This is a genomic window from Antribacter sp. NEAU-D49 (assembly GCF_057158775.1).
On sequence record NZ_JBXTSN010000003.1, the window covers coordinates 130,999 to 246,341 of the forward strand.

General features: G+C 73.1%; 105 protein-coding genes (2 of these 105 only partly in view). 30 read left to right on the plus strand and 75 right to left on the minus strand.

What is annotated here, in order from left to right; translation table 11 throughout:
- Together AC060K_RS03955 and AC060K_RS03960 are read left to right on the plus strand one after the other, a co-directional pair.
- Positions 1-4,685 carry the 3' portion of an Lhr family helicase gene (locus AC060K_RS03955; protein ID WP_483764157.1) on the plus strand. Its footprint begins 460 nt before the window's first position, so only the last 4,685 of its 5,145 coding nucleotides appear in the window; its start codon lies off the left edge, out of view; the stop codon is at positions 4,683-4,685.
- A 56-nt stretch (positions 4,686-4,741) separates the two neighbouring features.
- Complete coding sequence (locus AC060K_RS03960; RefSeq protein WP_483764158.1) at positions 4,742-5,542, plus strand: DNA-formamidopyrimidine glycosylase family protein; 801 nt, start codon at positions 4,742-4,744, stop codon at positions 5,540-5,542.
- A 9-nt stretch (positions 5,543-5,551) separates the two neighbouring features.
- Here AC060K_RS03960 and AC060K_RS03965 read toward each other — a convergent pair whose 3' ends face one another.
- From AC060K_RS03965 to pgsA, 4 genes are all read right to left on the minus strand, one after another.
- The gene (locus tag AC060K_RS03965) at positions 5,552-6,367 is read right to left on the minus strand and encodes a DUF998 domain-containing protein (RefSeq protein WP_483764159.1); all 816 of its coding nucleotides are present in this window, start codon (positions 6,365-6,367) and stop codon (positions 5,552-5,554) included.
- Positions 6,368-6,546: 179 nt separating this feature from the next.
- On the minus strand, positions 6,547-6,897 hold the full coding sequence (locus AC060K_RS03970; protein ID WP_125775252.1) for a helix-turn-helix domain-containing protein: 351 nt from the start codon (positions 6,895-6,897) through the stop codon (positions 6,547-6,549).
- 267 nt (positions 6,898-7,164) lie between these two features.
- Complete coding sequence (locus AC060K_RS03975) at positions 7,165-7,647, minus strand: CinA family protein (protein WP_483764160.1); 483 nt, start codon at positions 7,645-7,647, stop codon at positions 7,165-7,167.
- The gene (gene pgsA, locus AC060K_RS03980; RefSeq protein WP_483764161.1) at positions 7,644-8,246 is read right to left on the minus strand and encodes a CDP-diacylglycerol--glycerol-3-phosphate 3-phosphatidyltransferase; all 603 of its coding nucleotides are present in this window, start codon (positions 8,244-8,246) and stop codon (positions 7,644-7,646) included. Before pgsA ends, AC060K_RS03975 begins: the two co-directional genes overlap by 4 nt.
- Positions 8,247-8,637: 391 nt before the next feature.
- On the opposite strand from pgsA, the gene AC060K_RS03985 reads away from it, so the two are divergent.
- Entirely contained in the window at positions 8,638-9,732 is a 1,095-nt protein-coding gene (locus tag AC060K_RS03985) for a CapA family protein (RefSeq protein ID WP_483764162.1), read from the plus strand.
- Here the strand turns inward: AC060K_RS03985 and AC060K_RS03990 are convergent.
- Positions 9,705-12,467, minus strand: coding sequence for an FtsK/SpoIIIE family DNA translocase (locus AC060K_RS03990; RefSeq protein WP_483764163.1), 2,763 nt, complete (start codon positions 12,465-12,467; stop codon positions 9,705-9,707). The genes AC060K_RS03985 and AC060K_RS03990 overlap by 28 nt on opposite strands.
- A gap of 76 nt (positions 12,468-12,543) precedes the next feature.
- On the opposite strand from AC060K_RS03990, the gene AC060K_RS03995 reads away from it, so the two are divergent.
- Positions 12,544-12,891 (plus strand): hypothetical protein, encoded by a 348-nt coding sequence (locus AC060K_RS03995; protein ID WP_483764164.1) that lies wholly within the window; start codon positions 12,544-12,546, stop codon positions 12,889-12,891.
- A 6-nt stretch (positions 12,892-12,897) separates the two neighbouring features.
- On the opposite strand, the gene AC060K_RS04000 is transcribed toward AC060K_RS03995, so the two are convergent.
- Complete coding sequence (locus AC060K_RS04000; RefSeq protein ID WP_483764165.1) at positions 12,898-13,308, minus strand: hypothetical protein; 411 nt, start codon at positions 13,306-13,308, stop codon at positions 12,898-12,900.
- A gap of 96 nt (positions 13,309-13,404) precedes the next feature.
- Between AC060K_RS04000 and AC060K_RS04005 the strand changes: the two genes are divergently transcribed.
- Entirely contained in the window at positions 13,405-14,070 is a 666-nt protein-coding gene (locus AC060K_RS04005) for a TetR/AcrR family transcriptional regulator (protein ID WP_483764166.1), read from the plus strand.
- A gap of 73 nt (positions 14,071-14,143) precedes the next feature.
- Here the strand turns inward: AC060K_RS04005 and AC060K_RS04010 are convergent, their stop codons facing one another.
- The 3 genes from AC060K_RS04010 to dapA form a co-directional block, all read right to left on the minus strand.
- Positions 14,144-15,040: a DUF4328 domain-containing protein gene (locus tag AC060K_RS04010; RefSeq protein ID WP_483764167.1), complete on the minus strand. Its 897-nt coding sequence runs from the start codon at positions 15,038-15,040 to the stop codon at positions 14,144-14,146.
- A 140-nt stretch (positions 15,041-15,180) separates the two neighbouring features.
- Entirely contained in the window at positions 15,181-16,866 is a 1,686-nt protein-coding gene (locus AC060K_RS04015) for a ribonuclease J (protein WP_483764168.1), read from the minus strand.
- A gap of 31 nt (positions 16,867-16,897) precedes the next feature.
- Positions 16,898-17,851: a 4-hydroxy-tetrahydrodipicolinate synthase gene (gene dapA, locus AC060K_RS04020; protein WP_483764169.1), complete on the minus strand. Its 954-nt coding sequence runs from the start codon at positions 17,849-17,851 to the stop codon at positions 16,898-16,900.
- Between the two features lie 108 nt (positions 17,852-17,959).
- Here dapA and AC060K_RS04025 point away from each other — a divergent pair, with 108 nt between their 5' ends.
- Genes AC060K_RS04025 through AC060K_RS04040 form a run of 4 tightly spaced genes read left to right on the plus strand, consistent with a single transcriptional unit; the run spans position 17,960 to position 21,093 of the window.
- Positions 17,960-19,432 carry an NAD-dependent succinate-semialdehyde dehydrogenase gene (locus tag AC060K_RS04025; RefSeq protein WP_483764170.1) on the plus strand — a complete coding sequence of 491 codons (1,473 nt, stop codon included), beginning with the start codon at positions 17,960-17,962 and terminating at the stop codon, positions 19,430-19,432.
- Between the two features lie 29 nt (positions 19,433-19,461).
- A complete protein-coding gene (locus AC060K_RS04030) occupies positions 19,462-20,226 on the plus strand; it encodes an AzlC family ABC transporter permease (protein WP_483764171.1) in 765 nt (254 codons plus the stop codon).
- Positions 20,223-20,543 (plus strand): AzlD domain-containing protein, encoded by a 321-nt coding sequence (locus tag AC060K_RS04035; protein WP_483764172.1) that lies wholly within the window; start codon positions 20,223-20,225, stop codon positions 20,541-20,543. The genes AC060K_RS04030 and AC060K_RS04035 overlap by 4 nt, the downstream gene beginning before the upstream one ends.
- Before the next feature lie 46 nt (positions 20,544-20,589).
- A complete protein-coding gene (locus AC060K_RS04040; protein ID WP_483764173.1) occupies positions 20,590-21,093 on the plus strand; it encodes an N-acetyltransferase family protein in 504 nt (167 codons plus the stop codon).
- A 17-nt stretch (positions 21,094-21,110) separates the two neighbouring features.
- Here the strand turns inward: AC060K_RS04040 and AC060K_RS04045 are convergent, their stop codons facing one another.
- The 10 genes from AC060K_RS04045 to AC060K_RS04090 form a co-directional block, all read right to left on the minus strand.
- Positions 21,111-21,578: a hypothetical protein gene (locus AC060K_RS04045; RefSeq protein ID WP_483764174.1), complete on the minus strand. Its 468-nt coding sequence runs from the start codon at positions 21,576-21,578 to the stop codon at positions 21,111-21,113.
- Positions 21,579-21,685: 107 nt separating this feature from the next.
- Complete coding sequence (locus AC060K_RS04050) at positions 21,686-22,162, minus strand: hypothetical protein (protein WP_483764175.1); 477 nt, start codon at positions 22,160-22,162, stop codon at positions 21,686-21,688.
- Complete coding sequence (gene dapB / locus AC060K_RS04055; RefSeq protein WP_483764176.1) at positions 22,159-22,935, minus strand: 4-hydroxy-tetrahydrodipicolinate reductase; 777 nt, start codon at positions 22,933-22,935, stop codon at positions 22,159-22,161. Before dapB ends, AC060K_RS04050 begins: the two co-directional genes overlap by 4 nt.
- A 15-nt stretch (positions 22,936-22,950) precedes the next feature.
- The gene (locus AC060K_RS04060) at positions 22,951-24,282 is read right to left on the minus strand and encodes a M16 family metallopeptidase (protein ID WP_483764177.1); all 1,332 of its coding nucleotides are present in this window, start codon (positions 24,280-24,282) and stop codon (positions 22,951-22,953) included.
- Between the two features lies 1 nt (position 24,283).
- Entirely contained in the window at positions 24,284-26,542 is a 2,259-nt protein-coding gene (locus AC060K_RS04065; RefSeq protein ID WP_483764178.1) for a polyribonucleotide nucleotidyltransferase, read from the minus strand.
- A 198-nt stretch (positions 26,543-26,740) separates the two neighbouring features.
- Entirely contained in the window at positions 26,741-27,010 is a 270-nt protein-coding gene (rpsO, locus tag AC060K_RS04070; RefSeq protein WP_483764179.1) for a 30S ribosomal protein S15, read from the minus strand.
- 84 nt (positions 27,011-27,094) lie between these two features.
- Positions 27,095-28,708 carry a DUF6297 family protein gene (locus AC060K_RS04075; RefSeq protein WP_483764180.1) on the minus strand — a complete coding sequence of 538 codons (1,614 nt, stop codon included), beginning with the start codon at positions 28,706-28,708 and terminating at the stop codon, positions 27,095-27,097.
- On the minus strand, positions 28,705-29,391 hold the full coding sequence (locus AC060K_RS04080) for an ABC transporter ATP-binding protein (protein WP_483764181.1): 687 nt from the start codon (positions 29,389-29,391) through the stop codon (positions 28,705-28,707). Before AC060K_RS04080 ends, AC060K_RS04075 begins: the two co-directional genes overlap by 4 nt.
- Before the next feature lie 51 nt (positions 29,392-29,442).
- Entirely contained in the window at positions 29,443-30,795 is a 1,353-nt protein-coding gene (locus AC060K_RS04085; RefSeq protein ID WP_483764182.1) for an NAD(P)/FAD-dependent oxidoreductase, read from the minus strand.
- The gene (locus AC060K_RS04090; protein ID WP_483764183.1) at positions 30,792-31,928 is read right to left on the minus strand and encodes a semialdehyde dehydrogenase; all 1,137 of its coding nucleotides are present in this window, start codon (positions 31,926-31,928) and stop codon (positions 30,792-30,794) included. Before AC060K_RS04090 ends, AC060K_RS04085 begins: the two co-directional genes overlap by 4 nt.
- 206 nt (positions 31,929-32,134) lie before the next feature.
- Here AC060K_RS04090 and AC060K_RS04095 point away from each other — a divergent pair, with 206 nt between their 5' ends.
- Positions 32,135-34,030 carry a DUF6345 domain-containing protein gene (locus AC060K_RS04095; RefSeq protein ID WP_483764184.1) on the plus strand — a complete coding sequence of 632 codons (1,896 nt, stop codon included), beginning with the start codon at positions 32,135-32,137 and terminating at the stop codon, positions 34,028-34,030.
- Positions 34,031-34,114: 84 nt separating this feature from the next.
- On the opposite strand, the gene AC060K_RS04100 is transcribed toward AC060K_RS04095, so the two are convergent.
- Together AC060K_RS04100 and AC060K_RS04105 are read right to left on the minus strand one after the other, a co-directional pair.
- A complete protein-coding gene (locus AC060K_RS04100) occupies positions 34,115-35,083 on the minus strand; it encodes a bifunctional riboflavin kinase/FAD synthetase (RefSeq protein WP_483764185.1) in 969 nt (322 codons plus the stop codon).
- Between the two features lie 89 nt (positions 35,084-35,172).
- Entirely contained in the window at positions 35,173-35,763 is a 591-nt protein-coding gene (locus AC060K_RS04105; protein WP_483764186.1) for a TetR/AcrR family transcriptional regulator, read from the minus strand.
- A gap of 101 nt (positions 35,764-35,864) precedes the next feature.
- Here AC060K_RS04105 and AC060K_RS04110 point away from each other — a divergent pair, with 101 nt between their 5' ends.
- Positions 35,865-36,923 (plus strand): hypothetical protein, encoded by a 1,059-nt coding sequence (locus tag AC060K_RS04110; RefSeq protein ID WP_483764187.1) that lies wholly within the window; start codon positions 35,865-35,867, stop codon positions 36,921-36,923.
- A 52-nt stretch (positions 36,924-36,975) separates the two neighbouring features.
- Here the strand turns inward: AC060K_RS04110 and AC060K_RS04115 are convergent, their stop codons facing one another.
- The 7 genes from AC060K_RS04115 to AC060K_RS04145 form a co-directional block, all read right to left on the minus strand.
- On the minus strand, positions 36,976-37,455 hold the full coding sequence (locus AC060K_RS04115; RefSeq protein WP_483764188.1) for a hypothetical protein: 480 nt from the start codon (positions 37,453-37,455) through the stop codon (positions 36,976-36,978).
- A 62-nt stretch (positions 37,456-37,517) separates the two neighbouring features.
- On the minus strand, positions 37,518-38,489 hold the full coding sequence (truB, locus tag AC060K_RS04120; protein ID WP_483764189.1) for a tRNA pseudouridine(55) synthase TruB: 972 nt from the start codon (positions 38,487-38,489) through the stop codon (positions 37,518-37,520).
- An 84-nt stretch (positions 38,490-38,573) separates the two neighbouring features.
- Positions 38,574-39,023, minus strand: a complete 450-nt coding sequence (gene rbfA / locus AC060K_RS04125) for a 30S ribosome-binding factor RbfA (protein ID WP_483764190.1) — start codon at positions 39,021-39,023, stop codon at positions 38,574-38,576.
- A 119-nt stretch (positions 39,024-39,142) separates the two neighbouring features.
- Positions 39,143-42,133, minus strand: coding sequence for a translation initiation factor IF-2 (gene infB, locus AC060K_RS04130; RefSeq protein WP_483764191.1), 2,991 nt, complete (start codon positions 42,131-42,133; stop codon positions 39,143-39,145).
- A gap of 194 nt (positions 42,134-42,327) precedes the next feature.
- Positions 42,328-42,657 (minus strand): YlxR family protein, encoded by a 330-nt coding sequence (locus AC060K_RS04135; RefSeq protein WP_483764192.1) that lies wholly within the window; start codon positions 42,655-42,657, stop codon positions 42,328-42,330.
- A gap of 6 nt (positions 42,658-42,663) precedes the next feature.
- Positions 42,664-43,740, minus strand: coding sequence for a transcription termination factor NusA (nusA, locus tag AC060K_RS04140; RefSeq protein WP_483764193.1), 1,077 nt, complete (start codon positions 43,738-43,740; stop codon positions 42,664-42,666).
- A gap of 3 nt (positions 43,741-43,743) precedes the next feature.
- Positions 43,744-44,385 (minus strand): ribosome maturation factor RimP, encoded by a 642-nt coding sequence (locus AC060K_RS04145; RefSeq protein WP_483764194.1) that lies wholly within the window; start codon positions 44,383-44,385, stop codon positions 43,744-43,746.
- A gap of 267 nt (positions 44,386-44,652) precedes the next feature.
- On the opposite strand from AC060K_RS04145, the gene AC060K_RS04150 reads away from it, so the two are divergent.
- Positions 44,653-45,777, plus strand: coding sequence for a DUF4439 domain-containing protein (locus AC060K_RS04150; RefSeq protein WP_483764195.1), 1,125 nt, complete (start codon positions 44,653-44,655; stop codon positions 45,775-45,777).
- 122 nt (positions 45,778-45,899) lie between these two features.
- Here AC060K_RS04150 and AC060K_RS04155 read toward each other — a convergent pair whose 3' ends face one another.
- On the minus strand, positions 45,900-47,735 hold the full coding sequence (locus AC060K_RS04155; RefSeq protein ID WP_483764196.1) for a proline--tRNA ligase: 1,836 nt from the start codon (positions 47,733-47,735) through the stop codon (positions 45,900-45,902).
- An 88-nt stretch (positions 47,736-47,823) separates the two neighbouring features.
- On the opposite strand from AC060K_RS04155, the gene AC060K_RS04160 reads away from it, so the two are divergent.
- A complete protein-coding gene (locus tag AC060K_RS04160) occupies positions 47,824-48,801 on the plus strand; it encodes an Fpg/Nei family DNA glycosylase (RefSeq protein WP_483764197.1) in 978 nt (325 codons plus the stop codon).
- A 3-nt stretch (positions 48,802-48,804) separates the two neighbouring features.
- Here the strand turns inward: AC060K_RS04160 and AC060K_RS04165 are convergent, their stop codons facing one another.
- The 5 genes from AC060K_RS04165 to AC060K_RS04185 form a co-directional block, all read right to left on the minus strand.
- Entirely contained in the window at positions 48,805-49,728 is a 924-nt protein-coding gene (locus AC060K_RS04165) for a GNAT family N-acetyltransferase (protein ID WP_483764198.1), read from the minus strand.
- Positions 49,729-49,738: 10 nt separating this feature from the next.
- The gene (gene ispG, locus AC060K_RS04170) at positions 49,739-50,881 is read right to left on the minus strand and encodes a flavodoxin-dependent (E)-4-hydroxy-3-methylbut-2-enyl-diphosphate synthase (RefSeq protein ID WP_483764318.1); all 1,143 of its coding nucleotides are present in this window, start codon (positions 50,879-50,881) and stop codon (positions 49,739-49,741) included.
- 139 nt (positions 50,882-51,020) lie between these two features.
- Entirely contained in the window at positions 51,021-52,337 is a 1,317-nt protein-coding gene (locus AC060K_RS04175; protein WP_483764199.1) for a M50 family metallopeptidase, read from the minus strand.
- Between the two features lie 61 nt (positions 52,338-52,398).
- Positions 52,399-53,562: a 1-deoxy-D-xylulose-5-phosphate reductoisomerase gene (gene dxr, locus AC060K_RS04180; RefSeq protein WP_483764200.1), complete on the minus strand. Its 1,164-nt coding sequence runs from the start codon at positions 53,560-53,562 to the stop codon at positions 52,399-52,401.
- A gap of 86 nt (positions 53,563-53,648) precedes the next feature.
- Positions 53,649-54,227, minus strand: coding sequence for a hypothetical protein (locus tag AC060K_RS04185; protein WP_483764201.1), 579 nt, complete (start codon positions 54,225-54,227; stop codon positions 53,649-53,651).
- Between the two features lie 126 nt (positions 54,228-54,353).
- On the opposite strand from AC060K_RS04185, the gene AC060K_RS04190 reads away from it, so the two are divergent.
- The 11 genes from AC060K_RS04190 to AC060K_RS04240 all read left to right on the plus strand — a co-directional run bounded on the left by AC060K_RS04190 (position 54,354) and on the right by AC060K_RS04240 (position 62,581).
- The gene (locus AC060K_RS04190; protein ID WP_483764202.1) at positions 54,354-55,040 is read left to right on the plus strand and encodes an SIMPL domain-containing protein; all 687 of its coding nucleotides are present in this window, start codon (positions 54,354-54,356) and stop codon (positions 55,038-55,040) included.
- Between the two features lie 124 nt (positions 55,041-55,164).
- Entirely contained in the window at positions 55,165-55,587 is a 423-nt protein-coding gene (locus AC060K_RS04195; protein ID WP_483764203.1) for a MarR family winged helix-turn-helix transcriptional regulator, read from the plus strand.
- A 65-nt stretch (positions 55,588-55,652) separates the two neighbouring features.
- Complete coding sequence (locus AC060K_RS04200; RefSeq protein WP_483764204.1) at positions 55,653-56,036, plus strand: hypothetical protein; 384 nt, start codon at positions 55,653-55,655, stop codon at positions 56,034-56,036.
- A gap of 26 nt (positions 56,037-56,062) precedes the next feature.
- The gene (locus AC060K_RS04205) at positions 56,063-56,881 is read left to right on the plus strand and encodes a VWA domain-containing protein (RefSeq protein ID WP_483764205.1); all 819 of its coding nucleotides are present in this window, start codon (positions 56,063-56,065) and stop codon (positions 56,879-56,881) included.
- Between the two features lie 84 nt (positions 56,882-56,965).
- Positions 56,966-57,508 carry a hypothetical protein gene (locus AC060K_RS04210; protein ID WP_483764206.1) on the plus strand — a complete coding sequence of 181 codons (543 nt, stop codon included), beginning with the start codon at positions 56,966-56,968 and terminating at the stop codon, positions 57,506-57,508.
- Positions 57,509-57,522: 14 nt separating this feature from the next.
- The gene (locus AC060K_RS04215; RefSeq protein ID WP_483764207.1) at positions 57,523-57,942 is read left to right on the plus strand and encodes an MmcQ/YjbR family DNA-binding protein; all 420 of its coding nucleotides are present in this window, start codon (positions 57,523-57,525) and stop codon (positions 57,940-57,942) included.
- A gap of 199 nt (positions 57,943-58,141) precedes the next feature.
- Positions 58,142-58,765: an FtsB/FtsL family cell division protein gene (locus AC060K_RS04220; protein ID WP_483764208.1), complete on the plus strand. Its 624-nt coding sequence runs from the start codon at positions 58,142-58,144 to the stop codon at positions 58,763-58,765.
- Positions 58,766-58,866: 101 nt separating this feature from the next.
- Complete coding sequence (locus AC060K_RS04225) at positions 58,867-60,285, plus strand: GH12 family glycosyl hydrolase domain-containing protein (protein WP_483764209.1); 1,419 nt, start codon at positions 58,867-58,869, stop codon at positions 60,283-60,285.
- Between the two features lie 93 nt (positions 60,286-60,378).
- Positions 60,379-61,206 carry an SDR family oxidoreductase gene (locus AC060K_RS04230; RefSeq protein ID WP_483764210.1) on the plus strand — a complete coding sequence of 276 codons (828 nt, stop codon included), beginning with the start codon at positions 60,379-60,381 and terminating at the stop codon, positions 61,204-61,206.
- 118 nt (positions 61,207-61,324) lie between these two features.
- Complete coding sequence (locus tag AC060K_RS04235) at positions 61,325-62,158, plus strand: hypothetical protein (RefSeq protein ID WP_483764211.1); 834 nt, start codon at positions 61,325-61,327, stop codon at positions 62,156-62,158.
- A 57-nt stretch (positions 62,159-62,215) separates the two neighbouring features.
- Entirely contained in the window at positions 62,216-62,581 is a 366-nt protein-coding gene (locus AC060K_RS04240; RefSeq protein WP_483764212.1) for a MerR family transcriptional regulator, read from the plus strand.
- 72 nt (positions 62,582-62,653) lie between these two features.
- Here AC060K_RS04240 and AC060K_RS04245 read toward each other — a convergent pair whose 3' ends face one another.
- The 8 genes from AC060K_RS04245 to AC060K_RS04280 form a co-directional block, all read right to left on the minus strand.
- The gene (locus AC060K_RS04245) at positions 62,654-63,196 is read right to left on the minus strand and encodes a DivIVA domain-containing protein (protein ID WP_125775184.1); all 543 of its coding nucleotides are present in this window, start codon (positions 63,194-63,196) and stop codon (positions 62,654-62,656) included.
- A gap of 5 nt (positions 63,197-63,201) precedes the next feature.
- Positions 63,202-64,299, minus strand: a complete 1,098-nt coding sequence (gene rlmN, locus AC060K_RS04250) for a dual-specificity RNA methyltransferase RlmN (protein WP_483764319.1) — start codon at positions 64,297-64,299, stop codon at positions 63,202-63,204.
- Between the two features lie 57 nt (positions 64,300-64,356).
- A complete protein-coding gene (locus AC060K_RS04255) occupies positions 64,357-65,226 on the minus strand; it encodes a phosphatidate cytidylyltransferase (RefSeq protein ID WP_483764213.1) in 870 nt (289 codons plus the stop codon).
- Between the two features lie 50 nt (positions 65,227-65,276).
- The gene (gene frr / locus AC060K_RS04260) at positions 65,277-65,834 is read right to left on the minus strand and encodes a ribosome recycling factor (RefSeq protein ID WP_483764214.1); all 558 of its coding nucleotides are present in this window, start codon (positions 65,832-65,834) and stop codon (positions 65,277-65,279) included.
- A 64-nt stretch (positions 65,835-65,898) separates the two neighbouring features.
- Positions 65,899-66,660: a UMP kinase gene (gene pyrH / locus AC060K_RS04265; RefSeq protein WP_483764215.1), complete on the minus strand. Its 762-nt coding sequence runs from the start codon at positions 66,658-66,660 to the stop codon at positions 65,899-65,901.
- Positions 66,661-67,014: 354 nt separating this feature from the next.
- Positions 67,015-67,854 carry a translation elongation factor Ts gene (tsf, locus tag AC060K_RS04270; protein ID WP_483764216.1) on the minus strand — a complete coding sequence of 280 codons (840 nt, stop codon included), beginning with the start codon at positions 67,852-67,854 and terminating at the stop codon, positions 67,015-67,017.
- Positions 67,855-67,946: 92 nt separating this feature from the next.
- Complete coding sequence (rpsB, locus tag AC060K_RS04275; RefSeq protein WP_483764217.1) at positions 67,947-68,903, minus strand: 30S ribosomal protein S2; 957 nt, start codon at positions 68,901-68,903, stop codon at positions 67,947-67,949.
- A 300-nt stretch (positions 68,904-69,203) separates the two neighbouring features.
- Positions 69,204-69,893, minus strand: coding sequence for a YoaK family protein (locus AC060K_RS04280; RefSeq protein WP_483764218.1), 690 nt, complete (start codon positions 69,891-69,893; stop codon positions 69,204-69,206).
- A gap of 178 nt (positions 69,894-70,071) precedes the next feature.
- On the opposite strand from AC060K_RS04280, the gene AC060K_RS04285 reads away from it, so the two are divergent.
- Positions 70,072-70,674 (plus strand): M23 family metallopeptidase, encoded by a 603-nt coding sequence (locus AC060K_RS04285; RefSeq protein WP_483764219.1) that lies wholly within the window; start codon positions 70,072-70,074, stop codon positions 70,672-70,674.
- Positions 70,675-70,679: 5 nt separating this feature from the next.
- Here AC060K_RS04285 and AC060K_RS04290 read toward each other — a convergent pair whose 3' ends face one another.
- From AC060K_RS04290 to AC060K_RS04430, 29 genes are all read right to left on the minus strand, one after another.
- Positions 70,680-71,639 carry a tyrosine recombinase XerC gene (locus AC060K_RS04290; RefSeq protein ID WP_483764320.1) on the minus strand — a complete coding sequence of 320 codons (960 nt, stop codon included), beginning with the start codon at positions 71,637-71,639 and terminating at the stop codon, positions 70,680-70,682.
- Positions 71,640-71,693: 54 nt separating this feature from the next.
- Positions 71,694-73,145: a DNA-processing protein DprA gene (gene dprA, locus AC060K_RS04295; protein ID WP_483764220.1), complete on the minus strand. Its 1,452-nt coding sequence runs from the start codon at positions 73,143-73,145 to the stop codon at positions 71,694-71,696.
- On the minus strand, positions 73,138-74,670 hold the full coding sequence (locus AC060K_RS04300) for a YifB family Mg chelatase-like AAA ATPase (RefSeq protein WP_483764221.1): 1,533 nt from the start codon (positions 74,668-74,670) through the stop codon (positions 73,138-73,140). The genes dprA and AC060K_RS04300 overlap by 8 nt, the downstream gene beginning before the upstream one ends.
- Positions 74,671-75,057, minus strand: a complete 387-nt coding sequence (locus AC060K_RS04305) for a YraN family protein (RefSeq protein WP_483764222.1) — start codon at positions 75,055-75,057, stop codon at positions 74,671-74,673.
- Positions 75,058-75,241: 184 nt separating this feature from the next.
- Entirely contained in the window at positions 75,242-75,541 is a 300-nt protein-coding gene (locus AC060K_RS04310; RefSeq protein ID WP_119137991.1) for a DUF2469 domain-containing protein, read from the minus strand.
- On the minus strand, positions 75,538-76,464 hold the full coding sequence (locus AC060K_RS04315; RefSeq protein ID WP_483764223.1) for a ribonuclease HII: 927 nt from the start codon (positions 76,462-76,464) through the stop codon (positions 75,538-75,540). The genes AC060K_RS04310 and AC060K_RS04315 overlap by 4 nt, the downstream gene beginning before the upstream one ends.
- Positions 76,461-77,237: a signal peptidase I gene (gene lepB / locus AC060K_RS04320; protein ID WP_483764224.1), complete on the minus strand. Its 777-nt coding sequence runs from the start codon at positions 77,235-77,237 to the stop codon at positions 76,461-76,463. The genes AC060K_RS04315 and lepB (AC060K_RS04320) overlap by 4 nt, the downstream gene beginning before the upstream one ends.
- A 125-nt stretch (positions 77,238-77,362) precedes the next feature.
- Positions 77,363-78,115 carry a signal peptidase I gene (gene lepB, locus AC060K_RS04325; protein WP_483764225.1) on the minus strand — a complete coding sequence of 251 codons (753 nt, stop codon included), beginning with the start codon at positions 78,113-78,115 and terminating at the stop codon, positions 77,363-77,365.
- A gap of 153 nt (positions 78,116-78,268) precedes the next feature.
- The gene (gene rplS, locus AC060K_RS04330; RefSeq protein ID WP_483764226.1) at positions 78,269-78,619 is read right to left on the minus strand and encodes a 50S ribosomal protein L19; all 351 of its coding nucleotides are present in this window, start codon (positions 78,617-78,619) and stop codon (positions 78,269-78,271) included.
- 286 nt (positions 78,620-78,905) lie between these two features.
- Positions 78,906-79,718 carry a tRNA (guanosine(37)-N1)-methyltransferase TrmD gene (gene trmD, locus AC060K_RS04335; protein WP_483764227.1) on the minus strand — a complete coding sequence of 271 codons (813 nt, stop codon included), beginning with the start codon at positions 79,716-79,718 and terminating at the stop codon, positions 78,906-78,908.
- Position 79,719: 1 nt separating this feature from the next.
- Positions 79,720-80,346: a ribosome maturation factor RimM gene (gene rimM, locus AC060K_RS04340; protein WP_483764228.1), complete on the minus strand. Its 627-nt coding sequence runs from the start codon at positions 80,344-80,346 to the stop codon at positions 79,720-79,722.
- A 75-nt stretch (positions 80,347-80,421) separates the two neighbouring features.
- Positions 80,422-80,661, minus strand: a complete 240-nt coding sequence (locus AC060K_RS04345; protein WP_483764229.1) for an RNA-binding protein — start codon at positions 80,659-80,661, stop codon at positions 80,422-80,424.
- A complete protein-coding gene (gene rpsP / locus AC060K_RS04350) occupies positions 80,661-81,080 on the minus strand; it encodes a 30S ribosomal protein S16 (protein ID WP_483764230.1) in 420 nt (139 codons plus the stop codon). Before rpsP ends, AC060K_RS04345 begins: the two co-directional genes overlap by 1 nt.
- A gap of 201 nt (positions 81,081-81,281) precedes the next feature.
- On the minus strand, positions 81,282-82,400 hold the full coding sequence (locus AC060K_RS04355) for an amidohydrolase family protein (protein WP_483764231.1): 1,119 nt from the start codon (positions 82,398-82,400) through the stop codon (positions 81,282-81,284).
- 56 nt (positions 82,401-82,456) lie between these two features.
- Positions 82,457-84,091, minus strand: coding sequence for a signal recognition particle protein (ffh, locus tag AC060K_RS04360; protein ID WP_483764232.1), 1,635 nt, complete (start codon positions 84,089-84,091; stop codon positions 82,457-82,459).
- Between the two features lie 19 nt (positions 84,092-84,110).
- Positions 84,111-85,901 (minus strand): [protein-PII] uridylyltransferase, encoded by a 1,791-nt coding sequence (locus tag AC060K_RS04365; RefSeq protein ID WP_483764233.1) that lies wholly within the window; start codon positions 85,899-85,901, stop codon positions 84,111-84,113.
- Positions 85,902-85,910: 9 nt separating this feature from the next.
- Positions 85,911-86,249: a P-II family nitrogen regulator gene (locus tag AC060K_RS04370; protein ID WP_483764234.1), complete on the minus strand. Its 339-nt coding sequence runs from the start codon at positions 86,247-86,249 to the stop codon at positions 85,911-85,913.
- 37 nt (positions 86,250-86,286) lie between these two features.
- Positions 86,287-87,594: an ammonium transporter gene (locus AC060K_RS04375; protein ID WP_483764235.1), complete on the minus strand. Its 1,308-nt coding sequence runs from the start codon at positions 87,592-87,594 to the stop codon at positions 86,287-86,289.
- 362 nt (positions 87,595-87,956) lie between these two features.
- Positions 87,957-89,162 carry a signal recognition particle-docking protein FtsY gene (gene ftsY / locus AC060K_RS04380; protein WP_483764236.1) on the minus strand — a complete coding sequence of 402 codons (1,206 nt, stop codon included), beginning with the start codon at positions 89,160-89,162 and terminating at the stop codon, positions 87,957-87,959.
- A 49-nt stretch (positions 89,163-89,211) separates the two neighbouring features.
- Positions 89,212-89,676, minus strand: a complete 465-nt coding sequence (locus tag AC060K_RS04385; protein WP_483764237.1) for a hypothetical protein — start codon at positions 89,674-89,676, stop codon at positions 89,212-89,214.
- A gap of 135 nt (positions 89,677-89,811) precedes the next feature.
- Positions 89,812-93,537, minus strand: a complete 3,726-nt coding sequence (smc, locus tag AC060K_RS04390; RefSeq protein ID WP_483764238.1) for a chromosome segregation protein SMC — start codon at positions 93,535-93,537, stop codon at positions 89,812-89,814.
- 184 nt (positions 93,538-93,721) lie between these two features.
- Positions 93,722-94,195 (minus strand): nucleoside-diphosphate kinase, encoded by a 474-nt coding sequence (gene ndk / locus AC060K_RS04395; protein ID WP_483764239.1) that lies wholly within the window; start codon positions 94,193-94,195, stop codon positions 93,722-93,724.
- Between the two features lie 43 nt (positions 94,196-94,238).
- Positions 94,239-94,682 (minus strand): DUF4233 domain-containing protein, encoded by a 444-nt coding sequence (locus AC060K_RS04400; RefSeq protein ID WP_483764240.1) that lies wholly within the window; start codon positions 94,680-94,682, stop codon positions 94,239-94,241.
- Positions 94,679-96,343, minus strand: coding sequence for an MDR family MFS transporter (locus tag AC060K_RS04405; RefSeq protein ID WP_483764241.1), 1,665 nt, complete (start codon positions 96,341-96,343; stop codon positions 94,679-94,681). The genes AC060K_RS04400 and AC060K_RS04405 overlap by 4 nt, the downstream gene beginning before the upstream one ends.
- Positions 96,340-96,996, minus strand: coding sequence for a TetR/AcrR family transcriptional regulator (locus AC060K_RS04410; RefSeq protein WP_483764242.1), 657 nt, complete (start codon positions 96,994-96,996; stop codon positions 96,340-96,342). The genes AC060K_RS04405 and AC060K_RS04410 overlap by 4 nt, the downstream gene beginning before the upstream one ends.
- 59 nt (positions 96,997-97,055) lie before the next feature.
- Positions 97,056-97,781, minus strand: a complete 726-nt coding sequence (gene dhaM, locus AC060K_RS04415; RefSeq protein ID WP_483764243.1) for a dihydroxyacetone kinase phosphoryl donor subunit DhaM — start codon at positions 97,779-97,781, stop codon at positions 97,056-97,058.
- On the minus strand, positions 97,778-98,467 hold the full coding sequence (gene dhaL, locus AC060K_RS04420) for a dihydroxyacetone kinase subunit DhaL (RefSeq protein ID WP_483764244.1): 690 nt from the start codon (positions 98,465-98,467) through the stop codon (positions 97,778-97,780). The genes dhaM and dhaL overlap by 4 nt, the downstream gene beginning before the upstream one ends.
- Before the next feature lie 50 nt (positions 98,468-98,517).
- Complete coding sequence (dhaK, locus tag AC060K_RS04425) at positions 98,518-99,513, minus strand: dihydroxyacetone kinase subunit DhaK (RefSeq protein ID WP_483764245.1); 996 nt, start codon at positions 99,511-99,513, stop codon at positions 98,518-98,520.
- Between the two features lie 117 nt (positions 99,514-99,630).
- On the minus strand, positions 99,631-101,004 hold the full coding sequence (locus AC060K_RS04430) for a bifunctional folylpolyglutamate synthase/dihydrofolate synthase (RefSeq protein ID WP_483764246.1): 1,374 nt from the start codon (positions 101,002-101,004) through the stop codon (positions 99,631-99,633).
- Between the two features lie 31 nt (positions 101,005-101,035).
- On the opposite strand from AC060K_RS04430, the gene AC060K_RS04435 reads away from it, so the two are divergent.
- Positions 101,036-103,006, plus strand: a complete 1,971-nt coding sequence (locus AC060K_RS04435; protein ID WP_483764247.1) for a hypothetical protein — start codon at positions 101,036-101,038, stop codon at positions 103,004-103,006.
- On the plus strand, positions 103,003-104,262 hold the full coding sequence (locus AC060K_RS04440; protein WP_483764248.1) for a folylpolyglutamate synthase/dihydrofolate synthase family protein: 1,260 nt from the start codon (positions 103,003-103,005) through the stop codon (positions 104,260-104,262). The genes AC060K_RS04435 and AC060K_RS04440 overlap by 4 nt, the downstream gene beginning before the upstream one ends.
- 27 nt (positions 104,263-104,289) lie before the next feature.
- Here AC060K_RS04440 and AC060K_RS04445 read toward each other — a convergent pair whose 3' ends face one another.
- On the minus strand, positions 104,290-105,834 hold the full coding sequence (locus tag AC060K_RS04445; RefSeq protein ID WP_483764249.1) for a glycosyltransferase family 39 protein: 1,545 nt from the start codon (positions 105,832-105,834) through the stop codon (positions 104,290-104,292).
- Positions 105,835-105,906: 72 nt separating this feature from the next.
- On the opposite strand from AC060K_RS04445, the gene AC060K_RS04450 reads away from it, so the two are divergent.
- Positions 105,907-106,395, plus strand: a complete 489-nt coding sequence (locus AC060K_RS04450; protein WP_483764250.1) for an N-acetyltransferase family protein — start codon at positions 105,907-105,909, stop codon at positions 106,393-106,395.
- Between the two features lie 102 nt (positions 106,396-106,497).
- Here AC060K_RS04450 and AC060K_RS04455 read toward each other — a convergent pair whose 3' ends face one another.
- From AC060K_RS04455 to AC060K_RS04465, 3 genes are all read right to left on the minus strand, one after another.
- Positions 106,498-107,331 carry an aldo/keto reductase gene (locus AC060K_RS04455; RefSeq protein WP_483764251.1) on the minus strand — a complete coding sequence of 278 codons (834 nt, stop codon included), beginning with the start codon at positions 107,329-107,331 and terminating at the stop codon, positions 106,498-106,500.
- 975 nt (positions 107,332-108,306) lie between these two features.
- Entirely contained in the window at positions 108,307-109,266 is a 960-nt protein-coding gene (locus AC060K_RS04460; protein ID WP_483764252.1) for an HNH endonuclease, read from the minus strand.
- Between the two features lie 6 nt (positions 109,267-109,272).
- On the minus strand, positions 109,273-109,596 hold the full coding sequence (locus AC060K_RS04465; protein ID WP_483764253.1) for a helix-turn-helix domain-containing protein: 324 nt from the start codon (positions 109,594-109,596) through the stop codon (positions 109,273-109,275).
- A gap of 120 nt (positions 109,597-109,716) precedes the next feature.
- Here AC060K_RS04465 and AC060K_RS04470 point away from each other — a divergent pair, with 120 nt between their 5' ends.
- Positions 109,717-112,854, plus strand: coding sequence for a BPTD_3080 family restriction endonuclease (locus AC060K_RS04470; RefSeq protein WP_483764321.1), 3,138 nt, complete (start codon positions 109,717-109,719; stop codon positions 112,852-112,854).
- Positions 112,844-115,343, plus strand: the 5' portion of a protein-coding gene (locus tag AC060K_RS04475) for a site-specific DNA-methyltransferase (protein ID WP_483764254.1). Its footprint extends 236 nt past the window's final position; the window shows 2,500 of its 2,736 coding nt (coding positions 1-2,500); it begins with the start codon at positions 112,844-112,846; the stop codon falls past the right edge of the window. Before AC060K_RS04470 ends, AC060K_RS04475 begins: the two co-directional genes overlap by 11 nt.

The following is a 115,343-nucleotide window of genomic DNA, read 5'->3' on the forward strand; positions in this document are numbered from 1 at the left end:
CGCAGGCGCGGGCAGGCCTGGCCGGGGTGGAGACGGTGATCGTGGACGAGATCCACGCGGTGGCGGGCACCAAGCGCGGCGCCCACCTCGCCCTGAGCCTGGAGCGGCTGGACGAGCTGCTGGAGCGCCCGGCCCAGCGCATCGGCCTCTCGGCCACGGTGCGGCCGGTGGAGGCGGTGGCCGAGTTCCTGGGCGGTCACCGCCCGCCGCACCTGGGCGGCCGTCCGGTCACGGTGGTGCAGCCGCCCGCCACCAAGCGGTGGGACATCTCCGTGGTGGTGCCGGTCCCCGACCTTGCCGACCTGGGGGCGGCCACCCCGGAGGGCCCTTCCGCGGTCCGGGGCGCAGGCGATCCGGTCACGGGCGACGACGAGGCGGGCTTTCCCGACCTCTCCGGCGCGCCGACCAGCCCCCTGCGCCGCGCCTCGGTATGGCCGCACGTGGAGGAGCGCGTGGTCGACCTGGTGGCCGACCACACCTCGACCCTCGTCTTCACGAACTCCCGCCGGGGCGCGGAGCGCCTGACCGCCCGCATGAACGAGGTCTGGGCGCTCCGGCAGGGCGTCGACCTGCCCGACCCGAGCGGGTCCTGGGCGGCGCTCGTCCCCGGACAGTCCGGCACGTCGGCAGGCGTGACGGGCCCGCCCGCGCGCGACGTCCCGGACGGCGTACAGACCCGCTCGGACGGCGGGCACGGCCTTCCCGAGGCAGTGCCCGCGCAGGAGCCGGGCAGCACGGTGCTCGCCAGGGCGCACCACGGCTCCATGAGCCGTGCCGAGCGCACCCGTACGGAGAACGAGCTCAAGGAGGGCCGCCTCCCCGCCGTCGTGGCGACGTCGTCGCTCGAGCTCGGGATCGACATGGGGGCGGTGGACCTCGTGGTCCAGGTCGGCGCGCCGCCGTCGGTGGCGAGCGGGCTGCAGCGCATCGGCCGCGCGGGCCACCAGGTGGGCGCGGTCTCCAAGGGCGTGGTGTTCCCCATGTTCCGGGGCGACCTCGTGCCCGCGACGGTCATCGCCCAGCGGATGCGCGACGGGTCGATCGAGCACCTGCGGGTGCCCGCCAACCCGCTCGACGTGCTGGCCCAGCAGGTCGTGGCCGCCCTCGCGGTCGACGACTGGGAGGAGGCCGACCTGCTGGCCCTCGTCCGGCGTGCAGGCCCGTTCAGCGGGCTGGGCGACGGCACGTGGCGGGCGGTGCTCGACATGCTGGCGGGCCGCTACCCGAGCGAGGACTTCGCCGAGCTGCGCGCCCGCATCACCTGGGACCGCACCACCGGCACGCTCCACGGCCGCCCGGGCGCGCTGCGCCTCGCGGCCACGAGCGGTGGCACCATCCCCGACCGTGGCCAGTTCGGCGTCTTCCTGGCCGGAGACCCGGTGCCCGACGGCGACGCGTCGGGCCCGGTCGGCGACGTGACCCCGGGCGGGGGCCGCCTCCGCGGGGGCAAGCGGGTGGGCGAGCTGGACGAGGAGATGGTCTACGAGTCCCGCGTGGGCGACACGTTCACCCTGGGCTCGAGCACGTGGCGCATCGAGGACATCACTCCCGACCGCGTGCTCGTCACCCCTGCGCCCGGGCTCCCCGGCCGGCTCCCGTTCTGGAAGGGCGACCAGCCGGGCCGGCCCGCCGAGCTGGGCCGCGCGGTGGGTGCGTTCGTGCGGGAGACCGACGCCGTGCTGGCGGCGGACGAGGCGGCGGGCCGCGAGCGCCTCCGGGCCGCGGGGCTCGACGAGTGGGCGGCGGAGAACCTCGCGACGTACCTGGCGGAGCAGCGGACGGCGACGGGCCGGGTGCCCGACGACCGGACGGTGGTGGTGGAGCGGTTCCGGGACGAGCTGGGCGACTGGCGCGTGGTGGTCCACTCGCCGCTGGGCGCCCGGGTGCATGCCCCGTGGGCTCTGGTGATCGCCGCGCGGCTGCGGGAGCGGTACGGCGTGGACGTGGCGGCGATGCACGCGGACGACGGGATCGTCCTGCGCCTCCCAGACACGGGCGCCTCGTGGGAGGACCCGTTCGCGGTGCCGCTCGGCGGGGGCGACGGCATCCCGGCGTCACCTGACGGGGCGGCCGGGCACGCCGCGGGCAGCGTGACGCTGGAGGACCTGCTGCTGGACCCGGACGAGGTGCTCACCGCGGTGCGCGACGAGCTGGGCGGCTCGGTGATGTTCGCCGCCCGGTTTCGGGAGGCTGCGGCGCGGGCTCTCCTGCTGCCCCGCCGGCGTCCGGACCGGCGGCAGCCGCTGTGGCAGCAACGGCAGCGGTCCGCCCAGCTCCTCGAGGTCGCGTCCCAGTACCCCGAGTTCCCGATCGTGCTGGAGGCGGCACGCGAGTGCCTGCAGGACGACTTCGACGTGGCGGCCCTGGCGGACCTGATGCGTGAGGTGTCGTCCGGTGCGGTCCGCGTCGTGGAGGTGACCACCCCGTCGCCGTCGCCGTTCGCCCAGGCCCTGCTGTTCGGCTACACGGCCCAGTTCCTGTACGACGGCGACGCCCCGCTCGCCGAGCGGCGGGCGGCGGCGCTGTCGCTCGACCCGGAGCTGCTGGCGGAGCTGCTCGGCGACCAGGGCGCCGCGGACCTCGCCGACCTCCTGGACCCGGAGGCTGTGCAGCGCACCGAGGCGGAGCTGCAGGGCCTCGCACCCGACCGGCGGGCCCGGAACGCGGAAGGGCTCTGGGACCTGCTGCGCCGCACGGGGCCGCACCCGGCCGAGGCGCTGGCGGCCCGGTCGGTCGAGGACGCCGACGCGGTGGCCTGGCTCGCGGAGCTGGAGCGGTCGCGCCGGGTGCTCCGCGTGCGAGTCGCCGGGGCCGAGCAGTGGGCCGTGGTCGAGGACGCCGGGCGTCTCCGCGACGCCCTGGGCGTCGCTCTGCCCACCGGGGTGCCGGAGACGTTCACGGAGCCCGTCCCGGACCCGCTGGGCGACCTCCTCCGGCGCCACGCCCGCACCCACGGCCCCTTCCCGGCGGCCGACGTGGCGAGGCGGTTCGGTCTCGGCATCGCCGTGGTGTCCCACGCCCTCGCTCGGCTCGAGGCGTCGGGCGTGCTCGTCCGCGGGCGGCTGCGGCCCGACTCCCTCGGCGGCGTCGGCGACGAGTGGTGCGATCCCGGGGTCCTGCGGATCCTGCGGCGGCGGTCGCTGGCCGCCCTGCGGGCGGAGGTGGAGCCGGTCGAGCCCGAGGCCCTGGGCGTCTTCCTGCCGCGCTGGCAGGGGGTGGGCGTGGGATCGGCCGCACTCCGGGGGGCGGACGGCCTGCTGCAGGCGATCGAGCAGCTCGCCGGCGCGGCGGTGCCCGCCTCCGCCCTGGAGACCCTGGTGCTCCCCGCCCGGGTCGCGGACTACTCCCCCGCCCTCCTGGACGAGCTCACCGTCGCCGGCGAGGTGCTGTGGTGCGGCCACCAGCGGCTGCCCGGGTCGGGCGGCGGCGACGGGCTGGTCTCCCTGCACCTCGCCGACTCGGCGCCGCTGACGCTGCCCAACCAGGAACCGGTCGAGGAGGGCGGTCCCGTCGACTCCGACCTGCACCGGGCCGTCCTCGACCTGCTCACCGGCTCCGGCGGGTTCTTCCTGCCGCGGGTCGCCGAGCTGGTCGGGGCGCCGTCGGACGCGGTGCTCGACGCGCTGTGGGACCTCGTCTGGGCGGGCTGGGTCTCCAACGACGGGCTGGGTGCGCTGCGGGAGCGGCTCGGTGTGGGCGGTGGCGCGCACCGCGCACCTCGCGCACCGGGGCGCGCCCGGCCGGTGCGGCGGTCCCGGTTCGCGCTCGCCCCGGGGCGACCGGCGTCCGCGCTCGCCGTCGGGGGTGGGGCGTCCAGCCCTCTGCTGGGCGGCGGCGGGCGCTGGTCGGCGCTGCCGGTCCGGGAGTCCAACCCGACGCTGCGCGCGCACGCGCTCGCCCAGGTGCTGCTCGACCGGCACGGCGTGCTCACCCGCACGGCGGCGGCCGCCGAAGGGGTCACGGGCGGCTTCCGTGACGTCTACCGGGTGCTGTCCGAGCTGGAGGAGCGCGGAGCCGTACGACGGGGGTACTTCGTGGAGCACCTCGGCGGTTCCCAGTTCGCGCTCCCCGGGGCCGTCGACCGGCTCCGGCTCGACGCCCAGGACCGCACCCGGGCGATCGAGGCGGCAGCAGCCGCCGACCCGGCCGCCTCAGGCGGCCCGGCGGCCACTCCCGCTGCCCCGGGCCGGGGCACCGTCGTGCTCGCCGCGCTCGACCCGGCCAACCCCTACGGCGCGGCGCTGGCGTGGCCGCCCACGTCGGCCTCGGGGGCCGGGGCCGCCAGGGGTACGCCGACGGCCGCACCAGCGGACGCGAGCGCCCCGGCCGCGGCGGCATCCAGCGCGGCAGCATCCGGGTCCGACGGCCACCGGCCCGGCCGCAAGGCCGGAGCCGTCGTGGTGCTCGTCGACGGCGACCTCGTGCTGTACGTGGAGCGGGGCGGGCGCAGCGTGCTGTCGTTCGGGCACGCCGGACCCGCCCTGGCCGCAGCGGCGTCCGCGGTCTCCGAAGCCGTCCGTGCGGGGCGGCTCGGCAAGGTCCTCGTGCAGCGGGTCGACGGCGTGCCCGTCCTGGACGCCACCGGCCGGACCAGCGACCGGGGCGTGCCGGGGGCGGCGGCGACCGCTGCCGCACTGGTCGCGGCAGGATTCGGTGTCACCCCGCGCGGTCTCCGGCTCCGCTGACGGAGCGGCGCCGTAGGCTCGGAAGGTGACCACCTCCGCCGTCGTGCGCCCTGGCCATGCCTGAGGGTGACGTCCTCCGCCTGACCGCCGAGCGGCTGACCGCGGCGCTGGCCGGGGGGCCTCTCGTCCGGGCCGAGCTGCGGTGGCCGAGCGTGGGCGGCGCGCACCTGGTGGGCGCGACGGCCACCGGGACCACCGCGTACGGCAAGCACCTCTTCACGCGCCTCGACGACGGCCGCACCCTCCACACCCACCTCCGCATGGAGGGCTACTGGCGCGTGCACCGCACCGGGACGCGGGAGGCCGCCGGGCGGAACCCGGCCGTACGTGCGGTCCTCGCCACCGAGCGATGGACCTGCGTCGGCTGGCACCTGGGGATGATGGACCTCGTCCGGACCCGCGACGAGGGGCGACTCGTCGAGGGCCTCGGGCCCGACGTGATGGACCCGGAGTTCGTGGAGGGTCACCCGCCGGGCGTGACCGAGGCCGCCCGGCGCCTCGTACGCGACCCGCTCCGGCCGGTCTGCGACGTGCTCCTCGACCAGCGCACGGTGGCGGGGATGGGCACCATCTGGATGGCCGAGGCGCTGTTCGCGCGGCGGCTCTGGCCGTGGACCCCGGCCGGCGACCTCGCCGAACCAGAGCGCCGCGCCCTGCTCGTCACCGCCCACCGCCTCATGCTCCGGAGCGTCGCGGTGGCCCGCACGCAGGGCATGCAGGGCGTGCGGCACCACGTCCACGGCCGGCTGCGCAGCCCGTGCCGCCGGTGCGGTACCCCGGTCGCGGTGGGCGTCGCGAACGAGAAGCCGTTCGAGCGGCCGGTGTTCTGGTGCCCGTCCTGCCAGGCCCCGCCGTGACAGGAGGCCCTACCTCGCGGGCTGCACCCCTACCTCCGCGGCGGCCCGCGGGTCGTGGCCGACCTCGGCCGTGGTGACGCCCGGCGCCTCGCCGTCGATCGTCGCCCCGATGAGGAACAGGAAGCCGATCATGATGACGAACCCGATCCGCTCGAGGAGCCCGAAGGCGACGATCCCGGAGCCCACCATGGCCAGCGGCAGGTGGATCGCCAGGAAGGCTCCCACCAGGGCACCGAGGACGTAGGCGGAGCTCCGCAGGAGGCGGGGGTACGGCGTGAGCGGCCGGGTGATCGTGCGCGCCAGGCTGAGGCCGACGAGCGGCAGGACCACGAAGGCCGTCGCCGCGCTGACCCGGTGGATCGTGGCCGACAGGGTCGCCCCCATCTCCGGCGGGTCCGTCGGGAACACGCCCACCAGGACCATCGCGACCGCGTACACCACCATGGCGGCGGCGGGGACGGGGCCGGATGCGAGGCCCGTCCGGTACATGCGGACCGTGAGGACCAGGCCGAGGAACGCGAGGAGCAGCCCTCCCGCCAGGATCAGCTCGCCGCCCCACGGCACGAAGGCGTACCAGCTGATCGGGTCCACGACCGGGTCGACGACGCCCGCACCGACCACGTGGGCGGCCACCATGGGGACCAGCGCGGCCGCGCCCACCCGGCCCACGATCGTGGCGTTCCGGGCGTCCGCCGGGGGCGCCAGGAGCCCTTCGGACGGCGCCAGGAGCCCCGGGGACGGCACCGCCGGGCCGGCGGAGGAGGCCGCAGGCAGGCCTGCGGCGGGGTCGGTGGGACTGACGGGGTCGGACAGGGCGGCAGGCATGGGGACCATGGTGGCGGACAACTCGCCCAGAGCGGAATCGGGTGCGCCCCCCACTTCTCAGTAGGGGCCACCCCCGAACCTGGCCGGGTGGTCCCCTGATCCCGGACACAGGAGCGGCGGGCGCCCCACCCTGGGGTGGAACGCCCGCCGTAGCTCGTGTGCGGCTCAGTGAGCCGGGATCAGCCGACCGGTGCCAGGTCGGCTCGTTCTGTCTCTCGCCGCAGCCCGGCGCGGTCGCCGCGGGCCAGCAGCCCGGAGACGAAGTCCGCGGGGATGGTGTCGGGGATCTGGAATCCCTCGGCGACCGCGATCCGGTCGCTCACCTCGCGGAGAACCAACGACATGGGGACGTCGAGCGCGTCGCAGATCGACGCCAGAAGCTCCGAGGATGCCTCCTTCTGCCCGCGTTCCACCTCGCTCAGATACCCCAGGGACACGCGTGCCGCCGAAGACACCTCGCGCAGGGTGCGTCCCTGACGCTGCCGCGCATCACGCAGCACGTCACCGATCTCTCGTCGCAGTACGACCATCTCGCGCCCCCTTCCCGTGCCTGTCCCGTTCCCCACCGCGTCCGGACCGGCCGGGCGGGCCGGTGCCGAAGTGCGGGCCTTGCGTCCAGTGGTACGACCCCCGCGTGCTACGGCGGTCGTCCTACCGTACCCCGCACCCGGAGAGTACTGGCGTCCGGTACGACCCGTGGGCCTGTTGGCAATCACATCGCGTCCAACGCCAGTAGAACGAGCCTTGTTCCCGAACTGCCCTAAGTCAAGGCCTATGCAAGAATTGACCAAGAAGATTCACCCAACTGTAACTTCCGTTGCGCCGAGCACCTCGAGCGCGAGCTCCAGCACCCCGCGGGCCGCCGCGCCGATCACCTCCCCGCGCCCACCCCCGAGCGTGAGCCTGCGCACCTCTTCGGCGTCGGGAGTGCTGACTGCGACGTAGACGAGGCCTGGCTCCTTGCCGTCCTGCGGGTCGGGTCCCGCCACGCCGGTGGTCGCGAGGCCGACGTCGGCCCCGGTCGCCACGCGAACGCCCGTCGCCATCTGCGCGGCGACCCGCGGGTCCACCGCCCCGTACTGGTTGAGCAGGTCGGCGTCGACGCCCAGCAGCCCGGCCTTCAGGTCGGTCGCGTAGGCGACGACGCCGCCGCGCAGCACCGACGACGCCCCGGGTACCGACACCAGGGTCGCGGTGACAAGGCCGCCCGTCAGCGACTCCGCCACGCCCACGGTCCAGCCCCGGGCACCGGCGGCCCCCAGGAGCTCGGCCGCGGTCACGCCACGGTCCCGGCGACTGCCGCGGCGCGCTTGGCGTCGCGCCGCAGCCGCCAGCCCTGGTAGGCGTACTCGGCCCCCGTCACCACCGTCACCGCGACGGCGGCGCCCATGATGATCCACGACACGACGGTGAGCCACGGCAGGTCCTCGCGCGGCAGCAGGAAGCCGGAGATCGCCACGGCCTGCAGCACCGTCTTGAGCTTGCCGCCGCGGGACGCCGGCATGACGGCGTACTTGAGCACCGCCATGCGCATCACCGTGATGCCGAGCTCCCGGGCCAGGATGACCACGGGCACCCACCACGGCAGCTCGCCCAGCGGCACCCAGAGCAGCACCAGCGCCGCGCCGACGAGGAGCTTGTCGGCGATGGGGTCGAGCAGCTTGCCGAGGTCGGTGATGAGCCCGCGGCTCCGGGCGAGATAGCCGTCCACCTTGTCGCTCAGGGCGGCGACCACGAAGATGCCCGTGGCGACGAGCCGCCAGGTGACGTCGTCGCCACCCTCGGCGAGGAGCGCCCAGGCGAACACCGGGACCAGCGCGATGCGCACCATCGTGACCGCGTTCGCGATGTTCCACGGGGACGGCGGGGGGTTGACCATGTCCCCAGCCTATCCGCGCCGAGGGATTCACCCTCACCTCCACCCGTGCCGGATCACCGTCCTGGCGGACGGGCCTCCGGACGGGGCTACGCTTGAAAAGTGGGTGAACTCGGACATTCCCGTCGACGGGCACGCAACGGCGCGGCGGCCTCGCTGGCCGTCCTCGTCGCGCTCGCGTGGCCGGGCGGCACCCCGGGCCACGCCCCCGGGCCGACGCCGGAGGTCGCCTCTCCCGTCACCGCGGCTCCTCCGTCGGGAACCCCGTCAGCCACCTCACCCGCCACGACGTCGGCGCAGCCGGTCCCCCCCTCCGGCCGCCCCTGCCCCCGCGGAGACGCCACCGGACCCCACGGAGCGGCCCGCGACCTTCACGATCCTGGCCGCAGGGGACGTGCTCCCCCACCTCCCGGTCAACGCCTCGGCCTCGCGCGGCGGGCCGCTGGACTACTCGCCGCTCCTCGCCGGGATCGACGCGTGGGTGGCCGGGGCCGACCTCGCGCTGTGCCACCTGGAGGTGCCCGTGGCACCGCCGGGGTCGGCCGCCACCGGCTACCCGATGTTCGGGGCGCCGCCCGAGCTCGTCGGCGACCTGCGGGAGCAGGGCTGGGACGGTTGCTCCACCGCGTCGAACCACGCGGTCGACCGGGGCTTCCGGGGCGTGGCGACCACCCTCGACGTGCTCGACGCGGCGGGGATGGGCCACGCGGGGACGGCCCGGACGGCCGAGGAGCAGTCTCTGCCGCAGCTCTACGACCTGCGCCGCCGAGGGCGCACGCTCACCGTCGCGCACCTGGCCGTCACCTACGGCCTCAACGGCCTGCCCATGCCCGCCGAGGCGCCCTGGGCGGTGGACCTGATCGACGTCGACCGGGTCGTCGCCCAGGCGGCCGCCGCGCGCGCCGCCGGGGCCGACCTGGTGGTCGTGAGCGTGCACGACGGCACCGAGTACACCCGCGAACCCACCGGCCAGCAACGTGACGTCGCCGCCCGGCTGGCGGCGTCGGGCCAGGTGGACCTGCTCCTGGGGCATCACGCGCACGTGCCCCAGCCGGTCGAGCTGCTGCCCGGCGGGCCGGACGGGTCAGGCCTGTGGGTGGCCTACGGGCTGGGCAACCTGCTCTCGAACCAGGGCCCCGCCTGCTGCGGCCTGTCCTCCGCCACCGGGCTCCTGCTCACCGCCACCGTCACCCAGGACCCGCGCGGCCCCGCCCGGGTGACCGAGGTGGGCTGGACCGCCACCACCGTGGACCTTGCGGCAGGGCACCGGCTCCGCACGATCGCCGACGCCCTGGCCGACCCCGCGGCAGGCCGTCTGTCCGAGGGGCAGCTGCGCGAGCGTCTGGACCTGGTACGCGCGGCCGCCGGCCCGCAGGCGCCGGAGCTCGTGACTCCCCGGCGCCGACCGGGGACGCGCCGACGGTGGTACGGCGCCCCTGACCGGGTGGTCCGGGAAGCGGGTCAGCGCAGGTCGTCCGCGTCGTCGTAGTAGTCCTTCGCGGCGGGTGGCAGGTGGCCCTCGGTCCCGTCTGCGTACGGGTCCCCGGGCCCGTCCGCCGAGGCGTCCTGCGCCATGCCCGCCGCACCGTCCGACCCGCCGTCGGACCCCTCCGACTGGTCGAAGAGCTGCGGGCCGTCGCCACGGATCATCGCGAGCGCCGCCGGCAGGTCCTCGGGCCGCACCATCACGTCGCGCGCCTTCGAGCCCTCGGACGGGCCCACGATCTCGCGCGACTCCAGCAGGTCCATGAGGCGGCCCGCCTTGGCGAAGCCGACCCGCAGCTTGCGCTGCAGCATCGACGTGGAGCCGAACTGCGTGGTGACCACGAGCTCCGCCGCCTGGAGGAGCAGGTCGAGGTCGTCGCCGATGTCGTCGTCGATCTGCTTCTTGGTGGTCGCGACCGTCACGTCGGGGCGGTACGTGGGCTTGAGCTGCGCCTTCACGTGCTCCACGACCGCGTGCACCTCGGACTCCGTGACCCAGGCGCCCTGCACGCGCATGGGCTTGGCCGCGCCCATGGGCAGGAAGAGCGCGTCGCCCTGGCCGATGAGCTTCTCGGCGCCGGGCTGGTCGAGCACCACGCGGGAGTCGGCCAGGGACGACGTGGCGAACGCGAGCCTCGACGGCACGTTGGCCTTGATGAGGCCGGTGACGACGTCGACCGACGGGCGCTGGGTCGCGAGCACCAGGTGGATGCCGGCCGCGCGGGCGAGCTGGGTGATCCGCTGGATGGAGGCCTCCACGTCGCGCGGGGCCACCATCATGAGGTCGGCGAGCTCGTCCACCACGATCAGCAGGTACGGGTAGGGGGCGATCTTGCGCTCCGACCCGGGCAGCGGCTTCACCTTGCCCGACCGCACGGCGGCGTTGAAGTCGTCGACGTGCTTGTAGCCGAACGCCGCGAGGTCGTCGTAGCGGGCGTCCATCTCGCGCACCACCCAGTCGAGGGCCTCGGCAGCCTTCTTGGGGTTGGTGATGATGGGCGTGATGAGGTGCGGGATGCCCTCGTAGATCGTGAGCTCCACCCGCTTGGGGTCCACGAGCACGAGCCGCACCTGCTCGGGCGTGGACCGCATCAGGATCGACGTGATGAGCGAGTTGATGAAGCTCGACTTGCCCGCGCCGGTGGCGCCCGCCACGAGGATGTGCGGCATCTTGGCGAGGTTCGCCACGACGTAGCCGCCCTCGACGTCCTTGCCCACGCCCATGACCATGGGGTGCTCGGTGCGTCGCGCCGCGGACGACCGCAGCACGTCGCCCAGCACCACCGTCTCGCGGTCGGCGTTCGGGATCTCGATGCCGATCGCCGACTTGCCCGGGATGGGCGAAAGGATGCGCACGTCCGCGCTCGCCACCGCGTACGCGATGTTGTTCGCGAGGGACGTGATGCGCTCGACCTTCGTCTTGGCGCCGACCTCGACCTCATAACGGGTGACGGTGGGGCCGCGCGTGAAGCCGGTGACGCTCGCGTCGACCTCGAACTGCTGGAACACGCCGGTGAGCGCCTCGACCACCCGGTCGTTCGCCGCGGACCGCGTCTTGTGCGGCGGGCCCTGCACCAGCAGGCCCTCGTCGGGCAGCACGTACACCGTGTCGCCCTCGAGCATGGGCTGGACGCCCCGCGGCACCGCGGTGGTCTCCTGCGGCAGCCGGGGGCCCGACGCCGGTCGCGCGCCTCCCGCTCCCGGCCCGCCCGCCCCGGCAGCCGAGGAGGTGGTGGGAACCGGTCCCGAGCCCGCCCCGAGCGGGATGACCTGCGTGGTGGCCTTGTCGCCGCGGGCCGCGCTCTCGGCGAGCTCCCGCTCCAGGAGCGCCGCCTTCTCGAACGCCTCGTCGCCGGCGAACGCCTCGAGGGCGGCCCGCTCGGCGCGCTCCGCCTCCTTCTCGGCGCGCGTCTGCCGCTTGCGGCCCGTGCGCGAGGCGGTACGGACCGGGTCCGTGCCGTCGTGCCGGGACACGCCGTCGGCCAGGGGCAGGCCGTCGGCGTCGAGCTCTTCCTCCGGCCGGTGGTTGCCCGTGAGCCGGTCGTAGACGCCGCGCAGGCGCTCGGGGATGCGGTGCACCGGCGTGGCGGTGACGACGAGCAGCGCGAAAAAGCCCAGCAGCACGAAGAGGGGCACGGCGAACCACTCGGTGAGGCCGGCGACCACCGGCGTCGCCGTCAGGTAGCCGATCACGCCGCCCGCCCCACGGACCCCCTCGAACCCCTCCGCCAGGTTGGGCAGGCCGTTCGCCACGTGGACCAGCGCGCACACCGCGACGGTCAGCAGGGTGACCCCGATGGTGACCCGACCGTTCGCCTGCGTGCGCTCGGGGTGCCGCATGAGGCGCACCGCGAGCCAGACGAACAGCACCGGTAGCGCCACGCCCGCGAGGCCGAGCGTCCCCGCCACGACGGCGTGCACACCGTCGCCGAAGGCGCCCTGGATCCCCCACCACTCGCGCGCGGCGACCACCACCGCGAGCCCGAGGAGGAAGAACGCGATGCCGTCCCTGCGGTGCTCCGGGTCCAGGTCCTGGGCTCCTCGGCTGATCGTCCGGGTGGCTCCGCCGACGGCGTGCGCGACGCCCAGCCAGGCGCCGCGCACCGCGCGGACCGGCCACGGGGGCCCGGACGGTGCGGGGGCGGTCTGCCGGGCAGCCGGACGGGACGTCCGGCTGCTCGGGGAACGCTTCCCACCGGTCTGCTTGGTCGCGCGCGGTGCGGTCGTGCGGGTCGCCATGATGCCCTCACCGTACCGGCGCCCCCTCGCCGAACGCCGGAGGCCCGCCCGGTGTGTCCTCCTCTAGCATTCCCTCGTGCGCATCCTCGTCGCGGTCTCCCGGTTCTTCGCGGCCGTCGCCTTCGTCCCCGTGGCCATCGGCGCCATGGCGCTGCCTGTCGTGGCTGTCGTGATGGCCGTCCTGACCTTCGCCGGCCGGACGACCTGGGCCGCGACAGGCCTGACCGCCGGAGCGGCCGTGCTCTGCGGGGTGCTGGCCTGGGCGCTGTTCAAGGCGATGACACCCCGCGCGCGCGAGTCCGTCGACAACGTCTTCGAGGTCTTCCACGTCCTGGAGGCGCTGTCTGCCATGACCCAGCTCGTGGTCCTCGTCGGCCGCTTCTTCGTGCTGGTCGGGCGGGGCGTCGCCGCGGTCTTCGACTGATCGGGGTCAGGCCACGAGCAGGCCCAGGCCGAGCGTCACCACCCCCGCCGCGAGGACAGTCGCCCCGACCGGGAAGAGCACCGCGGCGCGCCCCGGCCGGGTGCGGCCGGCTCCCATCGCCGAGAAGAAGAACCCGGCGGGGAGCAGGATCGCGGCGACGAGGACGCCCGTCCCCGCGAGCCAGCGCCAGAACCCGGTCAGGTCCGTGGCTTCCGCGAGCAGCAGGCACACGAGCCCGAGGATGACGAGCACACCCGCGTGCGCGTGCCCAGCGCGATAGAACGCCTTCTGGAAGTCCGTGGCGGGCACGTCGCCGCGCACCACCTTGAGCAGGAACCAACCGCCCGACTCGATCCCCACGACGGTCAGCAGCACGACGCCCGCGGTGATGCGGGCGGCGTCGGTCAGCTCGAGCACGGTGTCTCCTCTCGGCCGGTCCCCCGGCACCTCGTTTCTGTAACAGCGTTATAGAACACCGTTCGCGAACGTGCGTCAAGGTCCTAGACTCGTCGCATGCCCCGCCCCCGCCTGCACGACGACGCCCTCCGCACCCGCTTGCTCGAGGTCGCCTCGCGCGTGATCTCCGCCGGCGGCGAGGGCTCCGTCACCGTGCGGTCCGTCGCCGCAGAGGCCGGGACGAGCGCCTCGGCGGTCTACTCGCTCTTCGGGTCGCGGGAGGACCTTGTGGCCGCCGTGAGCGCCGAGGGCTTCCGCCGCTTCGCCGCGCACCTGGCGGCAGCCCCGCGCTCCGCGGACCCGGTCGCCGACCTGGCCGGGCTCGGGCTCGCCTACCGGGAGAGCGCCCTCGCCGACCCGCACTTCTACCGCGTCATGTTCGACAGGGCCGTGCCGCCCGGCACGGGCACGGGCACGGGCACGGGCACGGGTGAGCCTGCGGGCGCGCCCGAGCCGGGCGAGCCGCCGTCGGGCAACGGTGCCCCGGCCGCCACGCAGCAGCCCACCTTCGGGGTGCTGCGCGACGCCGTCGCGCGGGTGCTCGACGGCGCCCCGCCCGAGCGGGTCGAGGCCGCCGCAGTGGGCCTGTGGGGCCTGGTCCACGGGCTGGTGTCGCTGGAGCTCGCCGGGCTGCTGCCGGGCGACGACGACGCCCGGGCACGACGCTATGCGGACGCCGCCGGGGCCGTGGGTCCGGGCCTGCTGCGCGCCGAGCCGGTCTGATCGCTGTGGGTACGCGTATGGCCGCCCTCCCCGAGGTTCAGGCGGCCATACGCATACCCACAGCGGGAGAGGGTCAGGAGGCGACGCGGGACCGCTGCGCCGCCCTCAGCTCCCGCACGTACGAGATCCAGAGCAGGCCCGCGACAGCCGTGAGGACAGCCGCCACCGTCTCAAGGACAGGCACCGCCGAGACCGACTCGGTCAACGGGTCCGTCCCCAGGAGACCCCCCAGCATCCGGGAGATCATCTGGTCGAGGAGGTTGACACCCAGCCAGCACGCCCACCAGGCCCCGAGACCGCTCCGGGGATACGTGATGGTCGCCTGCCGCACGTCGCGGACCACCTGGAACGGGAACCACAGGGACACCACCGGCACCCACCAGCCCAGCCACACCCACACCCGGCTGCGGGCGTGCCGCGCGCCCGGGTTGTCCGCCTCGGCGAACACCCGGCTCCGGTAGAGCCACACGCAGCCGACCACGTACATCGCCACGGTCAGGGGCACGGTGAGGGGCGAGGCCGAGTCGTAGGGCAGCCACCCGGTGTCGATGTAGGCCAGACCGGAGGCCGCAGCGTCCTCCCAGGCGCCCACCGAGGCCCATGAACTCAGGGCCAGGACCGCCCGGTAGGCCATCCAGACCGCCGCGAGGATGATCGCGGCGGTCGCGATCCCGCTGGGGACGGTGGGCCGCGCGGTCGGGTAAGGGCTGCCGTACGGCCCGGGAGCGGGCGCGACCGGGTAGGGCGTGCCGTAGGCCGGGCCGTACCCGGCCGCGGCGCCGTAGGCCGGAGGCCCGGGCTGAGCTGCGGGCGCCGGGCCGGAAACGGGCGATGCCACGGGCGGCGCGGCCGGAGGTGCGCCTGCCGGAGGTGCGCCTGCCGGGGGCGCGCCTGCCGGGGGTGCGCCTGCCGGGGGCGCGAACGGGTTGACGGAGTCGTTCTGACCCGGCGCAGGCTGGGGCTCGGACAAGGTGGTGCCTCCTGGAGGTGGTGCGGTAGCGCCCGAACAGTAGCGCCCACCGCAGACACCGCAGGACACCGCTGTGGGTACGCGTATGGCCGCCCCCTCCGCGAAAAGGGCGGCCATACGTGTACCCGCAGCGAGAGGGGTTACGCCTCCACGACCACCGGCACGATCATCGGCTTGCGACGCAGGCGCGTGGCTACGAAGCGACCCACGGTCCGGCGCATGACCTGCTGGAGCGCGTGGGTGTCGGTCGCCCCGCCGGCGACTGCGTTCTCAAGAGCCGTGGTGAGCTCAGGCAGCACGCCGTCGAACACCTTGGCGTCCTCCGCCATGCCGCGTGCGAGGATCTGCGGCCCGGCGAGGACCTTGCCCGTCGCCGTGTCGATCACGGCGAAGACGGACACGAAGCCCTCCTCGCCGAGGATCTGGCGGTCCTTGAGCTCGACCTCGGTGATCTCGCCCACGGACGAACCGTCGACGTACACGTAGCCGCAGGGCACGGCCCCGACGACGGACGCACGGCCGTCGACCAGGTCGACCACCACGCCGTCCTCGGCCAGCACGACCCGGTCGGCCGGCACGCCGGTCTTGACCGCGATGGCCGCGTTGGCGACGAGGTGGCGCACCTCGCCGTGCACCGGCATGACGTTGCGCGGCTTGAGGATGTTGTAGCAGTACATGAGCTCGCCGGCCGAGGCGTGCCCGGAGACGTGCACCTTGGCGTTGCCGCCGTGCACCACGCGCGCGCCGAGCCGGGTGAGCCCGTTGATGATGCGGAACACCGCGTTCTCGTTGCCCGGGATCAGCGACGAGGCCAGGATCACCGTGTCGCCGTGGCTGACCTGGACCTGGTGGTCGCCGTTGGCCATGCGCGACAGCGCTGCCATGGGCTCACCCTGGGAGCCGGTGGACATGTAGACGATCCGGTCGTCGGGCAGGTTGCCGGCCTTCTTGACGTCGATCAGCACGCCCTCGGGCACGTTGAGGTACCCGAGCTCGGCCGCGATGCCCATGTTCCGGATCATCGACCGGCCCACGAACGCGACGCGGCGGCCGTGGTTGTGCGCGGCGTTGAGGACCTGCTGGACGCGGTGCACGTGCGACGAGAACGACGCCACGATGATCCGCTTGTCCGACTGGCCGAACACCGTGTCCAGCACGGGCCCGATCTCGACCTCGGGCGTGACGAAGCCCGGCACCTCGGCGTTCGTGGAGTCGACCATGAACAGGTCGACGCCCTTCTCGCCCAGGCGGGCGAACGCCCGCAGGTCGGTGATGCGCCCGTCGAGCGGGAGCTGGTCCATCTTGAAGTCGCCCGTGTGCAGCACGGTGCCGGCGGCGGTCGTAACCGCGACGGCGAGCGCGTCCGGGATGGAGTGGTTCACCGCCACGAACTCGCACTCGAAGACGCCGAGCTTCTCGACCTGGCCCTCCTTGACCGCGAGGGTGACGGGGGTGATGCGGTGCTCCTTGAGCTTGGCCTCGACGAACGCGAGGGTCAGCTGCGAGCCCACGAGCGGGATGTCGCGGCGCAGGCGGAGCAGGTACGGGACGGCACCGATGTGGTCCTCGTGCCCGTGCGTCAGGACGATCGCCTCGATGTCGGCGAGACGGTCCTTGATGTAGTCGAAGTCCGGCAGGATCAGGTCCACGCCGGGCTGGTTGTCCTCGGGGAAGAGGACGCCGCAGTCGATGACCAGCAGGCGCCCCTCGTGCTCGAGGACCGCCATGTTGCGCCCCACCTCGCCGAGGCCGCCGAGGGCGACCACGCGCAGGCCGCCGGGCGGCAGCGCGGGCGGAAGGGATAGTTCAGGGTGAGGGTGGCTCACTTGGCCTCCAAGGCCTCGTTCCTACAAAGTCTCATTGCCCGGCGCTGCGGGCAGCGCCCGCGGTGGCCGGGCTGAGCACCCCGGCCCGCGCGAGCGCCTCGCGGACGGCGGCGACCTCGTCGTCGCTCGCCTCCACATAGGGCAGACGCAGGGTGCGGTGCTCGATGACGCCCTGGACCTGGAGCGCGGCCTTGGCCATGACGGCCTGGAAGCCGGCGCCGTTGAGGGCGTCGATGACGGGGATCGCGGTGCGGAAGGCCGCGAGGGCGCCGACGTGGTCCCCGGCGTCGAACCGGCGCACCACCTCGGCGAAGATGCCGCCCACGGCGTGGGCCGACACGGAGACGATACCGGCTCCGCCGTGCGCCAGGAACGGCAGCAGCAGCGCGTCGTCTCCGGAGTACCAGGCCAGGCCGGTCGCCTCGGCGAGCTTCGTGGCCGCGTAGACGTCGCCCGAGGCGTCCTTGTTCGCGACGACGCGCGGGTGCGCGGCGATGCGCTCCCACGTCGCAGGCGCGATCTTGACGCCGGTGCGACCCGGCACGTCGTAGAGCATCACGGGCAGGTCCGTGGCGTCCGCGATCGCCGAGAAGTGCCGGTACAGGCCCTCCTGGCTGGGACGCGAGTAGTACGGCGCCACGACGAGCAGTCCGTCGGCCCCCGCCTCCGCGGCCTGGACGGCCATCCGGACCGCGTGGTCGGTGTCGTTCGAGCCGGCACCGGCGACGACGACCGCACGGTCACCCACGGCCTCGACGACCGCGGCGACGAGCTCCTGCTTCTCCGGCGCGTGCGTGGTGGGCGACTCGCCGGTGGTCCCGGACAGCACCAGGCCGTCGTTCCCGTCGTCGACCAGCTTCTTCGCGACCCGCACCGCGGCGTCCAGGTCGACGACGCCGTCCGGCGTCATCGGCGTGACCATGGCGGTGAGCACCGCGCCGAAGGGGCGCGCAGGGGCTCCAGGGGAGGCGACAGGAAGGACCATAGGACCACGGTACCGTCTGGCGCACCGCCCTCGCGGGCGACGCCCACACCCGGAGCCCGCAAAAGACGGGGCAGCGAGCGGCAAGGGTTTCACGACATACTGGTCGGTATGACGGCAACGACGCTTCCCCCGACCCTTGTGGCCCACCTGCCCACCGGCGTGCTCGTGGACGGCCACTGGGGCCCCGCCTCCGGCGGCGCGACCTTCGAGGTCCACGACCCCGCGACCGAGAAGGCCTTGTTCGACGTGGCGGACGCCACGCCCGACGACGCCCTCCGCGCCCTCGCCGCCGCGCACGGCGCCTCCGCCCCCTGGCGGGCCACCGCACCCCGGGAGCGCTCGGAGCTCCTGCGGGCGGTGTACGAGCGCATCATCGCCCGTACCGACGACCTGGCGGCCCTGATCACCGCCGAGGCCGGCAAGCCCCTGGCCGAGGCCCGCGCCGAGGTCACCTACGGCGCGGAGTTCCTCCGCTGGTACGCCGAGCAGGCGGTGCGGTCCGACGGCCTGGCGCGCACGGCCCCCTCGGGTGCCAACCGGCAGCTCGTCCACCGCCGGCCCGTGGGCCCGGCCCTCCTCATCACCCCCTGGAACTTCCCCATCGCGATGGCGACCCGGAAGATCGGGCCGGCGCTCGCCGCCGGCTGCCCCGTCGTGGTCAAGCCCGCGCGCCTGACGCCGATGACGACGATGCTCGTGGCCGAGATCATCCGCGAGGAGCTGGCCGAGCGCGGCCTGCCCGCCGGGGTCGTCAACGTGATCCCGAGCTCGTCGGCCGGATCGGTCACCTCTCCCCTGCTCGCCGACCCGCGCCTGCGCAAGCTGTCGTTCACCGGTTCCACGCCGGTCGGCAGCCTCCTCCTGGAGCAGGCCGCGCAGCAGGTCCTCAACTGCTCCATGGAGCTCGGTGGCAACGCCCCGTTCGTCGTCTTCGCGGACGCCGACCTCGACGCGGCCGTCGAGGGCGCACTCGTGGCCAAGATGCGCAACGCGGGCCAGAGCTGCGTGGCCGCCAACCGCTTCCTGGTGCACGTCGACGTCGCACGGGAGTTCGGGCGCCGTCTCGCGGCGGCCTTCGAGAACCTCCAGGTGGGCCCCGGCTTCGCGCCCGGCACGCAGGTGGGCCCGCTCATCCAGGCGTCGGCGGTCGACAAGGTCGCCGAGCTGGTGGCGGACGCGACGGACCGCGGCGCGCAGGTCCTCGCCGGAGGCGACCGCCCCGACGGCGCCGGCCACTTCTGGAACCCCACGGTGCTCGCGGGCGTCGACCCCCAGGCACGGGCCGTGCGCGAGGAGATCTTCGGCCCCGTGGCGCCGATCGTGGCGTTCGGGTCCGACGACGAGGCGATCGAGCTCGCGAACGACACCGAGTTCGGGCTGGCCGCCTACGCCTTCACGACGTCCCTGACACGAGCGACGCGCGTCATGGACGAGGTCGAGGCCGGGATGATCGGCATCAACCGCGGCCTCGTGTCGGACGCGAGCGCCCCCTTCGGCGGGCTCAAGCACTCCGGGCTGGGCCGCGAGGGCGGCGAGGCCGGCCTCGAGGAGTACCAGGAGACGGTGTACGTGGCGCTCTGACCGCCGGTGGCCGACGTAGGGTCGGGGCCGTGAACGTGCTGTTCTCCCCCGACCCGGCCACCCGCGCCGCCGTCCGCCAGGGCCTGAGCGTGTCCGTCGCGACCGGCCTGTACGGCATCTCGTTCGGCGCCCTGTCGGTCGCCGCCGGGATCGGCCTGCTCCCCACCATGGCGCTCAGCCTGCTGATGTTCTCCGGCGGGTCGCAGTTCGCGCTCGTCGGCGTGGTGGGGGCGGCCGGCGGACCCGTCGCCGCCGTCGCGACGGCGAGCCTCCTCGGCCTCCGCAACGCGCTCTACGGCGCGGTGGTGTCGCCCCTGCTGAACGTCCGCGGGTGGCGGCGCCTCGCGGCGGCGCAGCTCACCATCGACGAGTCGACGGCGGTGGCCGCCGCGCAGCCCGACCCCGGCGCCTCCCGCGTCGGCTTCTGGGTGACCGGCGTGGGCGTCTACGTGCTGTGGAACGCCTTCGTCCTCGTCGGGGCCCTGGCGGGCGACGCCCTCGGCGACCCGCGCGCCTGGGGTCTCGACGCGGCAGCCGCCGCGGCGTTCCTCGCGCTGGTCTGGCCGCGGCTCGCACCACGGAGGGCGCAAGTCGTGGCGGCGCTCGCCGTGGTCGCGAGCGCCGCCCTCGTCCCGGTGGTCCCGGCGGGGATCCCGGTCCTGGCAGCAGCGACCGTCGCCGTGCTCGTCGGGCTGCTCTCCTCCGCCGGCCGGACCGGCGCGGTCGGCGCGGATGGCACAGCCGACGCGGATGGCACAGCCGACGCGGCCGACCAGAAGGAGGAGGTCCGATGACCGGGGCCGTCCTGTGGGCGACGGTGCTCGCCGCCTCGCTCGCCTGCTTCGCGCTCAAGCTCGCCGGGCACCTCGTGCCACAGGGGTGGCTCGAGTCCGAGCGGGTCACCCGCACCACGTCGCTCGTGACCGTGGCGCTGCTCGTGTCGCTCGTCGTGGTCCAGACGGTAGGCGACGGTCAGGCGCTCACCGTGGACGCACGCCTGCCGGCGCTCGCGGTCGCGGCGCTGGCGCTCGCGCTGCGGGCACCGTTCATCCTGGTGGTGGTGCTCGCGGCCGCCACGGCGGCGGGTCTGCGCGCGCTGGGCTGGGGCTGAGCCGTCGCCCGACGGGGCGGGGTGCACCGGCCGGTAGGGTCGGAGGATGACCTTGTTCCGCGAGACCGCCGACGTCTCCGTCCGCCCCGCCGTCGTCGGAGACGACGAGGCGATGGCCCGTGTGCAGGTCGCCGCCTGGCGGCACGCCGGGCTCCTCGGCGAGGGCGTCATCGATGCTCTCGACACCGGCAAGATGCGGGAGCGCTGGGCGGCGAGCCTGGAGTCGGTGCCGGGCCCCGGCTTCGCGCTGTTCGTCGCCCTGGACGGGCCGCGGATCGTGGGCTTCACCGCGGTGGCCCCGGGCCAGATCCTCTCGCTCGAGGTAGAACCGGCCTACCAGCGGGCGGGCCACGGCTCGCGGCTCCTGTCCGCCGCGGTGGACAGGCTGCGCAGCGACGGCGCCGACCAGGTGAAGACCTGGGTGCTCGAGGGCGACGCGGCCCGGGAGGCGTTCCTCGGCTCTGCCGGGCTCGGGTTCGACGGGACCGTCCGAACCCTCGCCACGGGCGTGCGAGAGGTGACCGAGCGCCGCTGGTCGGCACAGCTCTGACCCACAGCGTGGGGCGGTCAGTCCGACAGGCAGGTCCAGCAGTAGAGGGACTCGCGGTTCACGACCACGCGGCTCGCGAGCGCCGAGAGAGCCACCATCCCGGCGACCAGCCGGTGCGGGGGCGCGTGGACGGCGTGCGTCCGCGTCCAGGCACGGACCATCTCCGCGAGCCGGTTGGGCTGCGCCGCGGCGAGGTCGGCGGTGAGCACCTCGGAGACGGTCACGACCCACGGACCCTCGTCGCCGCCGCTGCCCACCAGGGCCCCGTGCCGCGGATTGGCCGTGACCTCCCCGTACGGCAGGCCGCAGAGCATCTCGGCGAGCGTGCCGAGCATGACGAACGGGTCGACGGACGGCAGCTCGACGGTGTCGAAGCGCGGCCCGCCGGCGGTCCGGTCCGGCGAGGACGGCCCGCCGGGGGCGAAGAGCACGGTCGCGGCGGCCTCGTCGGTCGGCGCCGCGAAGTACTCCGTCAGGATCCCCATCCCCGGATGGTCGCAGCGTCGTGTCACGAGCGTGTCACGACGGCGTGAACCCTGGCGGTCGTCCGTCTCACGGCGGGCCGCCACGGCACGACCGCGCGCCTCGGCGCCTACTTCCTGAGGTAGAGACCGGACGCCTCGCGGAGCGCTGCCCGCGCACGCCGACGGTCGCCCGACGCGTCGTACGCGAACGCGAGGTGGTACCAGGCGCGCCAGTCCTCGGGCCGCTCCTCGACCGCTGCACGGCGCGGCTCGAACGCGGCGTCGGCGGCCGCGCGGTCGATCCGGCCGCCGGGCGAGCGCGGCAGGTCGTCGACGGGCAGGTCACCCTCCGCGGCCAGCTCGTCGGCCATGCGCTGCACGGTGCTCGCCAGGCGGTACTCGCGGGCGATCAGCCCGATCACCAGCAACGGGATGAGCAGGACCGCCACGCCGATGGCGATCAGGACGGGCTCGCCCGTCCTGATCATCGCGATGCCCCGGCCTGCGATCTGCCACACGTAGAGCGCGAGCAGCGCCGTCACGGCGATCGCGCCCGGCAGGCCGCGCGGCAGCCGCCGCCGGTCCGACGACGGCTCGGGGCTCACGACAGGTCCAGGACGTGCTCGAGGCCGACGGTCAGGCCGGGCCGGTCGGCCACGGAGCGGACGGCGAGGACCACGCCGGGCATGAACGACGCCCGGTCGAACGAGTCCTGCCGGATCACGAGCTGCTCACCCTCGTTGCCGAAGAGGATCTCCTCGTGCGCCACGAGCCCCCGGAGCCGGACGGCGTGCACGCGCACCCCGTCGACGTCGGCCCCACGGGCCTCCCAGCCGGACTCCGTGGCGTCGGGCGACGGGCCGAGGCCCGCCTCAGCGCGCGCCCGGGCGATGGCCGCGGCGGTGTGCCGGGCGGTGCCCGACGGCGCGTCCACCTTGTTCGGGTGGTGGAGCTCCACCACCTCTGCGGACTCGAAGTAGCGCGCCGCCTTGGCGGCGAACGTCATGGCCAGCACCGCCGACAGGCCGAAGTTGGGCGCGATCAGCACGCCGAGCCGCGGCTCCCCCGCCGCCTCCCGCTCGGTGTTGACGCGTTCGAGGTGCTCGACGACGCGAGCCCGCGACGCCTCGTCCCAGCCCGTGGTGCCCACCACCGCATGCACGCCCGCGTCGATCAGGGCGTGCACGTTGGCCTCGGTCACGGACGGCACCGTGAAGTCCACCGCCACGTCTGCCCCGGCGAGCGTGCCGGCGTCGAGCACGTCGTCGCGGTCGAGCCGCGCGACGAGCTCGAGTCCCGGCGCGGCCTCGACGGCACCGCAGGTCTGAGCGCCCATGCGCCCGGAGGCGCCGAGCACGGCGACCTTGATGTCAGTCACGATCGACCCTTCTTGTCAGACGTCACCAAAGGGGCCCACCCGCACCACGGACCGCGGCCGGGCGGCCAGGTCCTCGGCGAGGGCACGGACGTCGTCGGCGGTCACGGCCTTGATGCGCTCGAGCGACTCCGCCACGGACAGCAGCTCGCCGTAGACGAGCTCCGCCTTGCCGAGCCGGCTCATCCGCGAGCCCGAGTCCTCGAGGCCGAGCACCAGCCCGCCGGAGAGCTGGCCGATCGAACGGTCCAGCTCCGCGCCGGTGATGCCGTCGGCCGCGAGGCGCTCCAGCTCCGAGACCAGCAGCTCCGTCACCTGGTCCACCTTGGCGGGTGCACAGCCGGCGTACAGGCCGAACGTGCCCACGCCGCCGTGGCCGGAGGCGAACGAGTACGTCGTGTAGGCCAGGCCCCGCTTCTCGCGGATCTCCTGGAACAGGCGAGACGACATGCCGCCACCGAGCACGGCGTTCAGCACGGACAGCGCGAACCGGCGGTCGTCCGTGGCGGACAGCCCGGTCGAGCCGATGACGATGTTCGCCTGCTCCACCGCGCGGCGGATCGTCAGGGCCACGCCCTCGGTGGGGACGCCGTCGAGGTCCTCGACGTCGGAGCGGCGCGCGCGCGGCGCGACGGCCTCGTCGAGCGACCAGCCGCCAGCGGTCAGCGCGTCGGAAACCTGCTTCACGAGCGTGTCGTGGTCCACGCCGCCCGCGGCCGTGACCACGAGCGTCTCCGGACGGTAGTGCCAGCGGTAGTGCTCCAGCACGGCCTCGCGCGGGACCGCCTTGATGGTGTCGGGCGTGCCGCCGATCGGCCGTCCGAGCGGGTGCTTGCCCAGCACGGCGGCGGAGAACTCCTCGTGCGCCACGTCGCCCGGGTCGTCGTCGTTCATGGCGAGCTCTTCGAGGATGACCCCGCGCTCCGTCTCCAGCTCGTCCGCGTCGAGGCGGGCGGAGGTGACCATGTCGGAGATGACGTCGACCGCCATGGGCAGGTCGGTGTCGAGCACGCGCGCGTAGTAGCACGTGTGCTCCTTGCCGGTGGCGGCGTTGGCCTCGCCGCCCACGGCGTCGAACGCCTCGGCGATGTCCATCGCCGTGCGCCGGGCCGTGCCCTTGAAGAGGAGGTGCTCCAGGAAGTGCGTGGAGCCGAAGTGCCCGTCTGTCTCGTCCCGGGAGCCGACGCCGACCCACGCGCCCACCGTCGCCGAGCGCTGGCCCGGCATCTGCTCGGTGAGCACGCGGACACCGCCGGGCAGGATGGTGCGACGGATCGTCGCACCATCCTGCCCGGCGGTCAGCTCGGCACCGGGCTCGCCGTCAGCGACGAGCGGAAGGTGCCAGGTCACGTCAGGCGTCCGCCGGCTCCGTCGCCACGGCCTCGGCCGCGTCGGCGTCCGTGGGCGCGTCGCCCTCGGCACCCTCGGACTCCTCGGTCACGGCGACCAGCGAGAGCTTGCCGCGCGGGTCGATCTCACCGATCTCGACCTGGACCTTCTGGCCGATGGACAGCACGTCGTCGACGTTCTCGACGCGCTTGCCGCCCACGAGCTTGCGGATCTGGCTGATGTGCAGCAGACCGTCACGCCCCGGGGCGAGCGAGATGAACGCGCCGAACGACGTGGTCTTGACGACCGTGCCGACGAAGCGCTCACCGATCTCGGGGACGTGCGGGTTGGCGATCGCGTTGATCGCCGCGCGGGCGGCCTCGGCCGACGGGCCGTCGACGGCGCCGATGTACACGGTGCCGTCGTCCTCGATGGAGATGTCCGCGCCCGTCTCCTCCTGGATCTGGTTGATCATCTTGCCCTTCGGGCCGATGACCTCGCCGATCTTGTCGGTGGGGACCTTCACGGTGATGACGCGCGGGGCGTTCGGGGACATCTCGTCCGGCGTGTCGATGGCCTCGGCGATGACGTCGAGGATCGTGAGGCGGGCGTCACGGGCCTGCTTCAGCGCGGCGCCCAGGACCGAGGCGGGGATGCCCTCGAGCTTGGTGTCGAGCTGGATGGCCGTGACGAACTCGCGCGTGCCGGCGACCTTGAAGTCCATGTCACCGAACGCGTCCTCGGCACCGAGGATGTCGGTGAGCGCCGCGTAGCGGGTCTCACCGTCCACGGTGTCCGAGATGAGGCCCATGGCGATGCCCGCGACGGGCGCCTTCAGGGGCACACCGGCGTTGAGCAGCGACAGGGTCGACGCGCAGACGGAACCCATCGACGTGGAGCCGTTGGAGCCCAGCGCCTCGGAGACCTGGCGGATCGCGTAGGGGAAGTCCTCGCGCGACGGCAGCACCGGCACCAGGGCACGCTCGGCGAGCGCGCCGTGGCCGATCTCGCGGCGCTTGGGCGAGCCCACGCGGCCCGTCTCACCGGTCGAGTACGGCGGGAAGTTGTAGTTGTGCATGTAGCGCTTGCGCGTCTCCGGACCGAGCGAGTCGATCTGCTGCTCCATGCGGAGCATGTTCAGCGTGGTGACGCCCATGATCTGGGTCTCGCCACGCTCGAACAGGGCGGAGCCGTGCACGCGCGGGAGCACCTCGACCTCGGCCGAGAGCGTGCGGATGTCGGCCAGACCGCGGCCGTCGATGCGGACGCCGTCCGTGAGGACGCGCTGGCGCACGAGCTTCTTCTGCAGCGAGCGGTACGCCGCCGACAGCTCCTTCTCGCGGCCGTCGAAGCCGTCCTGGAGCCGGCCGAGCATCTCCGCCTTGATCTCGTCGAGGCGGTTCTCGCGGCTCTGCTTGTCGGCGATGGCCAGGGCCTCGCGCAGGTCGGCGGCCACAGCGGCCTCGACCGCGTCGAACGCGTCCGGCTGGTAGTCCGGGAAGACCGGGAACTCCTGCACGGGCTTGGCCGACTGCGCGGCGAGCGCGGCCTGCGCCTCGCACAGCACGCGGAGGAACGGCTTGGCGGCCTCGATACCCTCGGCCACGACCTCCTCGGTGGGGGCGGCGACGCCCTCCTCCTTGATGAGCTTCCACGAGTTGTCGGAAGCCTCGGCCTCGATCATGGCGATCGCGACGTCGTCACCCACGACACGGCCGGCGACGACCATGTCGAAGACGGCGCGCTCCTTGTCGGAGTACTTGGGGAACGCGACCCACTGGCCGTCGATGAGGGCGATGCGCACGGCACCGACCGGGCCGGAGAACGGCAGGCCGGAGATCTGGGTCGACGCCGAGGCGGCGTTGATGGCCAGCGTGTCGTACGCGTCGTCCGGGTGGATCGCCAGGACGGTGATGACGACCTGGACCTCGTTGCGCAGGCCCTTGACGAACAGGGGGCGCAGCGGGCGGTCGATCAGGCGGCAGGCCAGGATCGCCTCGGTCGAGGGACGACCCTCGCGGCGGAAGAACGAGCCGGGGATGCGGCCCGCGGCGTACATGCGCTCCTCGACGTCCACCGTGAGGGGGAAGAAGTCGAACTGCTCCTTGGGGTGCTTGCCGGCCGTCGTGGCCGACAGCAGCATGGTCTCGCCGTCGAGGTAGGCGGCCACGGAGCCCGCGGCCTGCCGGGCGAGGCGCCCGGTCTCGAAACGGACGGTGCGCTTGCCGAAGCGGCCGTTGTCGATGACGGCCTCGGCGAACTGGATCTCGGGACCCTCCACGGGTGCCCTCCTTCTGTCTGGTGCGCCACCCGGACCCGACGGTCTTCGATCGAGGCCCACCGACGCGTGCTCTGAGCAGGTCGGGAGGCCACTACCGAGGACCGGACGAGGTTCCGGCGGCGCGGACTGGTTGTTACTCGTACATCTCACCAGACCAGCCCGGCCCCCGCAGGGGGACCGGGCTGGTAGGCGACATGGTCAGCGACGCAGACCGAGACGCTCGATCAGCGTGCGGTAGCGCGTGATGTCGACCTTCTGGAGGTAGCCCAGGAGACGACGACGCTGACCGACGAGGAGCAGCAGACCACGACGGCTGTGGTGGTCGTGCTTGTGCTCCTTCAGGTGCTCGGTGAGGTCCTTGATGCGCTGGGTGAGCATCGCGATCTGCACCTCGGGCGAACCCGTGTCGCCCTCGCGGGTCGCGTACTCGGACATGATGCGCTGCTTGGTGGCAGTATCGAGCGGCATTGGCTCTCCTCAGGTGTCGTTGCGCGGTGCACCAGGACTTGTTCACCGGTGCGCTCTCGATCCGCGGCCGTTCAGACGGCTCTCCTACTTTACCAGCCGTTTCTTCCGACGTGGCAGGACGAACGCCACACCCAGCACGGCGAGCACCACCTGGGCGGCGGCGACGGTCCACGACGGGCTCGTCACGGCCGCCACGAGAAGCGGGACCGTGCCGACCAGCGCCAGGTCCGGGCCGTCGGCGGCGTGCAGGAACGCGCCCGTGGGCACCGCCCCCATGGGCGTGGCGAGCAGCGGCGCCGACCAGTCCGGCGGCTGCCGGTAGGCGGCCCGCACCGCGGCCGCACCGAGCACCACGGCCGCACCGAGGAGCACCGGGAACCAGACGGGGTCGCCGAGCGCCGGGCCGACGACGGCCAGCACCACCGCCGCCACGAGACCCGGCACAACGACCCGTACAGCCCGCACCGCCCGGGCGCCGAGCGGCAGGAGCGCGTCCACCCGGGGCGCGTCCGAGGCCCCTCGGGCGCCCGCCGACGCGGTCAGCGCCGCGGCGTACCCGATGCCCGCGAGGACCGCCCACAGCCCCAGGCCGTCGGCCAGCAGCGGCACCTGGACGGCCACGACGCCGAGCGCAGCGAGCGCAAAGGTTCCGGCGAGGGTCCCGGGCGCGCGCAGCACGAGCAGCAGGTCCGCGGCCAGGAGCGCGGAGCGGGGTCCCCGCACGGCACGCAGCGCCGTCACCAGGAGCCGACGACGGCGCCCGGGCCTCGGGCCGGCGGTGAGCGCGCGGCCCAGGCCTCGGGTGTCGGCCGAGAGGACCGCGCCGAGCACCTGGTCCGTGACCGCCGCCCGGGCCCGGAGCTCCGGCGCGCCCACCCGCTCCAGCCGCCGCCCCCACAGGACGGCGAGGAGCGCACCGGCGCCCGCCACGGCCACCGAGACCCACCAGGGTGTGGTCCAGGCTGCCACGTCGGCGCTGCCGGCCAGCAGGACCACCACCCCGGCCGCCGGCACGCCGGCGAGCAGCAGGTCCAGGACGACGGCGGCACGGTCCCGGGCGCGCGACGCCGGAGGACGCCGCCGGGATGCCTGGTCGGCTCCGCGCGCCCGGGCGTCCTGTGCCCCGCCGCGGGCAGACGGGCCCGCCTGGAGCAGGCCGGCCGAGGCCACGACGAGCAGCCCGAGGGACCCGCCGAGGGCCGCGGTCGAGAGCCCGGCCCCCAGGTCGGCACCGGCCACCCCGGCCACCACGCCTCCGCCCGCGGCGCCGCCGCCGGTCCACGCCAGGAGCGTCATCACGACGGACGGCCGGACGAGCCCGCTCCGGTCCGCGGTGGTGGGCACCCACCACCGGACCCCTGCCGCTCCGACGCCGGCGGGCCCGAGGCGGAGCGCCAGGCCCGCCCCGGCCACCACGAGAGCGGCCAGCCCGAGCCCCTGGACGAGCCCTGGACCGAGGGTGCCCGGCCCGGTGTCGAGCAGGTCGCGCGTCCAGCCGGCGACCCCTGTGAGCATCCCGGCGGCGATCGCGACCGAGATCACGGTGCCCGCCAGGTCGGTGAAGAGCTCCCCCGGGCTCACCCCGGCACGCGCGAGCCGCACCCGGGTCGTCAGCCGACGCAGCTCGGTCCCGCTGAGCTGCTCCTCGGGGTCGACGACCGCCCCGCCGCCGAGGCGGGCGACGGCCGCGCCGCTCATCGGACCGCCTCGAGGGCCGCGGGCGCGTCGGCGGGGTCGAGCAGCCGCACGCCGTCGTCCGAGAGCAGGAGCGCGCGGGCACCGGTCGAGGCGAGGAGACGGTCGTCGTGCGTCGCGAAGAGCACCGCCGTGCCCGCGTCGGCCTCCGCACGCAGGAAGCCCGCGAGCTCGCCGCGCAGGCGCACGTCGAGGCGCTGCTCAGGCTCGTCGAGCACGAGGAGGTCGCGCGGCCGCACGAACGCACCGGCCAGGAGGAAGCGGCGGCGCTGCCCGGACGAGAGGGCGTAGGGCACGGCGTCGGCGTGGTCGGCGAGGCCCAGCCTGCCGAGCACGTCGTCCACGACAGCCCCCGCGCCCGGCACCCCGTGCCCGCGTGCCACCAGCACCAGGTGCTCGCGCACCGTCACGCCGGGGAAGAAGGCGTCGTCGTCGAGCACGCCCGCGACCCGGGCACGGAAGCCGTGCTCGCGCTCGTCCACCGGTCGCCCGAAGGCGCGGACCTCACCACCGAGCGGCTCCTGCAGCCCGAGCACGGTACGCAGCAGCGTCGACTTGCCCGTGCCGTTCGCGCCGATCACGGCGACGAGGTCGCCCCGTCCCACCTCCAGCGTCACGGGCGGGCTGACGGGGTTGTCCCCGTAGCCCACGGTGAGGTCGGTCAGCTCGAGTATCAGGTCGTCCACGCCGGTCCCAACGTGCGGGTCGGCGGAATCGTCCCCGCCGGTTGCGGTCGGCTACCGTCCCGGCGCGGCCCGCGAGCCCCCGGCCTCGACGGCGTCGTTCCAGGTAGCGGCCACGGAAGGGCGTTCGGCCGGGCCTTCGACCGGCCGCCGGAACCACTCCACGACCGTCGCGAGCGCCTGGCGGCGCGACGGCATGAACCAGTGGAAGAACAGCCAGCGTGCCACCCAGCCGGCCCGGCCGGTGAGCTGGACGCCGTACAGCTCGGCGGCACCCTGCCCGAGTCCCAGGCTCGCGGCCTGGCCAAGGCCCGGGAACCGGAACGGGCGCGGCTCGCGGCCGCGCACCACCCGGGCGATCGACCGGCCCGCGTGCGCCCCCGCCTCGATGGCCCAGAGCGCGTTGGGCGGGCACACCCCCGTCGCGCCGGGGCGCGGGACGGCCGCGGCGTCGCCCGCGGCCCACACGGCCGGGTCGGCGGTGCGCAGCATCGCGTCGGTGACGAGCCGGCCGTTCGCGTCGCGCTCCAGGTCCTCGGTCCCCGGCACGACGACGGGCGCCTGGCCCACCGCGGACACGACGCTCCCGGCCGGGACCCACGCCGGGACGCCGTCGTGCACGAGCCGCACGCCCTCGGGGGTGACCTCCGTGACCCGCGTGGTCAGCCGGAGCTCCACGCCGGCCTCGGCGGCGCGCGCCACGGCGTAGTCGGCCAGACGGGTGTAGCGCGGGCGCAGCTCGGCCAGGAGGTCGCTGCCGCCGTGCGCCAGGAGGACGCGCGGCCGGATCCCCGCCAGGGACGGCCGTGCGGCGGCGTCGGCCGCGAGCCGGCGCGCCACGGCGGCCGCGGCCTCGGTGCCGGCGAAGCCGCCGCCCGCCACCACGACGGTGAGCAGGCGCCGCGCCTCCTCCTCTCCGGCCGGTCCGGCGGCAGCCGCTCCCGCAGCCTGCCCGACGACGTCACGCAGCCGCCCGCACAGCGCCTCCAGCCCGCCGGTGTCCTTGAGCGACCAGCCGTGCTGCGCCAGCCCGGGCACGCGTTCGCGCGCGTCCCGGCTGCCGACGGCGACCAGCACGTGGTCGTAGGGCAGGGCGAGCGGACCGTCCGGCGTCTCGGCGACGACGCGGTGCCCGGCGCGGTCCAGCTCCACCACCGTGCCTCGCACGAGCCGGACGTCGCGGAGGAGCGCGGCCAGGGGTGTGAGCGCTCGCTCGGCCCGCACGTGGCCCGTGACGACCTCGCCGGTCCAGCCGTGGAAGGCGTGGTGGGTGCTCTCCGACACGACGGTCACGCGCACGGCGCCCGCCGCGATCTCGCGGCGCAGGCCGCGCACGAGAGCACGCGTGCCCCAGACCGCGGCGTACCCGCCGCCGACCACGACGACCTCGACCGGTGCGCCGGTCATCGTGCGTCTCCGGCGCGCGCCCCTGAGCCGACGACGGCGCCCGGGCCGCCTGGCGCGGACGCGTCGGGCCAGCCGGTCGACGGCCGGCCGAAGGAGAGCGGCTCGGCGAGGCCGAACCCGAGGTGCGCGTGCCGCTCGGCGGCAGCGGCCATCGCCCGGGCGTGGCCGACCGTCGCGTCACCGAGCGCCGGCGGGTGCCCGCCGTCGAACGCCATGAGCATGGTCTCGCACAGGCAGGCGAACGCGTACCCGCGCGGCAGCCCGACGTCGGCCCGCACGTCCAGGCCGCCTACGTCGGCGAGGCCACCGTCGACGACCAGCACGTCCGGCCGTTCCTGCACGAGGCGGGGGTCCGTGTTGCGGGGCTGGGTGTCATCGAGCACCACGGCTCCCGGAGCCAGGTGCTCGGCGCGCAGGAGGGCGTCGGTCGCGGACGTGAGCACCACGACCAGGTCTGCCTGTCGCACCGCGTCCATGGAGTCCGCGACGCGCACCGTCGCGTCGGGCCGCGTCGCGCGCACCTCCTCGGCCAGCACCTCCACCCGCCGGCGACGGCGGGCGACGAGGAGGAGGTCGAGCGGGCCGCCGTCGGGCAGCCCGTCCTGCGCCAGCAGGCGCGTCACGCACGACCCGACGCTGCCGCTGGCCCCCACCAGCGCGATCCGCCGGCCGCGCGCCGCCGCGAGGAGCCTGCCGACGGCCGCGACGGTCAGCGCCGCGGTGAAGGCGTTGCCGTTCGTCACCGTGAGGCCGGGTCGCTCCCGGAGGAGCGTGCCGCCGCCCGTCACCGGGGCCGTGAGGCCCCCGAGCCCTACGACGCTCGCACCGAGCCGCTCGGCGAGGTCGACGCCCGCCTCGACCTTGCCGAGCACGAAGCGACGGTCCTCGGTGAGCAGCTGCCGGGCGCCGACGGGCACCACGACGATCCAGCCCACCACGTCGTCCGGCAGGTCGCGCCGCCGCACCTCGCCGAGCATCAGCGGGGGCACCGGCAGCCGGCGCAGCGCGCGCTCCCAGACCGGGTCGGGGACGAGCCCGAAGGGACGCCAGACCCGGGCGAGGTCGCGGCCGACCTCGGCGCGCGGGTGCACGAGGAACGCGAAGCGTCCAGGAGCGGGATCAGGAGCGGGCATGGCCGGCCTCCTCGGTGGTGGGACGGGCGGGTACGCCTGTTCGGGAGGCGGGCAGGCCGGCCGGTGATGCGCGGCGCGCCGGAGTTCACCCCGCCCGCCCGTCCGTCCGTGACCACCTCACCCGCTCGGCACGTATCGCGCCCCACGCCTGAAGGCTCGTTACGGGGTGACCGGGCCACCGGCCCGGCACGACGAAAGGGGACGTCATGACGCAGGGGATGGGTCGAAGGAGACCCGCAGTCCGCACGATCGCCACCGGGTCAGCGCTGACGCTGATCTGCACGCTCGCCGTCGCCGGCACGCCGGCCACCGCGGCCGGCACCGCAGCCCGAACCGCCACCGCTGCCGGCACCGCCGCCGCTGACGCCGCGCCGATGTACCACGTGGTCCAGGAGGGCCTCACCCCGGCCGACGCCGAGGTGCTGGCGAAGGAGTTCGGGATCGGCAACGCGCTCCTCCCGAACGGCGGGTTCAGCTATGCGGACCCCGAGCTCTTCCAGCACGTGCCGCAGGAGGTCGTCGACAAGGGCGAGGACGAGGACGGGCGGCCCACGGTCTCGCAGGCCCTCGACCTCTCCGCGCTGGAGCAGCTCCGCCCGCTGCCCGACGAGGAGGCCCTCGCGGTCGCGGACCGGCTCGCCGGGCTCGCCGTGACCACGCCGGACCTCCGCGCGACCGGCACGGTCTCCCACAGCGAGCTCACGCTCGCCGGCGACGACAGCCGTGAGGTCGGCACGTACGCCCTCGACACGGTCGTGAGCTTCGGGTTCGAGCTGGCCGGGCTGCCGGTCGGCGGACAGGGCGCGAAGCTGCGCCTCACGCTCGCACCGGACGGCACCGTCACCCAGCTCGCCAGCACGCTGCGCACCCTCGAGCGGGGCGACGACGTGCCGGTCATCAGCCCCGAGGAGGCGACCGAGAGCTGCGCCGCCCTCTACGGCCCGGAGGTGCGCCAGGACACGCCCACGCTGGGGTACCAGCTCCCCGAGCTCACGGCGACCGACGCCGGTGGCAAGGGCACCGTGCAGGCGATCTTCCCCCAGTACACCTGCAACCCCGTCGTGGAGTCCGGCTCCCAGGCGCACCTGCTCGTCCCGGCCGTGCCGGACAGCGCGCCGGCGGGCGAGGTCACGGTGACCCGGAGCGGCACCGCGATCGAGGCCTACGTCGCCGTCGAGGGCGGCACGGAGCCGTATGCCTACTCGTGGTCGTCGTCGAGCACGGTGCTCGACGAGGCCGACGGGGAGAAGGTCGCGTACGAGATCTCGGCCCGTGACGAGAAGCCCGGTCCCGAGACGGCGACGGTCACGGTGACCGACGCCAACGGCCTCGCGACCACGGCCTCGGTGACGCTCGACGGTGACGGCTCCGACCGGGTCCCCACGGTCCCGGGTGGCGGCGGGTTCGGCGTCCTTGCGATCGGCCCGGTCGACGTCGGCATCGAGCAGACCGTCGACGAGTGGCAGTGCGCCCAGGACTCCGCCATCGGGTTCAAGCAGGTCATGGCCTCCCGCGGCGTCGGGACGCAGTTCGACTGGCGCGGGTACGGCGCGTGGGACGACGACTTCCGGGACCAGTCGTTCGGTGGCCTGGACAGCAGCTACGTCGACGACGTGGACGCGACCTGGTACACCGGCCACGGCGCTCCGGGCCTGTTCACCTTCAAGGACGGGTCGGCGATCACGCCCGACGACGCCCGGTGGGGCAACCGTGACCTGGAGTGGCTGCAGCTGGAGTCCTGCCAGGTGCTGCGGACGCCCACGGTGTGGAAGGAGTCCTTCCGCGGGCTGCACATCCTCAACGGGTTCCACACCAACGCGTACTGCGTGGGTGGCGGCACCGGAGGCACCTTCGCCCGGTACCTCTTCCCGGAGAAGTTCCTCTGGTGGACCGTCCGGCCCGCGCAGACCGTGCAGCGGGCGTGGGCGCTCACGGCGATCGACCGTGAGCCCGCCGGCGTCGTGTACCGCTCGACGGGCCTCTGGCGCCCGAAGGACGGCGTGACCAACATCGGTGACTACTTCCATGGCCAGGGCCCGGTGGGTCCGGACCTGTACGACTCCGGGTCGGTCGGCATGTGGTGGATCAGCGGCACGGTGTGACCTGATCCGTTCCGTTGCGGGTATGGCTGTGGTGTGAATTCCCCCGGGGATTCACACCACAGCCATACCCACAGGGGGGTCGCGTCAGGCGCCGAGGATGTCCCGGGCCCGCGCGACGTCGTCGCGCATCGTGGTGATCAGCGCGTCGATGCCGTCGAAGCGCAGGGTGGGGCGCAGGTGGGCCACGAACTCGAGGACCACCTCCTCGTCGTACAGGTCGAGGTCGGTGCGGTCGAGGACATAGGCCTCGACGCGGCGCTCCACGCCGTCGAACGTGGGGTTGGTGCCGATCGAGATGGCAGCCGGCAGCACGGCGTCGGGCTCCGTCTCGGCCAGCGAGGGCCGGCGGAGCCTGCCCGCGTACACGCCGTCGGCGGGGACCATGCCGGTGATGGCGCCCAGGTTCGCCGTGGGGAAGCCGAGCTCCCGCCCGCGGGCGTCGCCGTGCACCACCACTCCGCGGACCCGGTGGCAGCGGCCGAGCACATCCGCGGCCTGAGCCACGTCGCCCTCCGCGAGGAGCGCCCGCACCGCCGTCGACGACCAGCGCTGCTGGCCCGCTCCCGTGGGCGGGACGCACTCCCCCACGTCCTCGATAGCCACGACCTCGAACCCGTGGTGCCCCCCGAGCTCCACCATCGTGGCGAGGGTCCCGGCGTTCTGCTTGCCGAACCGGACGTCGTGCCCCACCACCACGGTGCGGGCGCGGAGCCCGTCCACGAGGAAGCGGGTCACGAACTCGTCAGGGGTCTGGGCCGCGAAGTCGAGCGTGTACTCCACGAGGAGGACCGCGTCGAGACCCGACTCGGCCATGAGATCCAGCCGGTCCTGCAGGCCGGTGATCAGCTCGGGCGCCGTGTCCGGGCGGTGCACGGCGGCCGGGTGCGGGTGGAAGGTCACCGCGACGGCCCGGGCGTCGTCGGCCCGGGCGAGCTGCACGATCCGGCCCAGCACGGCACGGTGCCCACGGTGGACACCGTCGAAGTTGCCGATCGTCACGACCGACGGGCCGAACCCCGGGGGGACCTGCTCCAGGTCCGTCCACAGCTGCACTCGTCGAGCTCCTTCGTCCATGCGGATCGCCCCGGGCTGCGGCCAGGAGCGCTGGACCAGCGTGCCACGCCGAAGGCCCCAGCGGAGAATCAGGCGTGCGGGAGGACCCGGCGCACCGTCTCCAGGTAGCGCTCCTCGTCGAACTCCTCCAGGACCGCCGACTGCAGCACGAATCCCTGGCCCAGCGCCGTCATCACGGGCAGGAGGCTCTCGACCTCTGCCTCGACGTCGCCCTCCGGCGGGTGCGCGGCGAACCAGGCCCGCAGCGCCGTCCGCAGGACCTCTCGGACGCCGAGGACGGACTCCGTCACGAGCTCGCGCACCTCGCCGTCCACCGTGGCCTCGCCCCAGAGCTGGAGAAGCACGCCGAGCGCCACGCCCTCACGCTTGATCCCCCGGAGGAAGATCTCCAGCGCCTCTCCCGGGCTCGGCGGCTCGGAGGTGGCGGCGACGTGCGAGAGCTCGGCGTCCCGCCGGGCGAGCATCTCGCGGGCGACGGCGACGAAGAGGTCCCGCTTGCCGTCGAAGTGGCCGTAGATGGCCCCGGCCGACAGGCCCGCCTCGGCGATCACGTCCGCGATGGAGGTGCGCTGATAGCCCTTGGCGGCGAACGCCCGGATCGCCGCGGCGAGGATCTCCTCGCGGCGGGCCTCGCGGTGCGCCTCTGTGACCTTGGGCACTGTCGCGCCTCCTCTCGCTCTCAGGATTGACAAGCATACGGCGGCGGGAGGATCGTCGGCCCTGTAAAACGAACGTTCGTTTTTTATTCGAGGAGGACCCCATGGCCCAGCGAGACGTCCCCGACCCGCACACCCCGCTCCCTCGTGCCCTGGCCCTCGGCGTGGCGCTCACCGTCGTCCTCGCCGTCCTGGTCCTGGCGTTCACCTGGCCCGCCGTCACGTCCGAGCCGGGGGACCTGCCCGTGGCGGTCACCGGACCGCCCGAGGCCGTCGCCGCCGTGACGGGCGCCGTCGACGAGGCCCGTCCGGGCGTGCTCGACGTCGTCGAGGTCACCGACCGGGACGCCGCCGTGCGGGCCGTCGAGACCCGCGAGACGTACGGCGCGATCGTCCTCGGCAGGCCCGGCGAGGCCCCTGAGGTCCTCACCGCCTCCGCAGCGAGCGCCGTGACCCACCAGCTCATGACGCAGGTCGCCGCCCAGCTCCAGGAGGGCGTGCGGGTACAGGCTGCGGCCGCGGCAGCCCAGGCAGCGGCTCAGGCAGCCGCCCAAGGCCAGGCCGCGGTGCCGGCCGACGCTCCCGAGGCGCCGCAGGTCGTCGTGACGGACGTGGCGCCCCTCTCCGCGGACGACCCGCGGGGCGCCGGGCTCACCGCGGCGATGTTCCCCATCCTCCTCGGCGGCATGATCGGCGGGATCGGCGTGTCGCTCGCCGTGACGGGCTCGCTGCGCCGCATCGTCGCCGTCACCGCCTACTCGCTGCTCAGCGGCGGCGTGCTGGCCGGGATCCTGCAGTCCTGGTACGGCGCGCTCCAGGGCGGCTGGTGGGTCGACGCCGCCGCGCTCGCCCTCTCGGTGGCTGCCATCGCCGCCCCGATCATCGGCATGGTGGCACTCTTCGGACGGGCAGGGATCGCGTTCGGTCCGGTGGTGATGATGCTGATCGCCAACCCGATCTCCGGGGCCACCATGCCTCCGGAGTTCCTGCCCTGGCACTGGGGCGCCGTCGGCCAGTGGTTCCCGCCGGGCGCGAGCGCCACCCTGCTGCGCGACCTCTCGTACTTCCCGCAGGCAGACGCGGACCAGGCCTGGCTCGCCCTGGGTCTCTGGGCGGCGGGCGGCCTGGCGCTCGCGCTCGTGGGCCACGCCCGCAAGGCGTGACCGGGCCGGCACGGGGCCGGGGCCGCGGAGGACCCGGCGGGCCGGGCCGGGGTCAGGCGACCCCGGCCTCCGGCGCGCCGTACATGAAGCCGGTCAGCCGGTCCTCCCCCAGGGAGCGTCGCACCGTCACGTCGAGCACGTTCGCGAAGTGGGTCAGGTCGGTCTCGGTGCGGGTCGATCCCAGGAGCTGGATGTGCGTCTGCCCCGACCACCGCCAGCCGAGCTGCAGCGGGTCCAGCGGCTCGGCCGTGCGGCCGGTCCGCACGGCCGGGAACCGTGTCCGGACGACGAGCCGTCCCTGCAGCGCCCGCATCGTGAGGTAGGCGTCCTCGAAGGCGATCCCGAGCTCGGCGACGTCCTGCGGCCACCACGGCAGCGCATGCACCAGGGCCGACAGGAGAGGAGCGGTGCTCGCCGTGCCCTCCCTGCCACCCTCCATGATGTCGACGCTCAGGTCCCTCCCCACGAACGCCGGAAGGGACGCCACGACAGCGCCCAGGTCCTCGCATCCCGCCGTGATCCGAACCCCCATTGGCATAAAGTACCAACCGGATATGTCGGGCTGGTGACAAGTCTCACGCGCCGCTCCGCGGGTCAGGCGGGCGCGAGCACCAGCACCGGCTTGGCCGCCGGCTCGCCCTGCCTGCGGGTGTCCTCCAGCAGCGCCACCAGCTCGCCCGCCGGCGAGATGCCCGCCACCACGTCAGGCCGGCCGGACGGCGCGACCCACTGCCCGTACCCGAGCGCACGCACCTCGACCTCCGACAGGTCGCGCACGGGGAACGTGGCCCGTGCGGCGTCCGCGAGCGGCAGGGTGCTGAGCACGCCGTCCTGGTCGGCCTGCGCCTCGAGCTCGGCCAGCGTCCGCGCGTCCCGGAGCGGGTACCCGCCCACCCGCGTACGCCGCAGCATCGTCAGGTGCCCGCCCGTCCCGAGCGCCGCGCCCAGGTCGCGCGCCAGAGCCCGCACGTAGGTCCCCGACGACACGGTGACGGTCACGTCCAGGTCCAGCACCGGCACCTCTGCCCCCTCGGCCGACGTGGCCGTCCCCGCCGTCACGGAGCGGACGTCGAAGCGGGAGACCGTCACCGGGCGGGCCACGAGCTCGACCTGTTCACCCGCACGGACCCGCGCGTACGCCCGCTTGCCGTCGACCTTGATCGCCGACACCGACGTGGGCACCTGCAGGATGTCGCCCGTGAGGTCCGCCACCGCCCGGCGCAGGGCGTCGTCGGGCACGCCGACCGCACCGGCGGCGGCGGTGACCTCGCCCTCGGCGTCGTCCGTCGTCGTGGACACGCCGAGCCGGACCGTCGCGTCGTAGTCCTTGTCGGCGCCCACCACGTACGTGAGCAGGCGCGTCGCCTTGCCGATGCCCAGCACGAGGACCCCGGTGGCCATGGGGTCGAGCGTCCCCGCGTGGCCCACCTTGCGAGTCCCGGCAAGACGCCGCATCCGGCCTACCACGTCGTGGCTGGTCCAGCCTGCGGGCTTGTCGACGACGACGAACCCGTCGGCAGCGGTGGGACGGCGCACCGGCGGTGCCTCCGTTGCGGGTGAATTCATGGGGACCAGTATCCCCGCATGCCGGACGGCCGCCTCCCCACAGGGAGACGGCCGTCCGTCGTTCCGGGCACGGGCCCGGGAAGGTCACTCGTCGGGCGAGTCCTCGTCCTCCGCCGCGCGCGGCTTGCGGTACGGGTCCTCGTCACCGGCGTAGCGCGCGCCGGTGCGCAGCGCCTCCAGCTCGGCGTCACGACGCCTGGCCTCGATGAGCGCGGCGTCCAGGTTGGCCGCCGTGTCGGGGATGGAGTCCAGGTGGAACTCCAGGGTGGGCGTGAGCCGGATGCCCGTCTGCTTGCCCACCTCGGACCGGATGAGGCCCGTCGCGCTCTTCAGCGCGGCAGCCGTACCGTCCCGCTCCTCGTCCGAGCCGTACACCGTGTAGAAGACCGACGCGTTCTGCAGGTCGCCGGTCACCTTGACGTCGGTCACCGTGATGAAGCCCAGCCGCGGATCCTTGATCCGCGTGTCGAGCATCTGGGCCACGATCTCCTTGATGCGGTCGGCGAGCTTGCGCGCTCGCGGGTTGTCCGCCATTTTCTCTCCCTCTCCGTACCGCTGGCCCGTCGGGATGCCTGACGCCGGACCGGGCGCCTCCGTCAGGAGACGTCCGGTCCGGCGTCGGGCACCCGGGCGACGAGGCCCGGGCGAGACCGTCAGGCGCGAGGCTTCTCGCGCATCTCGAAGGTCTCGATGACGTCACCCTCGGTGATGTCGTTGAACGAGCCGAGGCCGATACCGCACTCGAAGCCCTCGCGGACCTCGGTGACGTCGTCCTTCTCGCGACGCAGCGACTCGATCGTGAGGTTGTCGCCCACGACGGTGCCGTTGCGCAGCAGGCGCGCCTTGGTGTTGCGTCGGATCGTGCCCGAGCGGACGATCGAGCCCGCGATGTTGCCGAACTTGGAGGAACGGAACACCTGGCGGATCTCCGCCGAGCCGAGCTGGACCTCCTCGTACTCCGGCTTGAGCATGCCGCGCAGCGACGCCTCGACGTCCTCGATCGCCTGGTAGATGACCGAGTAGAACTTGACGTCGACGCCCTCGCGGTCGGCCAGCTCCTCGACGCGCTCGCCGAACTTGACGTTGAACGCGATGATCACGGCGTTGTCGACCGTGGCCAGGTTCACGTCGTTCTGCGTGATGGCACCCACGCCGCGGTGGATGACCCGCAGCTGGACCTCGTCGCCCACGTCGATCTTGAGCAGCGCGTCCTCCAGCGCCTCGACGGCACCGGACACGTCACCCTTGAGGACCAGGTTGAGGGTCTCGACCTTGCCCTGCTCGAGCGCCTTGGTGAAGTCCTCGAGGCTGATGCGCTTGCGGCGCTTGGCCAGGAGGGCGGCACGCTCGGCGGCCTGACGCTTCTCGGCGATCTGGCGGGCGGTGCGCTCGTCCGGCGCCACGAGGAACGTGTCACCGGCGCTGGGCACCGACGCGAGACCGAGGACCTGCACCGGCCGGGCCGGGGTGGCCGCGGTCAGCGCGTTGCCGTGCTCGTCGAACATCGCACGCACACGACCGTGGGCCGTGCCGGCGACGATCGCGTCACCGACGTGCAGCGTGCCGGACTGGACCAGCACCGTCGCGACGGCACCGCGGCCCTTGTCGAGGTTGGCCTCGATGGCCACGCCTCGGGCGTCCTTGTCGGCGACGGCCCGCAGGTCGAGCGCCGCGTCCGCGGTGAGCAGGACGGCCTCGAGGAGGTCGTCGATGCCGATCCCGGGCTTCGCCGCGACGTCCACGAACATGGTGTCGCCGCCGTACTCCTCGGCCACCAGGTTGTACTCGGTGAGCTGCTGACGGACCTTGGCGGGGTTGGCCCCCTCCTTGTCGATCTTGTTCACCGCGACCACGATCGGCACGCCGGCGGCCTGGGCGTGGTTGAGCGCCTCGACCGTCTGCGGCATCACGCCGTCGTCCGCCGCGACCACGAGGATCGCGATGTCCGTGACCTGAGCACCACGCGCACGCATGGCGGTGAACGCCTCGTGACCCGGGGTGTCGATGAACGTGATCTTGCGGTCGACGCCCTCGTGCTCGTGCGTGACCTGGTAGGCACCGATGTGCTGCGTGATGCCGCCGTGCTCGCCCGCGACGACGTCCGTCTTGCGGATCGCATCGAGGAGCTTCGTCTTACCGTGGTCGACGTGGCCCATGACGGTCACGACCGGCGGACGCGCCACGAGGTCCTCGTCGGACTCGGCGGCCTCCTCGGCCTCCAGGTCGATGTCGAAGGCCCCGAGCAGCTCGCGGTCCTCCTCCTCGGCCGACACCATCTCGATGACGTAGCCGAGCTCGGTGGCCAGCGTGCCGAACGTGTCCTCGTCGAGCGACTGCGTGGCCGTGGCCATCTCGCCCAGGTGGAACAGCACGGTGACGAGCGACGCGGGGTTCGCGTCGATCTTGTCGGCGAAGTCGTTCAGCGACGAGCCGTGACGCAGGCGGACGACGGTGTTCCCGTTACCACGGGGCACCTGCACGCCGCCGAGCGACGGCGCCTGCATCTGCTCGAACTCCTGGCGCTTCGCACGCTTCGACTTCCGCCCGCGGACCGGCTTGCCACCGGCGCGACCGAAAGCACCCTGCGTGGCGCCGCGACCGGCACCACCACGACCGCCGCCACCGGGACGACCGGCGAAACCGCCGCCGCCACCAGGAGCGCCGCCGCCACCGGGACCACCGGGGCCGCCGGGACGACCGCCGCCACCACCCGGACGGCCACGACCGCCACCCGCGGCGGGCGCGGGGCGCTCACCGGGACGGGGCATGGACGTACGGCCCGGCATCATGCCGGGGTTGGGGCGCGGGCCGCCACCAGGACGCGGGGCGCCGCCCGCGGGGGGACGGGGCCCGCCCGGACGAGGCCCGCCGGAGCGCTCGGGAGCGCTGTCGGTGCGCTCGGGACGAGCGTCGGGACGCTGGCCGGGCCGGGGCATGCCCTGGCTCGGCGCGAACGGGTTGTTACCCGGACGCGGGGCGCCGCCGCCCTCGCGGGGGGCCCCACGGTCGGGACGCTGGCCGGGCCGGGGCATGCCCTGGCTCGGCGCGAACGGGTTGTTGCCCGGACGCGGCGTGCCGCCACCGGGACGACCGCCACCCGGACGGGGCGCGCGGTTGTCACGACCACCGTCGCGGCCGCCGTCACGACCACCCTCGCGACCGGCCGGAGCCGGACGGGGGGCGGGAGCGGGACGCGGACCGGGCGTCGGCGCGGAGCCCGCGGGACGCGGGGCGGCCGGACGTGCCGGGGCGGGCGCGCTCTGGCGCGCCTCGGGAGCGGGCGCCGGGGTGTCCGACGCCGGAGCGGGAGCGGGTGCGGGCGCTGCGGCGGGCGCAGCGGCAGCGGGTGCCTCAGCAGCCGGCGCGGGCGCCGGAGCAGCGGGCTTCACCGCAGGCTTGGGAGCGGCCGGACGCGCAGCGGCGGGCTTGGGGGCCTGCGACGGCGCGGAGCCGCCCGAGGAACCACCGTCGCCACCGGCCGAGCCGGACTTCGCGAACTTGTCACGCATCGTCCGCTCCACCGGAGCCTCGAGCGTCGAGGACGCAGAACGGACGAACTCACCTGCTGACTTCAGCTCGGCGAGCAGGGTCTTGCTCTCCACTCCGAGCTGCTTTGCCAGCTCGTGAACGCGGATCTTTGCCACATCTCTCCTGTCTCGGGTCCACCCAAGACAGGGAGGACCGCCATTAGTACCGAGTACTCATCGCTGGGGACTCATCGGGTGCCCATCGGCTTCTGACCCGCTTCCTTGTCGACGAATCGCGTGATGCGGCCGGGGCGTGGTGCTCCCGGTCGCGACGGTGCCGGCCCGTGCAGGGCCGAGTGCCTGGGTCGTGCTCACAGTCCGAGGTGCGCCCGGACGCCCGCCAGGTCGAGCAGGCCGGTGACACGTAGTGCACGCGGCACGGCCTTGCGACGCTCGGCGAGCTCCAGGCAGCGCGTCGCCGGGTGAACCCAGGCGCCGCGCCCCGGCAGGCAGGCCCGGTCGTCCACCACGAGCCGAGGCTGTGGTGCAGAACGATCCAGGACCAGCCGCACGAGAGCTGACCGCTGGTCGCGTCCCCGGCACCCGACGCACGTCCGCACAGGACCCAGGAGGTCCGGAGCAGGGTGAGTCGAAGGACGGGCACGCGGCCCAGACTCGGACAGTCTACCGCGCGTGCCCACCGGCCGTTACCGGCGGCCGGTGGCGGGGGCGTCCGAAGCACCCCCGGGCGCGTCGCTCCCGTCACCGCCCTGAGCACCGTCGGCGCCCTCGTCGGAGCGGATGTCGATGCGCCAGCCGGTGAGCTTGGCGGCCAGGCGGGCGTTCTGGCCCTCCTTGCCGATCGCCAGCGACAGCTGGTAGTCCGGGACCACCGCACGGGCGGCCCGCGCGTCCGGGTCCACGACCGTGACGGACGAGACCCGCGCGGGCGACAGCGCGTTGCCCACGAACTGCGCGGGGTCGTCGCTGTAGTCCACGATGTCGATCTTCTCGCCGTGAAGCTCCGCCATGACCGCCCGCACCCGGGCGCCCATCGGGCCGATGCAGGCACCCTTGGCGTTGAGCCCGGACACACGGGACCGGACGGCGACCTTGGTGCGGTGCCCTGCCTCGCGTGCCACGGCCATGATCTCGACCGAGCCGTCCGCGATCTCCGGGACCTCGAGCTCGAACAGCTTGCGCACGAGGTTGGGGTGCGTGCGGCTCAACGTGATCTGGGCGCCCTTCATTCCGCGGGCCACCTCCACCACGTAGGCGCGCAGGCGCTCGCCGTGCACGTACTCCTCCGTGGGCACCTGCTCGTGCGGCGGCAGGATGGCCTCCGTGCCGCCCACGTCGACGAGCACCATGCGCGGGTCGCGACCCTGCTGGATCACCCCGGCGAGGACCTCGCCCTCCTTGCCGCGGAACATCCCGAGAACCTGGTCGTCCTCCGCGTCCCGGAGCCGCTGGACGATCACCTGACGAGCCGTCGCCGTGGCGATCCGGCCGAAGTCCTGGGGCGTGTGGTCGAACTCGGGTCCCAGCTCGACCGGCGACCGGCCCTCCGGGTCCTCAGGGTCGACCGCGACCGGCAGCTCCTCGCGCGCCCACACGGTCACGTGACCGGTGGACCGGTCCAGCTCGACGCGGGCCCGCGGGTACGCGCCCGGCGTGCGGTGGTACGCCGAGAGCAGCGCCTGCTCGATGGCGGAGACGAGCACGTCGAGGCTGAGGTCCCTCTCGCGCTCCAGCATGCGTAGCGCGCTCATGTCGATGTCCACGTCTCAGCCCTCCTTGTTGCGGCCGGCACCCAGCGCCTGCGTCGCGTCGTCTTCGTCGTCTGCACTCTCGCGCACCCCGGCCCGGTCGGCATCTGCTGCGGCGATGTCCGGCTCGTCCGTGTCGTCGCCGTCCTCGTCGAGGTCGGCGACGAGCTCCTCGCCGTCCGCCTCGTCGTCGTCCGCGAGCTCCTCCAGGCGCTTCAGCTCGACCTCGACCGTGCCGCGGGCGACGGAGTCCAGCGGGATGCGCGCGCCGTCGTCGAGCACCAGGTCGGTGCCCTCGACGGCGACGAGCCGACCCGTGACCGTACCGCCCTCCGCCAGCGCCAGCGTCACCAGGCGCGTGCGTGCCCGCTTGAAGTGGCGCAGCTCCGTGAGCGGCCGCGACGTGCCAGGGGTGGAGATCTCCAGGACGTACGCCCCCGGGATCACGTCGTCGCCGTCGAGCGCCGCGGAGACCGCCCGCGAGGCCTCCCCCAGCCGGTCGGAGTCGAGGCTGCCGAGCTCGTCCTCCGGGAGGTCCAGCGTGATCCGCACGACGGAGCGGCTGCCCGCCCGCGTCGTCGTGACGTCCTCCAGGTAGAGCCCTGCGGCCTCCGCCACCGGTCCCACCACCTGCCGGACCGCGTCCGCGTGCTGTGCCATCGCCTGCCTCCCGTGGGCTCCCCGTCGCCGGGGGTACGGTCCGAGCCGGAACGGTTCGACCGATGTGCTGTTGTCGCGGCCCGCCGATCGGCGCTCCGGGGAGCGCGCGGCCGGCCGCGGGTGTGCCGAGGTGCACGCCCGGGGTCCCGTGCGTGCTCCGGCCAAGCCTAACGAAGGACCGGCCCCGAGCCCTCCCGGAACAACGTGACGTTCACCGTCACGCTTCCGGCACATGTCGTCACCTCGGACGTGGCATCATCAGCGACGATGAACCCGCACCGTCGCACCCCGCCCGTCGGCCGGTCCCGCCGCGGTCCCGCCGTGGCCGCCCTCGTCATGGCGGTCGCTCTGCTCGTGGGCGGGTGCGGGCTGCGGCTCGAGAGCCCCCCGCCGACGGAGCCCCAGCCCGACGCGGGCGAGATCGTACGCCGCACCGCCGTGGCCGACGCGCTCCTGGTCCGCGACCAGGCGGACGCGCTCGTGGGCACCGGAACGCTCGCCGCCGAGGCGGTCGCGGAGCTCGACCGGGTCTCCGGGGTCGCCGACGCGCAGGTGACGCAGCTCGGCGGGGTCTACGACTCCGGGCTCGCGGACGTGCTCGGCGAGAGCACGGCGTCACCGTCGGCCAGCCCCTCCCCCCCGCCCGCCCCCGCCGACGTGGTCGCCACCCTCCTGAGCGCCGCGGGCCGCACCAGCACGTCCGCCGACACCACCGAGGACGGGCCGCTCGCACGGCTCCTGGCATCGGTCGCGGCCTCCCACACGGTCTCCGCGGTCCGGTTGTCACCGCTCGTCGGGGTGCCCGCCACCACGGTCCCCACCCCGGTGGTCCCGGCCCCGCAGCCGTCGGACGACGACGAGCCGGGGACCACCGGCGCGTCGTCCTCCACGACGGGTACCGCCACGCCGAGCGCGAGCCCCGACGCGGTCACGGCGCCCTCCGACGCCGCCACCACGCCGCCCGGCGGCCTCAGCGCGGACAACCTGAGCGCGATCGTGCTGGCCGAGGACGCAGCCGGCTACGCCATGGAGGTGCGGGCCGCTCGCGAGGACGACGCCGCGGTCCAGGACGGCATGGCGCAGCGTGCGGCCCTCCACCGGGCACGGGCACAGGCATGGGCCGTGCTGGCCGGGACCAGCGGGACCGACCAGGACCCGCGCGAGGTGGCGTACCTGGTGCCAGGTCCTGACGTGACGAGCCAGGACCTGGTGCAGCAACTCGAGGACGGGCTCGCCACGGACTACGCCACGCTCGTGGGGGTCGCGGAGTCGGGCACCCGGGCGATCCTCGTCGACCTGCTGGTCGAGTCCGCCGTCACGAGCGTGGCGTGGGGCGCGGCCCCGACGGCGTTCCCCGGCCTCCCGGAGCAGCCGGAGCCGGCCGCGGCCTGAGCCGCGGCCGGCCCGCCTCGTCGCCGCCTGGTCGGGGCGGCTGATGGTGGCGCCGGTCGTGGCGCCTGGTCGCACCCGCTGGTCGGGGCGGCGGCCGGACCTCGAAGCCCGGCCGCCGGACCTCAGGACGCCAGCAGCGCCTCGATCTTCTCGGTGACCACCCGGACCACGTCGGCCACGGGCACCTGCTCCGCCTCGCCGGCCCGGGGGCGCACCTCGACCAGGCCGTCCGCCAGACCCCGGCCGACGACCACGACGAGGGGCACGCCGAGCAGCTCCGCATCCGCGAACTTCACGCCGGGTGACGCCTTGGGCCGGTCGTCGTAGAGCACCTCCACGCCCAGGTCGGCCAGCTCCCCGGAGATCGCCTCCGCGGCCTCGAACATCTCTGCGCCCTTGCCCGCCGCGACCACGTGCACGTGCGCCGGGGCGACGTGCGCCGGCCACGCCAGACCCTTCTCGTCGTGGTTCGCCTCGGCGAGGGCGGCCAGCGCGCGCGTCACGCCGATGCCGTACGAGCCCATGGTGACGACGACCTGCTTGCCGTTCTCGTCCAGGACCGTGAGGCCGAGCGCCTGCGCGTACTTGCGGCCCAGCTGGAAGATGTGGCCGATCTCGATGCCGCGGGCCAGCTCCAGCGGTCCCGAGCCGTCGGGCGCGAGGTCGCCGGCGCGTACCTCCGCCGCCTCGATCGTGCCGTCGGCCGTGAAGTCGCGCCCGGCGACCAGGTCGAAGACGTGGCGACCGTGCTCGTTCGCACCGGTGATCCAGCGGGTGCCGGGGACCACGCGGGGGTCGAGCAGGTACCGGATCGCGGAGACCTTGTCGCCCGACTCCGTCTCGACGACCGCACCCTGCGGGCCGAGCACCTGGGGACCGATGTACCCCTTGACCAGCTCGGGGTGCGCGGCGAAGTCGGCGTCGCCCGCGGGTTCCGCCTCGGCGGGCGCCACGGCGGCCTCGAGGCGCTTGAGGTCCACCTCGCGGTCGCCCGGAAGGCCCACGACCACGAGCTCGCGGCGGCCGTCCGGGTGGACGAGCGCCAGCACCACGTTCTTGAGTGTGTCGGCTGCGGTCCACTCGCGGTCGGGACGCGGGTACCGGGCGTTCGCGAGGGCGACGAGCGTGTCGATCGTGGGGGTGTCCGGGGTGTCCTCGACGTGCGCGGCGGGCGCGTCGTCGTAGGGCAGCGCCTCGGGTACCGGGGTCACGACCGCCTCGACGTTTGCGGCGTAACCGCCGGCCGAGCGCACGAACGTGTCCTCGCCGATCGGCGACGGCGACAGGAACTCCTCGGAGCGGGAGCCGCCCATGGCGCCCGACGTGGCCGAGACGATGACGTAGTCCAGCCCGAGCCGCGTGAAGATGCGCTCGTAGGCGTCGCGCTGCTTCTGGTACGACTCCGCGAGGCCCTCGTCGCGCACGTCGAACGAGTACGCGTCCTTCATGATGAACTCGCGACCGCGGATCAGGCCGGCACGGGGGCGCGCCTCGTCGCGGTACTTGGTCTGGATCTGGAAGAGCGTGAGCGGCAGGTCCTTGTACGAGGAGTACAGGTCCTTCACCAGCAGGGTGAACATCTCCTCGTGGGTGGGGGCCAGCAGGTAGTCCCCCTCCTTGCGGTCCTTGAGCCGGAAGATGTTGGGCCCGTACTCCTCCCACCGGCCCGTCGCCTCGTAGGGCTCCTTCGGCAGCAGCGCCGGGAAGTGCACCTCCTGGGCGCCGACGGCGTTCATCTCCTCGCGGACCACGGCCTCGACCTTGGCCAGCACGCGCAGGCCCAGCGGCAGCCAGGTGTAGATGCCCGGCGCGGCGCGGCGGATGTAGCCGGCGCGCACGAGCAGGCGGTGGCTCGCGACCTCGGCGTCGACCGGGTCCTCGCGCAGGGTGCGGACGAAGAGGGTCGACATGCGCAGGAGGTCGGCACGGCGACCGGTGGAGAGAGGACGGGATAACATGGTGCACAGCCTATCCGCGGCCGCCGGACCGCTCGCCCGGTTTTCCACAGCCGTTGTCAGGATCGGCCGGGGCAGGCAGCATGACTGCATGCCCGAGCTGCCGGAGGTGCAGGCCCTCACCGACTTCCTGCGCGACCGCGCGACGGGCTGCCTCGTCGCCGACGTGCAGGTGGCGTCGATCGCCGCCCTCAAGACGTTCGACCCGCCGATCACCGCGCTGGTGGGCGCCAAGGTGCTGGGCGCGGCCCGGCACGGCAAGTGGCTCGCCCTCGTGGTGCGCCCGGCCCCACCGCCGGCCGCAGCCCTGCCCGAGCCGATGGGGAGCCTGGACGCAGCAGCGGGAGACCTCGCTGGGCGCACGGACCCGGTGCGCCACACCGAGCTGCACCTGGTCTTCCACCTGTCCCGCGGCGGCTGGGTGCGCTGGTCGGAGCACCAGTCGACGGCGCCCGTGCGGCCGGGGCGCAGCGGCCCGGCGAAGGCTCCGTCGCTCGCGCTGCGCGTCCGGTTCGACGACGGCTCGGGCTTCGACCTCACAGAGGCAGGCACCCGCAAGCGCCTCGCCGTCCACGTGGTCCGCGACCCGGAGGACGTGCCGATGATCGCCACCCTGGGACCCGACCCGCTCGGCCCGGAGTTCACGATCGGCGTCCTGGCGACCCTGCTGTCCGCCAAGAACCAGCAGGTCAAGGGCCTGCTCCGCGACCAGAGCGCCATCGCGGGCATCGGCAACGCCTACTCCGACGAGATCCTCCACGCCGCGCGGTTCAGCCCGTACAAGCTCACGCGCACCTTCACGCCGGAGGACACCGCCCGCCTGCACCAGGCGATCGGCGACATCCTCGGGGAGGCGATCGCGGCGTCGTCGGGCAAGCCGGCGGCCGAGCTGAAGGACGCCAAGCGGGCCGGCATGCGCGTCCACGGGCGCGCAGGGCTGCCGTGCCCCGTGTGCGGCGACACGGTGCGCGAGGTGAGCTTTGCCGACCGGTCGATGCAGTACTGCCCCACCTGCCAGACCGGCGGGCAGGTCCTCGCGGACCGCCGCCTGTCCAGGCTCCTGAAGTAGGGCTCAGAAGAGGATCGTGGCGAACGTGCCGACCTGCTCGAACCCGACGCGCCGGTACGCCGCGACCGCCCGCTCGTTGTACGCGTTGACATAGAGCGACACCACGGGCGCGAAGGTGCGCCGCGCCTGCACCACCACCGACGCCATGCCCGACTCCGACCAGCCGCGCCCCCGGTACACCGGGTCCACCCAGACACCCTGTACCTGGGCGACCCCAGCGGTCAGGGCACCGATCTCGGCCTTGAACGCCACGGCCTGCCGGCGCCCGGGGGCACCGACGGTGCGGATGTACGAGCGGCCCTCGGCCACGAGGGAGCGCACCCGCTCCGCGTACGCAGAGCCGCCGCTCGCGACGGGCGAGTAGCCCACCTCCTCGGTGAACATGCGCACGCAGGCGGGGAGCACGATCTCGAGCTCGTCGAGGCGGGACGGCCGGACGGACGGCTCGGGCGCGACGTCGGGGTCGCGGTCGATGGCGAGCGACGGCTGGTCGGCGCGGATCTCCCGGGCCGACGGCCAGTACGCGGACAGGTGGTCCCAGAGGCCGAGCGCCGCCGCCTGGTCCCCCACCACCGACGACGACCGCCGCCCGTGCACCCGGGCGAGCGCCGCGAAGGCGGCGACCGCCTCGGGCAGGACCGACGGGTCGGGCACCACCGGGACCAGGTTGGCCCCCGCCCAGCACACCGCCTCCAGCGGCCCTGCCGCCGGGAAGCCCCACGCTTGTCCGCCCGCGGCGCTGAACCCCGCCCGCGCCGCGATCTCGAGCCGGGTCGCGGCCAGGACCGCCGTGACGGGGTCCTGCGCGCAGACGGCGAGGGCCTCGGGCAGGTCCTGCTGACTCAGCGACCGGGCTTCCTGCCCAGGCTGGTTCCCGTGCTCCGGGCGTGCCCCGGCCGCGTGGACCGGGGTGCGCCACGGAGCCACGGGCCCTGCCTCAGCCGACCGTCACGACCGGCGAGCCGGCCTGCGCGTCGTTCTCCGGCGCCGGCATGGACTCCGCCAGGCGCATGGCCTCCTCGATCAGCGTCTCCACGATCATGGCCTCGGGAACCGTCTTGATGACCTCGCCGCGGACGAAGATCTGGCCCTTGCCGTTGCCGGACGCCACGCCCAGGTCGGCCTCGCGGGCCTCGCCCGGGCCGTTGACGACGCAGCCCATGACGGCCACCCGCAGCGGCACCTCCATGCCCTCCAGACCGGCCGTGACCTTCTCCGCCAGCGTGTACACGTCCACCTGGGCGCGGCCGCACGACGGGCAGGACACGATCTCGAGCTTGCGCGGGCGCAGGTTGAGCGCCTGGAGGATCTGGTTGCCGACCTTGACCTCCTCGACCGGCGGGGCCGAGAGGGAGACGCGGATCGTGTCACCGATGCCCTTGCTCAGCAGGGCACCGAACGCCGTCGCCGACTTGATGGTGCCCTGGAACGCCGGGCCCGCCTCGGTGACACCGAGGTGCAGCGGCCAGTCGCCCGCCTGCGCGAGAAGCTCGTACGCGCGCACCATGATCACGGGGTCGTTGTGCTTCACCGAGATCTTGAAGTCGTGGAAGTCGTGCTCCTCGAAGAGGCTCGCCTCCCACACCGCCGACTCGACGAGCGCCTCCGGCGTGGCCTTGCCGTACTTGGCGAGGAGGCGCGGGTCGAGCGACCCGGCGTTCACGCCGATCCGCAGGGAGACACCCGCATCCTTGGCGGCCCGGGCGATCTCCTTGACCTGGTCGTCGAACTTCCGGATGTTGCCCGGGTTCACACGGACGGCGGCACAGCCGGCGTCGATCGCGGCGAACACGTACTTGGGCTGGAAGTGGATGTCGGCGATCACGGGGATCTGCGACTTCTTCGCGATGATGGGCAGCGCCTCGGCGTCGTCGGCGCTCGGCACCGCGACGCGGACGATGTCACATCCGGCGGTGGTGAGCTCGGCGATCTGCTGGAGGGTCGCGTTGATGTCCGTCGTGGGGGTGGTGGTCATCGACTGGACGCTGATGGGCGCGTCACCGCCCACCTCGACCTTGCCGACGCGGATCTTGCGCGACTGGCGGCGCGGTGCGAGGACGGGTGCCGGCGCAGCGGGCATGCCAAGACTGATAGGGACGCTCACGAGATCAAGTATCCACCGATTCGTGCTGGCCTTCGCACGGTCGGCCGTCCGTGCGCCGGGTCCGCCGACGAGCCCTCGCCTATCTCCCCGAATCCTCCACGCCTGACCGCCGTCGTCAGGTGAGCCGGACGGGGTCGATCAGGTCGGCGAGGATCAGCAGCGCCCCCACGCCCGTGAGGGCGACGAACACCACATACGTGACGGGCGTCATGCGGGCGACGTCGGCCGGGCCGGGGAGCGGGTGGCGCCGCACGCGGGCGACCGTGCGCTTGGCCCCCTCGTAGAGCGCGTTGAGCACGTGCCCGCCGTCGAGCGGAAGGAGCGGGATGAGGTTGAACACGAAGAGGGCGATGTTGACGCTCGCGAGGAGGCTGAGCAGGAACACCACGCGGTCGAGGATCGCCGCGTCGAGACTCATCACCTCGCCGGCCAGCAAGGTGACGCCGACGACGCTGATCACCGAGTCCTGGGACCGCGGCTCGTCGGTGAAGGCCTCGTACGCGGCGTCGTACACCCGGACCGGGAACGTCAGCAGCATGCGGGCGGTCTCGAGCACGCCCTCGCCGACGAGCGGGAAGACCGAGCCGATCGGCTGGCGGACCCGCTCGACGAGCGGGGCGAAGCCCACGAACCCACCCGGCTCCGTGACGACCTCGCCACCCTCACTCTCGACCGGGTAGCCCTGCTCGTCCGTGACCGGCCGGTCGATGCTGGCCGGCGTCACCTCCAAGGTCACCGGGCGCCCGTCCCGCTCCACCACGACCTCGACCTCACGGCCCGCGGCGTCGTTGATGAGGCTCACGAGCTGACCCCAGCCGGTCACCTCCTGGCCGTCGAACTCCACGACCGTGTCGCCCACCTGGAGCCCCGCGGCGGCCGACGGCGCCGGCGGCGCACCCTCGGCGCACCCCTCGTCGCTCTGGACCGACGCTGGGACGCACTCCGAGAGCTGCGCGACGGTGGTCGACGTCTGCTCCGTGCCGTAGCCGACCAGGATGCCGCCCATGATCACCACGGCGATCACCAGGTTCATCAGTGGCCCGCCGAGCATGACCACGATCTTCTTCGGTGCCGACAGGTTGTAGAACGCGCGGTGCTCCTCGCCGCGCCGCACCTCCGAGGCGGACGCGTCGCGGGCGTCGTCGATCATGCCGCCCCAGAAGCCGCGCGCCCGCGGCGTGCCGGGTCGCGCCGGCGGCATCATGCCGACGAGCCGCACGAACCCGCCCAGCGGGATCGCCTTGATGCCGTACTCGGTCTCGCCCTTGGTCCGCGACCAGACGGTGGGGCCGAAGCCCACCATGTACTGGCTGACGCGGACGCCGAACTTCTTGGCGGGCACCATGTGGCCCACCTCGTGCAGGCCGATCGAGACGAGAAGGCCCACCACGAAGATGGCGCCACCGACAATCCACGGGAGGAGCGTGCTCACGCGCCGAGACTACGGCACCCACCTTGGCGCCCGCTGCCCCCTTCCCGCGCAGGACGGCCGCCTACCGGGCCGCCTTCAGGACCTCCGCCGCCCGGGCCCGGGCCCACGCGTCCGCCTCCAGCACGCCCTCGACGCTCGACGCGTCCCCGCCGGTGTGAGCCTCGACGACGGCCCCCACGGTGTCCACGATGTCCAGGAACCCGATGGCCCCGTCGTGGAACGCGTCGACGCACACCTCGTTCGCCGCGTTGTAGACGGCCGGGTAGGTCCCTCCGGCCTCCCCCACCTGGCGCGCCAGGCGCACCGCCGGGAACGCGTCGTCGTCGAGCGGTGCGAACTCCCAGGTGGCGGCCTGCGTCCAGTCGACGGCGACGTCCACGTCGGCGAGCCGCTCCGGCCAGGACAGCCCGAGGGCGATGGGCACGAGCATCCGCGGCGGGCCTGCCTGCGCGATCGTGGACCCGTCCACGAACTCGACCATGGAATGGATCAGCTGCTGGGGGTGCACCACCACGTCGATCGCGGAGAACGGCACGTCGAAGAGCAGGTGTGCCTCGATCACCTCGAGCCCCTTGTTGACCAGGGTCGCGGAGTTCGTGGTGATCACGCGGCCCATCGAGAAGTTGGGGTGCTTGAGCGCCTGGGCCGGGGTCACGTCGCGCAGCTCGGCCCGCGAGCGCCCGCGGAACGGCCCGCCGCTGGCCGTGACCACGAGCCTGCGCACCTCGGCCCGGCTCCCGGACCGGAGCGACTGGGCGATCGCGGAGTGCTCGGAGTCCACCGGGACCACCTGCTCGGGCCGGGTCCAGGCAGCCTTGACGAGGCCGCCGCCCACGACGAGCGACTCCTTGTTCGCGAGGGCCAGCGTGGAGCCTGCCTCGAGGGCGGCGAGCGTGGGGCGCAGGCCGACCGACCCGGTGATGCCGTTGAGCACGACGTCGCTCCCCCGGCCTGCCAGGTCGGTGGCGGCGTCGGGCCCGGCGAGCACCTCGATGCCTGAGGCGCCCGCGTCCGCGAGGTGGGCGAGCAGCGCGGGGCGTGCTGCGGCGTCTGCCACGGCGACGGCGCTCACGCGGAGGGCTGTGGCCTGGCGCGCCAGGCCCGCCAGGTCGGAGCCGCCGGCGCTGAGCGCCTCGACGCGGAAGCGGTCCGGGTTGCGGAGGACCACGTCGATGGCCTGAGTGCCGATGGAGCCGGTGGATCCGAGGATGGTGACGCTACGCATGGCGCCATCCTCCCAGGTCGCTGCCCGGCGGCACGCACCCGGCTGCATCCCGCCGGCCGGGCGCGTGGCCCGGCCGGCGGCGGGGCTCACGCCTCGAGGCGGCGCGCCTCCGACTCGGTCTCGTCGGCGTCCTCGTCGCGCCCGTCCTTGCGCAGGAGGCCGGAGAGAGCGCGCAGCGACATGGCCCCGTCGGACGCCGCGAGGCCGGCACCGGTGGCCGTGACCTTCTTCCAGAGGCCGATGGCCTCCTCGGCCACCTCGAGGGCCTGGCTGCGCTGGTCCTCACCGACGATCTTGTTCGCGACGGTACCCAGCGCGGTCTCGAGGGCAGCCCGCTGCTTCTCCGGCTCGTCGCCGTCCAGGCTCTTGAAGAGGCCCACGGCCTCCGCCGCGAGCGCCGTGGGCGGCTTCTCCTTCTTGGTCATCTCGCTGCCGAACATCGCGAGCGCGACGGCCACGCGCGAGACGGTGCTGCTCATCTCGCCGGGCAGCTTCTCCACGCCGGACTCCAGGAGCCCGTGCAGCCGTGCGGCGGCCTGCGACTCGAGGGTGGGCGTGCGCGGAGCGGCGGCCTGCGGAGCCGCCTCCTCCGGCACGTTCGTGGGGACGGCGGGGGCCTGGTCCGGGGCCGGCGCGGCCTGTGCCGCTGCGGCGTCAGTCGTCACTGCGTCTCCTCCTGTGGTAATGCGCAGAAGGTACCAGAACGACGGTTCCGTCCGGCCCGTCGCCCGAGGCTGCGACGGGCCCGTCCGGTGCGCGCGCCGGACGGCCCGGCGTGGTACTCCTGGCTCATGACCCGCATCAGTGTCGAAGGCCACGCTCGTCGCACGCATCCCGCCGAGCTGGGCACCGTCCGGCTCTCGGTGACCTTCTCCGGGGCGGACCGGTCCGAGGTGGCCGACGCCGCGAGCCGGGTGCACTCGCGCCTGGTCGACCAGGCGCGGGAGCATACGACGTCGGGAGCGGCGACGCGGTGGGACGCCTCGTCGGTGCACGCGTTCGCGTTCGAGGACTGGGTGAAGCCGGAGGCGCACCTGGGTGAGCAGAAGGTCCGCCGCTTCCGCGCGTCGGCCGGGCTGTCCGTCGTGTTCGCCGACTTCGACGCGCTGTCGGCCTGGATCACCGAGGTGCTCGACACGGACGGCGTGGACCTCGGTGGCGTGGAGTGGGACCTCACGGAGGAGACGCGCGACGCGCTCCTCGCCGAGGTCCGCACCCAGGCCGCCCAGGAGACCGCCCAGCGCGCGAACGCCTATGCCGCCGCCCTCGGGCTGGGCGAGGTGCGGCCGGTCGCCGTGTTCGAGGACGGCCTGCGGCCGGGCGTGGGCGGCCCGGGCGGCGGGCACCCGGAGCGGCGCATGTTCGCCATGGCCGCGGACGCCGGCCCCCAGCTCGAGCTCTCGCCCGGCGACCTGGAGGTCACGGCGCGGGTCACCGCGGACTACGAGGCGTCGGCCCCGGTCCGGTCGTCGGTCTGAGCCGTGGTGGGCGGCCTGCGCACCCTCGGGCTGGACGGCACCCGCGCGACGAAGCGGATGGTGAGGCTGGGGGGCGACGCCTAGGGTGGCTCGGGTACGCAGTGCCGCGACGACAGGAGGCCCCATGCCCGCCATGCGCCCGCTCGGCTACTGGCTCAAGACCGTGGACCGGCTCATCGACGAGCAGTTCGAGGCCGCCGCCGACGACGCCGGGCTCACCCGGCGGCAGTGGCAGCTCCTCGACGCGACGAGCCACGGAGCGCGCACCCAGGCGGACCTGGACGTGGCCCTCGCGCCGTTCCTGAGCCGTGACGAGACGTCGGCCCTCGACGTGGACGTGCTGGTGCGCCAGGGGCTCGTGGAGGACGCCCCCGACGGCCTGCGGCTGACCACGGCGGGCCGTGAGACCGCCCAGCGGGTGCAGGCCGGCGCGGTGGCGCAGATCCGCGAGCGCACCATGGGCGGGGTCAGTGGCGACGACTACGCGCACCTGCTGGCGACGCTCGAGAAGATCGCCCGGAACCTCGGGTGGGAGGACGCGGAGTAGATCACCTCCAGCTCGGCCGCATGCACCTATTGCGCATGCGCAGTAACTGCACATAGACTCTCCGTATGACGTCGTCACGAGAGGTTCCGGACCGGCCGCACCTCGACCGTGCCCGGGCTGCGCTCGAGGCGGCAGCCGGGGCGCAGGCGAGCGCCGCCGTCGAGCACCTTGCCCAGGCGCGAGCACTCCTCGACGGGGCGCTCGACGAGGCCATGGCCGAGGCGCTGCTCGCAGGGGCGTCGGTGCGTGCGGTCGCCGAGGCCGCCGGGGTGGCTCCCAACACGGTGCCGCCCCGGCTGGCTCGCACGGCCGCCCTGGCCGCGTACAGCAGCCACGACGGGCGGGTGACGTCCGAGGGGCTCGCCCGTGCGCGGTACGACCGCGAGCGGGGGCAGGAGCCACCGCAGGCACCGGCGGTGGAACCGTTGCGGTTCCGGCGTCGCACCTGATCACAACCACACGGAAGGTGGCCACCATGGCAGACACGAGCTTCACCCACATCGCGATGCTGCTCGACCGGTCCGGGTCGATGCAGGCCATGAAGGAGGCCACCGTCCAGGGGTTCGACCTGTACATGGCCGAGCAGAAGGCCACGCCGGGACGCTGCACGGTCACGCTGGCCCAGTTCGACGACCGGTACGAGGAGGTCTACACGGACAAGCCCGTCGAGGACGTCCCGTCCCTCGTCCTCGAGCCGCGCGGCAGCACGGCGCTGCTCGACTCTATCGCCCGGCTCGTCCGCACCACGAGCGAGCGGCTCGCCCTCATGCCCGAGGACGAGCGTCCCGCGACGGTGATCGTCGGCATCATGACCGACGGGTACGAGAACGCGTCCAAGGAGCACACGCACGCCGCGATCAAGTCGCTGGTCACCGAGAAGGAGACCCAGGACGGCTGGGCGTTCCTGTACATGGGAGCCAACCAGGACGCGATCGAGGTGGGCGCGTCGCTCGGCGTGCGCCGGGACCGGTCCCTGACGTACGACGCAGGGAACGTGGGCGCCGCCATGGCCGCGACCTCGCGGGGGACCGCGCGGATGCGCTACGCCGCGGCCGCACCGGGCTCGGCGCCCGCGCCGGCGGCGTTCTACACAGAGGAGGACCGGGCTGCGGCCGTCGGCTCCTCGGGTCCCGACGCGGCAGCACCCCGGCCGATCGTGCCGCCCCCTGCAGGGAGGCGGGGCGCGCCTCCCCTGCGCCCCCGGGGGTCGGTCCAGCCGCGCCCGAGGACGGCAGCTCCGCCGCCGCCCGTGGAGCCGGGGTCGTTCGCCCCGCGGGACGACGCCGAGGAGTAGCGGCTCGCCGGGCCCGTGCCGCTCGCGCCCCCTTGCGCCACCGCGCGAGGGGGCGTGTCAGTGGCTCCCGGAATACTCCCCGGCATGACTACGGAACTCCCCGAGGGTGTCTCTCCCGACGAGCTGTACGTCGCCCCGGGCGCCAAGATGCTGCACTCCGACGACTGCCAGCACCAGACCGAGAAGACGATCCCCACGATGCGGCGGGCGACCGCCGAGGAGCTGGCCAGGCTGCCTCTCTGCTCGTCCTGCGCACGGGTGCTGACCGGCGGGCGACGCCGTTACCTCGCGTCGTTCGACGAGGCGCTGGAGGCGTTCCAGGCGCCGCTCGAGAACCGTCCCCTGATGCGGGAGATCGCCGCGCGGCACGACCAGACGATGATCTGGATCCCGCCGAGCGGCGGCCGCATCTCCCTCGCTCCCGGCAAGGGGCGGGAGACGACGGCCAACTTCTTCAAGAGCTACGTGCTGCACCAGGACGGCGGCACCCTGGTGCGTACCGAGCTGCCCGTCGCGTACGAGGTCCACGACAGTGGTGCCCGCAAGGGCACCGAGCGCGAGCGGGGCGTGTGCACGTCCTGCTTCCTGGAGCTGCTCCCCTCGGGGCTGTGCGGGGAGTGCGACTGACCTAGGGTCGAACCATGGCCACGTTCGACGACGTCCGACGGCTCGCCCTCGCCCTGCCCGAGGTGACCGAGAAGGTCTCCTGGGGTTCGCCGATGTGGTGCGTCCGCGACAAGGGGTTCGTCTGGGACCGCCCGCTGCGCACCAAGGACCGGGCCGAGCTGGGCCCGGCGGCACCGGTCGGGGCGATCCTCGGCGTGCGGGTGGCCGACGAGGGCGAGAAGCAGGCGCTGATCGCCGCCAACCCCGACGTCTTCTTCACCGTCTCGCACCTCGACGGGTATCCCGCCGTGCTCCTGCTTCTCGACGCGGTCTCCCCGGACGAGCTCGAGGAGCTGGTGGTGGACGCCTGGCTGGACCGTGCCCCGAAGCGGCTGAGGGAGAGCTACCTCGCCGCCACGGGCGGTCCGGGCACCGAGGGCGACCCGCAGACCTGAGCCGACCGCCGCACTCGGCTGGATCGTCCGTATCTGTACCCTTTCTCCGGGAGGGCTTCCGTGCCCGCCCTGCCCCGTCCTGCCGTAGAAAGGCCCACGAACGATGCCGTCCGAGCTCTCCGGACCCACGCGGACCGATGTTCCGGTTTCGCACGCCGAGGACCGTCCTGCGAGGTCCGGGACGTCCAAGGAGATCTCGGTGGCGCTGATCACCGCGGGTGGCACGATCGTCGCCGCCCTCATCGGCGCGGCGGTCGCGGTCGGCACCGGAGCGGCCTCGGTGCCGGCGCTCGACGGCTCCCCCAGCGTCGGCTCGCTGGAAGGCACGATCGTCACCCTCCAGGAGCAGCTGGCTGCGGTCGACGCGGCGAACGAGGCCCTCCAGGCCGAGAACAAGAAGCTCAACGACACGATCGCAGAGCTCACCGGCTCGTCAGCCGCGGGCGGCACCGCCGCGGAGGCGGCGCCGGTCGCGGACGTGGCCCGCAGCACGGACGGCACCCCGATCGCGATCAACTACGGCACCTGCCTCGATCTCGACAGCACCGAGGGCAACTGGGGCGTCAGCTCGGGCGAGGGCGACTTCTGCATCACCTTCGGGCACGACGTCACGGGCGACTCGATGACGGTCCTGGACGCGGCCCCGGACGCGGAGGCCTGCGCCGGTCAGACCCAGCTCGACGACTACCTGCCCGACGCCCCCACGCTCCTCGGCAAGCACCTCTGCGTCCGGACGAGCACCGGCCGGTACGCGGACGTACAGGTGGTGAACGTCCGCGAGGCGGACGACGCGTACGACCTCGAGATCACGGTCTGGAAGTAACCCGCCTAATCGATTCGCCGGGCTGTCCCGGCTGCAGCACCCGGCCTACCTTCGACGGCGGGGAAGCCCCCGCTCCCTCACCTTCCGCACGAAGGAGTGCCATGACCACGACAACCCTCCACAGACGACGGCCCACCCGACTCGTCGCCGCGTTCGCCGCTGCTGTCGCCACTGTCGCCGCGGCCCTGACGGCGGCGGTGGTGACGGCGGCCCCCGCGAGCGCCGCCGTCATCTGCGACCAGTACGGGACCACGGTCGCGGGCAGCTACGTGATCCAGAACAACCGCTGGGGCACCACCGCCACCCAGTGCATCAACACGACGTCGAACGGGTTCTCGATCACGCAGCAGGACGGCGTGGGCAACACGTCCGGCGCGCCGGTGTCGTACCCGTCGATCTTCCTGGGCTGCCACTACACGAACTGCAGCCCGGGCTCGCCGCTGCCCAAGCAGATCAGCACGATCGGTACGGCACCGAGCAGCATCAGCTACACCTATCCGGGCAGCGGGACGTACAACGCCTCGTACGACATCTGGCTCAACGCCGACACGAACGTGTCCGGCGTGCAGGACACCGAGATCATGATCTGGTTCAACAAGCAGGGGTCGATCCAGCCGATCGGCTCGCGCACCGGATCGGTGTCGATCGCCGGCCGTACGTGGGAGGTCTGGACGGGCAACAACGGCGCCAACAACGTGGTGTCCTACATCTCGGGCTCCCCGATCGGGTCGTTGTCCTTCGACGTCATGGACTTCGTGGACGACACCCTCACCCGCGGCTCGCAGTACGGGAACGCGAGCTGGTACCTCACCAGCGTCCAGGCCGGGTTCGAGCCGTGGATCGGCGGTGTGGGCCTCGCGGTGAACTCGTTCTCGGCGTCGGTCACCTCGGGCACCTCGACCCCGCCCCCGCTGACTCCCGGGACGCCCTCGGTGACGGTCACCGGCACGACGGCGTCCTCGGTGTCGCTCTCCTGGGCCGCCGCCGTCCGGGCGACCAGCTACGAGGTGGAGCGTTCGACGAACAACAACGCGACGTTCACGCGCGTCGGCACGCCGAGCGGCACCACGTTCACCGACTCCGGCCTGACCTCGGGCACGCAGTACAACTACCGCGTCCGCGCCGTGAACAGCGCCGGCACCTCGTCGTACTCTCCGGTCGTCTCCGCCACCCCAGGCGGTGGCGGCGGTGGCGGCGGTGGCGGCACCGTCTGCACCACGACGGTCGCCCCGGCGAGCGCATGGACCGGGGGCTACACCGTGAACGTCACGGTGAAGAACACCAGCACCATGACGGTCGTCGCCTGGCGCTCGTCGGTGACGCTCCCGTCGGGTCACTCGCACGTCGGCTCGTGGCCGGGTACGTCGACGGTGAGCGGCCAGACCGTCACCCAGGCGAGCCAGTCGTGGAACGGCACCCTGGCGCCGGGCCAGAGCGTGACGTGGGGCATGCAGGCCACCCGCCCCGCGTCGGACTCCTCCCTGCCGACCTCCGGCTCGTGCGTGGTGGCCGTCCCGTAGCCCTGGTCCTCGGCGGAAGGCCGTCCGGTGCGCCCCGGGGCGCGCCGGGCGGCCTTCCGCTGTTTCACGACAGGTCGGGCGGACGCTGGTCCCATGGACACCGACTCCTCAGCCCGTGCGGGCACCGCCCGCCCCGTCGCCGTCGTCACCGGATCCGAGTCGGGTATCGGCCGGGCCACGGCCGTCGCGCTCGCCGAGGCGGGGTTCGACCTCGGCCTCTGCTGGTACGCCGACGAGCACAAGGCGCAGGCGACGGCGCGCGAGGCGTCCGGCCACGGCGCCCGGGCGGAGCTCCGCCGTCTCGACGTCACGGACGCGGCTGCCGTGCCCGTCGTCGTCGACGACCTGGCGGCCGCGTTCGGCCGGCTGGACGCCCTCGCCAACGTGGCGGGCACCGGCTCCTCGACGCCGCTGCTCGACCTGGACCTTGCCGAGTGGCGGTCGGTCATCGCGACCGACCTGGACGGACCGTTCCTCCTCCTGCAGGCCGCTGCGCGGCACATGGTGGCGGGCGGGCGCGGCGGCAGGATCGTGAACGTGACGAGCGTGCACGAGCACCAGCCTCGCGTGGGCTCGGCCGCCTACTGCGCCGCCAAGGGCGGGCTGGGCCTGCTCACGCAGGTCGCGGCGCTCGAGCTCGGTGAGCACGGCATCACCGTCAACGCCGTGGCGCCGGGTGAGATCGCCACCGCCATGACGGGTCAGGAGGACGAGGACCCGACGCGGACCAGCCGGCCGGGGGTCCCTCTCGGGCGGCCGGGGGACGCCCGAGAGGTGGCCGCGGTCATCACGTTCCTCTGCGGTCCGCCGGCCACCTACGTCACGGGGGCGTCGTGGGCCGTCGACGGCGGCATGCTCCGCATGGGCCCCATGGCCGGCTCGCACCTGACGAACGACGACTGGCGCCGACCGCAGACGTGACGGCCGCGCACTGCGCGTCCCGGAGCCGCCGGGCGGCGCGCCGTCGACGACACGCCGCCTGGCCTGCGCCAATGTCAACATTCGTCACGGGTGAAATACGCCTCCGTACCGTCGGAGCATGACAGCCACGCGCACACGGGAACGTCGTCGTCCGCCCCGCCTGCCCGCGGTGATGGCCGCGGCGGTCGCCCTCGCGGTCACCTGGACCGTGGCGCCGCCGGCCACCGCCGACGGCGAGGACCCCGTCGGAACCCTCGCGGCGCCGCCGACCTTCCGCGTCTACGGGACACGGGAAGGGCTGGTCGGCGGCACCACGGCGAACGGCCACGTGATCACCGACCGCGACCACTTCGCCGCGCTCCCCTCGCGCCGGGCGCTGTCCGCCCAGGGGTCGGGCACGTACACGGTGCGAGTCTGCGCCCCGAGCACCAGCCGCTGCGCCTACGCCCCCGTCTGGGACGTCGGCCCGTGGAACACGACCGACGACTACTGGAACGCCTCCCGCCAGAGCTGGACCGACCTGCCGCAGGGTCGCCCCCAGGCGCAGGCCGCCTACCAGGACGGCTATAACGGCGGCAAGGACCAGTTCGGGCGTACGGTCCTCAACCCGGCGGGCATCGACCTCGCCGACGGGACCTTCTGGGACGCCCTGCGACTCACCGACAACGCCTGGGTCGACGTGACCTACCTCTGGGCGGGCACCGGGCCGCGCGGCGTCGTCCGGACGGGCGGCGGCCCGCTGACCGTCCGCTCCGGTCCGGGCACCGGCTACGCGGCGGTGGGCCAGGCGGGCCAGTACTCGACGGTGGTGGTCGAGTGCACCGCCCGCGGCACGTGGATCGACGGGCACCTGGGCTCGACCAACCTCTGGAACCGGATCGGGCCCGGCCACTGGGTCTCCGACGCGTACCTCAGCACCGGCACCGGCAACCCCGTCGCGGCGCCCTGCTGACGCGCCGGTGCCACCCGCCTAGACTTTGACACGGATGTCAAGGTCGGGAGGAGCGGCATGAAGATCGGTGAGGTAGCCCGGCGAGCGGGAGTGACCCCGCGCCTGGTGCGCTACTACGAGCAGCAGGGCCTCCTGGAGGCTCCGCGCGAGAGCAACGGGTACCGCTCCTACGACGAGGAGCACGTCGAGCGGGTGCAGCGGGTGGCGAGCCTCATCCGCTCCGGGGTACCGACCCGCCTCATCAAGGTCCTCCTCGACGCCGAGGCCGCACCTCCCGGAGAGGCGTGCCCGCGTGCTGTGGCCGAGCTGCTCGCCACCGAGCTGGTCGGCCTCGACGACCGCATCGCGTGCCTCACCAAGAGCCGCGACACGATCCGCGACTACCTGGCCCGCACGGAGGTCCTGGTCGGTTCGGCCACCTGAGAACACAACGACGCCGGGGCCTCGCCTCCCGTTCGGGAGGCGAGGCCCCGGCGTCAGGAACCTCGGGTGGCGTCACTCGACGCCGAGCAGAACCTCCACAGCACGGCTGAAGAACGCGTCGACCGGGGCCTCCGCGTAACCGTCCGCGCCCTTGGCGCGTCCGAACGTGGCCGAGCGCACCTCGCCCGCCGTGAGCGGCTCCTGGCGGTCGAAGTAGGCCACGAGACGGTCGCACAGGTCGTCGACGTCGTCCTTGTCGTAGCCCTGCTGACCGGCCGCGGCGGGGGCGAACTTGTCGCCGTCCGGCCGGCCGAGGCGCCCGTACAGCGTGCGGGCGCGCTCCGCGAGCGCGTTCATCCATGCCTGCTGGCCGTGCGCCGCGACGTACTCGGCGCGCTGACGCTGGATGAACGCCGCCTCGAGCCGGTCGAGCGCCGCGTCGACCTCGTGGGTGTTGTATCCGCCTCGCACCAGGTCGAACGTGGAAGCCTGGATGTCGGCGCTCGTCAGGCGCTCGGCCGTACGACCCTCGTACGCCTGCCGGGCATGCTCGAAGAAGTCGTCGACCTCTTCCTTGTCATAGCCCGTGCGCACCTTCGAAACGGTGTTGAACATGCCGCTCACTCGTCGTCGTCCTCCTCGGCCGCCAGCTGCCCGCAGGCGCCGTCGATGTCGCTGCCTCGGGTGTCACGGATCGTGGTCGGGATGCCGTGCCCGCGCAATCGTGCCACAAACTCGTCCTCGACCGGTCGCTCGCTGGCGGTCCAGATCGAGCCCGGCGTCGGGTTCAGCGGGATCGGGTTCACGTGCACCCAGCCGCGGCCACGCGCGTTGAGCTTGGTGCCCAGCAGGTCGGCCCGCCAGGCGTGGTCGTTCATGTCCTTGATGAGTGCGTACTCGATGGACACCCGGCGACCCGTCACCTCGTAGTAGTGGCGCGCGGCGTCGAGCGCCTCGTCCACCGACCAGCGGGTGTTGATCGGCACCAGCTCGCTGCGCAGGTCGTCGTCCGGGGCGTGCAGGGACAGCGCGAGAGTCACCGGGATGCCCTCGTCGGCCAGCTTCCGCATGGCGGGGACCAGGCCCACCGTGGAGACGGTGATGTTGCGGGCGCTCATGCCCAGGCCCTCCGGCTGCGGTGCGACCAGCGTGCGCACCGTCTCCATGACGGCCTTGTAGTTGGCCAGCGGCTCGCCCATGCCCATGAACACCAGGTTGTTGAGCCGCGCCGGCCCGCCCGGGATCTCCCCCGCCGCGAGCGAGCGGAACGCGGCCCGGACCTGCTCGACGATCTCCGCGGTCGACAGGTTCCGCGTCAGGCCCAGCTGGCCGGTGGCGCAGAACGGGCACGCCATGCCGCAACCGGCCTGGCTGGACACGCAGAGCGTGGTGCGGTTGGGGTAGCGCATGAGCACCGACTCGACCTTGGCGTCGTCGAAGAGGTGCCAGAGGGTCTTGACGGTGGTGCCGCCGTCAGCCTCGAGGGTGCGCGTCGCGCGGATCAGCGGCGGGAACAGCGCCTCGGCGAGGGCCTCCCGGCTCGCGGCCGGCAGGTCCGTCATGAGCGCGGGGTCGCTCGTGAAGTGCGTGAAGTAGTGCGTGGCGAGCTGCTTGGCCCGGAACGGCTTCTCGCCCGCCTCCACCACGGACGCGACCCGCTCCTCCGGCGTGAGGTCGGCAAAGTGGCGCGGCGGCTTGCCGCGCCGGCGCGGCGCCATCTGGAGCGGGAGGGGCGCCGTCTGGTCGGACGGGCGCACCACGGGTTGGGTTGTCATTCAGGCCACCACCGAGAGCACGAGATAGACGAAGGGCGCGGTCAGCAGGAGAGAGTCCAGCCGGTCGAGGACACCACCGTGCCCGGGCAGGAGCGTGCCCATGTCCTTCAAGTCTAGGTCGCGCTTCAGCAGCGACTCGGCGAGATCGCCGATGGTGGCGGTCACAGCGCTCAGGACACCGAGCGCCACCCCCACCCAGGGGCTCTCATCGAGCCCGTACACGGCGCCGATGACACCAACCGCCGTGGCCAGCGCCACAGAGCCCCCCAGCCCCTCCCAGGTCTTCTTGGGACTCACCGTGGGGGCGAGCGGGTGCCGGCCGAAGAGCACACCGGCGATGTACCCGCCGGTGTCGCCCGCCACTGCCAGCATGACGAACAGCGCCACCCGGATCTCGCCGTCCGGCTGGGACAGCATCAGCACCACGAACCCAGCCATGAACGGCAGGTACGCCGCCGCGAACACCGCCGCGGCGGCGTCGCGCACCGCGCCCGTGCCCGAGCCGTCCAGCGCGCGCCACACCACGGACCCCGCGACCGTGAGCACGAAGGCCACGAGCAGGGCCTCCGGGCCGGCCTCGGGCCCCGAGAAGTACGCCGACACCTCCATGCCCGCCGCGCCGATCATCAGGGGCAGCATGGGGAGCCGCACGCCGCGACGGGCGAACGCCTGCCGGAGCTCCCACAGCGCCGCCCACAGGGCGATCACGACGAACCCCACGAAGGGCTCGGGGCGGAAGTACAGCGACGCCCCGACGATCCCGAGCAGGCCGAGGCCCACCGCGATCGCGGCAGGGAGGTTCCGGCCCGCGCGGGAGACGCGCGGCTCTACGGGTGTCGCGCCGGTGGCGGCATCCGGGTCTGGGGTCATGGTGTCTGCTGGCGCGCGGCTCGGCGTCGGACGATGGGCGACGGTGGCCATCAGACCTCGAGCAGCTCGCTCTCCTTGCCCGCGAGCAGCTGGTCGATCACGTCGACGTGGCTCTTGGTGAGCGACTCCAGCTCCTTCTCGGCGCGCGCCACCTCGTCCTCGCCCGCCTCGCCGTCCTTGACGATGCGGTCCAGCTCCTCCTTCGCCTTGCGACGGACGTTGCGCACGCTGACGCGCGCCTCCTCCGCCTTGGTCTTGGCGAGCTTGACGTAGTCGCGGCGGCGCTCCTCCGTGAGGGAGGGCAGCACCACGCGGATGGCCACGCCGTCGTTGCCCGGGTTCACGCCCAGGTCGGAGTCACGCAGGGCCTTCTCGATGCCCGACATCGAACCCTTGTCGAACGGCACGATGAGCACCGTGCGGGCGTCGGGGATGTTGAAGGACGCCAGCTGCTGCAGCGGCGTGGGCGCACCGTAGTAGTCGACCGTGAGCTTGCTGAACATCCCGGCGTTCGCGCGCCCGGTACGGATGCCCGCGAAGTCCTCCTTGGCGACCTCGATCGCCCTGTCCATCTTCTCCTCGGCTTCGAGAAGGGTCTCGTCGATCACCGGTGCTCCTGTCCTAGTACGTGTCGTGCGGGGGTCACAATACGGAAGTCTGCCAGGCGGACGGTCAGACGGCGGTGAGCAGCGTGCCGATCCGCTCGCCGAGCAGCGCGCGCGTGACGTTGCCCTGCTCCTCCAGGCCGAACACGCGCATCGCCACGTCGTTGTCGCGGCACAGCGCCATCGCCGTGTCGTCCATGACGCCGAGACGTCCGACGAGGGCGTCCGTGTACGTCAGGTGGTCGAGCTTGCGCGCCGACGGGTCCTTGCGCGGGTCAGCCGTGTACACGCCGTCCACGCCGTTCTTGCCCATGAGGACCTCCTGGCAGTGCACCTCGAGCGCGCGCTGCACGGAGACGGTGTCCGTGGAGAAGTACGGCATGCCCGCGCCGGCGCCGAAGATGACGACGCGGCCCTTCTCCAGGTGCCGGATGGCGCGCAGCGGGATGTAGGGCTCGGCGACCTGACCCATCGTGATGGCGGTCTGCACCCGCGTCTTCACGCCGGCCTGCTCCAGGAAGTCCTGGAGCGCCAGGCAGTTCATCACCGTGCCCAGCATGCCCATGTAGTCGGCGCGTGCGCGGTCCATGCCGGCCTGCGACAGCTCGGCGCCGCGGAAGAAGTTGCCACCGCCCACGACGATCGCGACCTGGACGCCCTCGCGGACCGCCGCGGCGATCTCCTTGGCCACGCGCCGGACCACGTCGGCGTCGAGGCCCACGCTCCCGCCACCGAAGGTCTCGCCCGACAGCTTCAGGAGCACCCGGCGCGCCGGCCGCCCCAGGTCGTCCACCGCGTGCGTCCCGTGCGTCGCTACCTCGTCGCTCACTGCTGCGTCACCCTTCGTCCCGTCGTCCACACCATCCGGCCAGGGCTCACGTTCTTCCCCGGCATCTTGCCCGACGGACGGCCCTCCCGCCCGGGCGGGCCGTCACCTCCCGCGCCGGCCACCAGGGTGGACGACGCCGGAGCTCACCTTCCGTACGTGGGGCGCGCTCCGGCGTCGGGCGGCCGGGGCGGTCGAGGCCGCGCGTACGCATCACTCAGGTTGTCACCTGTGTCGATACGCGGTGGCCCGGCACGCCCGGTCGCGCGTGGCGGGCCCCCCGGGGGGGGGGCCGGGGGGGGGGGGGGGGGGGCCCCGCCCGGGGGGGGGGGGGGGGCCGGGGCCACCGGGGTTGCGTCAGGAACCGACGCGGAAGCGGACGAACGCGGACAGCGTGCCGTTGACGCTCTCGACGTGCTTGGCCACCGTGGTCTTCGGGTCCTTGGCGAGGGGCTGCTCCAGGAGGACGACCTCCTTGAAGAAGCCACCCAGGCGGCCCTCGATGATCTTCGGCAGCGCGGCCTCCGGCTTGCCCTCGTTGCGCGAGGTCTCCTCGGCGATCTCGCGCTCCTTGGCGACGACGTCCGCGGGGACCTCGTCGCGCGTGAGGTACTTCGGGGCCATAGCGGCGACGTGCTGCGCGACGTCCTTGGCCACGGCCTCGCCGGCCTCGTCGGTCACGACGAGCACACCGATGGTCGGCGGCAGGTCCTTGGCCGTCTTGTGCAGGTACGTCGTGACCTTCGGGCCCTCGACGCGAGCCACGCGGCGGAGCACGATCTTCTCGCCCATGGTCGCGCCCTGGGCGGCGATCAGGTCGGCGACGGTCCCGTCAGCGGTCGGCGCGGCGAGCGCGGACTCGGTGTCGGTCGCGCCGGCAGCGGCGACAGCCTTGAGGACCGAGTCGGCGAGCGCGATGAACTTCTCGTTCTTCGCGACGAAGTCGGTCTCCGAGTTGAGCTCGATCATCGTGGCGGCCTGGCCGGACGCGGCCTCGGTCACCTCGACGGCCACGAGGCCCTCGGAGGTGGTGTTGCCCTCGCGCTTGGCGGCGCGGGCGAGACCCTTGGTACGGATGATCGCGACGGCCTTCTCGGCGTCGCCGTCGGCCTCGTCCAGGGCCTTCTTGACGTCGAGCATGCCGGCGCCGGTGCGCTCGCGCAGGGCCTTGATGTCAGCGGCGGTGTAGTTCGCCATGGTGGTGGTCCTCCGTGCTGGTTGCTTGGTACGTGGGAGCGGTGCGCGCGGGCCGGGTCACCCCGGAAGGTGCACCCGGCCCGCGCGTTCCGTCACTCGGACTCGGGCGCAGCGGTCTTCTCGGCCGGGGCCTCGGCGGCCTCGGTCTCGACGACCTCGGCGGCGGGGGCCTCGACGGCGGCGGCCTCGACGGCCTCCGTGGCCTCGGCGGGGGCCTCGGTAGCGACCTCGGCGGCCGGGGCCTCCGTGGCGGCGGCCTCGGCCGGAGCCTCGGTCGTGTCACCGGCGAGGAGCTCGCGCTCCCACTCGGCCAGCGGCTCCGCCGCGGGAGCGGCCTCGGCGCCCGTCGCCTTGCCGGAGTGGCGCTGCATCAGGCCCTCGGCGGCGGCGTCGGCGATCACGCGGGTGAGCAGCGTGACGGAGCGGATCGCGTCGTCGTTGCCCGGGATCGCGTAGTCGACCATGTCGGGGTCACAGTTGGTGTCGAGGATCGCCACCACCGGGATGTTCAACTTGCGCGCCTCGTCGACAGCCAGGTGCTCCTTGTTCGTGTCGACGATCCACACGGCCGAGGGAACCTTGGCCATGTCGCGGATGCCACCGAGGGTGCGCGCGAGCTTGTCCTTCTCGCGGCGCAGCACCAGGAGCTCCTTCTTCGTGAGGCCGGAGGCGGCCACGTCGTCGAAGTCGATCTCCTCGAGCTCCTTGAGGCGCTGGAGACGCTTGTGCACGGTGGTGAAGTTGGTGAGCATGCCGCCGAGCCAGCGGTGGTTCACGTACGGCATGCCGACGCGGGCGGCCTGCTCGGCCACCGGCTCCTGCGCCTGCTTCTTGGTGCCGACGAAGAGGATGCTGCCGCCGTGGGCGACGGTCTCCTTGACGAACTCGTAGGCGCTGTCGATGTAGGACAGCGACTGCTGGAGGTCGACGATGTAGATGCCGTTGCGCTCCGTGAAGATGAACCGCTTCATCTTCGGGTTCCAACGACGGGTCTGGTGTCCGAAGTGGACACCGCTCTCGAGGAGCTGACGCATGGTCACGACGGCCATGGCACTTCCTTCCGGCGCGGTCCGGGATCCTCCCAGGGCCCGCGCACAGTCAGGCGACGCGGGCCGGGGCCCGGTTCGCGATCTCGGTTGACGGCACCCGGACGGGTGCCCCTGGCGTCACCCCGTGCCTGGCACCGGAGACCCGAGGGCCGCCGGACCGCTGCCGGAGCGGGAGTACGTGACGCGCGACGTCGGCCGGGCACGCGAGTCCCCCGGGAATCGAGGGAGAGAGCGCACGCCGGTCGCGGGTTGAAGTCTACCCGAACCGGGTAGGACCGGCGGACCGCCCGCGGTGTGACCTCAGCGGTGGTGCAGCACGTGGCCCGTGACGGTCACCCCGAGGCTCAGGACGCCGGCGACGAGCATGCCCAGGCCGATGCCCGCGTCCCCCCCGACCGCCAGGAGCAGCGCCCCCACGGCCGCACCGACGAGGATCAGCGCCACCGCGAGCAGCCTCCGGGGCCAGCCGGCGCCCGTACCGCCGGCGAGGCGCGAGTCGGCCGCGAGGCCCGTGAGGGTGGAGGTCACCACGACGGTGGTGACGTCCTTGACCGCCAGGCGGCGCGCAGCCGCGGCCTGCACGCCCATGGCCAGCGCCAGCACACCGGTGACGACGAACGCCCACGCCGTGCCCTCGACAGGCGTGCTGATCAAGGCGCCCACGCCCAGGCCGGTCGCGAGCAGCCCGGTGACGCCGAACGCGACGGTCGAGGCCCGCACCCAGTCCGCCGGACCGCTGTTCACGAGCCGGCCGCCCAGGATCGCCCCCAGGAAGAAGCCGCCGAGGGCGAGGGCGGGGCCGAGGACCGGCAGGTCGTCGCCCCCGGCGAGCGCCATGCCGAGGATCACGACGTTGCCGGTCATGTTGGCGGTGAACACCCGGTCGAGGCCCAGGTAGCCGACGGCGTCCACGATCCCCGTGGTGAACGTGAGGACGAGCATCAGGACGAGCTGGGTCGTCGCGGGGGCAGGGCGTCGTGCGGAGGTCACCGCGACATGATGTCATCCGCGATGGCCCGGCCCCGCCGCCTCGCCCGGGGGCGGCCCTGCTGCGCCGACGACGACGTGCCCTCCAGAGGCCGACCACAGGGAACGTTCCGCGGCACTCCTGCACAGCGGGTAGGCCGCCGTCCGGTGGCGGGCGGCCCGGTGGAGCACCGTGGTCGGCATGACTCGCACCTCGCGCCGCCCGGCGGCGACCCTCTCCGTCGTCCTGGTCGCGGCTCTCCTGACGCCGCTCCCCGCGGTGGCGCGCACCGAGCGGGCGGCGGCGCCGCCCGGGACGACGACGGGCCCGGCGGCCGTGCTCGCGGCGGCGCCCAGGCCCGGCACCGGCTATGTGGCCCCTGTTTCCGGGGTGGACCCGCCGGAGGGCGTGGTGCGCGGGTTCGACCCGCCGGAGGAGGAGTGGGGCGCCGGGCACCGCGGGGTGGACCTGCTGTCGGCGACCGGCGCGCCGGTCGTCTCACCAGGGCCGGGAACCGTCACCTTCGCCGGTCAGGTCGCCGGTCGCGGCGTGCTCGTGGTGACGCACCCGGACGGGCTCCGCTCCAGCCTGGAACCGGTGGTCCCGGCCGTGGCGGTCGGTGACGCGGTGGTCGCCGGGACGCCCGTCGGCGTCGTCGAGGGCGGGGGGATCGTCGGCGGGCCGGGAGCGAGCCACTGCGCGCCGGAGGCCTGCGTGCACTGGGGCGTGCGACGCGGCGAGCGCTACCTCGACCCGCTGGCGCTCCTCGACCGCCCGGTGATCGTGCTGCTGCCGACCGGCTGACGAGGTCAGGCGCGCGGGAACGCCTGGGCGTAGACGCGCTGGAGGCGGTCCGCGTCCACGTGGGTGTACCGCTGGGTCGTCGCGAGGTTGGCGTGCCCCAGCACCTCCTGGACCGCCCGCAGGTCAGAGCCGCCCTGCAGCAGGTGCGTCGCCGCCGAGTGGCGCAGCGCGTGGGGGGCCACGTCCTCGACGCCCGCCAGCGCGGCCAGGCGGTGCACGGCGTCGCGCACCTGCCGTTGCCCCCAGCGCCCGCCGCGCTCGCCGATCAGCAGCGCCTGCCCGCTCACCCCGGAGACCAGCGCCGGCCTGCCGACCCGCAGCCACGCGTCGACGGCTCGCGCCGCCGGGAGCCCGAACGGGACCACCCGCTCCTTGCCGCCCTTGCCCAGCACCCGGACAAGACGCTCGCGGGGGTCCACGTCACCCACGTCCACCGAGACCAGCTCCCCCACGCGGATACCCGCCCCGTACAGCAGCTCCGCGGCGGCCCAGGCGCGCAGCGCCGAGGGCCGGGACACCTCGTCGGCCTCGGCGGCGGACTCCCGCGCGGTGTCGAGGAGCCGTGCGGCCTCGTCCACCGCGAGGACGGTCGGCAGGGTGCGCGGCACCTTGGGGCTGGCGAGCCGTGCCGACGGGTCGGTGGCCACCAGGCCGGTCCGGTGCGCCCAGCGGAGGAACGCTCTCGCGGACGCCCCGCGCCGGGCGAGCGTCGCACGGGCGAGACCACGTTCGGACTGGGCGCCGAGCCAGCCGCGCAGGACGGCGAGGTCGACGCCGTCCAGCCGCCCGCAGCCGTGACGGACCCCGTACCGCAGGAGGTCCGTCACGTCCGCCACGTAGGCGCGCCGCGTGTGTGCCGAGTGCCCGCGCTGCGTGTCCAGGTGCACGGCGAAGCGGCTCACCGCGTCGGCGAGCTCCGCCGGGAGACGCGGCACGTCGGGCTCGGAATGGTCCACATCCGCCAGTTTGCCCCGTGATCCCGTTGTGCCCGGTCAGCGGGGCCCGGCGTGTCCCTCACCTCAGGCGCGCCGCAGCCGCCACCTGCCGTCCTGGTTCTCGGCCAGCCCCCGGAGCTCCAGGATGCCGAGCGCCCCGAGCGTCTCCGTGACCGACCTGCCGGCGACCCTCGCCACCGTCTCCGCGGCGGCGGGCCCGCGCACCGGCAGGGCGTCGAGGACGGCGCGTCCGACGGGATCCAGGCCGTCCCCGGGCCGGGACTCGGCCAGCCGCTCGGGGGCGGCGTCCGCCCCGGAGTCGCCCGCCAGCTCAGCGACCTCCGCGGCATCGGTGACGCACACCGCGGCCCCCTGTCGCAGCAGCTCGTGACACCCCGCAGACGCCATGGAGGTCACCGGACCCGGCACCGCACCGAGGGGCCGGAAGAGTCCCACGGCATGGTTGGCGGTGGACAGGGCACCCGACCGGACGGAGGCCTCGACCACGATCGTCGCCCGCGTCGCTCCTGCGATCAGGCGGTTCCGCTTCAGGAACCGCTGCTTGCCCGGCACCGAGCCGGGCGGCACCTCGCTCACGACCGCTCCGTCCTCGGCCGCCCGGCGCAGCAGGCCGGAGTTGCCCGCCGGGTAGAGCCTGTCGACGCCGCCCGCGAGGAACGCCACGGTGGCACCGCCGGCCGCGAGCGCCCCGCGGTGCACGGCCGCGTCCACGCCGTAGGCGCCGCCCGACACCACCGTGAAGCCCTTGTGGGCCAGCCCGGCCGCGAGCCGCTCGCCCACGTGGAGGCCGTAGTCGGTACAGGCGCGGGACCCCACCACGGACACCGAGCGGGCGACGAGCGCACCCAGGTCGCCACGCCCCCTGACCCACAGCGCCAGCGGTGCGCTGACGCCGAGGTCCTCCAGGCCGGCCGGCCACCGCGGGTCCGCCGGCACGAGGAGCGTGCCGCCGTAGCGCGCGAGCACCTTCAGGTCGCCCTCCGGGTCGAGCCCCGCCAGGCGCCCGGACCAGCGGCGCACGCCGGCGAGGAGCCGGCCGACGGCGTCCCGGGCGGCCACCGGAGCACCGGCGGGCACGTCAGCCGGCCGGGGCAGGATCCGGCCGGGCAGGTCGGCCGCGGGCACGGCCGGACCGCCCGGACCTCTCGTCGTGGCGAACACCCGCCGGAGCACCGACTCGGCCTGTGCCGGTGCACGGACCGCCTCGACCACCCACGCCAGCGCGTCGACTGCCCCCAGCTGCTGGACCAGGGCCACTGCCGCCTCGTCCCCCGGCTCGGCGAGCCGGCTCCAGGCGGCGCTCGCGAGCATCGGGTCCGCCGCGTCGAACCTGAGGCTCGCGGTGCTCAGCGCGCCCTCCCGGGATCCGGCCGGGCCGGAGCCCGCCCGGGCACCTGCCGGGCCTCCGCCCGGCCGCGTACCGCCGGCCGGGCCGGTCGAGACCGGTCCGCGGCGGGGTCCGCCCCCTCCGGTTCCGGCGTCCGGCGGCACGTCGTCGAACAAGGTCTCAGCCATGGTGCTCCCTCGTCCGCAGGCCGACAGCGCGCCCGACGTGCTCCGCGTTCGGCGCGTCCTGGCCGGCAAGATCGGCGAGCGTCCAGGCGACGCGCAGCACCCGGTCGGCCCCGCGGAGACTGAGCGTGCCCTTCTCGAGCGCGTCGTCGATCACGCCGAGGACGTCGCCCCGGGGCCCGAGCAGGTCACGCAGCCAGCCTCCCGGGACCTCCACGTTGGCGACCCAGGGCGTCCCGGCGAGCCGCGCGCGTGCGGCCTCGCGCGCGGCGACCACACGCTCCGCCACCACGGCAGACGATTCCCCTGGACCTGCCGCCCGCGCCTCCCGGGTGACGGGGTGGACCGTGAGCTGGAGGTCCACCCGGTCGAGCAGCGGCCCGGACAGGCGGGAGAAGTACCGGCGCCGGGCGTTGGCGCTGCACGTGCAGCCCAGCCCCTTGCCGGACCCGTGCCCGCACGGGCACGGGTTGGCGGTGAGCACCATCTGGAAGCGCGCAGGGTACCGGGCCGCGCCCCCCGACCGGTGGATGACCAGCTCGCCGTGCTCGAGCGGCTGGCGCAGGGTGTCGAGGACCCTCGCGTTGAACTCCGGCGCCTCGTCGAGCATGAGCACGCCCCGGTGCGCGCGGGACGCCGCACCCGGACGCGGCACACCGGTCCCGCCGCCCACGACGGCGGGTGACGTCGCGGTGTGGTGCGGGTCTTCGTACGGCGGGCGCCGGATCAGTCCCTGCCCGGGGTCGAACGTGCCGGCGATCGAGTGCACGGCCGTCACCTCGACTGCCTCCCTGTCGGTCAGGTCCGGCAGGATCCCGGGGAGCCGGGCGCCGAGCATCGTCTTGCCCGCGCCCGGTGGCCCGACGAGCAGGAGGTGGTGCCCGCCTGCGGCCGCGATCTCCAGCGCGGACCGGGCCTGCTCCTGGCCGAGCACGTCAGCAAGGTCGCCCGCCCCGCGTGGGGCCCGCGGGGGCCGCAGGCGCAGCACGGGCTCCACGTCTCGCACCAGGTCGGCGGGGCCTCCGTGGAGGGCGACGACCTCCCCCAGGCTCGCCGCCCCCGCCACCCGGGCCCCGGGGACGAGGCGGGCCTCGTCGACGTCACCCGCTGCGACCACGACGTCCCGGTAGCCCGCGGCGACGGCCGCCGCCACGGCGGGCAGCACCCCGCGCACGGGCTGGAGACGGCCGTCGAGGCCCAGCTCACCGAGGTGGACGGTCCGGTCCAGGCCGCTCGCCGGGATCATCCCCGCCCCCGCGAGGATCGCCACCGCGACGGCGAGGTCGTAGCCGCTGCCCTGCTTGCGCAGAGAGGCCGGCGACAGGTTCACGGTGATCTTCTTGACCGGCCAGGGCAGGCCCGTCGAGGTGACGGCAGCCTTGACCCTGTCGCGCGACTCGCTCAGGGCGGCGTCGGGGAGCCCGACCAGAGTGAAGCCGGGCACCGACGCCGCCAGGTGCGCCTGGACCTCGACCACGTGACCGGCGAGCCCCACCAGCGAGACCGCGAGCGTCGTGGCGACACCCACTCAGACCACCCCCTCGAGGTGTTCCACGGCTGCCGCACCCGCCCGGGGCAGCGTCACCGCCACCACGTCGATCCGGACCCCGGCGAAGTGCGCCGGGAGGTCGGCCCCGTCGGCACAGCGCAGCCGGTGGTGGCTCAGGTACTGGCCTGCCAGCACCCTCAGGCGCGCCAGCTTGCGGGCGGTCACCCCCTCGGCCGGATGACCGAACCCCGTGCCCGAGCGCGTCTTGACCTCGACCACGACCAGCAGGTCACCGTCGATCGCGACGAGATCGAGCTCGCCGCCCTTTCCCCGCCAGTTGCGGTCGAGCACCCGCCAGCCGCGTGCGGCCACATGCCTGGCCGCCACCGACTCGCCGTACTTCCCGACGCCGTCCTTTGCGCGCATCGCTCACCTCCGTGACCACCTTTGGTCACGCGAGAGGTGCGCCGAGGCCGCGCGGGGCCGGGCTGTGCACAGACCGGGCCGCAGGCCCGTTGTGGTCGGGGTCGGGCAGGCCCGGCCCGGTCAGGACGGCAGATCCGACCCGCCCACGGGTTCCGCGGCCGGCGACCGCAGGGCACGGGGGACGTCAGAGCGCGAGCTCGGCCTTGGCCAGCTCCTCGACGTTGACGTCCTTGAACGTCACGACCCGCACCGACTTCACGAACCGGGCCGACCGGTACACGTCCCACACCCAGGCGTCGCCGAGCCGCAGCTCGAAGTACACCTCGCCCGCCGCGGACCGCACCTGCAGGTCCACCTGGTTGGCGAGGTAGAAGCGACGCTCGGTCTCCACCACGTACGAGAACAGGCCCACCACGTCGCGGTACTCGCGATAGAGCGCGAGCTCCATCTCGGTCTCGTAGTTCTCCAGGTCTTCGGCGCTCACGTCGCCATCATCCCATCGGCACGCAAACCGTCGTCCTCGAAGGGCTCGGCCGGCAGGAGGTCCAGGTCGACGACGCCCGTCAGCGCGGGCATCGCGCCGACGCCCACCCCCGGCAGGTTCCACGAGCGGCGGTGCAGGGGCGTGGGGCCGTGCTCCCGGAGCGCCTCGAGGTGGGCCGGAGCGCTGTAGCCCTTGTTCTGGTCCCACGCGAAGGCGGGATGCTGCGCCGCGAGGCGGGTGAGGATGCCGTCGCGCTCCACCTTCGCGAGCACGCTCGCCGCCGCCACCGAGGCGCACCGCAGGTCCGCCTTGACGAGGGTGGTGACCCGGGGGTCGGGCCACGGGCCCATCGCGGTGGGCACGTGGTCGGCCACGTCGAGGCCCGGCTCGCCCGGCGAGCCGTCCAGCGACGCCGCCTCGAAGAGGTCGGCGACCGGGGTGGTGAGCCAGTCGTGCGAACCGTCGAGGACGACCACGTCGACCGGTCCGGCGAGCTCGCGCACCTGAGCCAGGGCCCGGCGCCCCGCGAGACGCAGGGCGCCGATGATGCCGTGCTCGTCGATCTCCGCCGCCTCGGCGTGACCCACCGCGTAGGCGACCGCCCAGCGCCGGAGGGCGGGGACGAGCTGCTCCCGTGCGGCCGCGGTGAGGAGCTTGGAGTCGGTGAGGCCCTTGGGCGCGGTGCGCGTTCCCGCGTCGACCACCACGACGCCCACGCTGACGGGGCCGGCCAGCGCGCCACGACCGACCTCGTCCATGCCCGCCACGAGGCGGGCTCCGGACGCGAGGAACGACCGCTCCTGGCGGAGCGTCGGCGCCTTCCGGGTGGCGGCGGAGGCACGTGGCGCGGCGGTGCCCGCCCCGGCGGCTCCCGCACCGCGGGACCGCGTCCGCGGAGCCGTCTCAGGAACGACCTGCGTCACAGCGCCGCGTCCTCCCTGCGGGCCATCGCGGTCGCGGCGGCTCCCGCGTCGGGCACGTCCACGAACACGTCCTCAGGGTTGTTGTGCCAGGTGGCCCGCTCGAACGGCCACACCGTGGCGAAGGCGACGCCGACGACGTTCTCCACGGGGACGAACCCGCCGCCCTCCTTGCCGCCGTTGTACCGGGAGTCCTTCGAGTTCTGGCGGTTGTCGCCCATCACCCAGAGCATCCCGTCGGGCACCGTCTGGTCGAACGGGTCCTGGCTCGGGCTGGAGCCCGGCGCGATGTACTCGGTCTCGTCGATCGGCACGTCGTTGATGCTGACCCGGCCCTCGGCGTCGCAGCAGACCACATGGTCGCCGGGCAGGCCGACGACGCGCTTGATCAGGTGCTCACCCGTGTCCTGCGGCAGCAGGCCCACGAACGTCAGGCCGTCGGTGATCGCGTTCCCGACCGGGCCACGGTCGGGCGCGACATAGGGCGGCAGCCAGCCGCCCGGGTCCTTGAAGACCACGATGTCCCCGTGCCGCAGCTCGAACGGCCCCGGCGTCAGCCGCGACACCATCACGCGGTCGCCCTCGACCAGCGTCTGCTCCATCGACGCGCTCGGGATGAAGAACGCCTGCACGAGGAACGACTTGATCAGCCACGACAGCACCAGCGCGCTGACGATGATGATCGCCGCCTCCCGCAGCATCGCCAGGGTGCCCGAGCGCGGCTCACGCTCACGACGGCGGTCGCCGCTCCGGGCGGCGGGCTGCTCCGAGGGCACGGCATCCCAAGGATCTACGTCGGTCAAGGGGGTCCCATCGGTCTGAGCGGAGTTCGCCGTACGGTCGGAGTTCGTCACGCACCCACTCTTCCACCTCGGTGGGTACGCAGCGAAATGACCCTACGTCACGGCACGGGATCCTCCCGACGTGCCGCGGTCGCCGTGGCACCCGCGTCGGGGACCTCCGCGAACACGTCCTCGGGGTTGGTATGCCACGTCGCCCGCCCGAACGGCCAGACCGTCGCGAAGGCGACGCCGACAACGTTCTCCACCGGCACGAACGCACCGCCCTCGGTGCCCCCGTTGTACCGCGAGTCCTTCGAGCCCTGCCGGTTGTCGCCCATCACCCAGAGCATCCCGTCGGGAACGGTCTCGTCGAACGGGTCCTGGCTCGGCCGAGAGCCCGGCGCGATGTACCCCGCCTCCTCGACCGGCACCCCGTTGATGCTCAGGCGCCCCGCGGCGTCGCAGCAGACCACGTGGTCACCCGGCAGGCCGACGACGCGCTTGATCAGGTGGTCGCCGGAGTCCTGCGGGAGCAGGCCCACGAAGGTCAGGCCTGTGACGACCGCGTCGCCCACCGGCCCGTGGTCGGCCGGGAGGGGCGGCGGCAACCAGCCACCGGGGTCGGTGAACACCACGATGTCGCCGTGCCGCAGCTCGAACGCGCCGGGGGTCAGCTTCGACACCATGACCCGGTCCCCCTCGACCAGGGTCTGCTCCATCGACGGGCTCGGGATGAAGAAGGGCTGCACCAGGAACGACTTGATCAGCCACGACAGCACCAGCGCGCTCACGACGATGACCGCCACCTCCCGCAGCGTCGCCAGCGGCCCGGTGCGTCGCTGCCGCTCAGGGCGGCGGTCGGTATGCGTCACGCGGACACTCTTCCACCCCGGCGCGGTCCGGAGCACGAGGGTCTCGGGGTGGAACGGGTGAGGGTCCGGAAAAGGGAGCAGGGACGACGACGCCCGGCCGCCCCCCGAAGGGACGACCGGGCGTCGTCAGGTACCGCTGTGTGCGACCGGAGGTCAGCGCACGTCGCGCTTCTCCTTGATCTTCGCCTTCTTGCCGCGCAGCGCGCGCAGGTAGTACAGCTTGGCGCGACGGACGTCACCGCGGGTGACGACCTCGATCGAGTCGATCGTGGGGGCGTGCACCGGGAAGGTGCGCTCCACGCCGACGCCGAAGCTGACCTTGCGGACCGTGAAGGTCTCGCCGATGCCGCCGCCGTGGATGCGGATGACGACGCCCTGGAACGCCTGGATGCGGGAGCGGTTGCCCTCGACGACCTTGACGTTGACCTTCAGGGTGTCGCCCGCACGGAACTGCGGGATGTCGCTGCGCAGCGAGGCTGCGTCGACGATGTCGAGCGTCTGCATGGGTTCTCTCCGGGCCTGCCACAGGTCAGGCACGAGTCTCGTGGGCCGTCTCACGGGGAGCGGTCCCGGTGCTGTCAGATGAGGTGCGGTGCGGCGTGTGCGCGATCGGGGCGGTCCTGACCTGCAGGTGCCGCCCGGTCGTCCCCTGTGGCAGAGACCTGACCGGCGACGCACCGACGCACCATTCTGCCACAGCGCAGGCGCCAGGCCTGCGCGGGCGCCTTGTGACGTGCACCCGGACGCGCGCGGCCGCCGCCGTGATGCCGCCGGACCGGCGGTGAGCACCTCAGTGCCGCACCAGCCGCCCGTCCTCCACGACCCAGCCCAGCTCCCGCAGCTGCGCCACGTCGTGCTTGTCGAGCGTCGCGACGTCGAGCGCCGCGATCATGTCGGGACGCCGCGCCGCCGTGCGCTCCAGCGCGCGGTCCCGCCGCCAGCGCTCGATCCGGGCATGGTGCCCGGACAGCAGCACCTCGGGGATCTCGAGGCCCGCCCACGCCGGCGGCTTGGTGTAGACGGGATACTCCAGCAGCCCGGCCGCGCCGTGCGACTCCTCGACCAGCGACGCCGGGTTCCCCACCATCCCAGGGATCAGCCGGGCCACCGCCTCGATCATCACGAGCGCCGCGACCTCGCCGCCGTTCAGCACGTAGTCGCCGATCGACAGCTCGCTCACGGCGATGCCAGCCGCCCGGTAGTGCTCCGGGACCCGGGCGTCGATGCCCTCGTACCGCCCGCACGCCACGACCAGGTGCTCCTCCGTGGCCAACGCCTCGGCGTGCCGCTGCGTGAACACCTCGCCCGACGGCGTCGGGATGATCAGGTGCGCCCCGCGCCCGCCGCCCGGGGCAGCCGAGGCGTCGTCGGGCACCGCGGGCAGGATGCTGTCCAGCGCCGTGCCCCAGACGTCGGGACGCATCACCATGCCGGCGCCGCCTCCGAAGGGCGTGTCGTCGACGGTCCGGTGGCGGTCCGCGGTCCAGTCGCGCAGGTCGTGCACCCGCAGGTCCAGCAGCCCGGACTGGCGGGCCTTGCCCACCAGGGACAGGTCGAGCGCCGCGAGATAACCGGGAAAGATGGAGACGACGTCGACGCGCACGTCAGGCCTCGTCCGGCTCGCCGTCGGCGGCGCGCCCCGGCCCGCCGGTCGCCGGCGGCCCGCCGTCCGACGGCGCCGGCCGCGGCGAGGGGTCCGGTTCCGGACGGTCGATGATCGCGTTCTCCGCGTCCCGGGCCAGCAGGCCGCCCGGAGGGTCGAGCACGACGCGACCACCGGCGACGTCGACCACCGGCACGATCGAACGGACGAACGGGACGAGCGTGCGCTCGCCCCCGGTCTCCTTGACGAGCAGCGCGTCGTGCGCAGGCAGGTGCTCGAGCGCGACGACGGTGCCCACCACCGTCCCGTCGGTCAGCTCGGCGCGCAGCCCCGCGAGCTCGTGCGGGTACCAGGCGTCCTCCTCGTCGGAAGCGTCCGCCTCGACGACGAGCTCCACGCCCCGCAACGCCTCGGCGGCGTCGCGGCCCGAGACCTCGGCGAAGGTGACGAGCCAGCGGCCCTGGTGCACGCGCGTCCGGGTGACCGTGAGCGGCCCGGCGCTCGCCGGCTCGGTCGCCAGGACCTCCCCCACCGCCAGACGGGTCTCAGGGTCGTCGGTGCGCAGGTCCAGGCCGACCTCGCCCTTGAGGCCGTGCGGGCGGCCCACGCGGGCCACGGTGAGCTGCATGTCACTCCTCGGTCAGCGAGCGAGGCCCGGTCCGTCGCGGACCGGGCCTCGCCTCAGTGTGTGTCTCGCCCCGGCTCAGCGCCGGTCGACGTCCACGACGTCGATCCGCACCGGGCCGTCCGTCGCCAGCGCACCGACTACGGTGCGCAGGGCACGCGCCGTCCGACCCCCGCGGCCGATGACTCGGCCCAGGTCGTCGGGGTGCACGCGGACCTCGAGCAGATCGCCCCGGCGCAGCGTCTTGCCGGACACCCGGACGTCGTCCGGGTTGTCGACGATGCCGCGCACCAGGTGCTCGAGGGCGTCCGCGAGCATCAGGCCTCGTCGCCCTCGGCGGCCGGCTCCTCGGCGGGAGCAGCGGCAGCCTTCTCAGCAGCCTTGGCCTTGGCCTTCTCGGCCTCGAGCGCGACGGCCTCGACGGCGGACGCCGTGTCGGCCTTCTCGCCCTTGACGCGCAGGGTGCCCTCGGCGCCCGGCAGGCCCTTGAACTTCTGCCAGTCACCGGTGATCTTGAGGAGGTTCAGCACCTGCTCGGTCGGCTGCGCGCCGACCCCGAGCCAGTACTGCGCGCGCTCCGAGGTGATCTCGATGAACGACGGCTCCTCGGTGGGGTGGTACTTGCCGATCTCCTCGATCACGCGACCGTCGCGCTTGGTGCGCGAGTCGGCGACGACGATGCGGTAGTACGGCGCACGGATCTTGCCGAGGCGCTTGAGACGAATCTTGGTGGCCACTTGGGTGGTCTCTCCTGGTTCTTGGTTTGGCGACCCGCACACCGCGCCCGTGGGGTTGGACCGGTGGATGGGGTCAGGACACGGCGGACGCAGGAGAGAGGGGCCTGGGCACGCCGAGTACCCGGCTATTGTGCCAGACGCCCCGACGCCCCACCAACCGCGCTCTCCGGAGCCGCCGGGCCTCTCGTACCGGGCTCCGGACTACTTCAGGTCGTAGACCTCGCCGCGCAGCACGACCGCGCTCGGGTGGCGCAGCACGGCGATGTCCTCGCGCGGGTCGGCCGGGTAGACCACGAAGTCGGCCGACGAGCCCTCGACCACCGCCCCGAACCCGAGATAGTCCCGCGCCCGCCACGACGCCATCGCGACGACGTCGGCGGCGGGGATCCCGGCCGCGACGAGCTCGGCGCACTCGTCGGCGATGCGGCCGTGCGCGATGGTGCCGCCTGCGTCCGTGCCGACCAGCAGCGGCACCCCGGCGTCGAACAGGTTCCGCACGTGCTCGTACCGCCGCGCGTGCGTGCGTCGCATCCGCGCCGCGTAGAGGGGGTACTTGCCGTCCGCCTGCGCGGCGATCGCCTCGAACTGGTCCACCTGGAGCAGGGTGGGGGTCACCGGGACGCCCGCCGCGGCGGCCTGGGCCATGTGCTCGGGGGTCATGCCGGTGCCGTGCTCGATGCAGTCGACGCCCGCAGCGAGCAGAGCGGGGATCGTCTCCTCGGCGAACGCGTGGACGGTGACCCGGGCGGCCTCGGCGTGCGCCACGGCGACCGCCTCGGCCAGCACGTCGTCCGGCCACAGCGGCCGGAGGTCGCCGTCGGCCCCGAGGGACCGGTCGATCCAGTCGCCCACGAGCTTGACCCAGCCGTCGCCGCGGCGCGCCTGCTCGCGCACCGCCGCGGGTAGCTGCGACGGGTCCTCGAGCTCGAGGCCGTAGTTCCGCAGGTACCGCTTGGGCAGGGCCAGGTGCATCCCGGCCCGCAGGAGGTGCGGCAGGTCGCCGCGCTGCTGGACCCAGCCCGTGTCTGCGGGCGACCCCGCGTCCCGGACCAGGAGCACCCCGGAGTCGCGGTCCGCCTCGGCCTGCTTCTCCGCGACCTCGGGCTCGACGGCGCCGCCGGCGTCGAGGCCGATGTGGCAGTGGACGTCCACGAGCCCGGGCAGCACCCAGCCCTCGAGCACGCGCATGTACGTGCCCTGGGCGGACGGCCGGGTGAGGCTCACCCGGCCCTCACGGACCCAGAGCTCACCCACCTCACGGTCGTCGCCCAGCAGGATGTGGCCGCGGACGTGCACGGACGGACCTTCGAGCGCGGACAATGCCTCTCCTTCGTCTTCCTGGTTGCCAGGAAGATACCTGCTGCCGGCCGCCGGGCCTACCGGCCCAGGAACTTCTCGAGGCCGGGCGGCAGCTCGAGGTTGCTCAGGTCGGGCGCCTGGTCGGGCTTCGCGGAGGCACCGAGGCCGCCGAAGGCCGAGCCGGGGGCCGACGCCGGACCCTCCGCCGGGCCGCCCAGCGCCTTCTGGAGCGCCTCGCGCTCCTGCGCCGCGCGCTTCGCCGGGTTGCCGGACTTGCCCTTGACCTTCTTGACGGGTGCCTGCTTGCCGCGCGACTTCTTGCCGACGCCCATGCCAGGCATGCCCGGCATCCCCGGCATGCCGCCAGGGCCACCGCCGCGCGACATCTGGCGCATCATCTTCTGCGCGTTGTCGAACCGCTCGAGGAGCTGGTTCACCGCGGCGGTCGTGGTGCCCGAGCCCTTGGCGATGCGGGCCCGGCGGGAGCCGTTGATGATCTTCGGGTTGTCGCGCTCGGCGGGCGTCATGGACTTGATGACGGCCTCGATGCGGTCCACCTCGCGCTCGTCGAACTGGTCGAGCGCCTCCCGCATCTGCCCCATGCCCGGCAGCATGCCGAGCATCTTCTTCATCGAGCCCATGTTCTTCAGCTGCTGCATCTGCACCAGGAAGTCGGCGAGCGTGAAGTCCTGCCCCGACGCGACCTTCTCGGCCATCCTCGCCGCCTCGTCGGCGTCGAAGGCGCGCTCCGCCTGCTCGATCAGGGTGAGCACGTCACCCATGTCGAGGATGCGCGAGGCCATGCGGTCGGGGTGGAAGACCTCGAAGTCGGTCAGCTTCTCGCCCGTGGACGCGAACATGATGGGCCGGCCGGTGACCTTCGCGACCGAGAGCGCCGCGCCACCACGGGCGTCGCCGTCCAGCTTGGAGAGCACCACGCCGGTGAAGTCGACGCCGTCGGCGAACGCCTTGGCCGTGTTCACGGCGTCCTGGCCGATCATCGCGTCGATGACGAACAGGACCTCGTCCGGCTGGATGGCCGCCCGGATGTCGCCCGCCTGGCGCATGAGCACCTCGTCGATGCCGAGGCGGCCGGCGGTGTCGACGATGACGACGTCGTGCTGGCGCGCCTTCGCGGCAGCCACGCCGTCCCGCGCGACCGCGACGGGGTCGCCGATCAGGACGGCGTCGGCGGCCGGGTCGTCGGCCTCGCTCGTGTTGCCGGGGTGCGGCGCGAACACCGGCACGCCCGCGCGGTCGGCCACGACCGACAGCTGGTTGACGGCGTTGGGGCGCTGCAGGTCGGCGGCGACGAGGAGCGGCGTGTGCCCCTGCTCCCGCAGGGCGAGGGCGAGCTTGCCGGCGAGCGTCGTCTTTCCGGCACCCTGGAGGCCGGCGAGCATGATGACCGTGGGCGGCACCTTGGCCAGCGCGAGCGCGCGCGTCTGACCGCCCAGGATCTCGACCAGCTCGTCGTTGACGATCTTGACGACCTGCTGGGCAGGGTTCAGGGCGGCGGAGACCTCCGCCGACAGCGCGCGCTCGCGCACCGCGGCGGTGAACTCGCGCACGACGGGGACCGCGACGTCGGCGTCGAGCAGCGCGCGGCGGATCTCGCGCACGGTGGCGTCGATGTCCGCCTCGGAGAGCCGTCCCCTGCTGCGCAGGTTCTTGAACGTCGAGGTGAGCCGGTCCGACAGGGAGTTGAACACGGGTCAAGCGTAGTCGAGGCTACGAGAGGGCTGCCCGCGCCCGTCCTGTGAGGTCGTCCACGAGCCGCGCCCGCCACGCGGTCCAGCCGTTGGGGCCCAGGGAGCTCGAGTCCGCCTCGGTCAGGACGCGCAGCACCTCCAGCAGGTCGCGCCGCCGGTCCACCGCGTCCAGGAGGGCCTCGACCGTGGCCGGGTCGGCCGGATCCTTGCCCACCGCGAGCTCCGCCAGGGTGAGGTGGTGGCGCACCAGGCGCGTGACGTCGTCGACCACCGAGCGGTCGAAGCCCATGCGCCGCAGCACGACCGGCGCGATGCGCGCGCCCTCGGCCGAGTGGTCGGTGGCCCCGCGGACCTTGCCGATGTCGTGCAGGATCGAGGCGAGCAGCAGCAGGTCGGCGCCCACCGGGCTCTCCCGGGCGGCGACGCGGCGCAGGCGCGACGCGCGCGACGCCGTCTCCACGAGGTGCCGGTCCACGGTGTGGCGGTGGATCGCCGCCCGCTGCGGCCGGTTGCGCACCGCCGCCCACTCGGGGATCCAGGTGGTCACCACCCCCGCGAGGTCGAGCGCCTCCCAGACCGGCACCTGCGCGGCGCCCGAGCCCAGGAGGGCGAGCAGGTGCGCACGGGCTGCGGGCGGCCAGGGCTCCGGAAGGGGCGGGCACTCCGCCAGGCTCCCGATCGTCACGGGCGACAGCGCCAGACCCGTCCGGGCGGCGGTCGCGGCAGCCCGGAGCGAGAGCAGCGGGTCGTCGGCGGGGCGCGCGCCCACGCTGAGCACAAGCTCGCCGTCGTGCTCCACGAGGCCCTCCCCCACGGAACGCAGGCGCGGCGGCGTGCGCCGGCCCCGGACCAGCATCGGCCGGCCGGCCGTGCGCGGCCGCTGCAGGGCCTGCCGGGCCCGGCGCACCGTCACGTCCAGGGCGTAGGAGATCTCGCGGCCGGACTCCGCGAGCGTCGCGAGGAGCTCGTCCGGGTCGTCGTGGCCGCACTGTGCGGCCACCTCGTCGAGGTCGGCGAGCAGCAGCCGGGTCGACCGGCGGCGGGTCACCACCTGCAGGGTGTCGCGGACGTCGAGCAGGTGGCTGTACGCCTGGTCGACGCTCCCGTGCGGGCGGTCCGTGAGCCAGGTCGCCGCCAGCGCGGACAGCACCACGGCGTCGCGGATGCCGCCGCGGGCCTCCTTCAGGTCGGGCTCGATCAGGTACGCGAGCTCGCCCGAGCGGGCGGCGCGCTCGCGCGTGGAGGAGAGCAGCTCGGGCAGCCGACGGCGGGCTGCGGCCCGCCAGTCCGTGAGCACCGCCGAGGCGGCACGGTGCACGACGACGGCGTCCCCCGCCACCGGGCGGACCGCCAGCCAGCCGATCGCCGCGGGAAGGTCCTTCGTGGCGACCTGTCGCGCCTGGCTCAGGGAGCGCACGGCGTGGTCCAGGTCGAGGCCCGCGTCCCAGATGGGGTACCAGAGCCGTTCGGCGACGGCCTGCAGCTCCTCCGGGCGGTGGGTGCGCCCGTCGTGCACCAGGACGAGGTCGAGGTCGCTGAGCGGCCCGAGCTCGCCGCGGCCGAGGCTGCCCACGGCGGCGAGCGCGATGCCCTGCGGGTCCACGCTGTCGGTCGCGTCGGCGTACAGCGCGCCGAGACGCTCGGTCGCCAGGGACGCCAGCGCCGAGCGCCGGGCCACGCCGGAGCGCCCGGGGCCGGTGAGTCCTGCCGCGGCCGCGAGGAGGTCGTCACGAAGGCCCCGCACCCCAGGGGTGGGGTGCGGGGCCTCCGAGCCGTCCCCCGCGCCGTCAGGCAGCGGATGGTCGGTCATGCCCTCGGGCTACAGCGCGGCGTCGCCGTGCTCGCCGGTGCGGACGCGTGCCACGTCCTCGACCGGCACGACCCACACCTTGCCGTCACCGATCTTGCCGGTCTGGGCGGCGCCGATGATGGCCTCCGTCACCGTCGCGGCGTCGGCGTCGGCGACGAGCACCTCGATGCGGACCTTCGGGACCAGGTCGACCGTGTACTCCGCACCGCGGTACACCTCGGTGTGACCCTTCTGCCGGCCGTAGCCGCTGGCCTCGCTGACCGTCATGCCGCGGACGCCGGCGGCCTCCAGGGCCGACTTCACGTCGTCCAGACGGTGGGGCTGGATGACCCCTGTGACGAGCTTCATGCGCGTACCTCCTTACAGTCGGGCGCCACCACGAGGGTCAGCGCACCTCGGTGATGGTGGAACCGGTGGAGCCGAGGCCCTCGTACGCGGACTCGCCGTGCACGGCCAGGTCGATGCCGCCGACCTCCTGCTCCTCCGTGACGCGCCAGCCCATGGTCGCCTTGAGCAGCAGGGCGATGAGGTAGGTGACGACGAAGGAGAAGACGACGGCGATCAGCGCGGCCACGATCTGCGTGATGAGCTGCGTGACGCCGCCACCGTAGAAGAGGCCGTTGAGGGAGCCCTCGAAGTAGAAGGACTCGTAGCGGCCGTTCGTGGCGAAGAGGCCGATGAGGACCGTACCGACGAGGCCACCGACCAGGTGGACGCCCACCACGTCGAGCGAGTCGTCGTAGCCGAACTTGAACTTGAGGCCCACGGCGAGCGAGCAGAGCACGCCGGCGACCAGGCCGATGACGATCGCGCCGTAGGTGTCGACGGTGCCCGCGGCCGGGGTGATGGCCACGAGACCGGCCACGACGCCGGACGCCGCACCGAGAGAGGTGGCCGAGCCGTCGCGGAACTTCTCCGTGACGAGCCAGGCGAGCATCGCGACACCGGCGGCGGCGAAGGTGTTGACCCAGGCGCGACCCGCCGTGCCGTCGGCCGCCAGCTCGGAGCCGGCGTTGAACCCGAACCAGCCGAACCACAGGAGCGCGGCGCCGAGCATCACGAAGGGCAGGTTGTGGGGACGCATGGGCTCCTTGCCGAAGCCCTTGCGCTTGCCGATCACGAGGGCCAGCGCGAGGCCGGCGGCGCCGGCGTTGATGTGCACCACGGTGCCACCGGCGAAGTCGATCGGCAGCGAGAGCGCGTCGACGATGGGGCCGGAGCCCAGCAGGCCGCCGCCCCAGACCCAGTGCGCCATGGGCGCGTAGACCAGGGTGACCCAGATGGCGGTGAACGCGATCCAGGTGCCGAACTTCACGCGGTCGGCGATGGCGCCGGAGATGAGGGCGACCGTGATGACGGCGAACGTGCCCTGGAAGCCTGCGAAGACGATGGCCGGGACACCGACGGCGCCGGCGAGCGAGTCGCCGCTGTCCATCGTGAGGCCGAAGTGGTCGAGCGGGTTGCCGACGAAGCCGCCACCGAGGTCGGTGCCGAACGCCAGCGAGTAGCCGTAGAGCACCCAGATCAGGCCCGCGACACCCATCGCGCTGAAGCTCATCATCATCATGTTGAGGACGCTCTTGCCGCGCACCATGCCGCCGTAGAAGAACGCCAGGCCCGGCGTCATCAGCAGCACGAGCGAGGAGGCGGTGAGCATCCAGGCAGTGTTCCCACTGTCCAGAGTGAATTCCATCCTGATTGCCTCTCTCCCCGGACCTGCCACTGCGGCTGGCCCGGGTCAACGTTCGCGGCGCGCCGTTACGCTGGGCATGCCCTGATGTTACGGACGTGTGACGTAGGGCGGAAGCATGTAAACCTTGGGTTTCATGTCACCGTTGGGTGAAATGTCATCTCGCATCGTGACCCGATCGTTGCCGCTCCGCGATCCAGGTGTAACTTCACATGCTTTTCGCTCCGCGGTCACGAAGCCTCCATCACGGACATCTCCGGCTCGGCCCAGACAGCTCAGCCGATGTCCTTGCTCGGCCGAGCCTGCGGTTCCGCTCCGGGCGCGTGCCTCGTCCCTCGGCCCCCACCCTGCGCTGCACCTCCGGCTCAGCCGAGGATCCCGTCGACGAACTGCTCCGGGTCGAACGGCGCCAGGTCGTCCGGGCCCTCGCCCAGGCCCACGAGCTTCACCGGCACCCCCAGCTGGCGCTGGACCTGCACCACGATGCCGCCCTTGGCCGTGCCGTCGAGCTTGGTCAGGACGATGCCCGTCACACCGGCCACCTCGCCGAAGACCCGCGCCTGCGTGAGCCCGTTCTGGCCCGTCGTCGCGTCGAGCACCAGCAGCACCTCGCTGGGCGCGGCCACCTTGCTCGAGACGCGCACGATCTTGCCGAGCTCGTCCATCAGCCCGGCCTTGTTCTGCAGGCGGCCGGCCGTGTCCACGAGGACCACGTCCACCCCCTCGTCGCGGCCCCGCGAGACCGCCTCGAACGCGACCGACGCCGGGTCGGCCCCGTCCCGGTCGGACCGCACCGTCGGTACGCCCACGCGCGCGCCCCAGGTCTGGAGCTGGTCGGCGGCCGCCGCGCGGAACGTGTCGGCGGCGCCGAGCACGACCGTGCGCCCCTCGGCCACCAGGACGCGCGCCAGCTTGCCGACCGTCGTGGTCTTGCCGGTGCCGTTCACGCCCACGACCAGCACCACGGCGGGCAGGGGCGAGCCGTCCTCCCCCGTCCGGGGCCCCACGTGGAGCGTGCGGTCCAGGGTGGGGTCCACGAGCCGCACGAGCTCCTCGCGCAGCAGGTCGCGCACCGCGCCGGGCTCCCGTACGCCCAGCACGCGCACCCGCGTGCGCAGCGCCTCGAGCAGCTCGGTGGTGGGCCCGGGGCCCACGTCGGCGAGGAGGAGGACCTCCTCGATCTCGTCCCAGTCGTCCTCGGTCAGCGTGTCGCGCGACAGGACCGACAGCAGCCGAGCACCCAGCGGAGAGCCGGACCGCGCCAGGCGGTCGCGCAGGCGGACCATCCGTCCGGCGGCCAGTTCCGGCCGCTCCACCTCGGGAGCCACGGTGCCCGACGGCGGCGCGGTCACCTCTCCCGGCGCCGCCGGCCCGGCCTCGGCCTCCTCAGGCGCCTCCGGGCGCTCGGCCTCGATGGTGCCGGTGCCGCCGCCCGTAGCGGGCCGCGTGTCGGTGCCGCCCTCGCCGGAGGTGCCCGACCGGCGTCGGGCGCGGAGGTACGCGACGGCGCCGCCGCCGCCCGCGACGACCACGAGGCCGGTGATGATCTCGATCCAGGGGATGTCGTTCACGAGGAGGATTCTCCCAGACGCTCAGGAAACCCTCGGGACGAGCGAGAGGTCAGCGGGGGCGCGAGATGGTGCCGAGCGGCACGTGGAGCGTGCGTGATGCCTGAGCACGTGCCCGCTGGAGCGCGTCGGTCAGCTCGGCAGGGTCCACGTACGCGGGCTTGGACTCGATGGTCGCGGCGAAGAACGCCTCCATGTCCATGTCCACGGGCCGCTCGGCCGGACGGGAGGGGCGACCAGGACTGGCCGGGCGCGCGTTGGCGCCGGCCGGGACCGTCTGGCGGCCCACCCAGACGGTGGGCGTGCCGACGGCGTGGTGTGCCACGGCGGTGGCACGGGACCGACCGGGGATCCGCACCTCGCGTTGTGCACGCAGGTGGCGCAGACCGGTCCGGAACCGTTCCCACAGGGACGCCGTGGTGGTCGCGCCGCCGGGGTTGTCCATGACACCGGCGACCAGGAAGACGGAGGCGGCGAGCAAGAGGCAGACCACGAGGATGACGACAGACCAGAGCATGCTGCGATTGTCGCGTGGCAACCCCCTGAACGCCTGGGATATCCACAGCGACACGCCGTGGCCTGTCGCGCGACGCGCGGTGCATAAGACCCTATATCAGGACATAGGCCGTTGCACTGTGCGCAAGATCACCCGCTATACCTCCACGGCGTCGCGCTCTCCGAGCCGCTGGCTGATCACCGTCGTCACGCCGTCGCCCCGCATCGTGACGCCGTACAGGGCGTCCGCGACCTCCATGGTGCGCTTCTGGTGCGTGATCACGATGAGCTGCGAGTCCCGCTGCAGTTCCTTGAAGATCTCGATCAGCCGGCCCAGGTTCACGTCGTCGAGGGCCGCCTCGACCTCGTCCATGACGTAGAACGGGCTGGGCCGCGCCTTGAAGATCGACACGAGGAACGCGACCGCGGTGAGCGACCGCTCCCCGCCCGACAGCAGCGACAGGCGCTTGACCTTCTTGCCCGCCGGGCGCGCCTCGACCTCGATACCCGTGGTCAGCAGGTCCGACGGGTCCGTGAGCACCAGCTTGCCCTCGCCGCCCGGGAAGAGCCGCGGGAAGACCTCGAGGAACTTGTCGGCGGTGTCGCGGAACGCCTCGGCGAAGACCTGCTCCACGCGGTCGTCGATGTCCTTGACGATGCCGAGGAGGTCCTGGCGTGACTTCTTCAGGTCGGCGAGCTGCTCCACCAGGAACGTGTGCCGCTCCTCCAGGGCCGCGAACTCCTCGAGCGCGAGCGGGTTCACAGCACCCAGGCGGGACAGCGCGCGCTCGGCCTGCCGAAGCCGCTTCTCCTGCTCGTCGCGGACGTACGGCACCGTCGTCGCCGGAGCGTCCTGCCACTGGCCGACGCGGGCACCCGGGGCGGGCTCCTGGCCCTCCTCGCCCTCCGGCGCCTCCGGGTCCGGCTCCCACTCGACCGGGTTGCCCTCGTCGTCACGCTTGAGGACCTTGCGCAGGGGCTTGACCGGGGCGGGCGCCTCGGCGTCGTAGACCGGCACCGGCTGGTGGGGGCCGTACTCCTCGACCAGGACCTCCGGGTCGATCCGCAGCTCCTCGACCGCCCGGGCCTGGAGCTGCTCGAGGCGCAGCTGCTGCTGGGCTCGCGCCACCTCGTCCCGGTGGGCCACGTCGGTCAGGTCCCGCAGCTCCTGGGCGAGGGTCTCCACAGAGGCGCGCACAGCGGTGAGCTGCTCGTTCCCGGCGGCACGCGTCTCTTCCCACTCGGCCTTCTCCGCGGCCGCCCGGTCCAGCGAGCGGGCGATGGCCTGCAGAGCCATCGCGGCACCCTGGCGCACCAGCACCGCGCGCTCGGCGTCACGCCGGCGGGACTCCTCGCGGGCCGCCGCCTGGGCGCGCGCCTCGCGCTCCTGGGCGGCGGCCCGCGCGAGGGACTGCGCACGACCCGACACGGCTCGCGCGCGCTCCTCGGCCGTGCGGAGCGCGAGCCGTGCCTCGGTCTCGCGGCCTCGCGCCGCGCTCGCAGCGGCCATCGCCTCGTCCCGCTGGGCCTGGACCTGGTCGAGCGCGTCCTGGGCCTGCTCCGGCTCCTCCTCGGCGACGTCGAGCCGCTCCACCAGGGCGGCGAGCTCGAGCTCGTCCTCCTCGCGGCGCGACTCCGCCTGCTCCAGGGCGGCGCGGTGCCGGTCGGCCTCGGCCCGGGCGGCCCGGGCGGACGCCCCCAGGGACCCGAGCTGCTCGGCCACCGCCGACAGCGCCGCGTCGTTCGCGTTGAGCTGCTCGAGCGTCTCGTCGTGACGCGCCTGCGCCCGCTCGAGCTGCTCGCGGGCCGTCACGAGCTCGGCGGCGGTCTGCACGAGGCGGCCGTCGGCGTCCTCGAGCGCGGCCCGCGCCTCGTCGAGCGCGGCCTGCAGGTGGAGCACGCTCGGCGCGGCCGCCGAGCCGCCCCAGGCCCGCCGTCCGCCCAGGAGGTCGCCCGCGCGCGTCGCGGCGACGATGCCCGGGTGGTCGCGCACCAGGGCGCGGGCGTGGGCCAGGTCGTCGACCACCACGACGTCACTGAGGATCGAGCGCAGCGGGCCCGCAGCCGGGCCCGACACCGTGAGCACGTCCGTCGCCCACCGGGCCCCGGCGGGGAGCCGGTCCGGTGCACCCGCCGGACGCGCCACGTCGTCGGCCACCGGGCTGCCGTCCACCGGGCTGCCCACCACCAGGCTCGCGCGGCCCGCGTCCTCGTCGCGGAGGAGGCGCAGCGCGTCGACGGCCTCGTCGAGGCCGGCGACCGCGACCGCGTCCGCCAGCGGGCCGAGGGCCGCGGCCACCGCGTCCTCGAAGCCCGGCTCGATGCCCAGCAGCGCCGCCACCGAACCGAGCACGCCCTGCTGGTTCGCGGCCAGGAGCGTCCCGGCGCCGTCCTTGCGGTCCAGGCTGAGCTGGAGCGTCTCCACCCGCGCGACCGCCGCCGAGCGGTCGCGCTCCGCCAGAGCCTGGCGCTCGTCGAGCGCCTGCACGGCGAGACGGGCCAGCTGCAGCTCCTCGGCGGCGGCCTCGTGCGCCGCGTCAAGACCCTGCTCCCCCTCGCGGACGCCCACGACCTGCGTCTCGAGCGCCACGAACTCTCGCGACGCCTCCTCGGCGCGGTGCTCCGCGTCGAGCACCGCCTCACGGAGCCGGTCCAGCTCGGCCTCGGCTGCCTCGACCCGGCTGCGGCGGGCGGCGACCTGCCCGGCCAGCCGGGCGAGGCCCTCCCGGCGGTCGGCGGCGGCCCGGAGCAGGGACGCGTGCGAACGCTCGGCGGCCTGCGCGGCGGCCTCCGCCTCGGAGCGCAGCTCGACAGCCGTCTCGACCAGCTCGCGGGCGATCTCCACCTCGGAGGCGAGCTCCTCCTCGCTCGCGCGGGCGCGGGCTGCCTGGGCCTCGAGGTCGTCCGGGTCCTGGCCACGGTGCTGCGGCTCGGCGGTGCCGAGAAGTCGCGCACGCTCGTCGGCCAGGGACTGCAGGCTGCGCAGGCGCTCGCGCGTCTGCGACAGGGCGAACCACGTGTCGCCCGCGCGGGAGAGCTGGCTCGACGCCGCGGTGGCCTCGGCCTCGAGCCGGGCCAGCGCCGACCGCGCCTCGGTCAGGGCGGCCTCAGCCTCCGCCTGGCGGCGGCGCAGCCCGGCCTCGTCGGCCCGCTCCTGCTCCATCTGCGCCTGGAGCTGGGCGAGGTCGTCGGCGAGGAGGCGCGCCTTGGCATCACGCAGGTCGCGCTGGACGGTCTGGGCCTTGCGGGCCGCCTCGGCCTGCCGGCCCAAGGGGCCGAGCTGGCGGCGCAGCTCCGCGGTGAGGTCGGCGAGCCGGGCGAGGTTGCCCTGCATCGCGTCGAGCTTGCGGAGCGCCTTCTCCTTGCGCTTGCGGTGCTTGAGGACGCCCGCGGCCTCCTCGATGAAGCCCCGGCGCTCCTCGGGCGTGGCCCGCAGCACCGCATCGAGCTGCCCCTGGCCGACGACGACGTGCATCTCGCGGCCGATGCCGGAGTCCGAGAGGAGCTCCTGGATGTCGAGCAGGCGGCAGTTGTTGCCGTTGATCGCGTACTCGGAGCCGCCGCTGCGGAACAGCGTGCGGCTGATCGTCACCTCGGTGTAGTCGATCGGCAGCGCGCCGTCGGTGTTGTCGATGGTCAGCGAGACCTCGGCGCGCCCCAGCGGCGCACGGCCCGAGGTGCCGGCGAAGATGACGTCGTCCATCTTGCCGCCGCGCAGCGACTTGGCGCCCTGCTCGCCCATGACCCAGGAGAGCGCGTCGACCACGTTCGACTTGCCCGAGCCGTTGGGGCCCACCACGCAGGTGATGCCCGGCTCGAAGTTCAGGGTGGTCGCCGACGCGAAGGACTTGAAGCCCCGGAGCGTGAGCGTCTTGAGGTGCACCGGGAGAGCCTAACCGCCGACACGCCGTTCTCGCGGGACGCCAGGGCGCTCCCGGGCCGCGCCCGGCCGTCCTGGGGCCCGCCCGGGCGGGCGTGTCCGGCTCGAGAACGCCATCAGGTGCCGCTACCGATGGGGTAACGACACCTGATGGCGTTCTCGAAGCGGACCGGCAGGCCCGGCGAGATCAGCCGAGCTCGGGGAACCAGAGCCCGATCTCGCGGGCGGCCGACTCGGTCGAGTCCGAGCCGTGCACCAGGTTCTGCACCACCTTGGTGCCCCAGTCACGACCGAGGTCGCCGCGGATGGTGCCGGGAGCCGCCGCCGTGGGGTCGGTGGCGCCGGCGAGCGAGCGGAAGCCCGCGATCACGTTCTGCCCCTCGGCCACGACCGCCAGGACCGGGCCCGAGAGCATGAAGTCCACGAGGGGCTGGAAGAACGGCTTGCCCTCGTGCTCGGCGTAGTGCGCCGCGAGCAGCTCCGGCGTGGCATCCATCAGCCGGACGGCCCGCAGCGTGTAGCCCTTGGCCTCGACGCGGCGCAGGATCTCGCCGGACAGGCCACGGCGCACGCCGTCCGGCTTCACCAGGACGAGCGTGCGCTCGGCCACGGGAAGGGTCGAGGGGTCGGCGGGCAGGGTCTTCTCTGCGACGTCGGTCATGGTCGCAAGCCTAACCGGGTCGCCGACGGCGGCCGAACAGGCACTAGCTCCCGGCGTTCGGGGCCGTCTCCGGGTGCGCGGCGTCGTACTCCGCACGCTCCCGGTCGATCCTGCTGCCGAGCCGCAGGGCGGCGATCCACAGCGCCACGAACACGCCGCCCACCAGGAACATCATGGGCACCACGAGCCCGAGCCCCAGGACGGGCAGCTGTGCCAGCGAGCCCGCGAGGTACCCGCCCGGGCCGCCCGTCATCCGCGAGAGGACGAGCAGCACCAGGGCGAGCGTGCCACCGGCCACCCAGATCGCGGCCGCCGAGTCGAACTGGAGCGGCCCGCGCCCGTAGGGCGACCCCCGCAGCCCGTACGCCACCAGCGTGGCGAACACGACGAGGAGCGACTCGCACGCCAGCACCGTCGAGGTGAACTGCACGAGGGCGGGCTTGCGGGGCTTGATGCTGTCGCCGGGCTGGGGCTGGTCCTTGCTCACCGCTTCACGATATCCGGTTCGCCGGTCGAGTCGGTGAGGTCCGACGCGTCATCGGGCACCACGAGGGCGTCGTCGCCGGACGGAGCCGCCACCGCCTCGCCGCGCGCCACCATGCCCGCCTCGCCCGAGAGCTTGATCTCCCGGAGGAACAGGGCGAGCACGAAGCCGATCAGGACGAGCGGGATCAGGTACCAGAACGCGGGCGCGAGGGCGTCCGTGAAGGCGTCGATCACGCCGGTCCGGAACGGCTCGGGCAGGGCCTGGACGGCGTCCGGGGTGAGGCTGGCGCCGTCGAACGCCGGGGTGCCGCCACCCTGGGCGCCGGTGGAGGCGGCCAGCTCGGTGAAGTTGTCGGTGAGCCGGGACGTGAAGATGGTCGTGAAGAGCGCCGTGCCGACTGCCGCGCCGATCTCTCGGAAGAAGTTGTTCGACGACGTCGCGGTGCCCAGCTCGTGCGGGTCCACGGAGTTCTGCACGGCGAGCACGATCGTCTGCATGACGAGGCCCATGCCCGCGCCGAGGACGAAGATCATGGCGCCGAAGAGCCACATCGACATGCCGCCGGTGATGGTGGTCAGCCACATCATGCCCAGCGCGGTGACCGCGAGGCCGGCGATCGGGTAGATCTTGTAGCGGCCGTTCTTCGTGATCGCGATTCCCGACGCGATGGAGGTCAGCATCACGCCGGCCATCATCGGCAGCATCAGGTAGCCGGACTCGGTGACGCCCGCGCCCGTCGACATCTGCAGGAAGGTCGGGAGCATCGCCATCGCCGAGAACATGCCCATGCCGAGCACCAGGCCGATGAGCGTCGTGATGGTGAACGTGCGGTTCTTGAACAGGCGCAGCGGGATCAGCGGCTCCGCCACGAGGTTCTCCGTCACGACGAACGCGGCGACCGCGGCCGCCGTGCCCGCGGCGAGGCCGAGCAGGCTCGGGTCGGACCAGTCGTAGCCCTCGTTGCCGAGCGACTCCCACGAGGTGAGCAGCACGATGCCCGACGTGCCGAGCATCATGAAGAGGATGCCGAACCAGTCCACGGGGCGGTTGGAGCGGTGGGTCGGCAGGCGCAGGGCGAACCAGGCGACGAGGATCGCCGCGATGCCCACCGGCACGTTGACCCAGAAGGTCCAGCGCCAGCCCGGGCCCTCGGTGAGCCAGCCGCCCATGAGCGGCCCGATCACGGCCGAGAGACCGAACAGCGCGCCCATGGGACCCATGTACTTGCCGCGCTCCTTGGCGGGCACGATGTCGGCGATGATCGCCTGCGACAGGATCATCAGCCCGCCGCCGCCCAGGCCCTGGACCGCGCGCCAGGCGACGAGCGCCTCGAAGGACTGCGCGAACCCGGCGCCCGCCGACGCGACGGTGAACAGCGTGACCGCCACGAGGAACGGCCAGCGGCGGCCCCAGAGGTCACCGAACTTGCCGTAGAGCGGCATGGCGACGGCGATGGCGAGGATGTAGGCGGTGATGACCCAGCCCTGGTGCTCCACGCCGTGCAGCTCGCCCACGATGGTCGGCATGGCGGTTCCGACGATCGTCTGGTCGAGCGACGACAGGAACATGCTGGCCATCAGCGCGCCGAAGATCAGCCAGATGGTGCGCTGCGTCAGCACGACCAACGGCTTGTCGGGCGCCGTGGGGTCGGCGTGGCTCATGGGTGGGACCTTTCTGCGGGGATGACGTCGGAGGCGACGACGTGGATGAGCTGGGCGACGGCCTCGGACAGGTGCGCGTCGAGGTCGCCGTGGTAGCCGGACCGCTCCCACGCCGTGATGGCGGTCCGGATGAGGGTGAGGACGAGCATGGTGAGCAGCTCGTTGTCGGCGCTGAAGGGCGCGACGGACCGCCGCGCGTCGAAGAGCTCGCGGAGCTCGGCCTTGTGCCGGTCCACCCAGACGAGGTGCCGCTGCAGCAGCCGAGGCTCGGACTTCATGAGCCGGAGGGCGCGGACCGCGCGCTCGTGGTTGCCCGCGAACTGCCGGAGCAGGGCCGCGACGAGCGCCTGCAGGTCGGTGAGGAGCAGCCCGCTGGGGCCGCCGTCGGCGAAGGCCCGCGCGGCCGTGGGGTCGACGCCCGAGTCCTCGACGCCGAGCACGGCGTCGTCCTTGGTCTCGAAGTAGTTGAAGAAGGTGCGCGTGGACACGCCCGCGTCCGCGCTGATCATCTCGACCGTGACGGCGTCGAGGCCGTGCTCGGCGACGAGGCGCTGCGCCACGTCGACCAGGGTGGCCCGCCGGGCGCGCTTCTTGCGCTCCCGCAGCCCGACGTCGTCGGCCTCGAGAGCATCAGCGGGGGCGGGCAGGGTCATGCGTCAATCTTGCACTCGATGAATTTTTCCATCAAGTGCAATTTTCTGTGACGCCTGTCTCACACCTCGCCGAAGCCGCCCTCGATCATCTCCACCACGGCCCGGACCGCCTCGTCCGCGCCCGGGCCCTCGGCCTCCACGAGGAGCTCCCGCCCCTCCGTGGCACCCAGCGCCATGAGCTGCAGCACGCTCGACGCGTCCACGCCGTCGACGCGCACGCGCGCGCCCAGCTCGGCCACCTTGCGCGACACGAGCGCGGCAGGCCGCGCGTGCAGGCCCAGCGGGTTGCGGACGGTGACCCGGCCGCTCGCGGTGTCCGACGACGGAGCGGCCGCCCCGTCCTGGATCGTCCCGGCCCCCGTGGTCGCCGGGGCGGCGGGCGCCGAGCCCGTGAACGAGCGGGCCGCGTCCTCGGCCGAGCCCAGGACCGACTCCAGCGTCGCGCCGCCGTGCGCGGTGACGGCCGCGGCCACGGCGCCCTCGACGAACGGGGCATTGGCGAGCCGGACCACGTCGGCGAGCCGCTCGTCCAGCTCGAGCACCGTCTCGACGGTGAGGATCGACGAACCCAGGTCGGCGAGTACCACGACCGTGCCACCCGACGCGTCCAGCGCCGCCCCGATCGCCTCCTGGACCACCTCCACGGACGTGCCGAGGCCGCCGTCGGGCCCGCCGGCCGCCGTACGGATCACCACGTCGGGGGCCATCTGACCGGCGAGCTCCGCAACGCCGCGGGCGAGGTCGGTGGAGTGGGAGACGAGGACGAGCGCGACCGGCGCGCTCATGCGGCAGCCCCGTCCACGCCGCCGTCCGGGCCGGCGAGGGCCGCGGCCATGGCCGCACCGAGGAGCAGAGCCGTGGACCGCGCGCCCGGGTCCTCGTGGCCCGCGCTGCGCTCGCCCAGGTAGGAGGCGCGGCCCTTGGTCGCGACGAGGGGAATGGTGTCGTGGGCGGCCTTGTCGGCGGCCTCGGCGGCGGCCCGCAGGACGGCGAGCTCGTCGCCGCCTTCCTGAGCGGCGCGCTCCGCGGCGTCGACGGCAGGCTGCCAGGCGTCGACCATCGTCTTCTCCCCCACCTGCGCCTTGCCGCGCGACGCGACCCCCTCGAGAGCGGCCTCGAGGAGCGCCACGACCGACGACGGGTCGAGCTGCGGACGGCCGGACACCTTCGACGCGCGCAGGAACGCCGTCCCGTACAGCGGGCCGGAGGCGCCGCCCACCGTCGACATGAGGGTGGTCGCGACGATCTTCAGCACGTCGCCGACCTGACGGTCCGAGGTGTCGAGGCCGCTGACCTCGACCGCTGCCGCGTCGAGCCGGGCCACGACCGCCTGGAACCCACGGTGGAGGTTCTCCCCGTGGTCGCCGTCGCCGATCTGCCGGTCGAGCTCGGTCAGCTCGTCCTTCGCGGCCGCGACGGCCTCGGCAGTCCGGCGCACCCAGCGCTCAGCCCAGTCGGCGTCCAACGTCATGTCCCGGAACCTTCCTTGCTCAGTACCTCCGGCGCGGCGCGGTGCCGCTGTCACCACCGCAGGGCGGCCGTGTGCACGGGCGCGTCCCACAACGCCTCGAGCTCGTCGTCCAGCCGCAGGACGGTGACGGACGCGCCCTGCATCTCGAGCGACGTCACATAGCTCCCGACGAGCGAGCGCGACACCGTCACACCACGCCCCTCGAGGAGACGACGCGCCCGACCATAGACCACATAGAGCTCGGACAACGGCGTTCCGCCCATACCGTTGACGAACAGCAACACTCGATCGCCCGGGACGAGCGTCAGGTCGTCGGCGACGGGGTCGAGGAGCGCCTGCGTGATCTCGTCGGCCGAGGCCATGGGCACGCGGTGACGTCCCGGCTCGCCGTGGATCCCGATGCCGATCTCGATCTCGTCGTCAGCGAGGTCGAAGCTGGGGCGGCCCGAGTGCGGCACCGTGCAGGCCGCCAGGGCGACGCCCATGGAGCGCACGTTCGCCACGACCTTGCGCGCCACGTCGGCGACCGCCGCGAGGTCGGCACCCCTCGCCGCGGCCGCGCCCGCGATCTTCTCGACGGCGAGCGTCCCCGCGACACCGCGGCGGCCCGCCGTGTACAGGGAGTCCTCGACCGCGACGTCGTCGTTCACCAGGACGCTCTCCACCCGGAGGTCCTCGGCCTCGGCCAGCTCCACGGCCGTCTCGAAGTTGAGGACGTCGCCCGTGTAGTTCTTGACGATCGCGAGGACGCCCGCACCGCCGTCCGCGGCCTGGAGCGCCGGCAGGATCTGGTCCGGGGTGGGCGACGTGAACACAGCGCCGGGGACAGCGGCGTCGAGCATCCCGTCGCCCACGAAACCCGCGTGCAACGGCTCGTGGCCTGAACCGCCTCCGCTCACGAGGCCCACCTTGCCGTTGACCGCCCCGTCCTTGCGGGAGACGAACACCGGGTCACGGTGGACGTCGACCAGGTCGGCGTGCGCGAGGGCGAAGCCCGCCAGGGAGTCGGCGACGGCGTCCGCAGGGTTGTTCAGCAGCTTCTTCACGGCAGACATCTCCTCAGCGGCAGGCGTCGGCGGTCAGCCCCGTTGCTGGACGCGTGCACCGGCCTCATGAGACTCCATACAACACCACGAGAGCGGTTCGCAGAACCCTTGCCGCACCTACCGCGTGGGGCGGCCCAGGAGGATCCGCGCGTCCGCGACGGTGATCACCGAACCCGTCACGAGCACCCCCGTACCCGTCCCCACGCCCACCGTGTCGCCCGACTCGGCGAGGTCCGCCGCGAGCTGGAGCGCCTCGTCGAGCCGTTCCGTGGTGTGCACCCGGTCCTCGCCGAAGACCTCCCGCGCCACCTCCGCGACGTCCTCCGGGTCCGCGCTGCGCTCGGACGAGTTCCGCGTCACGACGATCTCCGCGAGCACCGGCTCCAGGGTCGCGAGCAAGCCCTCGACGTCCTTGTCGCCCATGATCGCGACGACACCCACGAGCCGGTGGAAGTCGAACGCCTCCTCCAGCCCCGCGACCAGCGCCTCCGCGCCGTGCGGGTTGTGCGCGGCGTCGACCAGCACCGTGGGGCTGGACCGCACCACCTCCAGGCGGCCGGGCGACGTCACGTCCCCGAACGCCGCCTCGACGACCTCGCCGCTCAGCGCGCCACCGCCGCTCACCAGCGCCTCGGTGGCCGCGAGCGCCAGCAGCGCGTTGTGCGCCTGGTGCTCCCCGTGCAGGGGCAGGTAGATCTCGGTGTAGAGGCCCGCGGGCGTGCGCAGGTCGATCAGCTGCCCGCCGACGGCGACGCGCCGGTCCGCGACCTCGAGCTCGTAGCCCTCGCGGATCAGGCGGGCCCCCACCCGCGCGGCGCGCTCGACGATCACCACCTCGGCGTCCTCGCGCTGGGCGGCGACGACGGCCGTGGCCCCGTCCTTGATGATGCCGGACTTCTCGGTGGCGATCTCCGTGATGGTGGAGCCGAGCCAGCGCTCGTGGTCCACCGCCACGGGGGTGATGACGGCGACGTCGCCGTCGACGACGTTCGTCGAGTCCCACGTGCCGCCCAGGCCCACCTCGACGATCGCGACGTCGACGGGGGCGTCGGCGAACGCCGCGAACGCCATGACGGTGAGCACCTCGAAGAAGCTGAGGCGGGGGCCGCCCGCCTCCTCCGACTCGCGGTCGGCGACGCCCACGTACGGGGCAACGTCCTCCCACACCTCGACGAAGCGCTCGGGGCTGAGCGGCTCGCCGTCGACGGCGATGCGCTCGGTCACGCTGGTCAGGTGCGGGGACGTGAACCGGCCGGTGCGGAGGCCGTGCTCGCGGACCAGGCGCTCGATCATCCGGGCCGTGGAGGACTTGCCGTTGGTCCCCGTGATGTGGATGGTGCGGTAGGCCTTCTGCGGGTCGCCGAGCATCTCGAGGACGCGCTGGACGCGGGAGAGGGTGGGGTCGATGTCGTACTCGGCCGCACGGGTCATGATTTCCTGGCGAACCAGGTCGAAGGCTGCATCCACGAGTCGAGGATAGGGTTTCGCCATCGTCGGCGCCGATTCCACGGGGGCTTATCAGGTGGCAGCGCATGAGGCCAGTGCACCTTCTGCTGTTGACGTCGCAGCGCGGTGGCTGGCCCTGGAGCAGATATTCAGCCAAGAACGGTACGACGGCGCGTGCCCGCCTTGGCCGGTTGACATCGGGGACCGTGTGGTCGAGGCCACGTCGGGACTGCTCGAGACCGTGACCGCGGCGCGCCCGCACGTGGTCATCACGGCCCCGCATGCCACGAACCATGAACGTGCTGGGGCGACCAAGGTGGCCGACCGCGGGACCGGCGGTCTGGCCCTGCTCCTCGCGGAGCTCACCGGCGCGACCGCTCTCATCGCACTTCACACCCCGGGCGATGCCAACTTCGACCGCGCGCATCCCTTGAAGGAGCGACTGGCGGAGCTGCGGCCCGCCCTGGTCATCGACCTACACGGCATGCGACGTCGCCCCGGGTCGGACGTCGATCTTGGAGCCGGCGACGGGGCCGTGCCGGAGGCGTTCGTCAGCACCTTGCGTGGTACTGACCAGTTCCTCGTGACGGTGAACGAAGTGTTTGATGCGATGCGGCCGACGACCGTGACTGCGTACTCGCAGGAACTAGGGATCCGTGCTGTGCAGGCGGAGATCGGCGCCCATCTACGTCCACCGGTGGGCGAACCGGCCGACCTCGGCAGGCTCGCACTCCTCTTCGCCGAAGCCATCAGGTCCTCCGAAGCTGTTACTCCGCGGGCCTCGGGATTGGTGCCCGCCCTCGTCTCTCGCCCGGCCACGGCCGTTCGTATCCCCTCGGGCGTGGCGTCGGTTGTGGTTCCTCCAGCTCTGATGCCTGGCACGACAGGTCCGATCCCGGTGTCCGTGACGATCGATGATGCGCCGGTGCACGCGTGGGCGTGGGCCTCGTCCACACCGGGGATGCCCGACGCCGTCCAGGATCTCCCGCCTGATCACTTCGGACTGACACGTCGGCTGACTGCGTCCCTGGAGTCCACGGCCCACGGCTCGATCACCGCGCGACCCGTCACCGTGACCTTTCCTGGGTCGATCCACCTCAAACCGCTTGCTGCTCTTGTCGACGACCTTCCCGCCGGCGACGAAGTCCAGGTGAACCAGGACGAGTTTCCCGGTCCCCCGCGCCGGTTTCTCCTCGTGCGCGGCGGCGTGACCGCCTGGGTCACTGCGGTACCTCGCACGCATGTACGTCCGGGGACTGTCCGGGCCGGGTACCAGCTGCGCCTCCTCACCGAGACAGAGGGTACGGACGAGGCTGGCGACTTCACGCTCGTCGCGGCTGGATCGGTCCGCTCGGCGTCACGTCGTGCGCTCTCCGCCTGGGGTCGAACACGGGCGGCTTGGCGGACTGTGCGTCTCAGTCTCGACCAGGCGGCCGAAGTCGTCCTGCGATTCCTGTTCCGTGCGCCCACGGCGGCTGTCCGGGTGATCCAGGCGCATCCTGGTGACGACGGTCAAGCGATCGTCGCCCTGCACCCTGCCGTGTTCGACCGCATCGGCGTGGAGCCAGGCCAGCAGGTGCTGGTGAGGTGGGGACCCAACGAGGTCGTGGCGATTGCAGTTGAGGACCACGATCCCCCGTCGGTCGGCGCTCCGCCTGAAGGATCGCGCAAGATCCAGCGGGTGAACCGACTCACTCCCAATCTGCCCGACGGCGTGGCCCCGCATGTCGTCGCGCGGCTTTCGTCGTCCTTGAGGCTCTCACTCGATGCACCGGTGGCGACAGTCGTCTCCGTTCGCCGACGGATGCGACCGATCTTGGTCGGGAACCTCTACACGCTTGTCATCCCACTGGCGAGCCTCGTCCTTGCCGGCGCTGCGCTCGAAGATCCGAACTGGTGGCTGATCAACGCTGGCACACTCGCGATGTCCGTCTTCGCGCTGGCCAAGTTGAGGATCCCTCGGCCGCGGACCGAGGTGCGGGTTGACCGGGAGTGGCAGGAGACCCTCGCTGGCCGTGACGAGACCTCCACAAAGGTGTCGGCATGACCGCACGCCACCTGCCCGGGGACGCCGCCTTCTTCGACGAATGGGCGCATCGATCGCCGAAAGCACACAGGTCGCTCGATCGTGCCCGGACGGTGGGCGGGCACCTCGGGCTCTGGCCCTATCGACCACCGGTCCTCACGGTCGTGGGTTCCAAGGGCAAGGGCACCGCAGCAATACATGCGTCTGCTGCGCTCTCGGCCGCGCGAACGTCCGACGGACGTAGTCCGTTGATCGGCCTCGTCACCTCCCCTGGTTTGCGGACCAACAGGGAACGGATCCGAATCGATGGGCAAGCCATCTCGGAACTCGACTACGAGGTGTTGGCGGACGAACTGCGGACCGCCCGAAGAGCGACACCGGCCGGTCCGGACACATATCTCTCCCCCACTGGAGCCTTCACGATTTCCGGCGCTATCTGGGTCGCTCGAAGAGGCGCAGATGCCCTCGTCCTCGAGGAGGGACTGGGCGGCGCATCGGACGAGGTGAGCCTTTTCGACCCGACCGTCGTGCTCATCACGGAAGTGTTCCTTGAGCATGCGGGCCTTCTGGGTGAGACCGTCAGCGAAATCGCGCGCGACCTGATCGGCGTCGTCAGGGACTCGACGAGGGTGATGGTGACGCTGCCCCAGTCCGGCGAAGTCATGGAGGTGATCGAGGAGGTCGCCGCGAATCACGGTGCTTCCGTGATCCTTGTCGACGACGACTCCACCGACCCGGTGCGCGCGGACCTCCCACTTCTTGGGCAGCAGAACGCACGCGCGGGGACGGTGGCTGGCCGGGCGCTCGCGGAACAGCTGGGCTGGACAATTTCGGACACCGTGTTGGAGAGGACCCTTGCCACGGTGTCGACTCCAGGTCGATGCAGCCGACACACCCTCACGGCAACCGCCAGCATGGCGGACGTGATGTTGGACGGCGCGATCTCACCAGCAGGTGTGCGCGCAGCCGTAGACGAGTACGTCTCCTGGCGAGGTTCGCCAGACACTGTGATCGCGTGCTTCCCCGACACCAAGGACGTCGAGGCATGCTTCGACGAACTCCGGTCCTTCAGGACGATCGTCCCCGCGCGAGCGAGCGAATACCTTCGGTTCGACGTGTCGGAGCGCCTCTTCGGCCCGCTGCCCACGGTCGACGAGGTGCTCCCCGAAACACTTGATCGCGGAGGGTGCCTCGCGATCGGCACGCAGGCATTCGTCGGCGAGATGCTCGAACAACTCAATGTGCCTACCGACCGCGCCTACGGAGGCGCCGGCTAGGACGTCACCGAACGCGGGCCGTCGGGCTCAGTCCAGGTGCGCCAGCTCCGGCCACACCGACGCCCAGCCGCCCGCGGGCTCACGGCACACCACGATCTCCTGGCCCTGCTCCTCGTTGTCCACGCCCACGCCGTTGTCGAGCACGCCCTCCGTCGTGCACGACGCGAAGAAGCGCGACCAGCCCGCCGCGGTACCGCCGACCACGACGGCGACGCGCGCGTCGTCGGGCGGCGGGCCGTCGCTGTGCAGGGCGTTGTGCCCCGAGTAGGGCCGGGGCAGCCCGTGCTCGCGCCCGAGCAGCGCGATGGCGCCCGCTTCGCCGTAGTTCTGCGCGAGGATCACCGCGGCGGCCCGATCCTCGGCCGGGAGCGCGTCGTAGACGTCGGCGACCTGCCGCGCGTAGGTCTCCCAGCCGACGGCGTCCCGCGCGGTCTGGTTGATCTCCCCGATCGGGGTCTCCCCGAGCTCGGACACGGGCACCAGGGGCAGGCCGATGAACGCGGAGGGCACCGCGTTGAGCACGACGAGGGCGACCACCGCGACCCGCCGGCCGACGCGCGCCCGGCCGCCCGGCGGCGGCGCGGCCCAGTCCGCCACCACGACGCAGCCCGCCGCGAACAGCACGGTCACCAGGCCGAACGCGTAGTACATCTGCGCTCCGCCGGCGAACACGAACGCCAGGATCACGGGATAGGCCACCACGAGGAACCGCAGCACTCGCCAGGCCGGCCGGCGCCACAGCGCGACCAGTCCGACGATCCAGACGACGGCGAGCGGCGGGCCCAGGGTGAGGAGCTGGTAGAGCCACATGTCGGCGCGCACGTCGGCGGCGTTGTTCTCGGACAGCGCGCCGCCCATGGCGAGCTGCGGCCAGCCGTTCGTCGCCTGGTAGACCAGGTTGGGCAGGCCGACGAGCACGGCCGTGGCCGCGCCCAGCCACGGCCATCGGGTCGCGAGCGGCCGCCGCGGGCCGACGGCGAGCAGCCCCACGACGATCGCCCCGAGCAGCACGACGATCAGCAGCTTGTTGTACAGGGAGAGGCCAGTCACCAGCCCGGCGGCGATCCACCACCGCGGCTCGCCGCGCAGCAGCGCGCGCACCACCAGCAGCACGACGGCAGGCCACACCACCATGTCGAGGCTCGCCGTGAGCAGCGTGTGCCCGAAGATCAGCGGAGACGCCGCCGTGCCGAAGCCCCAGGCGGCGAGGGTCTGGGCGCCGCGGCCGCCGCCGAGCTCTCGTGCCAGGAGCGCGACCACCACGATCGCCGCCATCAGGCTCAGCGTGGCCGGCACTCGCAGCGCGGCGACGCTCTCCCCGAAGAGGGCCGTAGGCGCGCGCGCCAGCAGCGGCGTGAGCGGCGGCTGGTCGATGTAGCCCCACGCCGGGGACAGCATGCGGAAGTACAGCTCGTCCCGGTGGTACCCGTACTGACCGCTGAGCGCGGTGAGCACCACACCCACCACGACCACCGCGCTCAGGACCGGCACCCACGCGAAGGCGGGCAGGGAGCGCGAGGTGAGCTCCGCCGTCGGGCGGCGAGGGCCTGGGGAGTCTGCGGCGACCGCCATGGTGCGGACCGTACGCGGGCCCGGCGGGGCGCGCCAGGGCGGCACGCCAGGCCGGGCGGATAGGCTCCCGGCGTGGACTTCACCCTCCGGAAGGCCGTCCCGGCCGACGCCGACGAGTGCGGGCGTGTGCACTTCCAGTCCTGGGTCGAGACGTACACCGGCATGGCTGACGACGCGTTCTGGGAGCGGGCGTCGGCGGAGCGCAGCGCCGAGAACTGGCGGCAGTGGCTCGACGGCGGGCTCGACGCTACCGTCGCCGAGGTGGACGGCGCGATCGTGGGGCTCGCGTTCGCGCGACCGGGCCGCGAGAACTACGGCTTCGCGCCCGTGCGGGACCTCGAGCTCTACACGCTGTACGTGCTGGAGGCGTACCACGGGACTGGGATCGGGCAGTCGCTGCTCGACGCCGTGCTGCCACCCGGCATGCCCGCCCAGCTGTGGGCCGCGGAGCACAACCCGCGCTCGCGGGCGTTCTACGAGCGGAACGGCTTCCGCACCGACGGTGCAGCGGATTCCGGGGAGTCGTTCGGCGGGATCGCGGCCGTGCGGATGGTGCGGTGAGGGCCGTCGGGTTCGAGCGCCGGCCGCCGGACTCCTCGACCAGGCGCCTGTTCCCCCTCTGACGCTCAGAGGGGGAACACGTACCTGGTCGCAAAGACCGTCCTACCGGTCGGTACGGTTCTCCTCGTCCGGGTGGGAACCCGTCCGCTCGCCGCGGTCCAGAGCGGTGATCGCGTCCATGGCGTCGGCGTCCAGCTCGAAGTCAAAGACGCCGAAGTTCTCGACGATCCGCTCCGGCGTCGCGGACTTCGGGATCACGATGTCGCCGCGCTGGAGGTGCCACCGCAGCACCACCTGGGCCGGAGTGCGCCCCAGGTCAGCAGCGATCCGGGCGACCACCGGGTCCTCGAGCACCCGTCCGCGGCCCAGCGGTGACCACGCCTCCGTGGCGATCCCGTGCGCGGCGTCGTAGGCCCGGACCTCGTCCTGCACGAACCACGGGTGGATCTCGACCTGGTTGACCGACGGCACCACGCTGCCCTCGGCCAGGATGCGTTCGAGATGGTGCGGCTGGAAGTTGGAGACGCCGATCGCCCGCGCCCGGCCCGACGCGAGGATCTCCTCGAGCGCGCCCCACGCCTCGACGAACCGGCCGAGAGCGGGCAGCGGCCAGTGGATGAGGAACAGGTCGACGTAGTCCGTGCCGAGGTCGTCGAGGGTGCGGTCGAACGCCGCGAGCGCCTCGTAGCGCGGGTGGAACGCGTTGTTCAGCTTGCTGGTGACGAACAGCTCGTCGCGCGCCAGGCCCGACTCGCGCACCGCCCTGCCGACCGCCGCCTCGTTCCGGTACATCTGCGCTGTGTCGACGTGCCGGTAGCCCACCTCGAACGCCCACAGCACAGCGTCACGGGTGGACTCGGGCGGCAGCTTGTACGTGCCGAAGCCGAGCTGAGGGATCTGGACGCCGTTGTTCAGGGTGATCGTGGGAGTCGTCACAGGTCCAGTCTGCCGCGGACCTGGTCGCACGGACGGTCAGCCACGTTGGTGGGACGCGAGACCCACCAGCGACATCGACCGCGGCCTCACCTAGAGTTGGGGCGGAAGGCGAGGCCCCTGGAGCGGGGACTCGCCTTCGTGCATTGCGCGGCCGGTCTGCCCAACCCAACCGAGAAGGTGAGCATCACGCCAGCGTCCGAGAACCCCGCCGCCCTACGAGGAACGCGCACATGTATCTCGACGAGTCGAAGGCGCGAGGCTACGTCGTAGCTCTGGCCTTTGTGCCCTCGCACCAGGTGCACAGGCTGCGCCATGCACTCCGTGAAATCCGTGGTCCCGGGCGGTGAAGCATCCACTTTCATGGCACCACGGATGCGCAGCGCGACGTCGTGATCCGCGCCCTGTTCACGCACGGAGTAGTCGCGGCCGTCATCTGGGCGCCGACGTCCAAGGGCAACAACCCGCGACAAGCATGCATCCGAGCCGCTGCACAGCTCGCCGTCGAGACGGACGCCCAGATGCTCGTCTTAGACCGCGACGAGAGCCTTGAGGTCCAGGACCGCCGCTGGCTCTACGAGGAGCTCTTAAAGACCGACATCAGGTATGACCACGTCGATCGACACAGCGAACCCCTCATCTGGACACCCGATGCGGTGGCGTGGTGCTGGCAACGCGGCGGGCACGTGGCGCGAGAAGATCCAACCGTTGGTATTGCGCCTCATCGAGATCGACTGTCGATGAAAGCGCGAAGCCCGGGTTACCCGTCAAAAGGGCGGGCTCCCGGGCTCACTTCTCGGGGCTATTGCCCCTCGCATACACGAGGCTACACCGAGACGGCAGTCGCCCGCGAGGCAAGACCATGCTGTCCTTGTAGACAGCGCGAAACCCCAGCGCCACGACCGTCCGGACGGGTCTGCGGTTCGCTTCTCAGAGCTATTGCCCCTCGCTCGAACAACTCTAGTCCGGGCGTGAAGCTCACGCCGCCCGGAAGACCGAGTCCATGTGCCACTCCAGCGCGTCGCGATTCGGCAGGTCGGCCTTCCGCTCCGGCAGCACGAGGAGCGACTCCCCCGCGCGGCGGTAGAACTCGTCCCCGTTCCCGGTGTCCCGCCGGAGCGCCGGGCTCACGTGCAGGCGGAAGTCCGTGCCGACGCTGAGGTATCCCAGGTCGTACAGCTTGTGAGCGTCCGACTTGAGCAGGAGCCCGTTGTCGACGCGGTTCTCACCGTCCGACGCGACCGGGCGGATGTGGGCGGCCTCCAGGGTGGGTACCAGGCGTGAGCCGGTGATCGCGCACCGACGGTCGTAAGCGGCAGTCACCGCTGCACGGAACGCTCGCTGCCCTGCACGCGCGAGCACCAGCTGACGCTGGTCGCGGAACAGCGGGCCAGGGATCACGGTCGGGAGACCGGTGCCGGCGTCGGGCAGCCGCACACCGCTGCTGCGCTCAAGGAGGCTCCACAGCGCCTGCTCCACGTAGGAGCCGGCCTTGAGCGGGTAGCCCTTGCCGCGCACGATGTTGCCGGCGAAGTCTGGGGGCGCCGCGAGCGTGAGTTCCTCGGAGACGAAGAAGACACCGTCGAGCAGGATGCAGCCGATGTACGGGTCCTCCCCCGGCAGGACCGGGCGTTCCGAACGCGACCGGAAGCGCACGATCGCCTCGCGCAGTGCCGCCTCGGACGCGACGCCATTGCCCTCGCCGAAGAACCGCCACGCCTCACCGACCGTGAGCACGCGGTACTCGGTGAGGAAGCCGCCGCCCACGAGCCGGTTGTGCGGTGCGTGCGTCTTGAACAGGAAGGGCTCTCCGCGCCCGATCCGCTTGAACGTGGCCGACGGCGACGGCAGCCAGAAGTTGACTTCGTCGAGGTGCGGACGGTCGGCGAGGAACGAGGCCCAGCCGTTGTCGGTCACGCCGACGTATGCGGTCTCCACGCGACGCTAGGCGTCGTCGGCCGACGACGGCGCGTGGCCGTCGTACTCGAACCCCGGATCGCCGGGCCGAGGGTGAAAGATGTCGACGAGTTCCGGCACCGGGCAGTCGAGCGCCTTCGACAGGTCCGCAAGGGTCGAGAGGCGCGGGTTCGCCGGCGTCTTCTTCGCCCGGTCCGACAGCCCTGACTCCAGCAGCTGGTAGTGGTTCCGGCTCATGCCCGCGAGCTCGGCGACTCGCTCCTGGGTGAGGCCGACAGCCTCCCGACGGTCCCTCAGCCGCATGGCGAGCGCCAGCGCGAGGTGCTTCTCGAGCGGGCGTTCACGGGACACCAGGCAACCGTCGCCGCCGAGGTCAGCTAGTGTCTGCCATGTATACATGGCCTTGTTTGCATGGCTGCAACACCAGGCCCACGAAGCACGGATCATCCCGGGGGCAGAAGACAGGTGGCAGTGGGCGACGACGCTGTAGCAGCTCTGGCCAACCCGATCCTCAACGGCCCGTACGACGCGCCCGCGCGGCACTTCGAGATGGGACCCGGCGGCCCCACGGGCCGCATCGTTGAAGGCCGGCGCCCGAGCGAGTCCCTGATCCCCATCGCCCAGGCGAGGAAGTCGCGCCAGGCCGCCGCGAGGGTTGCCACCGTCCAGGACGAGCTCGACTTCGACGTCACGGGCGAGCGCCGCGAGAAGAACTCCCTCATCAACGACCTAAGACGCGAGGTCGAGCTCTGGCGGGTACGCGGCTACTCACATGTCACCCCGCTGACCCGCACGCTCCTCGAGCACTGGGCCGATCCCGCGCGCGAGAACCGCGTCCTCTTCGGCCAGCGCGAGGCCGTGGAGACGGCGATCTACCTCGCCGAGGCGGCTGGCCGCGCCGGCAACACGGACTGGCGCCGCCGGCTCGGTGCCGAGAACGACGTGCACAACGCGGGCCTGCCGCGCGTCGCGCTCAAGATGGCGACCGGCTCGGGAAAGACCGTCGTCATGGCGATGCTCATCGCCTGGCAGACCATCAACAAGGTCCAGAGCCCGCGCGACTCCCGGTTCTCCAAGCGGTTCCTCGTCGTGACCCCCGGCATCACGATCCGCGACCGTCTGCGTGTCCTTATCCCGGGTGAGCCCGGCAACTACTACGAGGTGCGCGACCTCATCCCGCCGCAGCACCAGGCCGCCCTCCGCGAGGCGCAGGTCGTCATCACGAACTACCACTCGTTCCTGCCGCGGGATGCCAAGGAGATCCAGGGCGTCAGCAGGACGACGAGGCAGATCCTCCTCGGGGACGCGGCGAACTCGCCGGACGACCCGTTCCGGGAGTCGCCCGACGCCGTCGTCTCTCGCGTGCTGCGCGGATTCACGCTGCCGACGGGCCGAGGCACTTCGGCGACGAGCGAGATCGTGGTGCTCAACGACGAGGCGCACCACTGCTACCGGTACAACCCCGACCTGGCGGAGGACCTCACCAAGGAGGAGCGGGAGGCCAACCGGGAGGCGGGCGTCTGGTTCACGGGCCTGCAGTGGGTGGCGAAGCGGGTCGGGATCAAGGCGGTCTACGACCTCTCGGCTACGCCCTTCTACCTCAAGGCGTCCGGCTACCCCGAGGGCTACATCTTCCCCTGGGTGGTGAGCGACTTCTCGCTCATGGACGCCATCGAGTCCGGCCTCGTCAAGGTGCCACGCACCCCGGTGGACGACGACGCGGCCGACGAGCGCGTCACCTACCTGCACCTCTGGGACCACGTCGGCCGGCTCCTGCCCAGGCGCAAGACCGCCGCCGCGCTGGACTCGTCCGGTTGGGTTCCGCCCAAGGAGCTCGAGGGCGCGCTGCGCAGCCTGTATCGCAGCTATGAACGGGCCTACGAGCAGTGGGTGACGCACCTGCGCGACCTGGGCGAGCCGCCACCCGTGTACATCGTGGTCGCGAACAACACGATCGTCTCCAAGCTGATCTACGACTGGGTCGCCGGCGGACCCGTCCTCGGCCCGGACGGCAGCCCGGCGCTGCACGGCGACGGCTCGGTGGTCCACCGGACCGGCAACCTGCCCCTGTTCAGCAACGTGGTCGACGGCGCACCCGCGCCCCGGCCGCCCGCCATCATCGTCGACTCCGCGCAGCTCGAGTCCGGCGAGACGCTGTCGGGCGACTTCAAGGCCGACGCGGCTGCCGAGATCGAGGCGTTCAAGGCGGAGTTCCGGCGCCGCAATCCCGGTGGCGACGTCGAGTCGATCACGGACGCAGATCTCCTCCGCGAGGTCATGAACACCGTCGGCAAGAAGGGGATGCTCGGCGAGCACGTGCGATGCGTCGTGTCGGTGTCGATGCTGACCGAGGGCTGGGACGCCAACACCGTGACCCACATCCTCGGCGTGCGCGCGTTCGGGTCACAGCTCCTGTGCGAGCAGGTGGTGGGTCGCGGCCTGCGGCGCCGCTCGTACGCGCTCAACGACGAGGGTCGGTTCGAGCCGGAGTACGCGAGCATCTACGGCATCCCGTTCTCGTTCATCCCCACGACGGGCGAGACGCCCGACGTCGCACCCAAGCCGCCGGCCGTGTGGGTGCACTCCGTGGAGGGCCGCGAGGACCTGCGGATCCAGTTCCCCAAGCTGGACGGGTACCGGCTGGAGATCCCGGACGAGGACGTGTGGCTCGACGACGCCGCGGCCCGGCCGTTCGTCGTCGGCGCGTCGACCGTGCCGCGCTGGACGGAGAGCGCGGGCATCGTCGGCACGGCGGAGCTGGAGGACGGCGACAGAACGGACCTCCGGGCGCAAGAGCTCGCCTACCTGGTCGCGAAGCGTCTCATCGACACGCACCTGCGGACCCAGGAGGGCGACGACGGCGACCGGCGGCCGTGGCTGTTCCCTCGCCTCGCCGGCCTGTGCCGGGAGTGGATCGAGCGGAACGTCCGCGTCGAGACCGGCTACTCGTTCAACGCGCTGCGGCTCGTCGAGGCCCAGGCCGAGCTCGCCGACCACATCAACGCGTCGCTGACGAGCCAGACGGAGAACCGGCGCCCGGTGATCCGGCCGGTCCTGCGCACGTTCGACCCCGTGGGACACACGGGCGAGGTGTCGTTCGACACCCGCAAGAAGACCCGCGAAACGGTCAAGTCCGAGGTCTCCCACGTGGTGCTCGACGGCAAGGACGGCAACACGTGGGAGGACGAGCTCGCGAACGTCTGCGAGTCGATCGCCGACGTCGAGGCGTACGTCAAGAACGACCACCTCGGGCTCACCATCCCATACGTCCACAAGGGCCGTTCGCACGACTACCTGCCGGACTTCGTCCTCAGGCTCCGGCAGCGGGACGACGACGTCCAGCGGTACCTCATCGTCGAGGTCTCCGGCGGGCAGAAGGCGCCGGGGCCCACGCAGGTCAAGGCCTCGACCGCTCGCGACTCGTGGTGCGCCGCGGTGAACAACCACGGCGGCTTCGGTCGTTGGGGCTACCTCGAGGTGGGCCTGGACAAGGCCCTGTTCTTCGACCGCGTGCGCGAGGCCATCGACCTGCACTACGCCGACCGGCCGATCGTCGGCGACCCAGACCTGCTCGACATCGTGGAACGGGAGGCGCGCCGTGGCGCGTAGCAGCAAGCCGACGGGACCCAAGCCGGTGGACTCGTTCCACCACGGCGACACCCGGGTCAACATCCCCACGGCGGACGCGCACGACTTCGTGCCGACGGAGTCGGCCGTCCCGCAGGTGGTCCTGGAGCGCGATCCCTCGCTCGACCCGCAGCTCGTGTGGCGCGGCAAGTACGACGAGGACGTGACCGAGCTCGTCGCGGACGCCCCGCCGATCTACATCCAGGAGAAGATCGACCCGCGGGTGCTGGTCGAGAACCTGCGTGCCACCGCCGCTTCGGGGGCCGACGAGCCGGAGCTGACGCTCTTCGACGCGTTCGACGGGCTGGACGAACTCGACGCGATCGACTTCTACCGGCACCAGGCCAACTGGTCGAACCGCATGATCCTGGGCGACTCGCTGCAGGTCATGGCGTCCCTGTCGGAGCGCGAGGACCTGCGCGGCAAGGTGCAGATGGTCTACCTCGACCCGCCGTACGGCATCAAGTTCGGGTCGAACTGGCAGGCGTCGGCGCGAAAGCGCGACGTCAAAGACGGCAAGGTCGAGGACGCCGCCCGCGAGGCCGAGCAGATCAAGGCATTCCGCGACACGTGGGAGCTGGGGATCCACTCCTACCTGGCGTACCTGCGGGACCGGCTGATCGTGGCGCGAGACCTCCTGACGGAGAGCGGCTCGTGCTTCGTCCAGATCGGCGACGAGAACGTGCACCTGGTGCGGTCGCTGATGGACGAGGTGTTCGGAAGCGAGAACTTCGTCAGCCAAGTAACTCTGAAGAAGGCTTCTGGGGCAACGACGGAGTTTCTGGGTGGCACAACAGACTTTGTACTCTGGTTTGCGCGTCGCCGAGAGTATGCAAAGTTTCGCCAGCCCTACCGTCTGAAGCGGCTTTCTGACGGCACCATGGGATACGACCTAATGTTTGACGCCTCAGAGAAACTCCGCAGGATAACGGCCGAGGAGCGCGAGCAGACGGTCAGGACAGGAACGGCGCCCGGCCCTCTCGTACAATTGACAATCCTCACCAGCCAGAGCGCAGGTCGCGAAAAGGGCGAGGGTGCAGCCTCTTGGTTCCCTGTGGAGTTTGAAGGCGCCGTCTTTAGACCGTCGATGCAAGCTCGTTGGAAGACCAACGAAATCGGAATGAAGCGGCTCATCCGTGCCGGAAGGGTCGGTCGGTCAGGCAGCAACCTGCGCTACATCCGATATTACGATGATTTTCCCGCTGTCGCTGTGACAAACCTTTGGGAAGACGTTCAGCAGGGCAGCGGTGGTGAAAAGATCTACGTTGTTCAGACAGGCAACAGAATCATCGAACGCTGCATGCTCATGTGCACCGACCCAGGCGACCTCGTGCTCGACCCCACCTGCGGCTCCGGCACCACCGCGTACGTCGCTGAGCAGTGGGGCCGCCGCTGGATCACGATCGACACCTCCCGCGTCGCGCTGACCCTCGCCCGCCAGCGGCTCATGGGCGCGACCTACCCGTACTACCTGCTCGCGGACAGCGAGAAGGGTCGCGAGGCGGAGATGCGCGCGTCGGGCAAGCCGATGCCCCCTGCCGCCACGACCAACGACCTGCGGCACGGCTTCGTCTACGAGCGCGTCCAGCACATCACGCTCAAGTCGATCGCCAACAACCCCGACATCAAGGAGGGGATGTCCCGCGCCGAGATCGACGCGGCGATCAAGCGGCATGCCGAGTACGAGCTGCTCTACGACAAGCCGTACCTCGACAAGAACGTCGCCCGGGTGTCGGGCCCGTTCACCGTCGAGTCGCTCAGCCCGCACCGCTCGCTCGCCTTTGCGGGCGGCGAGGCCCAGGAGCCGGCGTCGGAGCGTGCGGCCGCCGAGGACGCCGACGCCCCGACGTTCGAGCAGACCGTGCTCGACAACCTCGCCAAGGCCGGTATCCAGAACGGTCGGCGCGCGGAGCGCATCGAGTTCGCGTCCGTCGACCGCTTCCCCGGCCTGTACGTCCAGGCGGTCGGGACGCCGCGACCGCCGTCGGACAGCGGAACGGATGGGCAGACCGAGGTGACGGGCGCGCCCGGGCGGGTCGCGATCGCCGTCGGGCCGCAGTACGGGACCGTGAGCACGCAGTTCATCAAGGACGCCGCGCGGGAGGCGATCCGCGGCGAGGCGGACCTGCTGTGCGTGCTCGGCTTCGCGTTCGACCCACAGGCGACCGGCGTGACCGAGGACGACAACGTCACCGTCGAGGCGTCGCGGGACGGCTTCGACATCGCGGGCGAGCGGTCGCTCGGCCGGGTCAAGGCGCTGCTGGTCCGCATGAACGTGGACCTGCTCATGGGCGAGGCGCTCAAGAAGACCGGCGCGGGCAACCTGTTCACGGTCTTCGGCGAGCCCGACATCGACCTCACGGACAACGGCGACGGCACCCTCACGGTCGAGCTGCGCGGCGTCGACGTCTACGACCCCACCACCGGTGAGGTCCGCAGCGACGACACCGGCAAGATCGCCCTCTGGATGA

Coding starts and splice junctions, on each gene's coding strand:
- AC060K_RS04090 (WP_483764183.1), bottom strand. CDS start 31,928: ATGCCCGCTCCTGATCCCGCTCCTGGACGCTTCGCGTTCCTCGTGCAC.
- AC060K_RS04230 (WP_483764210.1), top strand. CDS start 60,379: ATGGACACCGACTCCTCAGCCCGTGCGGGCACCGCCCGCCCCGTCGCC.
- pgsA (WP_483764161.1), bottom strand. CDS start 8,246: ATGGTCAACCCCCCGCCGTCCCCGTGGAACATCGCGAACGCGGTCACG.
- ndk (WP_483764239.1), bottom strand. CDS start 94,195: ATGACCGACGTCGCAGAGAAGACCCTGCCCGCCGACCCCTCGACCCTT.
- AC060K_RS04440 (WP_483764248.1), top strand. CDS start 103,003: ATGACCGCACGCCACCTGCCCGGGGACGCCGCCTTCTTCGACGAATGG.
- AC060K_RS04150 (WP_483764195.1), top strand. CDS start 44,653: ATGAACCCGCACCGTCGCACCCCGCCCGTCGGCCGGTCCCGCCGCGGT.
- AC060K_RS04075 (WP_483764180.1), bottom strand. CDS start 28,708: ATGAGCGGCGCGGCCGTCGCCCGCCTCGGCGGCGGGGCGGTCGTCGAC.
- AC060K_RS04155 (WP_483764196.1), bottom strand. CDS start 47,735: ATGTTATCCCGTCCTCTCTCCACCGGTCGCCGTGCCGACCTCCTGCGC.
- AC060K_RS04285 (WP_483764219.1), top strand. CDS start 70,072: ATGACTCGCACCTCGCGCCGCCCGGCGGCGACCCTCTCCGTCGTCCTG.
- AC060K_RS04095 (WP_483764184.1), top strand. CDS start 32,135: ATGACGCAGGGGATGGGTCGAAGGAGACCCGCAGTCCGCACGATCGCC.
- AC060K_RS04040 (WP_483764173.1), top strand. CDS start 20,590: ATGACCTTGTTCCGCGAGACCGCCGACGTCTCCGTCCGCCCCGCCGTC.
- AC060K_RS04005 (WP_483764166.1), top strand. CDS start 13,405: ATGCCCCGCCCCCGCCTGCACGACGACGCCCTCCGCACCCGCTTGCTC.
- AC060K_RS04110 (WP_483764187.1), top strand. CDS start 35,865: ATGGCCCAGCGAGACGTCCCCGACCCGCACACCCCGCTCCCTCGTGCC.
- AC060K_RS04210 (WP_483764206.1), top strand. CDS start 56,966: ATGACTACGGAACTCCCCGAGGGTGTCTCTCCCGACGAGCTGTACGTC.
- rlmN (WP_483764319.1), bottom strand. CDS start 64,299: ATGGCGCCGCGCCGGCGCGGCAAGCCGCCGCGCCACTTTGCCGACCTC.
- AC060K_RS04235 (WP_483764211.1), top strand. CDS start 61,325: ATGACAGCCACGCGCACACGGGAACGTCGTCGTCCGCCCCGCCTGCCC.
- AC060K_RS03990 (WP_483764163.1), bottom strand. CDS start 12,467: ATGGCGACCCGCACGACCGCACCGCGCGCGACCAAGCAGACCGGTGGG.
- AC060K_RS04365 (WP_483764233.1), bottom strand. CDS start 85,901: ATGACCGACCATCCGCTGCCTGACGGCGCGGGGGACGGCTCGGAGGCC.
- AC060K_RS04245 (WP_125775184.1), bottom strand. CDS start 63,196: ATGTTCAACACCGTTTCGAAGGTGCGCACGGGCTATGACAAGGAAGAG.
- AC060K_RS04385 (WP_483764237.1), bottom strand. CDS start 89,676: ATGCTCTGGTCTGTCGTCATCCTCGTGGTCTGCCTCTTGCTCGCCGCC.
- rpsO (WP_483764179.1), bottom strand. CDS start 27,010: ATGCCGCTCGATACTGCCACCAAGCAGCGCATCATGTCCGAGTACGCG.
- AC060K_RS04085 (WP_483764182.1), bottom strand. CDS start 30,795: ATGACCGGCGCACCGGTCGAGGTCGTCGTGGTCGGCGGCGGGTACGCC.
- AC060K_RS03960 (WP_483764158.1), top strand. CDS start 4,742: ATGCCTGAGGGTGACGTCCTCCGCCTGACCGCCGAGCGGCTGACCGCG.
- AC060K_RS04145 (WP_483764194.1), bottom strand. CDS start 44,385: ATGGCACAGCACGCGGACGCGGTCCGGCAGGTGGTGGGACCGGTGGCG.
- rpsB (WP_483764217.1), bottom strand. CDS start 68,903: ATGGCCGTCGTGACCATGCGTCAGCTCCTCGAGAGCGGTGTCCACTTC.
- AC060K_RS04190 (WP_483764202.1), top strand. CDS start 54,354: ATGACCCGCATCAGTGTCGAAGGCCACGCTCGTCGCACGCATCCCGCC.
- AC060K_RS04255 (WP_483764213.1), bottom strand. CDS start 65,226: ATGACCCCAGACCCGGATGCCGCCACCGGCGCGACACCCGTAGAGCCG.
- dapA (WP_483764169.1), bottom strand. CDS start 17,851: ATGGTCCTTCCTGTCGCCTCCCCTGGAGCCCCTGCGCGCCCCTTCGGC.
- dxr (WP_483764200.1), bottom strand. CDS start 53,562: ATGCGTAGCGTCACCATCCTCGGATCCACCGGCTCCATCGGCACTCAG.
- AC060K_RS04195 (WP_483764203.1), top strand. CDS start 55,165: ATGCCCGCCATGCGCCCGCTCGGCTACTGGCTCAAGACCGTGGACCGG.
- AC060K_RS04045 (WP_483764174.1), bottom strand. CDS start 21,578: ATGGGGATCCTGACGGAGTACTTCGCGGCGCCGACCGACGAGGCCGCC.
- AC060K_RS04345 (WP_483764229.1), bottom strand. CDS start 80,661: ATGCTCGCGGACGCCCTCGAGCACCTGGTGCGCGGCATCGTCGACAAC.
- rplS (WP_483764226.1), bottom strand. CDS start 78,619: ATGCAGACGCTCGACATCGTCGACGCAGCCTCGCTGCGCAGCGACATC.
- AC060K_RS04035 (WP_483764172.1), top strand. CDS start 20,223: ATGACCGGGGCCGTCCTGTGGGCGACGGTGCTCGCCGCCTCGCTCGCC.
- AC060K_RS03965 (WP_483764159.1), bottom strand. CDS start 6,367: ATGCCTGCCGCCCTGTCCGACCCCGTCAGTCCCACCGACCCCGCCGCA.
- truB (WP_483764189.1), bottom strand. CDS start 38,489: ATGAATTCACCCGCAACGGAGGCACCGCCGGTGCGCCGTCCCACCGCT.
- AC060K_RS04445 (WP_483764249.1), bottom strand. CDS start 105,834: ATGGCGGTCGCCGCAGACTCCCCAGGCCCTCGCCGCCCGACGGCGGAG.
- AC060K_RS04405 (WP_483764241.1), bottom strand. CDS start 96,343: ATGAGCCACGCCGACCCCACGGCGCCCGACAAGCCGTTGGTCGTGCTG.
- dhaL (WP_483764244.1), bottom strand. CDS start 98,467: ATGACGTTGGACGCCGACTGGGCTGAGCGCTGGGTGCGCCGGACTGCC.
- AC060K_RS04215 (WP_483764207.1), top strand. CDS start 57,523: ATGGCCACGTTCGACGACGTCCGACGGCTCGCCCTCGCCCTGCCCGAG.
- AC060K_RS04370 (WP_483764234.1), bottom strand. CDS start 86,249: ATGAAGCTCGTCACAGGGGTCATCCAGCCCCACCGTCTGGACGACGTG.
- AC060K_RS04205 (WP_483764205.1), top strand. CDS start 56,063: ATGGCAGACACGAGCTTCACCCACATCGCGATGCTGCTCGACCGGTCC.
- dprA (WP_483764220.1), bottom strand. CDS start 73,145: ATGGCTGAGACCTTGTTCGACGACGTGCCGCCGGACGCCGGAACCGGA.
- rimM (WP_483764228.1), bottom strand. CDS start 80,346: ATGCAGCTCACCGTGGCCCGCGTGGGCCGCCCGCACGGCCTCAAGGGC.
- AC060K_RS04115 (WP_483764188.1), bottom strand. CDS start 37,455: ATGGGGGTTCGGATCACGGCGGGATGCGAGGACCTGGGCGCTGTCGTG.
- AC060K_RS04410 (WP_483764242.1), bottom strand. CDS start 96,996: ATGACCCTGCCCGCCCCCGCTGATGCTCTCGAGGCCGACGACGTCGGG.
- AC060K_RS03970 (WP_125775252.1), bottom strand. CDS start 6,897: ATGGTCGTACTGCGACGAGAGATCGGTGACGTGCTGCGTGATGCGCGG.
- AC060K_RS04240 (WP_483764212.1), top strand. CDS start 62,216: ATGAAGATCGGTGAGGTAGCCCGGCGAGCGGGAGTGACCCCGCGCCTG.
- AC060K_RS04375 (WP_483764235.1), bottom strand. CDS start 87,594: ATGGAATTCACTCTGGACAGTGGGAACACTGCCTGGATGCTCACCGCC.
- ispG (WP_483764318.1), bottom strand. CDS start 50,881: ATGCCCGCTGCGCCGGCACCCGTCCTCGCACCGCGCCGCCAGTCGCGC.
- AC060K_RS04305 (WP_483764222.1), bottom strand. CDS start 75,057: ATGCGCGCAAAGGACGGCGTCGGGAAGTACGGCGAGTCGGTGGCGGCC.
- AC060K_RS04200 (WP_483764204.1), top strand. CDS start 55,653: ATGACGTCGTCACGAGAGGTTCCGGACCGGCCGCACCTCGACCGTGCC.
- rbfA (WP_483764190.1), bottom strand. CDS start 39,023: ATGGCGGACAACCCGCGAGCGCGCAAGCTCGCCGACCGCATCAAGGAG.
- dhaM (WP_483764243.1), bottom strand. CDS start 97,781: ATGAGCGCGCCGGTCGCGCTCGTCCTCGTCTCCCACTCCACCGACCTC.
- tsf (WP_483764216.1), bottom strand. CDS start 67,854: ATGGCGAACTACACCGCCGCTGACATCAAGGCCCTGCGCGAGCGCACC.
- AC060K_RS04160 (WP_483764197.1), top strand. CDS start 47,824: ATGCCCGAGCTGCCGGAGGTGCAGGCCCTCACCGACTTCCTGCGCGAC.
- AC060K_RS04025 (WP_483764170.1), top strand. CDS start 17,960: ATGACGGCAACGACGCTTCCCCCGACCCTTGTGGCCCACCTGCCCACC.
- AC060K_RS04225 (WP_483764209.1), top strand. CDS start 58,867: ATGACCACGACAACCCTCCACAGACGACGGCCCACCCGACTCGTCGCC.
- AC060K_RS04430 (WP_483764246.1), bottom strand. CDS start 101,004: ATGGCGAAACCCTATCCTCGACTCGTGGATGCAGCCTTCGACCTGGTT.